A 115,343-nucleotide genomic window follows, 5' to 3' on the forward strand; every position below is an offset into this window, starting at 1 on the left:
TTTCAATCCGCTTTTTGCGGTTTCAAACAATTGCTCAGACTTTGGAAGTGTTGTCAGAAGTTCGTTCATTGCTGTAGTAGACTCATTGAATTTATCTGCTTGAGTTCCTACATAAGCCATTACCATATCTTTATCTGATTTCTTGCTTGGAAGAGCAAAATAAGAATAAGTAGAGTAGGCTAGCGCTTTAGATTCTCTGATGGTCTGGAATACAATAGATCCCATTCCTCCTCCGAAGTAGTTATTGAATAGACTTACAGTAGGCGTAAGGGTAGGATTGTACTGATCCGAATTTCTTACCCAGAATACTTCAGCCTGTACCATGTCGTAATGAGCAAATAACACCTTGTTTTTATCTGTTGGGATCTGAACAAAGGTCTTGGTCTTAGGAAGCTCTTTAAGACTTGCAGGAAGTTTATGAATAGGCTTCAGGGAAGCTACTGTTTCAGTTCCTGATTTTGGTCCGTAGTACAATACCTTATGTTTGAAGTTGAAAAGGTCATGAAGAATATTAATCAGGTCTTCAGCCTTTAAAGCATCAAGCTCAGCATCACTCAGTACATTGTTGAATGGATTCTGCGCGCCATATTGTGCATAGCTTCTCAATCCGGCCATGATCGTTGCCTTGTTTTGCTTGGCATTGGCTCTGGCTTTCTTCAATCTCGCCTTGTAAGCATCCAGTGCAGCTTGATCTGCCTTACAGTTTCTGATCAGATCCTCAAATAATGCAATGGATTTATCAAAGTTTTCATTGAGACCTTCTATAGATACATAGGTTTCTTCATTTCCTGCACTTACATTAAAGCTTGATGCCAGTTTGTAGAATTCTCTACTGATGGTTTCTGAAGACTTATCATTTGTTCCAAGGTACTGAAGATATTCTGCAGCCAATGGAAGCATTTTATTATTCCATTTTCCGGAATCAAAGTGATAGTACATTCTGAATAAAGCATTGTCTGTATTTTTTACAGAAAGTACATCTACATCACCCAGTTTATTTTTAGTGATATCTTTATCGTAGTTCAGCCACACGGGAGCAATGGCTTTTTCCGGCATTTCGTCAATTTTCTTAAGGAAAGGAGATTGGTCTTCTCTATTTACAGAAACTGGAGTGATGGTAGGTTTATCTACCTTTACAATACTTTTGTCTTCGCCCTTTTTCTTGTAAACTGCTACATAATTATTATTTTGAAGATATTTGGCTGCAAAGTCCATGATGTCCTTTTTGGTCAGCTTGGAGATCTCTTCAACATATTCCAGGTTAGCCTTATGATCAACTTCTGAAGTAAACTCATCCATTAAAAGACTTGCTCTTGAAGAATATTTTTCATCTTTCTGAATAATGTTCTTCTTTTCGTTGTTTACGATGGATTGAATCAGATCATCAGAGAACTCACCCTTTCTTAATTTATCAATTTCCTGAATAAGAAGATTTTTTACTTCATCCAAGGATTGTCCTTCAGTAGGTTTTCCCTGTAGCAATAAAACAGAATAATCCTTTAGGGCATAAGGGAAAGCGAAAGCTCCCAGCAGCTTTTGTTTTTTCACCAAGTCAAGGTCAATTAACCCTGCCTGGCCATTGGTAAGCATGCTCCCTACAAAATTTAATAATCTTGCATCCTTTGTTGAAGCTCCTGGAAATCTGAATCCTAACATTACACTTTCTGCATCAGGTCCTACAACTTCTTTGATTACCGGAGAAGCTATCACTTTTTCCTGTCCGATTTTGTATTCAGGAACAGGCTTGGATTTCATATAAGAGAAAGCCTTGTCGATCTTGGTAATTACTTCATCAGGATTGAAATCTCCCGACATGATGATTCCCATATTGTTGGGAACATAGTAATTGTTATAATATTCTCTGATAGCATGCAGAGAAGGGTTTTTTAAATGTTCAATGGTTCCGATAGTAGTTTGCTTTCCATAATTGTTATTAGGGAAAAGATTAGCAAACATCATATCAAAAACCTTATCTCCGTCATCATCAAGAGATCTGTTTTTTTCTTCATATACCGCTTCAAGCTCAGTATGGAAAAGTCTAAGAACCGGCTCTCTGAATCTTTCTCCCTGTACAGCCAGAAATTTATCAATAACGTTTGCAGGAACATCCTCTGTATATACCGTTTGTTCAAAAGAAGTAAAGGCATTAGTTCCGTCAGCTCCCATACCTGCCATCATTTTGTCATATTCATTGGCGATTGCATATTTGGCAGCTTCTCCAGAAACCTTGTCGATTTCTTTATAGATTTCATTTCTTTTAGCTTCGTCCTTTGTTTGATTATACTTTTCGTAAAGAGCATCAATCTGATCTAAAAGAGGTTTTTCTTTTGCCCAGTCCTTGGATCCAAACTGATTGGTTCCCTTAAAGAGCATGTGCTCCAGATAGTGGGCAAGGCCGGTATGATCTGCGGGGTCTGTTTTGCTTCCTGCCTTTGTAGCAATATAGGTCTGAATCCTAGGCTCCTTATTGGTGGGGCTCAGAATAACAGTTAGACCGTTTTTTAAAGTATAGTATCTTGCTGAAGTAGGGTCGTTGGTCACATACCTGTACTTATAGCCATTGGAAGTTGCTTCTTTCCACTGGAAATCCTGTCCGAAAGCATGGCCTGCAAAACTTGCCGCAGCAATGCTTGAAACGATTGTTAATTTTTTTAACAGATTCATTGTAATTGAAATGTGTTTTGTTTATTTAAAAATTCTTAATTGAATTGGTCTAACAAATCTTTAATTCGTTTCATTGCTTCTCTTAAATCTTCTTCAGAGGCAGCATAAGAGAATCTGATACATTCCGGACTTCCGAATGAAAAACCTCCTACACAGCCAACACGAGCGTTTTCTAAAAGAAACATGGCAAAGTCATCAGAGTTTTTAATTTCTGTTCCGTTTAATGTCTTTCCGATGTAATGAGAAATATCCGGGAAGAAATAAAATGCCGCTTTTGGAAGCAATACTTTAAAACCAGGAATTTCCTTAATCAGCTCATACACAAGGTCTCTTCTCTTTTTAAAAGCGTCGATCATGTATTTGTATTCAGATGGATCTGTCTTTAAGGCAGTAATAGATGCTCTTTGAGCCATCGTATTAGCGCCGCTTGTCATTTGGCCCTGTACTTTTTCACAAGCTTTTGCCAGCCATTCCGGGCAGGCAGAATATCCGATTCTCCATCCGGTCATTGCAAAAGCCTTTGACATTCCGTTGATTACTGCGGTCTGCTCATACACTTCAGGAAATTGAGCAATGGAAGTGGTTTTTGTTTCATAATTGATGAATTCATAGATCTCATCTGAAATGATCGTAATGTGAGGATACTTGGCAATCACCTTGGCGATGGATTTTAACTCATCATAAGTATAATATCCTCCGGACGGGTTGCATGGTGAGCTGAAAAGAATAGCCTTGGTCTTTTCAGTAATTGCTAATTCAAGCTGTTCTGCTGTAACTTTGAAATCAGTAACGTAAGATGTGGGAAGCATCACAGAAGTTCCACCCATCATTTTTACCATTTCATCATAGCTTACCCAATAAGGAGCCGGAAGTAAAACTTCATCCCCATCATTAATAATGGCTGCCAGAACATTTAAAATAGCCTGTTTAGCCCCATTGGAAACACAAATTTGTGTAGGTTTATATTCTAAGTTATTGTCTCTTTTTAATTTGTAGGCAATAGCCTCACGTAGTTCAAGAAATCCCGGAACAGGAGAGTAGTGGCTATAGTTTTGATTGATGGCATCGAAAGCGGCCTGCTTGATGTTATCCGGAACATCAAAATCCGGTTCGCCAAGAGTTAAGCTGATGACATCTATTCCATTGGCTTTCATTTCTCTGGCTTTATTAGACATTACAAAAGTCTGTGAGTAACCTAGTCTTTTTACTCTATCTGAAAGTTTTTCCATGTATTTTTTTGAATTTTAACAAATATAGAATAAAAACGTGTTGTAGATGTAATAAAAATAGGGTTGCTTTAAAGATATTTGTCAGGTTTTAATCAAATCACCCTAGCTGGAAATAATATTGCTTTCTATCGCTGAGTTTTAAGAAATTTATGGTATACAATGCCTTTTTAGTGGTTTTTTTGTGAATTCAAATTTCAATATGGTCAATAAAAAATAAAAAAATACTTCTCATACTAAGTGTTTTGTATCTTTAAATCATCTAAGATCTATTTTATGAAATATTCTGTTTTTCTATTGTTAATTTCCTGTATGGTCTTTTCTCAGGGGCGTTTAAAAGATGATGAAGTGAAGAAATACGTTTCGCAGGTAAATGAAGATTCATTAAAATCGTATATCAGTAAGCTTGTGAGTTTCCAGACGAGACATACTTTAAGCGCTACAGATGATCCTAAACAAGGAATTGGAGCTGCAAGGAACTGGGTTATTCAACAATTTAAAGACTATGCAAAAAACTCAGGTGGAAGAATGGAAGTATATCTGCAGCAGGAAGATTTGCAGCCTGATGGAAAGCGTATTGATAAGATCGTGAACCTGGGCAATGCCATTGCTTTTTTGAAAGGTACAGACCCTAATGATAAAAGAGTTTTCCTGATTGGAGGACATCTTGATTCAAGAGTGACAGATGTGATGAACAGAACATCAGCAGCGCCGGGTGCCAATGATGATGGCAGTGGTGTGAGTGCCGTAATAGAAGCGGCAAGAATATTAAGTAACTCCTCATTTCCGGCTTCCATTATTTTTGTGGCTTTCTCTGGGGAAGAGCAATCGCTGCTAGGTTCCAGACTTCTTGCAGAGAAAATTAAAAAAGAAAATCTACAGTTGGAAGCCGTTCTGAATAATGATATGATTGGTAATCCAAAAGCTGGTGAAACAGGAGAAATCAATACGCGTACACTACGGGTATTCAGTGAGGGGTTGCCGTATATGGAACTGGATAGGAAAGCACCAGCTATTAGAAATCTGGGACTTGAAAATGATAGTGACTCCAGGCAGCTTGCCCGATACATCAAAGAGATTACAGAACTGTACGTTAAGAGACTTCATGTAAAAATGATCTACAGAAATGACCGGTTTTTACACGGAGGAGATCATACCAGTTTTGTTACTCATGGGTTTCCATCGGTAAGGCTTACGGAATATTATGAAAACTATGATCATCAGCATCAGGACATAAGGATGGAAAACAACAGGCAATATGGTGATTTATCTGAATTTATAGATTTTAAGTATCTGAAAAAAAATGTTGCTGCAAATGTTGCTGTCCTGGCAAGTCTTGCAAAGTCTACTTCGAAGCCTGAGCGGGTAGAGATGGATGTTAAGGAACTTACGAACTTTACAATGCTTCACTGGCAAAAACCAAAATCAGGGACGCCGGCAGGGTATTTTGTTCTGATACGGGAGACAGATAGCCCTGTATGGCAAAAGAAAATATTTACAACAGAGCTTTCAGCCAGAATACCGCTTTCAAAGGATAATTATATTTTTGCGGTACAAACGGTCAGCCAGTCAGGAAATCTGAATGTGCCTGTAATTCCGGATATTGCAAAATAATACGGATCGTGATAAGAGAGTTCTGGGTGTGATCCGGAAAAGTAGATTTGACTACAAGAGAAATAAAACATATTTTTGTAGATTATAATAATTCAAATGTCTACATCGTTACTATTAAAATATTTTCCGGATCTTACAGAAACACAGCTAACACAGTTTGCAAAACTGGAAGAACTGTACAATGAATGGAATGAAAAGATCAACGTGATTTCCAGAAAAGATATGGAATCGTTGTATGAAAAGCACATTCTGCACTCTTTGGGAGTGGCAAAAGTAATGGAATTTGCACCGGGAACTAAAGTACTGGATATTGGAACCGGAGGAGGTTTTCCTGGAATTCCATTGGCGATTTTATTTCCTGAATCAGAGTTTACGCTTATTGATTCCATCGGAAAGAAAATCAGCGTAGTAAATGCCGTTGCTGAGGGAGTTGGATTGAAAAATGTAACTGCCATTCACGGAAGAGCAGAAAAATTGAAAGAAAAATTCCACTTCGTAGTCAGTAGAGCTGTAACCCAGATGCCGGAATTTTTAAGATGGCTTAAAGGGAAGTTTGAAAAAGAGCAGTTTAACCCTAAACATAACGGGATTTTATATTTAAAGGGCGGTGATCTTGCAGAAGAACTTGCCGGACTTAAATGCGAAATTTTCAATCTTAAAAATTATTTTGACGAAGAGTTTTTTGATACTAAAAAAGTAGTTTATTTATCAAAAGGTAATTTTAATTCATAATTTTGTTTAATTGGGGAATAATTTTTGCTAAATAATTATTAATAATCGCAAAATTAAAGGGTATGAAAAAACTTTTAAATATTGGTTTTTCAGCGCTATTGTTTGGTTTGCTTACTGTGTCTTGTAATGATGATGATTATGAGACCATTGAATCTATTGATAAAATCAAAATAGACAGTGTGAAAATTGTAAGTGATACGATGGCTGTTTTTGCGGTGCAGAGTATCAAGACTTATTCCAGATATTCTTCCCAGTGTCAGGGATTCTATGGATATGATTACATTCATGACAGCCCGTTTGGAAGGTCTGTTACCGCTTACAAGTATATTACTGGCGGTCCTTGTACCCAAAATAACTATACAGGGGCTAATCAGATCAATTTCCGCCCGCAGCAGGAAGGAAAGTATATCTTCAAATTCTGGAATGGGGGAAATAGCTGGATTACCAAAACCATTGTGGTACAATAATGAAATTAACTTTTGCATTTTGTTTACTGACTGCCCATATGATCTTTGGACAGAAGATTATCTGGCAGGAAGATCAAAAATTGATATGGGATAATTTTAAAAGTCCGGTCAATAGAAAAAATAATCCGGATGTGGCAGCATATACCAATTGTGGATGGGAGTATTCTGTAGTGAAATCTACCAACCCAAAGTCACCTGTTAAAATTGAGATCAAGACTATATTCAATGAAGAGAAGTCTTGGAAAGATGCTAAAAAGATCAATGATTATATCTTGCTGCATGAACAAAAACACTTTGATATTGCTGAGCTATTTGTAAGGAAATTCCGAAAGATTGTTTCTGAAAAAGTAATAACCTCAGGTGATTATAATAAATTATTTAAAGCTGTTTATAACGAGATATCCAACGACTATAAAAATTTTCAGATTTCCTACGATAAAGAGACCCGTCATGGGATGGACAAGGAAAAGCAGGCAGAATATAACGCCCTTATTTCTGAAGAACTAGAACACCTTAAAAGCTATCAGACCCCTTGAAATTCCTCAATAAAATTATACACGAACTGTTGGATCAAAACCCGGATCTTTCTGCGTTCAACATTATCCTGCCGGGAAAGCGTCCTATTGTATTTATAAGACAGATTCTTGAGGAAAATAATTATTCTGGGTTTCTTCCTAACTTTTTTACAGTAGAGGAGCTTATTAATACCATTGCGGACAAGCAGGTTATCCAGGGAATTCCTCTCTGGCTTTTTTCGTTTGATGTGTACCGAAGCCTAAATCTGATTCCCAATGATGATTTTGCGGAATTTCTGAAATGGTTTCCCACCTTACAGAAAGACTGGGATGATATTCTGAAGTTTTCAGATAATGACCAGGCAGTTCTGCAGTATATGTTTGATGAGGAAAGGATTAAGGAGTGGGCGCAAGATTTGGGAGAGGATGATGATGTTCCGAGAAAGAAGTTTCTTAATTTCTGGCAGAACATGAATGTTTTTCTTCCAACATTAAAAGAAAGACTGAAAGACAAGAACTGGGCTACCTCAGGAATGATTCACGAGGCTGCTAAAGCGAGTATTGTTGATTTTGCAAAGAATACCTCAGAACAATTTGTTTTCTGCGGATTTAATGCCTTTACGCCGGTGGAAGAGAAATTGGTAAGAAGCCTTTTACAGTGGAATAAAGCGCAATGCTTCTTTCAGGCAGACCGTTATTATTTTGATGACGAAAGACAAGAGGCCGGAAAATTCCTCAGGAATCATAAAACATGGAAAGAATTTGATGATAATAGAGCTTTTCAATGGATTGAGGATGATTTTAACCAGCCCAAAAAGATCAAAGTATATGAGGTTTCCGGAAATGTGACGCAGACTAAAGTTTTGCCGGAGATCTTTAAGGAAATCAACAATAAAACCTATTCCAATACGGCGGTAGTATTGCTGGATGAAAATCTTCTTCCCGCAAGTCTGGATGTGATGCATGGTGTGGACAACCTGAATATTACAATGGGTTTCCCTTTGAAGAATCTTTCCTTTTCCAATGCTGTGAAACGACTTTTCTATCTGCAAAAGCAGCTTGAAAAGAATAAATCGTCCTATTACTACAGGGATATATTTCCAATTCTGGAAGAACTGCCAAAGTCTCCCGAAGATGAGCAGGTTATTAATGACTTTAAAACCAAGATAGAGGAGCGGAATATTGTTTATATCTCCAGAAAACTTCTACAAGAGCTTTTGGGTAGTTTGTCTTATTTTGGGCTTCTTCAAAAGGCTACAAGTACCAATGTTTATCTGGATGTGCTTATCGACTTTTGTCAGAAAGTAAAATGGCTGGAAATTGATGATATTCAGTATGAGAATGTTTCTCATTTTGAAAATGCTTTCAGGATTATTAAAAACCAATTGACTCCATACAATATTGAGATCAAAATGGAAACCTTGGAAATTCTGATCAATCAGCATATAAATTCTGAGAGTATAGATTTTCAGGGGGAGCCATTGAGAGGATTGCAGATTATGGGATTGCTGGAAACGCGTCTTCTGAATTTTGAAAATGTAATTTTGCTTTCCGTTAATGAAGGGAAATTACCGTTGGGAAACTCGCAGAATACCTATATTCCTTTTGATATCAGAAGATTTTTTGATCTTCATACATTCCTGGAAAATGACAGTATTTATGCCTATCACTTCTACAGGCTGATTCAGGATGCTAAAAATGTTCATTTATTGTATAATGCTTTAAGTTCAGGGGTTAACACCGGAGAGAAAAGCCGGTTTATTACACAGATCGAAATGGAGAGCTCTCATCAGATAGAACATTTAATTATTGAAAATTCTTCTGAGCCGATTGCTACCAAGCCCATAGAAATTTCCAAGACAGAGATTGTCCAAGAACGTCTTCAAAAATGGAAAGAAAAAGTTTCTGCTTCTCACCTTACAAGCTATCTTTATAACCCGATAGATTTTTACCTATCCAAGATTTTAAACACTTCTGAGTCAGATGAAATTGAGGAGGAATTATCGATAAAGAATTATGGAAATTTGGTTCATTATTCACTTCAAGAAGTGTATGAGGTTCTTAAAGGCAAGGTGTTAAAAGAAAGTGATTTAAAAGATTCAGTTAAAGCGATAGATAGATATATAGAAATCGCTATTGAGAAACTTAAACATCAACCGGAATTCTATGAAAAAGGGATGAACTACATTCATAAAGCTATTGCTAAAAAGGTGATTGAAAATGTTCTGAACCATGATCTTGAATTGATACAACAAGGAAATAAACTAGAAATCATTGACATCGAAAGAAAGTTTGAAAATGTAGAATTTTATTTGGATGGAAATGACAAAATTTCATTTCTGGGATTCATTGACAGGATTGATAAGTTAAACGGGACGTTACGGATTATTGACTATAAAACGGCCAAGATTAAAAATCTCAATGTGAAGATTGATGAAAATAATGTAGCTGACTACTTCCATAACAGTGACAGAAAACAGGCTCTTCAGCTTTGTATTTATCATTATGTGGTGCAGCACCTTCCTGAGTTTTGGGGATTCCCGATCGAAACGGGGATCTGGAGTTTTGCTGAGGCTAAAAAAGGAATGGTATCCTTACAGTTTGATAAAGGAGATATTGATGATGCCATGAAGTCTGTGAAAAGTCTTATTCTTGAGATTCTGAATCCTGATATTAATTTTGTAGAGAGTATAAAATCTTATTAAGTAAAAATGCGTTCCTGTTATTGTCCTACTAATAGGGTTTAAGGAGGTATTTTAATTATTCTTTACGTTTTCTTTTGAGAGTGAGAGCTGTTGTTTTTTTCTTGATTTTTGTGGTATAATTGTATATTTACTACAAAATTTTTCACTTTTACTATATAAAAATTGGCCGTCACATGAAAAAGATCCTGATATTTTTTACAATCGTTTTTTCTTTATCACTTCAATCTCAGTACATAAACGATTCCCTGAATGTCAGATTACAAAATATCACCAAGGATACCAAGTTTGGATTGGCCCTCAGTGGAGGTGGGGCAAAGGGGTTTGCGCATATCGGTATTTTGAAGATGATTGATTCCCTGGGAATTAAGGTTGATTATATTACAGGAACCAGCATGGGAGGGATTCTTGGCGGTTTATATGCAATGGGTTACAATGCTGATCAGCTAAAGAAAACCATTTATAAGGTAGACTGGAACAGAATTTTAAGTAACAAAATCCCTTATAGGAAGGTTAATATCAGTGAAAAGGACGAATATGATAAATATATTCTTGAGTTTCCCGTAGTAAAAGGAATTCCGACACTTCCGAGTTCATACATTGAGGGACAGTATATGGGTGAGGTTCTGAATACTCTGACATTTAATGCAAAGCACATCAACGATTTCAGTCAGTTACGTATTCCTGTAGAACTTACTTCTTCAGATATTGAAAATGGAGGACTGATTATGCAGAAAAAAGGATCGCTGCCATTAGCTATCCGCTCTACGTTGGCAATACCAGCTGCTTTTGCACCGGTTTACATTGATGGAAAGCTGTTGGTAGATGGAGGACTGGATCGTAATTATCCTGCCAATGAAGTTCGCCAGATGGGTGCTGACTTTGTGATTGGAGGCTATACAGGCTTCAGGCTTTTCACGAAAAAGGAAATTGAAAACCCAATGAAGATGATCTATCAGACGCATGCGATTCGTTCTGTAGAAGATTTCAAACACCAGAAATCACTTTCTAATGTGCTGGTAGATTTTGTGGATCCTTTGGGAGATATTACAACAAAAGACTTTGCCAGATTCAGAAAGATTATTAAAATTGGAGAAATGGAGGCAAAAAAGCACCTCCCTGAATTTGTAGCATTGGCAGAAGCCCAACGAAAAGCAGGCATTACGTATGAACACGAAATGATTGAAGAGGTAAAGCTGCCAACCATAAAAATTACGTTTAACGAAGAAAATGGAACCCCGCTTACAGATCCTGTTGAAATAGATGTTATTAAAAAAGAACTGAAATTATCAGAGGGGAAATATTATGATGTAAAAACCGTAAATGAGGCGATAGACAGGGTTTTCGGGATGCGTCAGTATGAAAAGGTTTATTATACTTATACCAATGCAGGAGAGGGGCTTATTATGAATATTTTTGTTAAAAAAATAAAAAAAGGCGCCTTTAAACTGGCCCTTCATTATGATACTGAACAGTCCGTAGGAATTATTGTGAACTATACCTACAGAAATATCCTTGCCAACCGATCAAGGTTTCTTGCAACAGTAGATGTTTCGGAGCGTTTTAAGGCTCGATTGGCTTATCAGCGATTCTTGGGAAGCGGCGATCATTGGTGGCTGGATCTTGAGGCCAAGATTGTTCATCTTAAAAGTAATGATTTAACGTTCAGAGTATTTAGTCTTGATGAGGATTATAATACAAGATTCCCCAATCATATGTACCGAAACATAACAGGGAAAATTGCTTTAAATTATAATATCAATTCTAATGCTGTCATTTCTCTCGGAACAGAGTTCAGTACTGAAAGGATGTATAGTTTACTGGATAAAGTAGATCAGGCAAAGTTTGATAATTATAGCAAAAAGCTTTACAATCACAGTAATTTTAATACATTTTTGAAATTTGAGCAAAATAATCTGAATAAAAGATACTTCTTTACAAGAGGAAATCATCTTCAGGTTAGTACAAGATTTTATTACGGAAACCAATATGAATTGTATGACCTTGAAACCGTACAGCCTCTATTATATCCTTTATTAAATCCTAAGGACTCTTATTATTATGAGCCTAAGAATCTGGTTTCATTTACCCTGAACGAGAATTTTGCCTACCCGATTACAAGGAGACTTGCAGCTAAAGCCAATGTATTTTTAGGAACAAGCTTTGGCACACAGAGAGAAGACAAGGTGCCTTATCTTTTTCTAAACCAAAAATATAACCTGGGAGGCAGCGAATATAATTCAGATCTTTTAAACCCGGAGTTTAACGGCCTTCGTCAAAAAGAACTGCCAATGACTTCTGTAGCTAAAGTAGGACTTTCTCTTCAGTACAGAATTATGAAAAAGCTATACCTGAGTCCATCCTTTACCTATGGCAAGATGAGTGATGAGTTTTCTCCTTTTAATGATAGCGATGACATGTTTGGCTATGGAGTGAACCTGGGGTACGAATCACTTTTAGGGCCTATTAACCTGAATGTTTCCCGAAATAACCAACTTGATTTTTCAAGAATCTATTTCAGTATAGGATTTAAATTTTAAAATAAAAAAGAACCTTATTCATTCGGATAAGGTTCTTTTTTATACTAGTTGTAATCTTTTTTATTTCCTTGGAATTTCAGGTCTGGGCATTTTGTAATAGCTTCCTGAAATACATTTTAAAAATGAAACAACAGCATCCAATTCCTGCTCATTAAGATTCAGGGGCTTCATTAGATGGTCTGTTACAGGGAAATTGGGATCTGCCTTTTTTTCTTCCGGTGTAGGGTTAATCATTTGCATTCCGCTGTTGTATAGGCTTACAACACCATGCAGGTCATCCATCAATCCATTGTGCATCCAAGGAGCGGTATATTCCAGATCCCTTAGAGATGGGGTCTTGAATTTTCCTACATCATTGGGGTTCTTCGTAACGGTAAATAAACCCAGATCCTCGTATTCACGCTTGTAGTAGGTAAGTCCGATATTATGGAAAGATTCATCTGTCATATACTTTCCGTAGTGGCAGTTCATGCATCGGGCTTTTGTTCTGAACAGGTGCATGCCGTAGATTTCTTTGTCGCTCATTGCCTTATGATCTCCCTTTATAAACTTATCCAGCTTGCTTGGCTGGCTTTTAAGGGTTTTTTGAAAGGTTGTCAGGGCTTGGGCTATTTTGTCAAATGTAATTTTGTCAGTTTGATAAATGTCCTTAAAAAGCACTTTGTATTCTTTAACCTTAGAAAGTTTCCCTGCAAGCTTTTCAGGCTTCATATTCATTTCGTTGTGGGCAGAGATAGGGCCTACAAGCTGTTCTTCCAGTGTTTTTGCTCTTCCGTCCCAAAAAAAAGATTTTCTTTCCGCAATATTAAAAAGGGACTGCGTATTTCTTTTTCCCTGTAAGTGATCATTGCCCAGAGCAACTTCCTGCCCGTCGCTCCATCCCAGTTCAGGATTGTGGCAACTGCTGCATGATATTTGGCTGGATGCTGATAGCTTAGGATCAAAAAATAGTTTTTTTCCTAACATTACCTCGGGAAGTTCCTGGGTATCATAATAATTGGAATCCTGTTCTATTGCTTCAAATTCTTTCCATTTAACATCAGGATCTACTGATGGGGAAGGCCAGAATTGTACCGGTTTTTTGTATTGTTCTACAACTTCACCATAATCTATACTATATTTCTGTACGGTATGCTGCATGAAGAAAAAGGAGAGTAGGCCAATCAGCAGAACGAGTTTAAGAGTTGAAAATTTCATGATATTTCTTTAATTTAAAAAATACTTCCTATAGTGGCTGCAAATACTACATTGTTGCCATTATTAAAGTTGCTGTAAATGATCTTGCTTCCTACGTATGCATTTTTTATCACTGGAACGTTGAAGTGGAAATTAATATCCAGTTTTGATTGCCAGAAATTGGAGGATTGATAAACATAGTTCTCTTGCAGCATTTGATTGATGGCGGGCTTTCCGGAGTTATTGAATATGCCATTTTTCTTATACACATCCGTTACTGACATTCCTAGCAATACAGAAATAGCCAGATTGCTTTTGAATGTTTTGAACCATTGATAATCCGCGCCATATACCAGCTTACTTAAATCTATTATTGATAATGGACTGGCGTACTTTTCTTTATCCTGTATCCATCCAAAATAAGGCATGATAGAGGATTTTGCACTTTTATTTCCTATTTGCAATAGTCCTTTAAGAAGTATGTTATTCGTTTTATGGCTGTATTTTTCTACAGTACCTATCTGAATATAATTTCTGGAATTATCATTGAGAAAAAGATTCTCTGTTCCTTTTCTTTCCATACTGCTTCCATCTACAGAAACTCCCCAGAGGAGTTTATCTGTCTCAAAGAATTTTCCTAATGAAAAACTGAATTGCTGTTCATCTATTTTTGAGGCATTAAGATCCGCATACTCAGTCAGAAGTTTATCCAGATTGAATTTTTTCAGACCAATACTAAGATACCAATTCCTGTTATTAGGTTCAAATATTTGCAAGCCACCTCCATAAGACCATCCTTCATAGTAAGCCTGACGAAGCTTTCCGGAGAGCAGCTCATTATAATTTCCCAATCCGCTCATATTATAGATGGTAGGAAACCCCTGATTGCTCACAAAACTCAGATAATGCTTTTGGGTATATTTTTCTGCCTCGAAATAAGCTCCGATTTTGAACTTTTGAAACATCATTTTATTGATTCCCAAAGCCAGTGAAAAATTGGCTGTTGTATTTTTGGGCCTTGGATCTGTATCACGGTAGCTCAGACTTGCCTTATAGCTTCCTGTAATTCCGACGGTAAAGGTGTTAATCTGCTTGGAGTATCCTCCTGAAAAAGCATAGTTTTCAAACTTCATATCACCCCCTACGCTGTCAGCGGCTACGTAGGGGTAGATAAGGTCATAATCGGCATTTTCATTCCATACGATCTGTTTGTTCTTTCCTTGCGAGTAAGATGCATTTCCCCATACTGTTGTTTGGTGATCCAGCTTCTGCAGAGTGTGGGCTTCCGCTCCCCATAGGTTTTTACCTTTGCCTTTTTGCTGTATTTCAGATGGGGTTTTATTAATTTCCGTAAAAATATTAAAAGTTGTAATACTGTATTTTCTTGCATCTAAATTGCTGGCAGGATTTACATTAATTCTGCTTTTAAAAACTCTTTCAGAACTGTATTCTTCATGAATCTTTTCTGCAATTGTATCATTGATCTGAGCATTTATTTTTGCACTGAACAAGGATATAAACAGAATGGGTATGGAAAGAAAATTTTTCATTTTTAATTAAATAATGACGGTTTTACCCCATGTTCAAAGTCTACAGTAGAGTTATTGGTATCCTTTAAGATGTTTTTACCATCCATTGTTTTTCCTATTACTTTTCTGCGAACTGCTTTTCCAAAACGGTTTTTATCTCCATCAAATGCTGAAACAGACGTCCATCCCATATCCAATGCCGGAGAAGTTACCACCCACTGGAAAGAATCCTGTACGCTCAGATTTATTACATCTGTGATCCACTCATTAGGAATTTTAACTGCGATTCCATCCATCGGATACACATCACCTCCGAAAGTAAGATTGTAAGTATAGGTGTAAGTATTCTGAGCTACCATTGCTTCATGGCTCATTCCTTTTGGCATACGGGCTAGGGCATAAGCATAATATCCCTGAGTATGAATTACCATTTTTTCAAAAACGTTTACCATTTTTGGTACTGCAGGGTTATCGATATCATCAGAATCTTCCTTAAAGATCTGGAAATTAGCTTGTGAAAGATTAACGGAAGCAGGGTTGAATTCCTTGTGGTTAATTGCATCTTCTGCAATAATAATAGATTCTCCAGACAATACAGGGTAAGTAGTTCCGGTTCCCGGAATTTTAATGATAGCACCTGCAGTAAAGGTTGTTCCAATAATATTAGGGCTATAATCCTGCTTCTCATTGGTCATAAAGCTGGATTGTATCAGTAGCATTCCGTCAGCATATAAAGTCTGATCTGTATTATTGGTGATTTTAAAATACTGGTCGCCAAAATACATAGCCCCTTGTGGAGTTTTTGTTCCCGTAAAAAAGACTTCCTCCAAAATCAGGTCCCCACTTCCTGCTTTCATGGCAAGATTGATCGTTTTATTGATTTCGTTCCCGTTAATTACCATTCCGGTTTGTACACCACCTACTTTGGCTTCTGTAAGAACAGAGTTATCATTATAGGCAATGCTTCCTTCCACAGTAACATTATAGGTTCCGGATGGCAGGGTTACCTTTAGAGTATTGGAATTTTTTAATTCCTGAGTTGTGCTAAATCCGGTGTTAAGCTCCTTGAAACTTACAGTAAGGTTTTTATATTCCTTAACCTGAATATCTTCAGGAACTACTTTCAGTTCCAGTTTTAACGATGTTTGCGCCTCCGGAGAATCAGAATCCGAAGAACAGGCAGCAAAGCTGATTGCAGCACACAATAGTAATAGTGTTCTAAATAAATGTTTTAACATAACTTTATTGAATTGAATTTGTTATAAATTGAAATTGATCTCCATCCCGAAATAAGGATCATAAGCTCCCTTTCTGTTGATGGTAATCCCGTTAATGCTATAAGGTGCGTAATAACTGAAAAGCCTGTTGGCAAACATGGATACTACCACAGTCTTATGCCTGAAACTCTTGGTAACCTTAAAGTTGAGATTGGTTTCCAAAGGTCTTCTTGTAGTGTTATAGCGGGCATCATTTTGAGCAATAATTAAGTTTTCAAGAATAGTTCCTCTGGCCGCATCGGGATCAAAAGGAAGAACAATACCGTCCTGATTTACATAGTGGCTTGGTATTCCGTTCATGGGATCCAGTTTTCTCATAGAATACCACGAGAACTGGATGGAGGATGAAAATATAAGATCCAGCTTTGGAATGTAGGTGTCCAGCATCAGATTCGTATTCAGAACTTCATTTACCGAGTTGGGTTCCATTCCTTCATATAATCCGAGATAGGGGTAAGGCCTTCCGTTAATGGTAAGATCACGGCCTCTGTAGACAGGGAAGCTATTCCCGTATTTTGTTAGGAACCATGCTCCATTCAGGGTAAATCTTGTATTGATGACCGGGATTCTGTGGGAAGAATACTGAAATTCAATTCCTTCTTTATCAATCCTGCTGCCGTTTCTTTGGGTAGCATATGTGAAGTTTTCACTGATAGTCTGATACGGCAGGGTGTTTACATCTGGCGGAGTGGTTATGGCCTCATGATTAAGAGTTGAGGTGTCGTATTTCTTATATTGATACTGTGCATATTCGTTCATGGAACGGAAAGCATTATGCATATTTTCTTTAAAAGCAGTTACAGATAGCTGGTGTGCTCCCAGACTAAAGTCGATTCTTGCCTCAAATTTTTCATTCATGGCAGGTTCTATTCCCGGGTTCTGTGGGTTATAGATCATCGTTTTGTAATTGACTCTTCTGTAATCGGGGGTATTATGGAAATAATTAAGCTGCTGAATATCCTTGTAAATAAGTTCTGGGTATAGCAAACTGAGGTCAGGAAATAAACTTTGCTTCCCATATCCCAGTGTAAGGGCGATCTGTGCCTTTTTTTGCATCCAGTTAAAAGAAGGCAGTTCCCATTGGAAATTGGCTCTGGGATCCGGATATACTTTTCCATTCATTCTGAAATGAGAGGGGAGGTTCATCATTAAGTTTCCTCTTATTCCCAATGCCAAAGTGAGTTTGTGTCTTCCCGGTTCAAAAGTACTGATGGACTCCAGAAATAAAGCAGAGGTAACATAGGCCGGAATATCACGATAGGCGCGGGGTCTGAATGTAGATTTAGGATCTATAGGTTTATAAACATCAAATAATTGTCCATCTCCCCAATTTTTACTGAGCTGCCAGTCAAAACCTGTATTGAACTCATTTTTAAAAGGTTTCAGATCTAATTGGAAATTATTAACCATTTTCACGAATACATCAAGCGGCTTCCCATCTACCATATAGTTGGAAATGTAGCGGGCTTCCGGATAATAACCGTCGTATTCTCCCTCTGTTCTAGACAAAGGAAAGGCTGTTGCATTTTCCAACTGGATGAATTTGGTCTGTTTAATTTTATCAAATCTTTGATTAACAGTAGCCTGAACTTCTGTTGATCTATAAAAAACAGGTTCGTTTTTCGTATAGGTGAAAGTATTGGATAGACTCAGTAAATGATTATTGACCTCATAAGAATTCAGGTCAGATAGATCTATATCCGGATCAGACTTTGATCCATCCAGAGATGTGGTATAGCTAAGGTTGGTCTGCCATCTTGAAGTTCCTGCATTATGCTTCTTTTCCTTTATCAAAGAAAGATTAGCTGTAATTCTTTTGTAATTTTCCAATCGGTCCCTTGGATCTGATTTCGCATTCAGATAATCAATTCCGGCATTGATTTTTAGATCATGCTCCTTGTTTTCAAATCCTTTGCTAAGGGCAAAAAGTTTACTGTAGCCATCTGCCTTGAATCTTGCTCTCCATTTCGTATATCCGGATCTGTTGGTGATCTTTACAATTCCCGAAGTAAGGTTTCCGTAGACTACAGAGGGAATTCCACGCAGGACTTCCACACGTTCAATTTGGTCTGTGGAAATACTTCGCATGTCTACACCGCTGGTCATGTTGAGTCTTCTTTTAAGTCCGTTATTGGTTTTATCTAAAAAATCATAGGTATATTGAAGATTGGACCCTGAATTTAACGGCGCGCCATCTACAAGGAAAATAGTTCCCATGGCTGAAGTGTTATAATCAGTGCCAGGATTTCCTGTTTCCCGAAGTTGTATTTTGTTGACCTGATTCAGGACAGGATCTGTAGATCTTCCGCCGGGAAGTAACTCCAAGAGGTCACTAAAACTGGACGGTTGCAAGTGCTGCATGGCCCGCTGACTGATAATGGATGATGAAGTAAGGCCTTTTCCTTCTTTTGCAGTAATGACAACTTCTTCAATTCTGTTGATTTTTTCTGTAAAGGAAATGGCAAATGTTTCCGGTTTTGAAACAGATATTCTGTTAGAATAACCAAGGATTCCGTTCTTACGAATTTCAATCTTATAGGTTCCGGGGATAAGAGTTATTACTGAAATCCCTTTGCCATTAGTGGTTGCTGAATATTTATTTTGATCTGATTCAATCTTTATTTCTGAATCTTTAACCGGTTTAAAATCAATGTTTTTTACTTCAATCAAAATAGCAACGTGTTGCTCCTGTGCTTTGATTGTTGTAACTGTAATGAAAAAAAATAAGAAAGAGAAAAGTTGAAATTTAATAGGAGATATGGGGTCATTTACCATCGGAGCATTATTCTTTCGGCAAAGTTAGGAGCCTCCTTATAAGTTTGCTAATCTTATTTAGAATAATTTAAAATAAGTGATAAAAATCATTTAACAACCTTTAACTTTTATTGAAAGAAAAAACTTAAAGATACCTGTAAATGGTCTATAATAGGGATAATTGGTAGCTTTAAGTATGTGTTTTAAATAATATTTCCAATTATTTTTTTTAGAGTTATTTTGGTTTTATGGGAAAATAAGAGCCTGCGGCATTGGGGCATTACAAATTGAAACGGATTTTCAAAAATAAAAAGCACCCCATTGCTGGAGTGCAAAAATTAACTTGAAATGATATTTATAGAAAATGGATTAGATGTTATAATTTAACTTTTTTATTAATTGTTTTTCCATTAGAAAGAATAACCTGTACCACATACACTCCAGAATCCAGACTTCTAGATTCGTATTGGAGAGTATTAACGTCCTGCTGAAGAATTAAAGCTCCGGAAATACTATAGATGCTGATGTTTTTGATATCACTATTAGCTCTGGCCTTGATTTGTCGGTTTTGAGCAAAGATATCTGCATTGTTTTCTGAGGATTTTCCAAGGGACTTGCTGAATTGTAGATTGTAGTAGGAGGTTACCACTTCAAATGTATACTTTTGGGAATCTAGGTTTTGTAGACTGATCCCATCATTTTTCTGATACTGATCTTTAGAAACAGTTTTAACCAGAGACTTGTTCTCGTCAAAGATATTGATGGAAGAAAGTTCATCCTGATTGATCTTTAATTTCAAAACAGCATTGTTTTCTGATTGTACAATCTCGTTTTCTGCGACTTCCTGTGGTGTATTTTTAATGTACGGTATTATTTTGCTTTCATTGTTTTCCGATACTTTTAGAAGATAGACTCCATCTTCTAAAGAAGAAAGACTGCGGTTTGCGGTGGATCTGCTGACTGCTTTTTCTTTATTAAAATCTGTGATTTCAAGAAGCTCCATATTTCCAAGATCAGGTTTTATTTGAGAAGAATATAGAGGAGGGGTTTCCTGATCTGCACTGTTTGCGGCTTGCTTACCAAAAATAGATCCTGCTATAGCCCATTGATTAAGAAGTCCTCCGCTTCTTAGTGTATTGAATTTGGCATTGGATGCTAATGTAAACGGGAGTATCCCTCCAACATGGCCTATGGGTCCCCAGTAAAAAGAATCCAGTTTGTATTTATTCAAATCCCACCAGGCGTAATATCCTCTTTGCACATCAATGGTTTTGGAGGTATTTTCAGGAGGTATTGCTAGATCAACAGTAGAATGGCCCAAGGTCATCGGAGTTTTGTTGTGCCAATCATATACATCCTTAGGCTTCATACATTGTCTAAGCTTGTTGTTCTGATTATTGGTAACATCATTGATGAAATTATTGGTGAAAAGCTTTTTCCAGATCACGGGTCCCCATAATAAACCTCCGTTATCCTGAACCACATGATAGTTGTATTTATCGAGATATTCTGCAGAGATTACCTCAGAAATATCTGTATTATAAGTTTTGAATCCTGTATTGTTGCAGGTATGAAGAACATTGGCAAGAAACGAAGTAAACGGATAGAAGTCTTTTTCTAAAACTCCTTTATTCAAGGTAACTCCGGAGAAGTCATAAGGTCCGTCTCCCATGTAAGCATACTTAAATTTCAGATTGGTGGGATTAGAAATACTTAACCTTTTTAGGGTAGACATTGCTGCGTGCGCCCCTTGAGAATATCCGGCCAAAAAATATTCATCATAACGCTTTATACCCAATTGTGCCAATACTTTATTAGCTGCCGTAACAAAATCTATGGTGGCACCAGCTTCGGTAGCATAGTCTACATAAGGATGAACACCATCTCCTGATCCCATCCCTACATAGTCAGGGGCCATCAAAATATAACCATTGAGGACATAGGATAGTTCAACTACAAATCCGGCAGTTAAAGCCCCTTTAAAATTAGAGGGAACATTCTGTCTGCTGTCAGTAGTTCCGTGATCAGATACAACAGTGGAGAGTTTATAGCCTACATTAGGATACATAAGAAGTCCGGTAGCTTTTACAAGGACATTATTTTCATTTTTGGTGTAATAGGTAATTTTGTAACCCTTTAAACCTACATTGAAGCTATTGAGATAACTTGCAAAGTCTGGAGCATCTTGTTCACCAAGGTTATTGGCAATAAAATTAATAACGCCTTGCGGAGTTAAATCCAGTTTTTGTTCAGCGCTTACTACGTCGCCTGCCTGCTGGGCAAAATAGAACGGAGCCGTAAGTCCTAATAGAAAAGTAGTGATTTTCTTCATATCGTTGTCTTTTAAGTGGTATTAAGGTAATAGTTTTATCAAATCCACAAAAATATTAAGACATCAATAGCTATTCATTGAATATCAATTCTCTAAAATGTGAGTAAAATAAAAGAGTCTGATCATTAGATCAGACTCTTTTATTTTATTGTGGGCTTTATTTAAAAAGCGTTGATTCCTGTAATATCCAAACCAGTGATTAACAAGTGAACATCGTGCGTTCCTTCGTAGGTAATTACTGATTCTAAATTGGCAGCATGCCTCATCATTGGGAATTCACCCATGATTCCCATTCCTCCAAGAATCTGTCTTGATTCTCTTGCAATATCAATCGCCATTTTTACGTTGTTACGTTTCGCCATTGAAATCTGTGCAGGCGTAGCTTTGTGTGCATTCTTAAGACTTCCTAGCTGAAGACATAATAATTGAGCCTTTGTAATCTCTGTTAAGAATTCAGCCAATTTTTTCTGTTGAAGCTGGTAAGAACCGATTGGTTTACCAAACTGCTTTCTCTCCTTAGAATATTGAACAGCAGTACAGTGGCAGTCAATAGCAGCACCAATTACTCCCCATGAAATTCCATATCTTGCAGAATTCAGACAAGATAAAGGTCCTTTTAATCCTGTAACTCCCGGAAGTAGGTTTTCTTTCGGAACCTTTACATCATTAAATACCAATTCACCTGTTTTGGAAGCTCTTAAGCTCCATTTATTGTGTGTTTCCGGAGTTGTGAAGCCTTCCATTCCTCTTTCAACAATTAATCCTTGTATTTTTCCTTCCTCATTCTTTGCCCACACTACTGCAATATCGCAAAGAGGAGAGTTTGTGATCCACATTTTAGCACCATTTAAAAGGTAATGGTCTCCCATATCCTTAAAGTAGGTTTCCATAGAACTTGGATCAGAACCGTGGTTCGGTTCAGTTAATCCAAAAGAACCAATCATTTCTCCTGCAGCAAGCTTCGGAAGATATTTCTTTTTCTGTTCCTCAGAACCAAACTCATTGATTGGGAACATCACCAAAGAACTTTGTACAGAAGCAGCAGAACGTACTGCAGAATCTCCTCTTTCCAATTCCTGCATGATAAGACCATAAGAAATCTGGTCTAATCCGGAACCGCCATATTCAACAGGAATATAGGGACCTAATGCTCCAATTTTCCCCAATTCTCTCATTAAGCCCGGAAGATCTGTATGATTTTGGGCTGCCTGATCAATCTGCGGCATTACAAAACTTTCAACCCAGTCTCTTACAGATTGGCGGATCAGTTTGTGTTCTTCAGTAAGTAAAGCATCAATTCCATAATAATCGGGGATGCTTGTAAGAGGATAATATGACATGATTTTTTGATTTTGTTAAAAATAACATTTTTCGTGGTGTTTGAAAAATTTTTTTGAAAACTTATATTAATGCTGGTTTTCAAAGAGATAATTCAGGTTTTCTCTATTTAAGAGATAAATTTCACATTTTAGACCTCCTCATCATTGGAGATAGGGTACTGGTTGGTCGCATTGTGAACCTCACTTTTAAATTTATACAGGTAGGGAGCCTTGTTGGCTGACCCGTCATATAGCTTTTCAAGTCTGTCCAGAATATTAAGACTTAAAATTTTTCGCTGGAAGTTATTTCTTCTGAATTTTTGACCTAAAATAGTTTCATAAAGAGCCTGAAGATCCTTCATTGTAAATTTCTCAGGAAGAAGATTACTGGCCGCCACTTCAGTATTGATATTCATTCTCAGATATTCCAAACCGGTTTCTATAATTCTATCATGATCAAATGCCATTTTAGGCAACTTACTGACCTCGAACCACTCACAGCTTTCATTGAAAGCATCCGGAAACGTATCTGTTATCGAAAAATCAATAAGACTACAGTAGCCTACAGTAATAAACCTTTGAAAAATCCAGTGATCTTCCGGTACTTCTATGCCCTTATTTTTAAGCAGGATTTGATGTACATTATTTTCTGTACGGTCAATTCTTCCAAACGTATGAAATTGCTTTAAAAATAAATTCTGAAGATGTGTTCTTTCATAAAGTACTCTCTCTGCGGCTTCCCGCAGATCCTCATCATTAAAAACAAAACCTCCCGGAAGTGACCACAGGTCCAGATCATGATACTTTAATAACAATACTTTCAGAATATTATTGTGAAAGCCGAATATAGTACAGTCAACAGAGATATGGGCAACGAAGTCCTTTGTGTCAATAAGTTCCCGAAGTGTTTCTTTGTTCTTTGTGTCTTTGATTTTCATGGTTGTAAAAATAAAACTATTTTCTATATATTCTTTTTGAGACGTTAAAATACACCAAACTAATTATAAAAAGAATGATTACAGAAAATAAAATATATAATGGATAAAAGTTTAACAGTTGCTTCCCAAAGAGTACAGCCATAATAATAGAGCTTACAGAGCTCCCCAGGGAAGAGAAAATAACAATAAGAGAAGTGAATAGGTTTACCTTTTCCTTATCTACCTGTGCAATCATTTTTGAATTGATGACAGGGTAGAGTGGCGATAAAAATAATCCTATTACAGGAAATAAGAAAAGAATCAGCCTTGAATCTTCAGAACCAAAGTACTGAATTCCTAAAATGGTAAGCAACAAGGCAATAATTAAAAATATACATGAAATATAGTAGCCTGATAATGAAAACCTGCGAATGACATTGGCGGTAATTGTTCTCCCTGCATATGAAAAAAGAGAAAGGAAAGAAGTAGCCTGAAGAGCAAAAAATGAATTAACCTTTAAGTGGTTTTTGTAAAAGGAGGGCAGCCATGAGTTGAAACCCTGTTCTACAAACACAATAAAGAAAGCAACACCCAGAAATAAAGCTACAACAGGAGTTGTAAATCCGGACAGTTCAGTGAAGATACTTTTATTTTCCAAGGGTTTAGACTCGGATATTTCTATCTTTGAAATCAGAAATATGGTTACTGCGGATAAAACGGCGATCAGTAGAAACCCAAATTTCCAGAACTCCGAATATTGGCTTGAAATCAGCCATCCAAAACCGGTATTCACTACAAAAATTCCTATCATAAAGGAGGCTTCCACGCTATTCATTGTTTTTGCCAGAGATTTTTCATCCGAAATATTATTCCTAATGATTCCAAATACACAGATTTTACCAATAGCAAAACAGGCTCCGATGATGGCGAACCATAATTTGTAAAACCAAAAATCAGCGATGAACGGGAGGAGGCAAGAACATAGTCCTACAATGGCCAATGCAGAGATTAACGCCTTTTTTGCACCGGTTTTATTGATGAATCCTACAGCAAAAAGAGAGATAAAAGCAATGGGAAGATCCTTAAAAGATTCCAGAAATCCCAGTTCTCCATAGGTGATATTAGCTTCTGAAAGCTGTAGGATAATAAGCCCCATACAGTTTAAAACCATTGAGAAAATCAGGAAAGTCAATTTTAACGGAAGGGAAATATGGGAGATCTTGGCGGTCATTTTGGGGATTAGCTTTATGAATTTTTATAACTTTTTATGAATTATAGGTGCTAAGATATGGCTTTTAACCCTCAATAATAAACGAAAAATTAAAATATTTGTGAATCTAATGTTAATTAAATGAAAAATAATATATTTTTATTGTCTCAATTTGAGAATTAAAACAAATAGCTGTATATGAATGTAAGAATATCGAGAAGCCTAGGAGTGATTGCCGTCCTCTATTTTACGGCCAACTTCAGTGCCCAGACCAAGAAGGACACGGTTTCTAAAGAAAACAAAATAGAAGAAATTGTAATGATAGGGTATGGAGGGGTTAAAAAGCAGAATCTTACAAGTGCTGTTTCTACTGTAAAAGCAGATGCCTTTGATAATAGGCCTATTTACAGTGTAGGACAAGCATTGCAAGGGCAGGCTGCAGGAGTGAATGTTACCCAGGCTTCTGGAAAGCCAGGAGCAGGGATAGAGGTTAAAATCAGAGGTAATAACTCTATTTCATCATCTGTAAGCCCTTTGTATGTGGTGGATGGTATACAGACCAATGACATAAGCGGGATCAATACCGATGATATTCTCGATATGACGATTCTAAAAGATGCGTCCTCTACAGCAATTTATGGAATCAATGGTTCTTCCGGAGTTGTGATCATTACTACCAAGAAAGGAAAGCAAGGGCATCCTCAGCTGACTTTTAATGCCTATTGGGGAGTTTCAAAAACAGTAAAGAATATTGATGTCTTGAATTTGGATCAATATAAATCATTACTGGCAGATATTGAAAAAAATGGTGGCTCCGATTATCTTTCTACTGTTAATAATCCAAGATATGCAGGCATTGATACAGATTGGAGAAAAGAAGTCTTTCAGACAGGATTTGATCAAAATTACAATGTTAATTATTCTTTCGGAAATGAAAAGGTAAAGGCGTACACAGCGCTTGGATATCAGGATATATCGGGAATCATTAAACCTTCGAAATTTCAGAGAACTTCAGTAAAGGTAAATTTGGATGCTGCTATTGCACCATGGTTAAAGTTGAATTCGACCGTTAATTACTTTTTTACATCACTTGCCAATACAAACGATAATCTAAGTACAGCAAGAGGCGGAGTGGTTTTAAGTGCTCTTAATACACCAACCTTTTTACCGGTATATGGAAATCAGGTTAATTTTAATCCAACAGATGCTATTGTATATGATCAGACAACAGGACAGATCAAAGATGGGTATAACATAGGACAATTTGGGCCTAATCCTTACCAGTCTTCATGGGAAAACCCTGTGGCTTATCAATCCAGGAAAGATAAAACATTAACCCAGCGTTTCTTGGGGAATTTAGGTCTTGAGGTGAAAATTTTGGACAATCTTATATGGAAACCAAGCATCTCATTTGATATGACAGATTCCAGAAATACTAAATTTACAGATGGGTATCAAACAAGTTACGGAAGATCAAAATTCGGAATTGGTTCCCAAGAATACTATCTGTATCAGGAATATAATTTTGAAAATACTTTAACTTATACTTTAAAAAGAGGAGCTCATGACCTTTCATTGTTAGGAGGTGTACAGATTGGCCAGAAAAGTATCAGAACCCAATATTTTTCAGGAGAAAGATTTCCACTGGGAACTATAAATTTTGATTATGATAAAGCTACAACCCAAGGGCGTGATGAGCATAAGGAAATTGCTAGAACTCCATCCTTTTTTGGACGTGCAATGTATACCTATGCTGGTAAATATACCATAATGGGTGTTTTTCGTGAAAATGCATACTCAGGACTGGCTTCTGGTAAAAAATGGGGGTTCTTCCCTGGATTCTCAGCTTCTTGGTTAATCTCTAAGGAGGATTTCCTTGCAGATAATAAAATCATCAGTGAATTAAAACTGAGAGGAGGATGGGGACAGACGGGAAATGTATCCGGAGTACCGGCCTATTCTCACTTTAACATATTTGATCCCTTTTGGTCGAATGGAGTACCCAATTATGAACTGAAGCAGTATGACAGTGATGTAACCTGGGAAACAACAACAGACACCAATATTGGTTTAGACCTTTCTGTTTTGAATAACCGAATTAGGTTTACAGCAGATGCTTACAGAAGAAAAACTACAGACTTGATTTTCCCTTATGTAATGGGAGAATTGGTAGCGCCAATATATAGAAATGCCGGAACCTTAGAAAATAAGGGATTGGAATTTTCGTTAAATACCGTGAATATTAAAAATGAAAACTTTACATGGAATACTTCATTTAATATCTCATTTGCTAAAAATAAGGTAGTTGAATTTGAAAAATATCTTAAGACAATAGATGCGGTGAGCATGGAGAGCGTAGGTGGTAAGATTGTGCGTTTTCAACCCGGTCAGTCATTGAGTTCATTTTATGGATATAAAGTAGACCGAGTAGATCCTAATACAGGTGATTTAGTTTATAAAGATGTAAATGGCAATGGTTACCTTGATGTAGATGACAGAACGGTAATTGGAGATCCAAATCCAAAATATACTTTTGGTTTCAGTAATAATTTTACATTGAAGAACTGGTATATGGATGTTTTGGTAACAGGTTCTGTAGGAAATGATATTTACAACGCAACTCGGTTTGATCTGGAGTTGATGAATGATTATAAAAATCAATCTACAGCTGTATTAAACCGTTGGACAACTGTTGGGCAAATTACGGATGTGCCACGTGCTAATTCAGCATCTGCACAAGTGATCTCAGACAGATTTGTTGAGGATGGTTCCTACCTGAAGTTGAAAGCTGTTACATTAGGATACAATTTTATGAGTCCTTTCAAGGGAGTTAATAAACTTAACGTATATGTTACAGGGCAAAATGTTTTTACGATTACCAATTATTCAGGTATGGACCCTGAAGTGAACGCATTCAGTCCAAACAGAGGAACTTCAGGTGCAGATAAATCTGTTTTTGGAATTGATTATGGAACCTATCCTCAGGTAAGAACATTTATCATCGGATTAAAAGCTAATTTCTAAACTATTTACAATGAAAATCAATAAAGCAATATATTATCTTTTTGGGGCGTCAATACTTATGACAAGTATTTCCTGTAATGATTTTTTAGATACGGAACCTATTACGGAAGATGCTGTTTCCATTGAAAATCCTTTAAATACAAAAGATGATGCAGATAAAAGAATGAATGCTATTTATACTGCCTTTGGAAATGAATATTGGCAGCTAGATTATTTCTTCAATGGAGATGCCCAAACAGAAGTTTCTTATGCTGGAGCAGACAATGTGCAGAATTTTCAGCAGGATGAATATCGTATTCTTTCTACCAATCCTAATATTGAAAGAGACTGGAAGTATTTGTATGGATTCATTAATAACTCGAATATGATCCTTAATTATGTGGATGAAATTAAGGATCCTGCTCTTACATCAGCAAGAAAAGCGGAAATGAAGTCTGAAGCAGCTATTTTCAGAGCGTTATATTATTTTCATGCTGTGCAGTTATGGGGAGAAGTTCCTCTGATCACCAAGGCTGTAATTGGGGTAAACGCAGATAATTTTGATGAGGTTTACAATCAGGTGTATCCGGCAAGAAAATCTGTTCAAGAAGTTTATGAACTGATTATCTCTGATCTGGAAAATGCTATTGCCAATGCCCCTGCAGAGAATGAAAAATATAGGGCCAATAAAAACCTTGCCTATGGATTACTGGCAAAGGCCTATGCTACTAAACCTAATCCGGATTGGGCCAAAGTAAAACAATATGCTTCCAATATTTCAGGGGTTAGTTTGCTTCCTATTTATGACCAACTTTTTGATGGAAACCACGAAGCAAATGCTGAATCTATCTTTGAAGCAGATGGAAATGCAGGAACGGTGTGGGCGTGGGGAGCATCTATGTTTTATGGAACAGACTGGAAGAAGTTTAATGTTCCCACAAATGATTTGGTGAAGACCTTTAATGATGAGGGAGATACTCAAAGACTTAATGCTACTGTCAAGTTTTCAGCGGTTTCATGGTCAGATAAATACTGGACGGACAACAGTCATTATCCTTTTATGTATAAGATGAGGAAAACAGATGGAACTCAAAACTTTTATATTCTTCGATATGCAGATATTATTTTGCTACAAGCAGAAGCTGCCGTAAAAATGGGGGATTTTACCGGAGCAGCAGCATATATTAATCAGGTAAGAGCAAGAGTAGGACTTACTCCTATTTCCATTTCCTCTGAAACGGATGGAATGCAAAAGGTCCTTAAAGAAAGAAAATTAGAACTGGCATTTGAAGGACACCGTTGGTTTGATCTGAAAAGAACCGGAACTACAATTTCAATTCTTTCCCAGCAAAAAGATGAAACCGGAAATGTGCTTCCATATGCATCGAACATTAACCAAAACAGATTGTTATGGCCAATTCCTCAGGGAAGAAGAGATAATAATCAAAACCTAACTCAAAACCCAGGTTACTAAACATGAAGTTTCACAACTTATATAGTTTCTTTAGAGGTGCCGCACTACTTAGTGGTGTGGCACTTTTTCCTTTATCGTGTACATCTGTTACTTCCAATAAAGGAAATGAAATCCAGTATTGGCTTACAAAAGGCGACGAAAGTATAAAATTACAAGCTCAGACTTCCGTCAGATTTATAAATAATACCAATAACTTTCAGAATATTGAAATTGACGATACCCAGAAGTTTCAATATGTTGACGGTTTTGGGTATACGTTGACGGGTGGAAGTGTTGAGGTAATCAATCGTTTGTCTCCGGCAAAAAGAAAAGCATTGCTTCATGAACTTTTTGGCAACGATAAAAACTCTATTTCGATCAGTTATTTAAGATTAAGCATAGGGGCTTCAGACCTTGATGGTGAAGTATTTTCCTATGATGATTTGCCTGAAGGACAGACTGATGCTTCTCTTTCAAAATTTAGTTTGGCAAAAGACAAAGCCTTAATATCGATGTTGAAGGAAATTCTGACCATCAATCCTCATATTAAAATCATCGCTGCTCCTTGGTCAGCTCCGGTTTGGATGAAAGATAACGGAAAGTCAAAAGGAGGAAGTTTAAAGCCTGAATTTTATGGAACCTATGCCAATTATTTTGTAAAGTATATTCAGGGAATGAAGAAAGAGGGGATTACCATTGATGCGATTACTCCTCAAAATGAACCTTTGCATCCTGGAAATAATCCAAGTTTGTATATGCCTTCTGATCAACAGAGAGATTTCATCAAAGGTCATTTAGGTCCCGTTTTTAAAACGAATAATATCAAAACCAAAATTGTTGTATACGACCACAATTGCAACAAACCTGAATATGCGCTTGACATTCTAAAAGATCCTGAAGCCTATCAATATGTAGACGGATCTGCCTTTCACCTATATGAAGGCGATATTTCAGCACTAAGTACCGTTCATGATGCTTTTCCTGATAAAAACTTATATTTTACAGAACAATGGACAGGTTCAAAAGGAACTTTTAACGAAGATCTGAACTGGCATACGAGAAATGTAATCATCGGTTCTATGAGAAACTGGAGCAAAACTGCCTTGGAATGGAACCTTGCTAACGATCCAAAATACGCACCCCATACAGATGGCGGCTGCACGGAATGTAAGGGAGCCATTACCATTTCTGATAGTGAAAACTTCACCAGAAATGTTGCTTACTACATCATAGCTCATGCCTCTAAATTTGTTCCTGCAGGCTCTCAGCGTATTGCTTCAACACAGACAAAATATTTATCAACAGCAGCTTTTAAGACTCCAACAGGGAAAACCGTTTTAATTGTTCAGAACGATAATAAAGCAGATGAAAATTTTAATATTAAATTTGCGGGGAAAACCGCTGCTGTAACCATTCCGGGGAGTTCAGCAGCCACATATATTTTTTAAATTAAAATCATGAGAAAACTAATCGTAAGTTGTTTTGTAGTAGGTATTGCTGTAAATGGTAATGCCCAGAATTATTGGAAAAAACATGAAGGAAAAACAGCTAAGGTAATTCTTACCCATTCTAAGGTTGATGAAAGAATGGCAGATAAAGGTCCTGTTAAATTTGAAAAATTTGGACAGCCAAAAGAAACAGAAGCCTGTATTTTTGTAGCACCTGATTTTAAATATCAAAAACTGATAGGAATTGGTGGGGCCATTACAGATGCATCGGCAGAAACATTTTACAAAATGCCAAAGAATAAGCAAAAAGAAATTCTGGATGCCTACTTTGGAAAAAATGGTTTGGGATATACTGTTGTTCGTACCAATATGAATTCTTGTGATTTCTCCAGCGATTCTTATACTTATGTAGAAGATAACGATACTTCCCTGAAAACATTCAACCTTGCCCATGATGAAAAGTACAAGATCCCTATGATTAAGGAGGCTCAAAAGGCAATAGGAAATAATTTTACATTCTATTTCTCACCCTGGAGCCCTCCAGCCTGGATGAAATCTAATAAAAGTTTATACAAGGGTGGAAGACTGGAAAATCAGTATTATCAGACTTGGGCAGATTATTACATTAAATTCATCAAAGAATATGAAAAAAGGGGAATTAATGTTTGGGGATTAACCGTTCAGAATGAACCTATGGCTACACAATCATGGGAATCTTGTATCTATACAGCCGAAGAAGAAGGAGAATTTCTGAAGAAGAATCTTGGGCCAACCCTTTGGAAAAATGGTTATAAAGATAAAAAAGTCATGATCTGGGATCACAACAGAGATCTGATTTACCAAAGAGCAACAACAACACTCAGCGATCCTGAAACGTCAAAGTATGCCCACGGAATTGGTTACCACTGGTATGAAACATGGAACAATAAAACCCAGCTTTTTGATAACCTTGCAGAAACCCACAGAGCCTTTCCGGATAAATTTCTGGCATTCACTGAAGGGTGTAAAGAACAGTTCAAAATGGATAAAATCTATGATGTAAGCCTAGGAGAACTGTATAGCAAGAATATGCTGAACGATTTTAATAAAGGAAATGCCCTCTGGACAGACTGGAACATCCTGTTAGATGAAACCGGAGGTCCGAACCACAAAGGAAACTTCTGTTTTGCCCCCATTATTGCGGATACCAAAACAGGAGAGGTATTTTATACCTATGAGTACTATTACATTGGACATGTTTCAAAATATATTAAGCCTAACGCGCAGAGAATAGGAAGCTCTTCCAACAGAGCTGCGCTTACATCTTCTGCTTTCATGAATGAAAACGGACAATTGGTTACTGTAATTATGAATGATTCAGATAATGATATTGAAACCAATCTTTGGATCGAGGGAATGGCTGCAAAGTTGAATGCACCTGCCCATTCTATACAGACTGTAATTTTATAGCATCATATTAATATTATTTTAAACAGAATCGGCGGCCTCTTTGAGGCCGCCGATTCAATTTTATAACGAATGATCTGTAATTAATTATTCCACATCATATCTGTTGATTACTTTCTGAGTAACTCCAGAGTTGCTGAAACCACCATCGTGGAATAGATTCTGCATTGTTACCATTTTGGTAAGATCAGAGAACATACTCACACAATAGTTAGCACAGTCTAGAGCTGTAGCATTTCCTAGTGGAGACATCTCTTCAGCATATCCAAGGAATCCTCCGAAACCTTTTACACCACTTCCTGCTGTAGTAGGAGTAGGAGACTGGGAAATTGTGTTTACACGTACTTTTCTTTCTCCCCAATAGTATCCGAAAGTTCTTGCAATGCTTTCAAGATATGCCTTGTTGTCAGACATATCATTGTAGTCAGGGAACGTTCTCTGAGCTGCAATATAAGTAAGAGCAAGGATGCTTCCCCATTCATTCATACAGTCTTTTTCCCAAGCCAGACGCATTACTTTGTGGAAAGATACAGAAGAAATATCCCAGCCTTTTTCTAACCAGTCGTAATTCATATCTGTATAGTGTTTCCCTTTTCTTACATTGACGGACATTCCTATAGAGTGTAAAATAAAGTCTATTTTACCAAATTTTGCAACAGCAGCATCAAAAAGTTTCTCAAGATCCTCCATAGAAGTTGCATCAGCAGCTATTACCTCAGACCCTGTCTTTTCAGCTAAAGCATTTAATTCTCCCATTCTCATAGCGATAGGAGCATTAGATAAGATAAACTCTGCGCCTTCCTCATGACATCTTTCAGCAACTTTCCATGCGATAGAATGTTCGTTAAGGGCTCCAAAAATAATTCCCTTCTTGCCTTTAAGTAAACCGTATGACATAATTTTTTAATGTTTATTGAAATACAAATGTAGCAATAATTGTGGTTATGACATAATAAAAATGGAGCCTTATCAATTATAAGACTCCATTTTCTTGAAAATATTTATATGACTGAAATTTTAATTGGTTTTCTTGTTCCATTCTGCCTTTACATCTTCTGCTGCATCCTTGGTTTTCTCCCAAGCCTCATCTGCTTTATCCTTAATGTCTTCCCAGGCATCTGATACATTAGCTTTTACCCTGTCTAGCCAATCCTCCTGACTTGCCTCCTCATCATTATTTCGTTTTTCATTAAGGTAATCCTTGGCCTTATCTGCCAATTCATTGATTTTCCATTTGGTGTTGTCTGCTGCATTCTGTAAAGAATTTTCTACATTATTTACTGCATTTTCCGCTTTGTTGTAATCTGAATTGTTCATAATACTATAAATTTTGTTTGGTATCATTAAATTAACAATAACCATTCCTAAAATCTGACAGCTCTGTTAAAATTTTCATAATCTTTTGTTATACTTTTTTAAATCAACCCTATCTTTATCTTACAAAATATGATAATTATGGAAAAAATACGTTGTGGATGGTGTGAAAAAGATGATCTGTACAGGAAATACCATGATGAAGAGTGGGGAAAACCTGTATATGATGATGAAACGATATTTGAATTCCTTATTCTTGAAAGCTTTCAAGCAGGATTGAGCTGGTATACCATTCTTTCCAAAAGAGAAAACTTTAGAACAGCTTTTGATCATTTTGATTATAGAAAAATGGCTGCTTATTCTGATATAAAAATAGAAGAGTTAATGAACAATGCGGGAATTATAAGAAACAGACTTAAAATACTGTCAGCAATCACTAATGCACAAAAATTTATGGAAGTGCAGACGGAGTTCGGTAGTTTCTCTAAATATATCTGGGGCTTTATAGGCGGAAAACCTGTCGACAACAAGCCTAAGGCATTATCCGAAGTTCCGGCAACCACAGAAATTTCTGATGCTATTTCCAAGGATTTGAAGAAAAGAGGATTTAAGTTTGTGGGCTCTACAGTTGTTTATGCACATATGCAGGCCACGGGTATGGTCAATGATCATATTGAAAGTTGTTTTGTAAGAAAATAATTGATGCTTTTTATTCAATTTATGGTGATGTTTTTTATTAATTATATAATTGTGTATTTCTGCCGTTAAATGGAATATTTCTTTAAAAGCTAATGGATAAAGGATTGTGTAACTTATTGAAGTTAAATAATTTTCAATGTATGGTGAGTAATTGATGTTTTAATCACTGTAGTGTGTTTTTAATTGTGAATTTGATAAAATAATTGCTAATTTATTGAAAATTCGTATCTTTGCACTCCGAAAAATATAGGTGATGCAAAGAAACTATAAATTATTACTCAATCTTCTCTTTTTACAGTGTACTCTTTTTGGGTATGCTCAGGTTGGGATTGGGTTATCTAGCCCTGACCGTTCAGCCATGCTTCATGTAAGCTCAAAAGATAAGGGAGTACTTCTTCCAAGCATTGCCTTAAATTCAATAACAGATAACGTTACAGTACCATCTCCTGCAGAGGGACTTATTGTTTGGAATAATGGGAGCGGAAGCTTACAGGATGCAGGTTTTTACTATTGGTTTGAATCTAAGTGGAATAAACTTTCTGACAATACAGGTAAAAATATTAATACCAATGATAATGTAACGGGTTGGAATACAATGGGTACCAACAGTGGTAATTATAACGGAACAAATACAAGTCTTTCTCTGGGAACAAATAGCATGGATGACCTTATTTTTAAGGTGAATTCTACAACAGCGGGTAGATTGGGGGTAGATAATTCGGTAAGTTTTGGGTCAGGCGCTAATGCCGGTCAGAACGGAATAGCCATTGGAAGTTCAAGCTCTGCATTTCAGGGGATATCCATTGGAAGTGCCGCAGCAGTTTCTGCCAATGATGCCCTTGCCATAGGGAATAAATCAACAGCAGGTGCTTTTAAGTCAACAGCAATTGGATACAATGCCCAGACCAGTAAAAATGAATCGACTGCAATTGGAAATAATGCTTCGGCTGGAGGATTCCAATCTATAGCACTGGGGTATAATGCAAAGACAAATACAAACAGTGAAACAGCTTTAGGGTATAATGCTGTTACAAATAAACAAAACTCTACTGCCGTAGGTTCTGGAGCTAATGCCTTGGGACAATATTCTACTGCAATAGGATATGGGGCAACCACTTCACAGATCAATGCTATTGTTTTAGGGAATAATAGTGCTAATGTAGGGATTGGAACTGATGCTCCAAACACTTCCGCAAAACTGGATGTAAGCGGACAATATAAACTTGGAGAAAAAGGTAGTATACAGAAAAATCAGATTACTTTTGAAGTATGGCCGGGGGTATCAATCAATAATTTGCCTCCCGGAAAGTCTACAACATTGGAAATAGCTATTCCTGCAGGGTTTCAACCAGGTTCTACAAGAGCAGTTGTTGTTGTCTCTCCGGCTGGAGATTTTGCTGGTAACTCAACATTTTCAATATCTAATCCAAGGATGACTTCAACGTCCGGTATTATCGTTAATCTTACCAATATTTCAGGAAATGCAAACAGCCTATACTCTGGTCATTTTTATGTAATGATTAATGAATTTTAATTGATAATAATAAGTTTTTATTATAGTTGATATGGTGTTAAGGCTTCCCTTTGGAAGCCTTTTTTATATGAAATTTAGGAGAAATTAAAAGAATTGTCTTTTTAAACGTAATATTATTTTAGCATTAATGCGAGAAAGCCCCAAATAAGCCCCACTATACACTGAAAGAGCATAAATGAAACAGGGATCATAATGCTTCTGAAAATTAAAGAGGCTTTGGAATAACCGGATTGAGAGAAAAACTGAGAATAGAACCATATTCCATATCCAAGACTAAATAGGCAGAATCCTGTAAAATAAATACTGACAAGGGTAGGTGTACTTTTGAAAAATAATGCAATAACAGTAAGTACTATTGATGCAATCATTTCGGCAGCCGTTTTATAGGAATTGAGTACAAGGTGCTCAGAATAATTAAATTCAGCTTTTCTAAACCATATATAACTGAAAAAAGAATTAAAGGGTATGGAAAGTAAAAGAAAAAATTTAAGATAGGAGGTTACCAGATTTTCAAAAGAATCCACAGAGGCTTTCCCCTCTTCAGAAACCAAAGAACTGTACTCTATGGTGGAATAATGTGAAAGTACTGCGGATATGGTAGCTGTTAAGAGTAGTAAGGTGATGAAATTAAAATAATTGACCCTTTTTCCCAGAATATACTCACGTACACTGTTTCCGGGTCTTGTAAATAATTCTTTTACAGTAAACAAAATACCTTTATCTACATGCCATACCCCATGGATAAGATCATGCTCTATAAAATGCTTTAAGGAATACCTGTGAGTACTGGATTTTTGGCCGCAGCTGCTACAGAATTTTGTAGAGACAGGCTGGCTGCAGTTTAAACATTTATCGTACATGTTATAAGAACTTTTTAATTAGCCTTTCTCGACTGAATTTCTTTACGTACGCTTTGCCAGCTATTTCTTATGATCAGATATAGTGGAATAAAGGCCAGTGGGAGCGTAGTAATGGCACTGAAGCCTTTTTTTGTGGTAGCATACATGGCTGCACCCACCATTATCCCCAGAAGAATAGAAAAGAAAAGATGGATCGCAGAGCGTTTTTTTTCTTCTTGGGTTAATTCATCAATGGATAGATCAGATAGTTTTGTACTTTTCATGTTTAATAGTTAGTTCTTTTGCTAAATTAACAAAAAATATAAACCGAAAAATTGATTCCGGTAAAAAAAGTGACAATAGGAGTAAATATACCCTAAAGTGTAGTGATGTATTATATGGTATAATTCCCATTCTGATCAGTTCTTTATTGAAAATAATATTGTAAACAAAAATATTGTGCACAAAATAAATTAAGTATTTTTGACACATTAAAAAAGAGCTTATGATTACGCTTTCGGAGCATTTGTGTTTTAAAACCTATGTCGTCTCAAGACATATGACCGGTTTATATAAACCCTATCTGGATAAAATATCCTTAACATATCCTCAATATCTGGTTATGCTGATATTATGGGAAAATGGAGGAATGAATATAGGGAAGATTGGTGAATATCTTCATCTGGACAATGGAACACTAACTCCTTTACTAAAGCGTATGGAAAAAAATGGGCTTCTAAGCAGAACACGAAGCATAGATGATGAAAGAGTAGTGCTTATTGACCTTACAATGGATGGGAAACTTCTTAAAGATAAGGCTAAACATATTCCGGAGGCTGTTCAAATGTGCTTTCATCTTGATGAAGAAAAGAAGAAACACTTAAAATCTGTTCTGGACGAAATATTATCAACACAATCTACCTCTAAAATATGAAGAAAATAGGAATCATAGGATATGGATGGCTGGGAGCAAGAATTGCTGCCGCTATGTCTGATAAGTATACAATTTATTCTACCGTAACCACACAGGACAAGGCTGATGAACTGAATACCCAAGGACTGAATGCTGTAGTGGCAAGTTTTGCAGATTATCAATTGAAAGATCCAATTCCACAATGGGGTGAGATAAAAAACATGGATGCTCTAATAATTACCATTCCGGTTTCAGAAAAAAGTTGCTGTGTAAGTTCTTTATACAACAGAATTCAGAACTTGTCTTCCTTTATTGGAGATTATAAAGGACAATTATTTTTAATGAGTTCTACCGGTGTTTATCCGGACTTGTCACAAGAGTTTACAGAAGAAGACCTGCCTTGGGAAAAGGTTTCAGGAGAACGAATGGTTAGAAATAAGTATCCACAGACCAATATTTTAAGATTAAGTGGATTGATGGGAGATAACAGGCTTTTAAAAAACTATAAGGTGAGCAATCTAGACTTTGCCGTAAATCACATCCATTATGCTGATATTATCGGAATTCTCCTAAAGATGATTGAAACAGGTGCAGAAGCCAAACTTTATAATGTAACAGCTCCAATTCACCCTGCAAAATTGCAAGTGATAAATGCACAGAAAAGTATTCAGGATACAACAGAGAAAGCAACAGAACTAAAAGGAAAGATAATTTTGTCTTCTAAGCTAATTTCAGAACTGGACTATGTTTTTCAATATCCTGATCCTCGGGAATTTCATCAATAAAATGTTGTATAATCCACAAAATCTACGAGAGAAAACATTCAATAGAAATGGGCTTTTCCCCGCTCAATCCATACAACTGCAAAATCCATTGGCTTTGGCCAAAACCTACAAAAAAAAGCCTTCGAAAATCAATTCGAAGGCTTGTATTTTAAGATGAGAATTAACCCAATATCTATTTAATAATTCTATCAAGTACCCAAGTGATCAGGTTCTTTTCAGAAGCGTGGTGATCTGCAGAGAACTCTCCACGTCTTCTATTGGCGATTACGTTGTTTACAGTAATAGCCTTGTGTCCTAATAATTTTGAAAGTGCATAAATAGCAGAGGTTTCCATTTCAAAGTTGGTAATTCCAAGATCGTTTAATGTTTCAAGGAATTGATCATCCACTGCCTTTAGACGAAGCTGTCTTCCCTGTGGAGCATAGAACCCTGGGAATGTAGCTGTATTTCCGTGGTATTTGGCATCCTTATAGTATTCACCCATTTCTTCTGCCCAGTCTGAGAAATAAAGCATTGGCTTGATTCTTTCGTAAGGGAATTTTTCCAGAAAGTTCTTAGAAAATTCATTCTCGAAGTTGTAATCCTGATAGAAGTGCATCAATCCGTCTAATCCTACTACATTTTGGGTAACAAGCATATTGTCAACCTGTACATCAGGATTCACACTGCCACATGTTCCCATACGGAATAATTCAAGGGCTTTATGTTCAGTTTTAAACTCTTTGTTTTGAAGATCGATGTTTACAAGGGCATCAAGCTCGTTCATCACGATATCAATGTTTTCAGTTCCGATACCTGTAGACATTACCGTAATTCTTTCGCCACGAAGTGTTCCTGTGTGCGTATAGAATTCTCTTTTGTTTTTTTTGATTTCTACAGTATCAAAATATTTTGAAACCTTTGCCACTCTGTCCGGATCACCCACAAGGATGATTTTATCAGCAATATCTTCAGGTAAAAGATTCAAGTGGTATACACTTCCGTCTTCATTCAGAACAAGTTCTGAAGCAGCAAGTTTGTTTAGCATAATTTATATTTTTTTGTTTTAATTAATGAAAATTGCTTCTTTATAAGGAGAAGCCATAAGTTGATATATAGAGTCGTATTCTTCTACAATTCTTTTTTGGCCATTCATCACTTCATATACGGTAACAACCGTTTTTTCAATATTCTTAGGGTCTTTCCTCTGTGAAGTTATTTCGTAGAAATGGTCTTCTTTTTTAAGAACAGATACAAGCTCTTCTTTAGTAGAATTATTAGATTGCATCATCCCAGGGAATTCTAATACAATATCTTTAAGGTCGGTATAGGTTTTATAAGGTTGGATAATTCCGTTGGAGTAAACATATACATTCGGGATATTCTTATCTTTTTCCAAGCGGATCAGATAATAATCATTTCCTTTTTTCTCTGCATAAACAGCCATTTCCTGCGTCTTGGCGGGTTGTTTTTCCGCTTGCTTTTTCTTTTGTGAAAATGCAGTAATAGAAAGGAAACTTGCTGCAACAGCAAACAATAGCTTTGTTTTCATAATCCTATTTTAGTTTTGATGTGTTGAATTTAATTAAAAATATCCTCTCCCAATAACCTCTCCCCATTATTTTGACGGTATTTCAGAATAAACCGGCCTTGTAAGAATAATGAATTTGATTTCGGGGTTTAAAATTAGTAAAAAATATTGTATCAGAAATATAAACATTATTTAATCTGCTATTAAAACTGAGATAACATGCAATTAATAGCTTTGCCGCTAAAAATTAATGAGATCTTATCCACTGCTTGTAGTTATCTTTCTTATAGGATTTGCAGTAATGTCCTTTAACCCGGTTTATAAAGGAGAAAAAAGTGAAAATACTTTTGTGAATAAAGGTTTATCCGATTTTAAGGGTAAACTTGAACAATTGAAATCCGATGTTCATCTATTCTCAGAAGACCGCATTTCCCTTGAAGAATTACAAAAGTCCCTTAGCAGTACAAGAAACTCATTTAAGGAAATAGAATTCTATATTGCCTACCATTATCCTGAGTTTACAAAGACGCATTTAAATGCTGCGCCCTTATTCCACATTGAGGCTGCAGGTACATCCGCTTATACCCTTCCCCCGGAAGGGTTACAGGTTTTGGATGAATTGATATTTTCGGAGGAAGCCGGAGAAGAAAAAGAAAAAATCAAAACAATCACAGATTTTTTATACAACAGTTATTCAAGTTTTTATCTGAGTACCATAAAAAATGGATTGAGTAAAGGAAATAATAAAACATTGCCGTTGCGTATAGAGCTTATCAGAATTTATAGTCTGGGTGTAACCGGTTTTGATACGCCGGGCTCCCTGAATATTTCAGAAGAAGCCAGCCATGCACTTTCGGGAATTCAAAAATATATCAGTGATGATCCTTATTTTAAAAATTATAATACTCAAAAGGCCAATCAGACACTTTTGGAAGCAGTAAACTATCTTTCAAGAAATAAGGATTTTGAAACCTTTGACAGAATTGAATTTTATAAAAAATATATCCAGCCTTTGTACGAAGAACTGGGGAAATGGGATGGCAAAACTGATGATTTGAAAGAATTCTCCGGTTGGAATGTCAATAATAAAAACCTTTTCAGTAGTGATTTTTTAGATCCGTATTTTTATACTTTATTGAAATCTTCAGAGGATAACCAAGACCTTCGTAACCTTGGAAAATCAATTTTCTATGATGGAAATCTAAGTGGTAACGGAAAAATGAGCTGTGCCACCTGTCATCTTCCGGAAAATGCCTTTACAGATCTTAAAGCCAAGTCACAAAGTAATGTGGAGGGAAAGACTGTACTGAGAAATTCACCATCACTGTACAATGCTGTTTTTGCCAAGAGATTTTTCTATGATCTCCGTGCTTTTTATCTTGAACAACAAGCGGAACACGTAATTTATAATGAAGAAGAATTCAATACAAGCTACGAAAGTATCATTCAGAAGCTAAAAACTAAACCTGAATATAGGAAAGCTTTTCGTTCCGCCTTTAAAGATGGAAAGATCAATAAAGAGAATTTTTCAAAGGCTCTAAGTTCTTATGTGGCTTCTTTGTATTCTTTTGATAGCGATTTTGATCGTTTTATGAGGAATGAAAAGGAGGTTTCAGATGATGTGAAAAAAGGATTCAATTTGTTTATGGGAAAAGCGAGTTGTGCAACCTGTCATTTTGCACCTCATTTTTCAGGATTGGTGCCTCCGTTCTTTAATGAAAATGAATCTGAGGTTCTGGGGGTGACAGCAAAACCCATCAAGCAGCTTCCTGTTGAGCTTGATCAGGATCTTGGAAGAGGAAAGAGTTCTGTGAAAAAGGAAAAATCATGGATTTATGATTATTCATTCAAAACGGTTACCGTAAGAAATATAGCCCTTACAAAACCATATTTTCATAACGGAGCTTTTAATACGCTGGAAGAAGTTCTTGATTTCTATAATGAAGGAGGAGGAGAAGGATTGGGGTTAAAGATGAAAAACCAGACGCTTGCCCCGGATAAACTAAATCTTACCCCAACAGAAATCAATCAGATCATCACCTTTTTGAATGCCCTTACAGATGTGAGTAAAGCGAAATAACACAAGCATTATATAAACAGGAGGTTTAAGGTTTTATGGTATTAAAGAAAGTATTCTTATTATCCCTAAAACCTCAAACCTCTTTTTCATTGATAATAATCACTCCAATTCGAATTAACAAAAAATTAATCTCCTTAACATTAGGTTTCAAATTAATTAATATTCTCCCAATTATATTTAAAGTCCTATTAACAGATAGAAAGCCTTTTAAAAATAGTTTTGCAACGTCTAATAAATCAAAATTAAAATGAAGAAAAAACTACTAACAATTGGAATGTTGGCTTTACTTGCCGGTACTACCATTCAGGCGCAGACTTTTATCTTTAATAAGAATGCATCTTGGAGCTATAAAGACAACAACCAGGCACAACCCAACGACTGGAAGTCTAAAACGTATGATATTTCAACTTGGGCGGTTGGAAACGGACCTTTGGGATATGGAGATCCTGTTACTACTACCATTGCTTCAGGCCTTACTACAGCTTATTTTGCTAAAGATATTACTGTAGATCTTGCAACACTGTCAGACAATGTAGAACTTGGTGTAATGAGAGATGATGGTATTGTGGTTTACCTTAATGGAGAAGAAGTGGTAAGGGATAATATGCCTGCCGGAACTATTACGTTCAATACTTTCTCCAGTACAACCATTGATGGTGCTGCAGAGAGTGTTTATAATATCTTCTCTATTCCAAAATCAAAATTTGTAAACGGAGTCAACAGAATCTCTGTTGAATTGCATAACAGAAGTGCTACCAGTTCTGACCTTAGAATTGATGCCTACCTGAAAACTACAACCAATACAACAACACCTGTTGTATGCAATGGTTCTCATATTAGCTGTTTTACATCTATTGTTCCTACAGCACAAACCAATAAGCTTATCATTCCTACAGGACACAAGTATCAGCTTATTTTAAAAGAAGGAGATAGCTATACCGAGGGGGGTGGATTAGTAGGAGGACAAAATGACTTTACCGCTTATGTTGCCAAGGCAGGAAGCAGTTCAAACGGATTCCTTTCTGTAAACCATGAAACAAATCCGGGTGGTGTAACTATGGCGGAAGTTAATTATAATGCAACTACAAAACTTTGGCAGCTGACAAGATCAAGAGCGGTAAGTTTTTCAGATCCTAGCCTGGTGCAGACTATCAGAAACTGTTCAGGAGGAGTTACTCCTTGGGGAACTGTAGTTACAGCAGAAGAATCGGTTACATCCAATGACATCAACGGAGACGGTTATAAGGATTATGGATGGTTAGTAGAAATTGATCCTGCAACAGCACAGGTTGTGTCTAAGAATACAAACGGTTCCAAAGGGAAGCTTTGGCAGATGGGAATCATGAACCATGAAAACGTAGTAATCAATAATGCAGGAACTACAGCATACTACGGTGAAGATGGTGGGACTCACATGGTGTACAAATATGTAATGGATACTCCTAACAACCTTTCTTCAGGAAACCTTTATGTACTGAAATTAGATCAGGGGTTAACTGCTGCAGGTGATCCGATAGGTACCACAGCAACATGGGTTCAGGTTCCTAATAAAGAGCAGGCAGACCAAAACAATACAGCAAACCTTGCCTTTTCTGTTGGAGGAACGAAGTTTAATGGAGTAGAAGACGTAGATATCAGTCCGGTGGATGGTAGAATTTACTTTACAGCAAAAGGATTAGACAGAGTCTATCGTTTACAGGATAACGGAACTACAGCTTCGCAGGTAGAAACTTTTGTAGGCGGTGGCTCTACAGTATATTCATTCGATACCCCTCAGGGAACAAAGTCTGAAGCCTGGGGAGACGGAAATGATAACCTTACTTTTGATGAACTAGGAAATCTTTGGGTACTTCAGGATGGTGGTAAAAACTATATCTGGGTAATTGCTCCGGATCATACGCAGGCCAATCCAAAAGTAAGATTGTTTGCTTCTATGCCGGCAGGATCTGAGCCTACAGGATTAACCTTTACACCAGATCATAAATTCGGATTCTTCTCAATCCAGCATCCGGACTCTACCATCTCTACAGATGTTGATGCAACAGGAAATGTAATTGATTATAGAGGAAAGTCTGCAACCATTGTTATTGCACTTAAAGAAAACTTAGGAATCGAGGGTGGCTTAGGTACTATCGAAACCAAAAACACTGAAAATACAGTAACCGTAGCACCAAACCCTACTTCAGGTATTGTAAAAATCAATTCACCGAAAGGTCTGAAAGATATCTCAGTAACCGCTTACAGTATGGACGGTAAAATTGTTTATACGAAGAAGTTCAATGGTACAAACAAGGCATTAGACCTTGATTTTACACAGCAGCTGGAAGGATCTCGTGTTTTAATTTTAAATATTGAGGCAGAAGGAGGTTTCCAAAAAACGGTAAAACTTTTAAAGAAGTAAATTATTAATAATCCCTGTCTGCCAATAACAAAAGTTAGCGGCAGACATTTTCTGTTTATGAAAAAGCTATTCCTACTTATTTCCATCTTGTCGCTTTCTCAGGTTCATGCTCAGATTGATCCTGTTAAGTATCCTACATTTACCAATATTGATGATGCCCTGAAAAGTAAAAAAACAGTTTACAGCATGAGCTTTAGAGAAAAAGGGTTGTTCAATCTTCCGCCTCAGCTTATAAAACTAGACTCTATTTTCTTTTTAAATATCATGGCCAATAAATTAGAGAAAATGGATCAGGAACTATTTGCATTAAAAGAGCTTGAGATTTTGAACGTGAATGAAAACAGCATTAAGTATATCCCAGATGAAATAAGTAAACTTGAAAAGCTAACGACATTCTCAATGAATCTGAACAGCTTGACAAGCATTAATCCTAATCTTGCAAAACTTCAGAAGCTAAAAGTTGTTCATTTCGATGCCAATAACCTGAATGTTTTTCCTGAAGCTCTAATGGAAATTCCAGCCTTGGAAGAGATCAATCTTCAGGGAAACCAAATCAGTTTCATTGCCAACAGACTTGATCAGATCAAAAACCTGAAATTCCTAAATCTTGCGGATAATCAGATTAATGATATGGGGAATCTTTCTTTTCCTAAAAATCTAAAATATCTTGAACTGCAGCAAAATGCAATAGTTAAACTTCCGGAAAACCTTTTTAAAGCTCAGGAACTTGAATTTTTGAATGTAAGTGGTAATAATATCAAAGAAATTTCATCCCGAATAAAAGGACTAAAGAAGATGGTAAGTATGAATTTAGCCAACAACAACCTAAAAGAAATTCCTGTAGAAATCAGTCAGCTTAAAAAATTAAAAACCTTGATTCTTACAGGAAATCCTATGGAAAAATCTAAAATTGAAAAACTTAAAACCTTATTGCCGGAAACCCAGGTTTATTTCTAAACCTATCCGCCAACACGTTTGGTTTTATAACCCATATCTTTAAGGATAGTCATTATTTTATCACGATTGTCCCCTTGAATGATAATCGTTCCATCCTTCTCAGAACCGCCTATTCCTAAGGTGGTTTTTATTTTTTTAGAGATTTTTTTTAGCTCATCTTCACTGCTTTCCCATCCTTCAATAATGGTTACAGGCTTTCCATTTCTGCCCTTTTTCTCAAACTTGCATACCAAGGCATCCTTTTGCTTGAATTCTTCTTCAGGCATTTCAAAATCCTGCTCCTCATGTGTAGGAAAAAGATTCTTCAGTTGGTCACGTAAATCCATACCGCAAAATTAAAAAGATTTTACGAATTTATAGAGGGAAATCTTTGTGAAATTTAGAGGTTTTTTTCAATGATGAGGTTTTAAATTTTTTTTAGGAAAATATGTTGAAGTTTTTCATATTTTTGGACCTTATTATAACCTTAAAAACTAATATGAAAGTCAACTTTGCTGTTGCTGTTTTGCTTCTCACTTTTGGGATAACCAATGCCCAAACCGGTTTTTCCAATGATCCTTTAAATGCTGTTTTTGAAACAAAGGATACCCATAATTTCTGGAAAGCATTCGATAAAATGGAAACCTCAAAGGAAAATCCCTTTGTAGATTATATGCAAAATGGTTCTGCCGGGGTAAAAGGTTTTACGAATAACAGGATTATCAATGCCGATTCATTATTTACAATGGTAAAAAGGAGAAAGGAGGATTATCTTAAAAGTCGTAATGTTCTGGCTGGTATCAATCAAAAGGAAAAAAGAATCAGAGCTATTTATACCGCATTGAAGTATTGGAATCCTGAAGCTAAATTTCCGCCAGTTTATTTTGTATATGGAAGATTCAATTCAGGTGGCACCATTTCTAAGGACGGAATTATCATCGGAACAGAAAAACTGAACAATCTGGATGGTATTGTATCACTTATTGCCCATGAATTGATCCATTATCAACAGGATAATAAAGGAAAGGATATCTTAATAAAATATGCTATAAAGGAGGGAAGTGCAGATTTTATCAGTGAGTTGATCTCCGGGGAGACCATTAATACCAGTACTCCTTATTATCAGTATGGTGAGGCTCATTCCGACAAATTATATAGAGAATTTGTGACTGCTTTAAAAACGGCTGATTCTACAGACTGGCTCTACGGAACAAGTAAAAAAGATGACCGCCCCAATGACCTTGGATATTGGATGGGATATAAGATTACAGAAGCTTATTTCAATAAACAGACTGATAAGCATAAAGCCATCCATGATATTCTAAATGTCACAGATCCTTTGATGTTCTTAAAGGAAAGTGGCTTTTTAGATCAATATATCAAAGAGTATACAAAGAAGAATAATATGAAATTTGATGACTTTTTTAAAGAACAGTTATAAGTGATTATATAAGATCTGCATTATCAACGTAATCAGCGAGAAAATAAATTAAAGTTATTCTATAGATCATCATCAGAGCCACTCAAAATACAAGATCATACAATCAATATTTTATAGAATTCTATTTTGTGAAAGGTATATACTATTGATTATGAGAAGTAAATGAAATTAAGGATTTCAAATTCTTCTATTCATCGGAAATTAGGTAAATTTGTATACTAAAGTTTTACAAAATGTCAAAAAAAGCAATATTAGCAATTCTTGACGGATGGGGATTGGGAACAAACCCGGACGTTTCTGCCATAGACAAAGCAAATACACCATTCATAGACAGCTGTTACAAAAAATTTCCACACACTACCCTTGAAGCAAGTGGTTTAGCTGTTGGCCTTCCAGTAGGACAAATGGGAAATTCTGAAGTAGGACACATGAATCTTGGAGCTGGAAGAGTAGTTTATCAAAACTTGGTAAAACTGAATATGGCTGTTGAAAACGGAACCCTCGGTCAGGAAAAAGTCATTCAGGATGCTTTTGAATACGCTAAAAAAGAAAATAAAAAAGTACATTTCATAGGATTGGTATCCAATGGAGGGGTACACTCACATATCAATCACCTAAAAGGGTTATTAACTGCTGCAAAGGAGTTCGGTTTAAATGAAAATGTCTTTGTACATGCATTTACAGACGGAAGAGACTGTGATCCACATTCAGGATTAGGGCTCATTGAAGAACTTCAGAATCATATGGAAGCCACCACCGGAAAACTCGCAACGGTTGTGGGAAGATATTTCGCAATGGACAGAGATAAAAGATGGGAGCGTGTAAAATTGGCCTACGATGCCCTTGTGGAAGGAGTAGGATTTGAAACAACAAATGCGCTGGCTGCCATTAAGGATTCATACGAAAATAATGTAACCGACGAGTTCCTGAAACCAATTATCTTGGTTAATACCACTGAAACCGGAAATGTTGTTCCCGTAGCAAAAATCATAGACAATGATGTGGTGATTAGCTTCAACTTCCGTACAGACAGAGGTAGAGAGATCACAGAAGTTCTTTCTCAAAAGGATTTTCCGGAATATTCTATGAAGAAATTAAACCTTTATTATATTACTTTGACCAACTATGATAAGACCTATCAAAATGTTCAGGTTGTTTTTGATGAAAATGTTTTAGAGGAGACTATGGGTGAAGTTCTTGAGAAAAACAACAGAACTCAGATCAGAATTGCTGAAACAGAAAAATATCCACACGTTACTTTTTTCTTTTCAGGAGGAAGAGAGGAAGAATTTAAAGGAGAAAAAAGGCTATTATGTCCAAGTCCTAAGGATGTTCCTACCTATGATTTAAAACCGGAAATGTCAGCATATGATATCACCAATGCCATTGTACCGGAATTGGAGCAGGGGACAGCTGATTTTGTTTGTCTAAACTTTGCCAATACAGATATGGTAGGGCATACAGGTGTTTTTGAAGCCGCTGTAAAAGCAGCAGAGACTGTAGATCAATGTATCGAAAAAGTAGCAACTGCAGCCTATGAAAACGGATATGCAGTATTTATTTTGGCTGATCACGGAAACTCTGATGTAATGCTAAATCCGGATGGAACTCCTAACACACAGCACTCTACCAATCTGGTGCCTTTTATTGTAATGGATAAAGACAAAACATGGAGCCTAAAACCAGGAAAACTGGGTGATGTAGCGCCTACTATCCTAAAGGTAATGGGAGTAGAAATACCAAATGCCATGACTGGAGATATTTTAGTTAGCTAAAATTCAATAATAATCATAAAAAAATGCCGTTATAATCATATATCGGCATTTTTTTATGATTTATGTCAGATAAGGTATGACTTGCATACTTTATTATGCGTTAAATAATAAATAAATCCTATCTTTGTTAATTAAAAACTGAATAGTAAAATGTATCAAAAGCTTGTTAGGAAAGAAGTAATGGGAATATTGGAAAAGGAAGTGGGTTCTTTTCTTGATAAATTTTTAACGCCAATTGAAAAGATATGGCAGCCTTCTGATTACCTGCCAGATCCTTCAAGCGATGATTTTAAACATGATTTAGAAGAGATTCAGACTTTTGCCCGTGAGATGCCGTATGATTTGTTTGTAACATTAATCGGCGATTGTATTACTGAAGAAGCTCTTCCATCCTATGAGTCTTGGCTAATGGGAGTGGATGGAGTAAATCAGGAAGAAAAAGTAGGCTGGGCAAACTGGGTGAGAGCCTGGACAGCTGAAGAAAACAGACATGGAGATTTATTAAATAAGTACCTATATCTGTGTGGAAGAGTAAATATGAGAGAAGTTGAGATCACTACTCAGTATCTGATCAATGATGGCTTCGACCTTGGTACAAGTATGGATCCGTACAGAAACTTTATTTATACAAGTTTCCAGGAAACGGCAACCAATATCTCTCACAGAAGAGTTGGAACATTGGCTAAACAGTCCGGAAACGGAAAATTAGCTAAAATGTGTGGAGTGATTGCTGCTGATGAAGCAAGACACGCTAAAGCTTACAAACATTTCGTAGCTAAAATCCTTGAAATAGACCCATCGGAAATGATCCTTGCGTTTGAAGACATGATGCGTAAGAAGATTGTAATGCCAGCTCACCTGATGAGACAATCAGGACAGAAAGCAGGAGAACTTTGGGGACATTTCTCAGATGCTGCACAAAGATGTATGGTATACACCGGTCATGATTATATTAATATTATGAAAGATCTTCTTGATGAATGGAAGATTGAACACGTAAAAGGCCTTTCAGAAAAAGCAGAAAAAGCTCAGGAATACCTGATGAAACTTCCTGCAAGACTACAGAAGATTACTGATAGAGTTTCTACACCAGATCTTCAGTTCCAGTTTAACTGGGTAAAGAGCTAGTAGAACCATATTATTATTTAAATTATAAAACTATTGAGTGCCTTTCTTTTTGGCACTCTTTTTTATTTCTTATCTTTGCAAAGCTAAAAAAAGAACAAAATGTTAAATAATAAAAAGATTGCTGTTGACTTTGACGGAACTGTTGTGGATGATGCTTATCCGGCAATTGGAAAACCGAAGATTTTCGCTTTTGAAACTTTAAAAAGGCTTCAGGCAGAAGGATTCAGACTTATTCTTTGGACATATAGACACGGAAAAACGTTAGATGAAGCTGTAGAATTCTGCAAAAAGAACGGGATAGAATTTTATGCGGTAAACTCAAGTTTCGAAGGAGAAGTTTTTGATCCTGAAAATCAATCCAGAAAATTGGATGCAGACTGGTTCATCGATGATAGAAACATAGGTGGATTTCCAGGATGGGGCGAAATCTATAATATCATTCAGGAAAGAATAGAATTCCGTGTAGAAGGAAAAGAAGTTCTTGCCTATTCAAAACTTAAAAAAGAAAAGAAAAAAGGACTTTTCTGGTAAGAAAAAATATAACAATCTAGCAGTGTACCAATTCATCAATCAATATTGCTACACTGATACATTAATACATTGGTAAATTAATACAATGATTCAATTAAAAACAATAGACGAACTGCGTCTGATGAAGGAGAGCGCCCGATTGGTTTCTAAAACCTTGGGAATGTTGGCAAAGGAAATAAAACCGGGAATTAACACATTATATTTGGATAAACTAGCTCATGATTTTATCAAAGATCACGGTGCTGAACCTGCTTTCTTAGGATATGGAGGCTTTCCAAACTCTCTGTGTATTTCTCCCAATGAGCAGGTAGTTCATGGTTTCCCAAACAATGAGGTTGTAAAAGAAGGAGACGTTCTTTCTGTAGACTGTGGTGTTATTCTTAACGGGTTTGTAGGAGATCATGCTTACACCTTCGAAATTGGTGAAGTAAAACCAGAGGTGAAAAAACTATTACAGGTTGCTAAAGAATCTCTTTATAAAGGAATTGAGCAATGTATCAGAGGAAAGAGAATCGGAGATATTTCCCATGCGATCCAGGCACATTGTGAAAAAGAAGGATATGGAGTGGTAAGAGAACTTGTAGGACATGGCTTAGGAAGAAAAATGCACGAAGATCCACAAGTGCCTAATTATGGTAAACAAGGAAGCGGAAAAGTAATCAAGGACGGGTTGGCAATTGCCATCGAGCCTATGATTAACCTTGGAACTGAAAAGGTGAAATTCCATAGTGATGGCTGGACAGTAACAACTTTGGATGACCTGCCGTCTGCTCACTTTGAACATGACGTAGCAGTAATTAACGGTAAGCCGGTATTGCTTTCAACATTTGATTATGTATACGAAGCCCTTGGGATTGTAAGTGACGAAGAAAAGCCTTTCCAACTGGATTTTTAATGAAGAAGATAACTAAGCTTTTACTGAATAAAATTCCACGTCCGATGCTGATTAAAATAAGCATCTGGGCAAGACCGCTTATTTATCAGTTTTTTAAAGGAGATACATTTTATGATCCCATTGATGGAAGGTCATACCGGAAATTTCTGCCTTACGGATACGGAAAACAAAGGGAAAATGCCCTTTCTCCGGGTACCCTGAGCTTGGAGAGACACCGCCAGATGTGGTTGTATCTTCAAAATGAAACCGATTTCTTTATTAAAAGCTATAAAGTTCTGCATATTGCTCCCGAACAAGAATTTTTAAGGAAATTCAAGAGGATGAGTAACCTGAACTATATTTCTGCTGACTTATATTCGCCGATTGTAGATGTAAAAGCTGATATTTTGGATCTACCTTTCGAAAATGAAAGCTTTGATATTGTTTTCTGTAACCATGTTTTGGAACATATTGAAGATGATGCAAAAGCAATCAGTGAATTATATAGAGTAATGAAACCTGGCGGTTGGGGAATTCTTCAGGTTCCGATGAGAAATTCATTGGAAAAGACCTATGAAGATTCTACCATAAAAGATCCAAAGGAGCGTCAAAAGCATTTCGGACAATATGATCATGTTCGTTGGTACGGGATGGATTATTTCGACCGTTTAAGAAAAGCAGGTTTCGAAACAGAACCTAATTTCTACTCTCAGAAATTTTCAGAAGAAGAAATAAAAAAATACGGGTTGAGAAGCAACGAGATTCTTCCTGTGGTTTTCAAAAAATAATACAGCACTACGCTGAAAAAATAAAACCGTCTTCATTAACGAAGACGGTTTTATTTTTAAACTAGATAGAAATTATTTTTACAGTTCCTGCTTCTTAGTGAGAAGAAACCGCTTTTAATCCGATTACTGAACCAATTAAGGTGATGATAAAGAATACTCTCCAGAAACTTACCGGATCTTTAAAGAAAAAGATTCCCATTAAGACAGTTCCTACTACTCCAATTCCTGTCCATACAGCGTAAGCTGTACCGATAGGTAATGTGTGAGTTGCTTTGATAAGCAAAAGCATGCTTATAGTCATCGTTATCAGGAAGCCTGTGTACCAAAGATACATCTCTGTTCCTGATGTCTCTTTTGCCTTTCCTAGACATGAAGCGAAGGCAACTTCAAATAATCCTGCGATAACTAATATGATCCAATTCATTTTGTAAATTTTTCTACTGCAAATTTCAGAATTTATGAGCAGAAAAAATTTTACAATTGTTAAAAAATACTACTTTATCTCTGCCCGAATTCTGCTTAAGCTTACTTGGGTTATTCCAAGATAAGATGCAATGTGACCAAGCTGAACCCTCTTTAATAAATCTGGCTGATGCAAGATAATATCCTTATACCGCTCCAATGATGTTTTGAATTGTCTTGAAATGATGAGCTCTTCTGATTTTATCATTTCAGCTTCTGCAAGTTTTCTACCCCAGTTGGCAATATGAATATCCTCATTGAACAATGTTCTGAGGTTCTCTGTTTCCAGTCTGTATAAATCACAATCTTCCAGCAGCTCAATGCTTTCATAGCCGGGTTTGTCTTCCACATAACTTTTCATAGAAAGTACACATTGGCCTTCGCTTCCGAACCAGAATGTAATATCATTGTCGGACGTTGAAGAATAAGCACGCGCAATTCCTTTACGGATAAAATAGAGGTGTGGTATCACCTTATCTGCCTCCATCAGGCAATATCCTTTTGGATGAGAAACTTCTGTGATATATTCTTTTAAGCTATTTTTGGAAGCCTCAGGAAGTATATAAATTTGATCAAGAATCTGGTCTATATTCATAAATATGAATTCTAATATTCAAAAGTATCAGTTTTAAGTAATGTGATACAAAATAATCTGAAGATTTTTTATGGTTATATTAAATAATAAGGTGAGCGATCCCGTCGAGTTTTCCATTTGGTTCCACAAAGAAAGGAATTCGGGCTTTAATATTTCTTTTTGCAGCATACCGTAAGATTATATAACTCTCTTTTTTCTTTTAAATATTGAGATTAACCGTAAAGACCAATTTTGTTTTAGTAACTTTGCAATTCGTAATATTATTTTTATGCACAAAGCTGGATTTGTAAATATAGTTGGAAAGCCGAACGCCGGAAAATCTACACTACTTAACCAATTGATGGGAGAGAAGTTGGCGATTGTAACGCAGAAAGCTCAGACAACCCGTCACAGAATTTTTGGTATTTATAATGAAGAAGATCTTCAAATCGTATTTTCTGATACTCCAGGAGTATTGGATCCTAAATACGGATTGCAGGAAAAAATGATGGATTTTGTAAAGGATTCCCTGCAGGATGCTGATGTATTCCTGTTTATTGTAGATGTAACTGATAAAGCTGAACCATCAGAGTTCCTGATTGATAAATTAAATAAAATTCCTGTTCCTGTACTTCTTTTATTAAACAAAGTAGACCAAACTGATCAGGCTGGTCTTGAAAAATTAGTAGAAGACTGGCACAACAGAATTCCTAAAGCTGAAATTCTTCCAATTTCTGCCCTGAATGCCTTTAATACAGAAATTATTCTCCCTAAATTAAAGTCTTTATTACCTGAAAACCCACCTTACTATGATAAGGATCAGTATACAGACAAACCGGAAAGGTTCTTCGTAAATGAGGCCATCCGTGAGAAAATTCTTTTAAACTATGACAAGGAGATACCATATTCTGTGGAAGTGGTTACCGAGCAATTCAAGGAAAAAGAGGGAATTATCTTTATAGACTCTATTATCTATGTAGAAAGAGATACTCAGAAAGGAATTATTATTGGTCATAAAGGTGAGGCTATCAAGAAAGTAGGGACAGATGCAAGGCTAGATCTTGAAAAATTCTTTTCCAAAAAAATTCACCTGAATTTATTCGTAAAGGTAAAAAAGGATTGGAGAAAGAATGATCGTGACTTGAAAAATTTCGGGTACAGATAGATTAAAAACACTGTAGATTCCGTTGTATTAAAAGATTTTTATTAACTTAGTCTAAATTTTTTAGTAAATGAACTATAATAAATCAAATTCAAGCTCAATACCTAAAGATATTATTTTATTAGCAGTGAGAGTATTTGTAGGTTTTGCAATGCTTTCTCATGGATATCCAAAGCTCCAAATGCTATTGGCAGGCGGTAAAATTGAATTTTTTGATTTTATGGGGTTAGGTCCACAGATTTCACTGATTCTTACGGTGCTTGCTGAATTTGTTTGTTCAATTTTACTGATATTAGGTCTTTTTACAAGGATTTCCTTAGGTTTTTTGATCTTTACAATGGTTATTGCAGGATTTGTAGTTCATGGGGCAGACCCATTTGAGAAAAGAGAGATGAGTCTTATTTATCTTTCTGTTTATCTTCTTCTGATGATTATCGGAGCCGGAAAGGTTTCTGTAGATCATATGATTGAAAGAAGAAAAAGGGCTTCAGACTGGTAAAAACTTCCTGAATATAATATAAAAGAGCATCAAGAGATGCTCTTTTTTTATTGGAGTTATTTTTAAAATTGTCTTTATCTTCAGATGTTGTGCGCGATTTGGTATGTTGGTAATTATCCAAAAATCACTACATTCGTGGAAAATGAATCTATATGAAGATAAAGCTGACAATTTGCCTTCTGGCATTTCTCAATTTTTATGATGCGCAGGAGAATATTACCTATCAAAAGCCCTCTGCAGAAATTCTTAAACTAGCAGATTATGAAAGGCCGCCCGCTGTTCTGATGAACAGTAAGAAAGACTGGGTTGTGTTTACCTACAGACCGGCTTATAAAACGCTGAATGACCTTAACCAGCAGGAAATGAAGCTGGGAGGGCTAAGGATAAACCCGGTTACTAATATTGCGAGTACTGTTACTTATTTTAATAATCTTAAAATAAGAAAGATAGGTGATAAAAATGAGACTCAGGTAAAAAACCTACCATCAGAAGCTAAAATTGCACATCTTTTATTTTCACCGGACGAAAAAAAACTGGCCTTTACCAATACTACGGATAAAGGGGTGGAGCTGTGGATCATAGACATGCAAACCGCTGCTGCAAAAAAGATTACTCAAGACGTTTTGAACGCGAATTTAGGATATCCATATATCTGGTATAATGATTCGCAAAGTCTATTGATAAGAACACTTCCTCAAAACAGACCTGCCCTGATTGATTCAAGCAAGGATCTTCCAACAGGACCTATTGTTTCTACAGCAGATGGAAAGGTTTCACAAAATAGAACATATCAGGATCTTTTGAAAAATCCACAGGATGAGAAGAACTTTGAGGTTCTTGTATCTTCTGAAGTTTATAACGTAGATCTGAACGGAAACCTTAAGAAGCTTATGGATAAAGATATGTATTCAGGGTTAAGCTTTTCTCCGGATGGTAATTACTTATTGACAACGACAATTAAAAAACCATTCTCCTATATTGTTCCACTGAACAGATTTCCTTCAACGTCAACTGTATATGATACGAAAGGAAATGTTGTGAAAGTGGTAAACGAAGTTCCGCTTAATGAGATCATGCCAAAGGGCTTTTCATCTGTAAGAACAGGGAAAAGAGATATGAATTGGAGAAGTGATGCTCCGGCAGCTTTAGTATATACTGAAGCTCTTGATGGAGGAAATCAGCATAAAGCTGCTGAATATCGAGACGAAATCTTTACTTGGGAGGCTCCGTTTACGGCTGCTCCAAAATCTTTCTTCAAAATGAAGCAGAGATATGAAGATATTAATTGGACCAATGATCATTATGCTGTAGTCTCTGAAGAATGGTATGACACCAGAAACACAAAATCATTCCTGATTGATCTTAATAACGGAGAATCAAAGGTAATTGATGACAGAAATGTTCAGGATGTTTACCGTAATCCGGGTAAGTTTAACAAGGTTAAAAACCAATATGGAAGGTCTGTTATCGAAGTAAAAGGAGGGAAGACCTATCTGATAGGTGACGGATTTACAAAAGACGGACAGCATCCTTTTATTGATGAAATGGATGTTAAATCACTTAAAAAGAAAAGGCTGTATACATCAAACGTAAAGAATGCAAAGGAAAATATTGTTGATATTCTGAATCCATCAAAAGGAGAGATTTTGACAACTCAGGAGGCTTCAAACCAGTATCCAAACTATTTTAAAAAGAATATTAAGTCCAATAAAACAGAGGCTGTAACTTATTTTGCCAATCCCTTTGAAAGTATCAAGGATATTCATAAGGAAATTATTACCTACAAAAGGAATGATGGAGTTACCCTGAGCGGAATTCTTTATCTGCCTGCAGGCTATGACAGAAAGGCAAAAAATGAAAAGCTTCCCTTGCTAATCTGGGCTTATCCAAGAGAGTATAAAGATAAAAATACAGCAGGCCAAAGTACTCAGAATGATAATGATTTTACTTTTCCGACTTACGGATCTTTTGTATACTGGACTACTAAAGGATATGCCGTGTTAGATCATGCTGCTTTCCCAATTATTGGAGAAGGAAAAACGGAGCCGAACGATACCTTCATTACTCAGTTAGTTGCCAATGCAGATGCAGCAATTAACGCGGTAGATCAGCTAGGGTATATTGATAAAAAGAAAGTAGCTGTAGGAGGACATTCCTATGGAGCCTTTATGACGGCTAATCTTTTGACTCATTCTCATCTCTTTGCTTGTGGTATTGCTAGAAGTGGGGCTTATAACAGAACGCTGACTCCATTCGGATTCCAGACTGAACAAAGAAATTATTGGGATGTTCCGGAAGTTTATAACACAATGTCTCCGTTTATGAATGCCGATAAAATGAAAACACCACTCCTTTTGATTCATGGTGATGCAGATAACAATCCTGGGACTTTTACTTTACAGACTGAAAGATATTTCCAGGCCTTGAAAAACCTTGGTGCTCCGGTAAGAATGGTTCTTCTTCCTAAAGAATCCCACGGATATCAGGCTAAAGAGAATATTCTTCACGTTTTATGGGAGCAGGATCAGTTCCTTGAAAAGTGTTTGAAAAAATAATAGATAGAAAGAGGTTGTTTATTGCAAACAACCTCTTTTTTATTTGAGTAGAATAATTCAATTTTCAAGTAATTCCTAAGTTTAAAAAATCATAAGTATTTCAATATTTCATCAATACTTTTTAATTCCATAAAATGTTCATGTTCTAAATTCACATCATGCTGTTCGTGGTTCCATGTGATATGATAAGGAATATGGGCTGCAGATCCTCCGATTTCCAATACTGGCAGAACATCAGATTTAATGGAGTTTCCTAGCATTAGAAAGTTTTCCGGCAGGCAGTCAAGATGTTTCAATAACTTTTTATAATCATTTTCTTTCTTGTCACTCATGATCTCGATATGGTGGAAATAATACTGTAATCCTGAGTTTTTCAGTTTACGTTCCTGATCCAGCAAATCTCCTTTTGTGGCTACCACCAGTCTGTATTTTCCTTTTAAACTGTCCAGCGTATCCGTAACTCCATCTAAAAGCTCAATGGGTTTTTGCAGAAGTTCCTGACCCAATTCAATAGCTTTGTTCACCAGCTGCAAAGATGCGGTATTATGGGTAACCCTGCTGATGGTTTCAATCATACAAAGCATGAAGCCTTTTACTCCATACCCATACAAATGCAGGTTTTGCATTTCGGTCTTGAATAATTCCTGAGAAACAGAGTGCTGAGGAAGATAGTCTTCTAAAAGTATACAGAATTCTTTTTCTGCCTCCTGAAAATAAGGCTCATTCACCCAAAGAGTATCATCTGCATCAAAAGCTATGGTCGTAATGTGATTATTCATTTTAGTTTTGTAATTTTCCGCTTCAAATTTCAACATAAAAAATAAAACACCAAAGGACAATTGTCCCGAATGAATATGCTAAGGACCAATCAATCATTTTTAAGCTATCTTGAAGAACTTTATCATAAAGAGAATGGAGAAGATATTGTACCGCAGACTTTTTCCAGTGGCGAAAAGTTATTGATTCAGGATGAGCCTCTTTCCAAAGTCATGCTCATTAAGGACGGTATTGTAAAATGTTATTTTGCTGAGGAAAACGGAAAGGAATATATTGTTGAGTTTCTGGGGAGTGGAGAAATTATTGGAGAGGTGGAATTGATAAAGAATATTCCTTGTCTGTGTGGGATTGAAGCACTGACTGATGTTACAGTTTATACCATAAACCTGAGCCATTTTAAGAGCCTGATTAAAAATGATCTTATCCTGAACAATTTACTATTGGATTCCTTTGCAGAACGGATTATCAATACCTCCAGCAGGGCTTCTTATCAACAGCTTTATACCATAGAGCATACCTTGGCACAACTGCTTAAAATGCAGTTAAAACAGAATATTGAAATTTCAAAGGAAAATATGGCTGCCTATCTGGGAATTACAGTGAGAAGCTTAAATAGGATTTTAAAAGATTTGAAATAAGTATTATTTGCAAAGAATATGAATCTGTCGTGCTATTTTTAAAACGAAAGAAAATCAAATAACTTCAGGAAGTATGTGGATGCAATTCTATTTATAATATTCAGGATTCAATTTTATCGGAGATAAAATCTTTGCGTCTTAAAATATCAAAAGCTTTCAAATCCATTGCGCCTTTGCGATTTAAATATTTGTGTTGATCCTATTTTTTTTATTTGAAATTTAATAATTATTGTTTGTTATTGGGGGTTTGATTGGTTTTTGTGTTGAAATTTATATAAAATAATTAAATTCTAAAGGGGTCTTTCTAAAATTTATTATTTTTGTAGTAAAATAAGTTTGATTTAATATCAATGGAAGAATTAAAGTTCAGAAATGCTGAGTTGGCGGATTTAAACACAATCGTAGCTATATACAACTCTACAGTGGCTTCAAGAATGGTGACGGCTGATGTGGAGGAAGTCTCCGTAGAAAGCAAACAAAAATGGTTTGATGAGCATAATCCTGAAACAAGACCACTCTGGATTGTTGAAGACCACGAAGACCAGATTATAGGGTGGGTAAGTTTTAGTTCATTCCATGAAAGACCAGCGTATAGCGGAACGGTGGAAGTGAGTATCTATCTGGATGAAAGCTGTAGAGGAAAAGGCTATGGTAAGATCATTCTTCAGTATTGTATTGATAATGCCGGAAAATTTGGAGTGAATACCCTTGTAGTACTTATCTTTCTTCATAACGAGCCAAGTCTGAAGTTGTTCAGGTACTTTGGGTTTGAAGACTGGGGGAAACTTCCCGATGTCGCTGTTTTGGATGGGATTGAAAGAAGTCTAGTAATTTTAGGTAAAAGGATTAAATAAAATATTAATTTACTTTCCATGAATAATATACTAATGGTTCTATTTGCTTTTGTTTTTTTTATTCAAGGAAAAGGGCAATTAGATCATATTAATAGTGGAAAATATCATCCTGCAAAAGAGCATTTTGAAATCCAATATCAAAGGCAAGAACATTCAAGATTTTTGAGATCACAAATCAGAATTGAAAAGAATAGGGTTGTCATGAATGTTATTAATATTATTGAATTTTCTGAAAGTTTAGATGATAAATATAAATTTATTCTTGAAAATGGATTGTTAAATCCAGTAAGGATTAATGGAAGTCCAGTGCTAAAAATTTCAGTTATAGATGAATTGCCTTTACTTAGTACAGATCCTCAAACTAAAAGATTTAAGCTATGGATATTTGTTCGGGAAAATGGATCCTTGAAACAAGAAATATTAGAAAATTTATTGAAGAATAGTGTAAATCCTCATGAATATTATTTTGAACTCTACAATGAAAATGCTGATATAAATACAAGTTTTAATGAATTTGTAGAACGTGCAAAATTGACGTATATAGGATATGGTGGGATTATAATTTAATTAATATTTGAAAATCTACGACGTATAAGTTTATAATAATAAAAAAGGCTGCTTCTATTGAAACAGCCTTTTTCAGTATTATATATTCTGCTTAATTCTCTTGGCAGACATATTCAGGAATCGTTTAACAAGGAAAACAGCAGACACCGTTAATCCAAGTCCAAGGGCGATCCACATTCCGAAAGCTCCCATTTCCAATGTAACACAAAAGAAATATCCTAAAGGAATCGTAATAACCCAATAAGCGATAAAGGTATAAATGGATGGTATTTTAACATCCTGCAAACCTCTCAGCATTCCTAAAGCCGTTACCTGAATCCCATCAGAAAGCTGGAATAAAGCGGCAATAATCATTAGTTTTGAAGCAAGGGTAATTACTTCAACCTCTTCTTTTTTCGTGAAGAATGTCGGTAATATATTTCGGCCCAGCACGAAGAATAATCCACAGATACACATAAAGATAAATGCAATCTTTAAATTATTGATTCCGACTTTTCTTAATTCAACAAAGTTCTGTTCACCCAATTTTCTTCCGATCATAACAGTAGAAGCTACACTGAACCCAACACAAAGGTTGAATGTAAATGACGCCATACTCAATGCAATCTGGTGAGAAGCAATGTCATGGGCAGAGATCAATCCGCAGATAAAGGCAGCACCTGCAAAGGCGGTTACCTCAAAGAACATCTGTAAAGCTGTAGGTAATCCCAGTTTTACCATTTTATCAAACATAGCCTTAGAAAAGCCCTGCACCTTCAAAGAAAAGTCTTTGATATAGCGTCTTGTTCTCTCTTCCTTAATCAATACAAAATAAAGGAAAACAACCATAAAGATTCTGGAAATCAAAGTAGCTAACGCAGATCCTTTTACTCCCATTGGAGGTATTCCCCAAAGTCCTTTAATAAACACGTAGTTTAAGACGATATTGATGATATTGGCAATGATGGTAGCCTTGGTAACCCCAATGGTATAGGATAGTCCCTCTGATACCTCACGAAGCGTTTGGAAAGCCATAATCGGTATCATACTGACCACCATGATACTTAAAAAGCCTATGGTGTCAGGAATGATCTTTGCCGGCTGTCCGGAATGATGAAGTAGAGGCATTAATGCAAATAAAACGAGCATAAGAATTACTCCTACCGCCATATTGATGACAAAACCATGACTGAACACGGAATTAATAGTAGTATGATCCTCTTTCGAGTGTGCTTCTGAAACCAATGGTGGTATGGCAAATGAAAATCCAAGTGCTAATACAAATATGGAGAAGAAAACCGCATTTCCTAATGAAACAGAAGCCAAGGCATCTGCTCCCAAAAGTTTTCCGACAATAATATTGTCGAATAAATTTACTGAAACTTGCCCTACCTGGGTGAGCATCACAGGCAGAGCCAAAGTCAGGCATTCTTTTGTGTAGTTTTTGTTTAAAAATTTCATAATATTTTAAGATTCATATAGTTTATAATTCAAATAGTCCAAAAAAAAAATTTGCAGTAGTGATACTGCAAATTTTTATAATATTGTAAATAATAGCTTTATTATTTCCTTACAAAACTTGCAACGTCATCTGCAGAAACAGTATTTCCACCAAGAATAATTAATCTTTCAACAACATTCCTTAATTCTCTGATATTTCCAGTCCATGAAAGTGCTTTTAAAGCATCAATAGCTTTATCATCAAACTTTTTCATAGCAGTACCATGCTCATCAGCAATCATACCAGAGAAATGTTCAACCAATAATTTGATATCCTCTTTTCTGTCATCCAATGGCGGAACATAGATTTCAATTACAGAAAGTCTGTGGTAAAGGTCTTCTCTGAATTTCCCTTCCTCAATTTCTTTCTGCATATTTTTATTAGTCGCCGCAATTACTCTTACGTCAACTTTTATTTCCTTATCGCTTCCTACAGGAGAAACCTTGCTTTCCTGAAGCGCTCTCAATACCTTAGCCTGAGCAATAAGGCTCATATCTCCAATTTCATCAAGGAAGATAGTACCACCGTTAGCCTGTTCAAATTTTCCTTGCTTATCCTTGATAGCACCGGTAAAAGAACCCTTTACATGTCCGAAAAGCTCAGATTCAATAAGTTCAGATGGGATTGCAGCACAGTTTACTTCAATCATTGGTCCTCTTGCACGCTCGCTTTGGTTATGGATAGCATGAGCTACCAATTCCTTTCCAGCACCATTGGGTCCTGTAATCAAAACTCGGGCATCGGAAACGGCTACCTTTTCGATCATATCCTGAATCTTCTGCAAGGCAGGAGAGGTACCGATCATTTGGTATTTTTTGTTAACTTTTCTTTTTAAGGTTTTGTTTTCAGTCTGAAGATTTTTGTTTTCTTTCTTCAGAGTTTCCTTAGCCAGCGCATTTTTTACACTGGTGATCAGTCTGTTGATGTCAATTGGCTTGGAGATAAAGTCATATGCACCCTCTTTCAAACAGGAAACAGCAGAATCGATGTCTGCGTGACCTGAGATCATGATAAAAGTAGTTTCTGGTTTTAATATAAGACTCTGCTTTAAAAGTTCAGTTCCAGAAAGTTTAGGCATTTTGATATCAGAAATCACCAGTGCGAAGTCTTCTTTTTCTACCTGCTTGTAACCTTCAAGGCCATCTTCAGCGATAACAAATTCATATTCTGTAAGTTCATCAGACAGAATACTGTGAAGTACTCCCGAGATTGCTTTTTCGTCTTCTACTATAAGGATTTTTTGCATAGTTGCAAATTTAAATTTTTTGTTTCAATTATTAGCAAAAACCATACCTAAAAATTCTATTTAGAATAGTCTCTTCTCCCAAAAATGGCAGATCCAACCCTTACAGAATTAGCCCCACATTCAATGGCTATGGGGAAATCATCACTCATTCCCATTGATAAGGTTTTTAATGGTTTTAGTTGATTTAATTCATCAAAAAGACCTTTTAAAGTTAAAAACTCATTTCTGATTTGCTGCTCATTATCCGTAAAAGTAGCCATTCCCATCAAGCCTGTAATCTCAATGTGAGGAAAACTTCCCGCAACATACTGTTGGAAAAGATCTTTAGCTTCTGATATTTCAAATCCAAATTTACTTTCCTCAGCTGCTATTTTTACTTGAAGCAGAACCTTAATTGTTCTCTCATTTTTTCCTGACTCCTTGTTGATCTCAGTTAATAATTTTTGAGAATCTACACTTTGTATGGTATCTATAAATGGAGCAATATACTTTACTTTATTGGTTTGCAAATGCCCAATCAGGTGCCATTGGATGTCTTTAGGCAGGAGAGGGGATTTTTCCATCAATTCCTGAACCTTGTTTTCTCCAAAAACTCTTTGGCCAAGATCATAAACTTCCTGTATAGCAGAAACTGGATGCGTTTTTGAAACCGCAACCAGTTGAACATCTGACGAAAGCTGATCTTTTATATCTTGATAATTTTCCTTAATACTCATAAATGCAAATTTCCGAAATTTACCTGAGAGTTCCCAGTTAACAATACCTTTTACACTGTATTTTTATAAAATAGATTAATTCAAAACCTCGTTTATCTTCGGATATTGAGAAATCTTTCTGAAAACAAATCGGTTGCTTTTCTGTAGTTTTTCAATAAACAGATCCAATTCATTGATAGAGTCTGTGTCTCTAAGATATTGGTCGTGAGTTAAAAATACAAGGTGTCTTGATGTTTTTTCAAGATCATTCAGGAAGATACTGTCTACTTTTTTCAGCATGGCTTCATGGCTTCCCTTCAATGTCATTTTCTGAGAAGGTCTCCATTCAAGATCCCAACCGATTACTTTATATCCTGCTTTTTTAAGGCCATCTGCCGCTGCAGTGGAGCCTTTAATATCAGTTACGTTAATATTGTTTAGTCTCCAAATATTTCTGCCTGGGGTTCTTGCTATTTTATCATGAAGCTTAAGGCTGTCTTTAGCGATATCAAAATCATGAACAACACTTTCTGCACTTCTGTAAAAATCAGTGTATTTGTTATGGGCATGCGTAAAGCTATGATTCGCTAATTCAATCAGTGGATTTTGCTTCAAAAGTTCAAAGTCTTTCTTTTGTTTTGTACTTCCATATGCATGTTTTCCAACTAAAAAAGCGGTTGCACAAACATTTCTTTTGTCAAGGATTTTTAAAAGATTTTCTGTACCCTGGTTGGGGCCGTCATCAAAGGTAAGGTAGATTACTCTTTTATCCGGATCTACATTTTCATCATCTATCTTGGTGACGGGTTCTGCGGTAGGATGTTCCTGCGAGCTGACAGAGTCATTCACTTCATTCTTAAAATTACAGCTGTTCAGTAGAACAGAAGTTGCACTCACCAATGCAAACATCCCGAGAAAAGTCCTATTTCGTGACTTTCCCGCAAAAATTTTTCTCATAAGGGTAATGGAAATTAAATTGTTAAAAATCGTTAAAAATAACGCTTGAATGTTAACAAATTATATGCCATTGATTGCCATGTTTTACTAATTTAAGGATATTTTAAGAACTTTGTTTTAAGGGTATTTTTTATTAAAATACTTATTGAGAAGTTATATTTTCGGTTTCTATAATTTTTAACATTTATAAATACGAAAACGATAGTTATTCTCTATTTTTTATTGAGATTTACGAATTCTTCAAATGGCTGGGAATTATTTTTTTTAACAAATAAGCTGAGACCGTTTAATAAGGATAAATACAACTAAGACTTTATTTTAAAATCTTTTTAAGATAGGAGGCGTTTTTAATGGCAGAAGTTCCCCATGTATTATTGAAGAATATGAAAATTGTTTGCGTGCTTGTTTTAATGCTTTTTGCAAGGTTGTTAAGAACACTGGTGCTGTACTCAGATTTGTAAAGAATAGGTTTTCCATGCAGTCTGTAATAGATGATTTCAGCATGATTGATGATAAAGTCTTCAGGAAGATTGTTGGGGAAGCTTACTCCGGAAAAAACAATATTTACATTTCCGAGGGTTTCAAAAATTTCTTTACTCCACCAAGATTCATGGCGAAATTCAATTACATTTAAGAAATTGAAATCAATATTATTGATGATATTGTTGGTATTCTCCGGCGTATTTTTAAAAGATGGCGGAAATTGATATAAAAAGCCGGAAAGTTTATGTTTAAGATGATTCTGTATATGTTTGCAGAATACTTTAATATCTTCTGCTGAATCTGTAAGACGGGCCAGATGGGTGATAGATTTTGGAATTTTAATGAAAAACCTGAATGGGTCGGGGGTTTCATCATACCATTTTAAAAGTGTTTTAGCCGTTGGAATTCTATAAAATGTTGAATTGATTTCCACCGCATTAAAGGTTTTGGCATATATTGAAAGAAAATCTTTACTTTGAACATCTTCAGGGTATAATGACCCTTTCCAGTCATTATTGTAAAATCCTGAACATCCAATGTAAAGATTTTCTTTTTTCATACTGCTATTTTATATCCAGATCTACTGAGTTTAGTCTCAATGAATTTAGAATCACAGATAATGAGCTTACACTCATGGCTGCTGCTGCAATCATCGGGGATAATAGAATTCCAAAGAAAGGATACAATAATCCTGCCGCAACCGGAACTCCCAATACATTATAGATAAATGCAAAGAACAGATTTTCCTTAATATTTTTAAGAAGTTTTTCACTTAAGAGTTTTGCTTTTGCTACTCCCAGAATATCTCCTTTTAATAAAGTAATTTCCGCACTTTCTATGGCAACGTCAGTACCGGTTCCCATTGCAATTCCTATATTTGACTGGGCAAGAGCAGGAGAGTCATTGATTCCGTCACCGGTCATTGCTACAATCTTCCCTTGTTGCTGTAGTTTTTTTACCTCATTTAATTTGTCTTCCGGAAGACAGTTAGCCTTAAAATGTTTGATTCCAAGCTCTGTGGCAACAGCTTTTGCGGTATGCTCATTGTCTCCGGTCATCATAATAATGTCAACCCCTTCACTCATTAATCGTTCTACTGCTTTTTTGGAGCTGGCTTTAATTTTATCCGTAAAGCTGATGAACCCTAAAACCTGATGACCCTGTGCGATATAGGAAATAGTATGTGCCTTTGATTGTACTTCAATTGCCTTTTGTTTCAACTCATTCGGAATCTGAATTTGGTGCGAGGTTAATAAGTTTTCATTTCCAAGGTAAGCTGTTTTACCATTAATGTTTCCTTTTATTCCCTTGCCTGAAACATTTTCAAACTGATCCACTTTTTCTGCTGATACATTCTCTTCTTTTGCCCTTTTGATCACGGCACTGGAAAGTGGGTGTTCAGAATTTTGATTTAAAGAAAAGGCAAGTTTTAGAATCTGGTTCTTATTTTCATTATTTACTGTTTCAATATATTCTACAGAAGGTTTTCCTTCCGTTAAAGTTCCTGTTTTATCGGTGATTAAAACATTTACCTTGTTCATTTGCTCAAGAGCTTCCGCATTTTTAATCAGAATACCATTTTTGGCACCTTTCCCGATTCCTACCATTAAGGACATCGGAGTAGCCAGACCTAGAGCACATGGGCAGGCTACGATTAAAACAGCCACTGCATTTACAAAGGCAAACAAGCTTCTTTTCCCTTCCGGACCGAAAAACTGCCATGCTATAAAGGTAAGCGCCGCGATAAGGATTACCACAGGAACAAATACCTTTGAGACCTTATCTGTAAGTTTTTGGATAGGGGCTCTGCTGCGGCTTGCTTCGTTCACCATTTTAATGATTTGCGAAAGGAGGGTTTCGTCACCTACCTTTTCAGCCTTCATAATAAAGACCTGGTTTCCGTTAATGGTTCCTGAAGAAACCTTGTCGTCTACACCTTTTTCCACAGGAATTGGTTCTCCTGTAATCATACTTTCATCAACAATAGAGTTTCCCTCTGTGATTTTTCCGTCAACAGGAATTTTTTCACCCGGTTTAACCTTTAATAGGTCTCCGATTTTTACCTGGGAAAGTAAAACTCTTTTTTCCTCACCATTTACAATAAGGTTGGCTTCATCGGGGGATAAATTCATCAGTTCCTTGATGGCATTTCCTGTCTTTTTGTGGGCTGCTGCTTCCATCAGCTGTCCTAAAATTACAAGAGTCAGAATGACACAGACCGCCTCAAAATATAATGGGATTTCATGATTATGTCCTCTGATTTCATTTGGAATAATATCCGGAAAAGCCAATGCCGCAATACTGAAAATAAATGCTGCTGCCACTCCCAGTGCGATGAGACTGAACATATTAAGGTTCCATGTTTTAAATGATATCCAGCCTCTTTTCAATAGAAACCAACCTGAATAGAACATAACAGGAAGGGTTAAGGCAAGTTCAATATATCCCTGAATCTGATGGGAGAAAGGAAAATTGATAAACATTCCACCCATTGATAAAATGAAGACAGGAATGGTAAACGCAAGTGAGGTGATGAATTTTCTTTTTAGAATATTATAAGTTTCATCCTCTTCGTCATCTTGGTTGTCCGGCATTCTTACAAGGTCCATTCCACAGATCGGGCAGTCTCCCGGTTCATCCCGGATAATCTCAGGATGCATCGGACATGTGTATTTTGCTGTTTTCTTTTCAGGGTATTTTACAAGATCCATCCCACATACCGGACATCCTACATTGGAATCGTAGGTTTTGTCTCCTTCACAATACATTGGGCAATAGTATTTTCCGGCCATTTCATCTGTAACTTTAGGAGCTTCATGATGATGACTATGGCTATGATTGTGACTGTGTGACTGTGAGTGATGATGATGTTCTCCCGCGCTTTTTGCAAGATCATTGGTGATCTCTTCCAAATGCATATGGCATACAGGACAATCCCCTTTTTCATCATACACCTTATCTCCTTCACAAAACATCGGACAATAGTGTTTTCCAACACTGTTTTTGAAGTTTTCAGGAAGATTGCTGGATGAATAAGCAGCCTTGTGATTAGGGTCCTTAGCCAGTTTTTCTTCAATAGGAACTAAGTACATGTTACAATCTGGGCATCTTTCACCTTGTTTGAAGTAAACTTTGTCTCCTTCGCATTCCATTGGACAATAGTATACTGAGGATGGAGATACGCGGTCCTGTGGCTTTACAAACGCTTTTTCAGGATTGTTGGGGTCTTCAAGTCTGTATTTTCCTATTTCTGCCAATGCATCGTTTAAAACTGAAAGTCCAACTTCGTGGTCAGAAGTAATTGTTGCGGTATTGTTTTCCAGATTTACATCAGCCTTTACCCCGTCTATACTATTCAGTTGGTTAGAGATCTTTTTCTGGCAACCGGAACAGGTCATTCCGAGAATTTTATACTGTTGTTCCATGATTCTTAAATTTATATTACAAATTTCCAAAATGGAAAGCTAAGGTTGTTATAAATTTAAGGATAATAGTTATAGAATTTGGCTTGAGGGTACTGGGGTTTTGTAATTGTTAGAGTGTTAGAGTGGGAGAGTGTTGTTTTTTATAATAGTAAAACTCTCCCACGCTCGACGACTCAAACCTTAAAGATGATCTAGTGGTTTTCTGTGATGATCCTTTAGTTTCTTGAATTCGGTAGGAGTGAAACCTGTAACGTTCCGGAATTGGGAAGAAAGGTGCTGTACACTCTTATAACCTAATTTTCCTGCAATTTCAGTAAGGTTAAATTCATTATATAGAAGCAGTTCCTTTACTTTTTCTATTTTTTGAAGAATAAAAAACTGTTCCAGGGTGATATTTTCGTTTTGTGAGAATGTTTTTGAAAGAGAACTATAGTCCTTATGAAGTTTTGAACTTAAAAATTCGGAAAGCAGAAAATCTTCATCAATATCCAGTTCGCGGACTTTCACAATGATTAGGTTTTTAATCTTTTCAACGAGTTGATGTGTAGAATCCATAATTCTCTCAAAACCGGTTTCCAGAAGTTTTTCTTCAATGGATTTCATGATATTGACAGGGACTTCTGCCTCTGTTTCTACTTCACCAAGTATAATGGAACTTGTTTTAATATTAGCATTATTGAAGATCGTTTCTACAGCGGCAATACACCTGCTACAGACCATGTTCTTTATGAAAATCTTCATTGTTCGCTATTTAATCTGTCTTTTACAAATTCAATTTGAGTTTTACCATGAGGAGCCGGATTTCCATCGTTGTCCAGATTAACCATTACAATTTTATCAACAGTAATAATGGTTTGATGGGTCATTTTGTTTCGAACGTTACATTTTAGAGTAATGGAAGAGGATCCGAAATGAGATGCCTCAATCCCTATTTCTATAATGTCACCCTGTTTTGCTGAGCTCACGAAATTAATCTCTGAAATAAACTTAGTGACAACCTTTGTGTTTTCCAATTGAATAATAGCATATAATGCGGCCTCTTCATCAATCCATTGTAACAGTCTTCCTCCGAAAAGAGAGTGATTAGGATTTAAATCTTCGGGTTTAACCCATTTTCTAGTATGATAATTCATATTCTTAAATAATTTGCAGTACAAATTTAGTATTAAAAGATGGAGTTGTCAAAAGATCCGCATTCATTGATCTGAAAAGAATTATTCATTTTCTCAATCATTTTCTTTTGGAGCGCATCGCTTTTGTTTTCGCAATAGAGGGGTCATTCAATAGTTTTTGATATTCTTCACTTTCTATAGGAAAGATGGCTACTTTTCCTTCCTGGTTATGATGAATTCCAAATCCATATCTTTTGGCTAGGGGAGAGGATCGTAGACAAGCCTGACCTTTGGAAAAGAATTGATCTCTTGCTTCCTGTTTTTCGTTCTCTGAAATATCGTTTTTAAAAGAATAGCATTCAAAAATAATATCATCGGACGAATATTGATAAGGGTGTTGGCTGATTTGTTCATACTGAAGATTGGCCAAGGTTTTTTCTTTCTTTTCAGGCGGTATTTGTGCCTGGAAAGTCGGGCAGTCTTCGGCAACCTCGATGAACGTATTAATATAATTGGTGGTGTGTTGCTTCATAACATAATGAGATTGTATTAAAACCTGTTTATAAATATAATACTATTCCTTGTTTTTTAAATGCTATTTTGATCAGGTAATCTCACAATTTATGACGATTGTAATCCATAAATGAATGATTTTATACATTTACATTCTTAATAAAGGTAATGATATGTAATTAATCCTTATAATTATCTGTTGATTTTTTGTTACATTAACTAACTTTAACTTTTGTTAATTTTATCATTTAATTGATTGATAATCAATGTATTTTAATAATATTAGAGGTGTGTAATGCGTTTGAATTCAAACTAAAGTGAGAAACATGTAAAAAAAAGCTTTGATTTGACATTTTTAATTGTATCTTGCATACGTTTATATTTGGAATCAATATTTGTTCATTAATTTATGTTGTTTTTCTTTTATATACCAAATTTTTATTAATTTTTTAATTTATTCAAAATGAACATTTTTGTTTCAAACATCAATTACGCAACTAAAGAGTATGAGTTGCACGATCTATTCGCAGAATTTGGGGATGTATCATCAGCTAAAATCGTTACAGACAGAGAGACTGGTCGCTCTAGAGGTTTCGGTTTCGTAGAAATGGGTGATGAAGAAGGAAAGCAAGCTATTGAAGCTCTTAATCAAAAAGAATTCAACGGTAAAACATTAAACGTATCTGAAGCTAAGCCAAGAGAAGAAAAGCCAAGAAGAAGCTTTGACAACAACAGAGGTGGTGGTTACGGAAACAACCGTGGAGGTAACGGTGGTGGATACGGTGGAAACAGCCGTGGAGGTAACGGCGGTGGAAATCGTTGGTAAAAATATAAAGCGGCTTTTAAGCCGCTTTTTTTATTGTTTCTTTTTCTTCTTCTTTTTATCTTTTTCCTTGTCCTTACTGACTTTACCTTTCTTTTCTTTCTTTGGATTTAATATCTCATCAGCAACTTCAAACTTTGGTTCCTCAATTTTTGCAGGCTTAATTTCAATTTTAAGATCAAAGTAACCTTTTAGGTCATCCTGTGATATTAATTTTTCATTGAACAAAAACTCCAGAATTTCCTTTCCTGAATCATTAAAAAAGTTATGCGAAAGTTCTTTTAGTAAGAATTTTTTATATTCTTCAAACGGAACAATTACGGTGTACTTAAAGATTCTTCCTTCCTTTACTGTAGATAAATAGCCTTTTTCAACTAATATTTTCAAATATGTGGAAACCGTATTTTGGTGTGGTTTCGGTTCCGGGTGCTGCTCCATAACGTCCTTCAGATAGAAAGATTCCATTTTCCAAAACAGCTTCATAAAGTTTTCTTCTGCGGCAGTAAGATGATTAATTTTCATATATTCTTCTAATGTTGAAATTGTATATTGCAATAAAGATAAATAAAAGATACCACAAAAGCTATTCCAGCGCCCATAAATACTTCTTTTATGGTGTGTCTTTTTAAAATAACTCTGGTAATTCCTACCAAAATAGCGATCCCAAGCCAAATTAGGCCCATTTTCCAGTCTAAGCTGAAAAATAATGCAGCTACAAATATATTAAATGAAGTATGCATGGAGCTTTTAATAAAAAAATTGCTGATTTGAAGTGAAAAAAGCAGAATTAAAATAAACAGCATGACCAAATCAATATAACCATTCTTGATGTAATTAAAAACAAGATAGGCAATGACACAGGCTGCAATAAATATGTAGAGTGTCTTTCTTTGTACCCGGTTAGAGACATCCATATTGGTGTATCGCCCGGTTTTTACATTCCATACGAGCCAGACAACGACAGGTATGATAATCATTAATAATATGGGAAGAAAGTAAAGGAAAGACTCCTTCGCAGTGTATTCCCTTGTGCTCATATACACAAAAAAGATAATCAGTGAAACCAGAGGATTGAAAAAATCGGAGATAACCTTTGATGTTTTATGTAGCAATGAAGACTTGTTTTCTTCCATATTAAAGTTTAAAAATCAAATATAAGACTATAAGCCCAAAAAACAAATGAGGTTAGAAAGATGAAATAAAGAAAATTGAAGATGATTTTGATAATACATAGGATATTTTCCTATAAAATTAATAGTAAGTATTTCTGTAATTTCATAATTTTAATTATTCTATTTTTAAGAAAAATGGATTTGATTTTTTGTTAGTAGTCATTCAATACCTATTATAATGAAACACATATTTATTGTATTATTGATTCTTTTTTGCAGTTCAGCCTTTGGACAGGGGCTTTCCCAAAAAGATTCTTCTACCATTCATCAATTAAGGATTTATGAGATTCCGAAAGAAAATAAGCAGGTGTTTTTAGATAGATTTAGAGATCATGCTCTTAGAATAATGAAGAAATATGGTTTTACGATTGTATCAATATGGGAATCTGAGTTTAATGGAAAAACAGAGTTTGTATATCTTCTTGAATGGAAAGATGAAAATGCAATGAAAACAGCATGGCAAGGATTTATGGCAGATAAAGAATGGAAAGATATTAAGATGCAAACAGCAAAGTTATATGGTGATTTTGTGAATGAAATTGAAGACAGAACCCTGAAAATTACAGATTTTTCCCCAGAAAAGAGGTTGCTAAAATAACCAAAAGATATATTAACAATAATTAAAGATGATAGAAGTAGGGGGATAAAACGTAATGTATTCCCAAGTCTCTTCCTTTATTTATTATTTACGGGAAGACAGGCGAATAGGCATATTTCTTATATATGACAGTCAGAAAATAATAGATAAATTGTTGTTTTATGAGTCTTTCCTGGGGTCGAAAATTAAGAATAATCCGTTCGGCCTGCAAATAGATTTTACAGAAAAAGCGAAAAGTTATGTATGTATAGAATAAAAACAAAGTTTTTTTCATAATTTTGCTCAACTATTTCATCATAAAAAAGCAAGAGCTAACACATGAAAGAATTTTCTAAAGAGGTATACCTGAAGTGGTATGAAGATATGACAATGTGGAGAAGGTTTGAAGACAAATGCCGTTCTCTTTACCTAAAACAAAAGATCAGAGGATTTTTACATTTGTATAACGGTCAGGAAGCGATTCCTGCTGGTTTCACACATGCAATGGATCTGACAAAGGATAGTATGATTACTGCTTACAGATGCCACATCCATCCAATGGCGATGGGAGTGGATCCTAAGAGAATCATGGCAGAACTTTGCGGTAAAGCTACCGGAACATCTGGAGGTATGGGTGGTTCTATGCACATTTTCAGCAAAGAACACCGTTTCTACGGAGGTCATGGTATTGTTGGAGGACAAATTCCTTTAGGAGCAGGTATTGCTTTTGCGGATAAATATTTTGACAGAAAAGCAGTGAATATCTGTTTCTTTGGAGATGGTGCTGCAAGACAAGGTTCACTGCATGAGACATTTAACATGGCAATGAATTGGAAACTTCCTGTAGTATTTGTGGTAGAAAACAACCAATATGCAATGGGAACTTCTGTAAAAAGAACTGCTAACCACGAAGATATCTATAAATTAGGATTAGGATACGAAATGCCTTGTCTTGCTGTAGATGCAATGGATCCTGTAAAAGTAGCTGAAGCTGCTTATGAGGCTATTGAAAGAGCAAGAAGAGGTGACGGACCAACGTTCATTGAAGCAAGAACTTACCGTTACAGAGGGCACTCTATGTCTGATGCTGAACCTTACAGATCTAAGGAAGAAGTAGCAATTCACAAAAATGATGACCCAATCGAGTTGGTAAAACACAGAATTTTAGAAAACGGATGGGCTACAGAACAAGAATTGGAAGCTATGGATAACAAGTCTAGAGACTTTGTTGAAGAATGTATCGAATTCATGGAAAATTCTCCGTATCCAGATGCTGAGAAAGTATATGAATATGTGTACGCTCAGGAAAACTATCCATTCTTAGACAAATTAGAAAACTAAAAGATAATGAGTTAATTTGACAGTTTGAAAACTTGAAAATGAGACTATAACAGTTACTTTTTTAATTTTCAAATTTTCAGATTGCTAAATTTTCAAATTAATAAAAATTATGGCAGAAGTAATTACGATGCCCCGCCTTTCCGACACTATGACGGAAGGTAAAGTGGCGAAATGGCATAAAAAAGTAGGAGATAAAATAAAGGAAGGAGATATTTTAGCTGAAATTGAAACTGACAAAGCTGTTCAGGATTTCGAATCTGAGGTAGAAGGTACTCTTTTATATATTGGTGTAGAAGAAAGCGCTGCTGCTGCTGTTGATTCTATTTTAGCAATCATCGGTAATGAGGGAGAAGATATTTCAGGCTTAATAGGTGGAGCAGCTGCTCCCAGTGCTGGTTCTGAAGAAACAAAATCAGAAGAGCAACCTAAGACAGAAGCTGTTGAAACTGCTACAGCTGATGTTCCGGCAGGAGTAGAAGTTATTACTATGCCAAGACTTTCTGATACAATGACAGAGGGTAAAGTAGCTAAATGGCACAAAAATGTTGGAGATACAGTAAAAGAAGGAGATCTTCTTGCAGAAATTGAAACAGATAAAGCAGTACAGGATTTCGAATCTGAATTCAATGGAGTACTATTGAAGCAAGGTGTAGAAGAAGGAGCTGGTGCTCCGGTTGATTCTGTATTGGCAATTATTGGCCCTGCAGGAACTGATGTTTCTGCTGTAGGAGCTCCAAAAGCTGCTGCTCAATCTTCAGAAAAGCCTGCTGAACAAAAGACAGAAGCTAAAACTGAAGAGAAAGCTGCTCCGGCTGTTGATGCTTCATCTTCTGACAGAGTGGCAATTTCTCCATTGGCTAAGAAAATGGCTCAGGATAAAGGAGTTGACATCCACAGTGTTCAAGGTTCAGGAGAAAACGGAAGAATCGTTAAAAAAGATATTGAAAACTATCAGCCATCTCAGGCGAAACCAGCTGCTTCAGCTCCGGCTGCAAGTGCAGCAGCACAAGTTGCAGTAAACTTCGTTCAGGGAGAAGATACAGAGACTCCAAACTCACAGGTAAGAAATATTATTGCAAAACGTCTTTCTGAAAGTAAATTCTCTGCTCCTCACTACTATCTGATGGTTGAGATCAACATGGATAAAGCAATTGAGGCTAGAAAAGAAATCAATTCCTTACCAGATACGAAGATTTCATTCAACGATATGATCATTAAGGCAACAGCAATTGCTTTAAGAAAACACCCACAGGTAAATTCGAGCTGGGCTGGAGATAAGATCATTCACAGAGGAAACATCAACGTGGGTGTAGCAGTCGCTATTCCTGACGGATTGGTAGTTCCTGTATTGAAGAATACAGACCAAATGTCTTACACTCAGATTTCAGCATCTGTAAAAGATATGGCTTCAAGAGCTAAGAGTAAAGGTCTTAAGGCTAACGAAATGGAAGGATCTACATTCTCTATTTCTAACCTTGGAATGTTCGGAATCGAAACATTTACAAGTATCATCAACCAACCGAACTCTGCGATCCTTTCAGTAGGAGCAATTATCGAGAAACCAATCGTTAAGGATGGTCAGATCGTAGTTGGAAACACCATGAAGTTATCATTAGCGTGTGACCACAGAGTAGTAGACGGTGCTACAGGAGCTCAGTTCCTACAAACATTAAGAACTTATTTAGAAAGCCCATTAACATTGTTACTGTAATTTCTAATGTAGAAATAATAAAAACCTCCCAATCCGGGAGGTTTTTTGTTTTAATACAAATAATGTTAATGTAATTTGTTGTAAAATCGACAATATGTTACTATTTTTGAAGCATGATTAAAGCAAGAAATATCCATAAATCTTATGGGAATTTAGAAGTACTGAAAGGAGTTGATATTCATATCAAGGTAGGAGAAGTTGTTTCTATTGTAGGGGAATCAGGAGCAGGTAAATCAACATTGCTGCAGATTTTAGGAACCTTGGATCATCCGACACAATCCGGAAAATATGATACTGAAATTGAAATTGCAGGAGAATCATTTATTAATATGAATGATAAGCAGTTATCAAAGTTTAGAAATCAAAATATTGGTTTTGTGTTTCAGTTTCATCAGCTTCTTCCTGAGTTTACCGCTTTGGAAAATGTGTTGCTTCCTACAAGAATTGCAGGTGCAAATGAGAAAGAATCTCTTGAAAAGGCCTATGCTTTATTTGAAGACCTGAAAATTGAACAGAGACTTAATCATAAACCCAACCAGCTTTCAGGTGGAGAAGCACAAAGGGTTGCTGTTGCCAGAGCTTTAATCAATTCACCTAAAATTATCTTTGCTGATGAGCCAACGGGAAACCTGGATTCAAAAAATGCGGATGACCTTCACAGGTTATTTTTTGATCTTAGAGATAAGTATAATCAGACTTTTGTGATTGTAACCCATAATCCAAATCTTGCTGAAATTACAGACCGTAAACTCGTTATGAAAGATGGTATGATTATAGAATAGCAATATTTACATAGATGATGAAACATTTTATTTTCTTTTTAATATTTTTAATTTCTTGTTCAAAAATTGAATCACAGCAGGTAAATGTTGCTGATGTTCCTCAGTCAAAAATTTCTGAAATTAAAAATTATATCAAGGGTAAAGAGTACAACCAGGATTTGGCTGTCTTTATTAATTTTAAAATTTCGTCAGGGAAATATCGTTACTTCATCTATGATCTGAAAAATGATAAAATAGTTCAAAAAGCTATTGTTTCTCATGGTTCGGGTTCTGTAACTCCTCAATCAAGTGCTTTAAAATTCAGCAATATTGAGGGTTCATATCAGTCTTCCTTAGGGAAATATGCAATTGGAGAAAGCTATGTAGGACAATTTGGAAAGGCCTATCGTTTGAAGGGATTGGACGAAACCAATAATAATGCAATGAAGAGAGCAATTGTTCTTCATTCATTTGGATGTGTTCCTGATGTAGAATCTCAAAATCCTGCATGTTTAAGCTTGGGATGTCCTATGCTTTCCGTAAATGCTTTTAAAGAAACTGCAAAGCATATTGATAAATCGAGGCAACCAATTATTTTGTATGCTTTTTACTAATTTATAACGTCTAATGTACACTTTGTCTCATGTCTATAAAATTTCTTGCTGAAGACGACAGACCCCGTGAAAAATTCTTGCAGAAAGGTAAGAGTTCACTTTCTGATTCGGAGTTGCTGGCTATCATTATGGGTAGTGGAAGCAGAGAAGAAAGCGTTTTAGAATTATCAAGAAAAATTTTAGCTTCAGTTAATAATAGTTGGCATCAATTAAGTCTGCTTTCTGTAAAGGATTTAATTAAATTCAAAGGAGTAGGTGAGGCGAAGGCTATTTCTATCATCACCGCATTGGAAATCGGAAGAAGAAGAGCGGGACAGGCAATTCCGGAAAAATCAATCATTGGAAATAGTCATGACGCTTATTCAATTCTTAAAAACCAATTATCCGATTTAAGGACAGAGGAATTTTGGGCCATTTTTATGAATAACAGCAATAAGGTTATCCATATTTCACAGTTGACTCAGGGAGGCATAAGCCAGTCCATTGTTGATGTTAGAGTATTGTTTAAGATTGCTTTGGAACATTTTTCAACAGGTGTTATCATTGCACATAATCATCCTTCGGGAAGTTTAAAACCAAGTAAGGAAGATATTAATATTACACAAAAAATAAAGGAAGCAGGAAAGGTGCTGAGCATTCAGCTTTTAGACCATATTATTGTTACACAAGATTCCTATTTTAGCTTTTCGGACGAAGGATTATTATGATTAAGAGATTGAAATACCATGAAATTGATTTTGTAAAATATCAAAAAGCTTTATCTGAGGCATGCCAGCCTTCAGATTTTGCCCGAAAAGAATTTTTAAATATCGTTGCAGGTAAAAACTGGGGACTTTTGATTTATAAGGATTATGAGGCTGTAATGCCAATAGCATGGTCCAGCAATTTTGGAATTAAAATCATTCAGATGCCGGCACTTTGCCATCAGTTGGGCGTTTTTTCAAAAGTGGATGATCCTGAAGTCAACTTATCTTTTTTTGAATTTTTGAAAAAAAAATTCGCCATTTCTTTCTACGCATTTAATAAGGACAACGGTTTTCCTGTGGATATCCAAAAGAAAAAATCATATTTACTCCTTAAAAATAACTATGAAGACGTTAAGAAGAAGTACCATATTCATAGACGGAGAAATGTTAGACATACCGAAGATATCCAGACAAATGCTGAGTTTAACAACAAGATAGATTTCAATACTCATATTGAAGGTTTTTTTCTCCAAAATGTAAGAGGAATAGACAAAATGCGCCTTAAAAAAGTCTATTGGAAGACAGTGATGAAACTGATAGAGGCCGGACTTATGGAAACCTTTATTGTGAAGTATAAAGGTGATATCCAGTCATTTGTAGCCATGTACTCTGGGGAAGAAACGGATTATCTTAGTATGTTTATCAATTCCTCTCAACTTGAGAATAAAAATCTTCCATCCATTGCAATAGATCACCAGCTTCAGAAATGTATTGAGCATAAGAGCTTTGACTTTATGGGAAGTAATGTTCCGAGTGTTGCTTCTTTTAATGAAAGATTTGGCGCTAAGGAATACTTCTTTTCCATCGTAAACTATCAGAAACTGAATATTATCAGTAAAATAATTAAGCTAGCCTTTACGAAAAACAGGTAACTTTATAGAAAATAATTAATCATGCTAAAATTTATCAGGAACTATAAGCTTCCCTATATCATCTACAATTTTTTTCATAAAGATAAGCTGAAGCATAATATTCCACTATATAAAAAATATGGAGTAAAGAAGAGTTATTTTTCTTCTATTTCCAGTTCAGATTTTGCTCATCTGCCGGCTACAGAAAGAGCAATTCTTAAAGACAAGCTATCATCTACTGCTTTTTTTAAAAATCTATCGGAAGAAAATCAAAAAAGTGCAGTTCAATATGATGATAACGGATATATGATTCTAAGAAATTTTCTAAGTCCTGATACTGCAGAAAAAATCAATACTGAGATTGAAAAACTAATGAATGATGGTACCTTGAAGTTTCGTTATGGTGGAAAACTGATGTTTGCCATTCATCATTCAGAGGTTATTAAAAATATTGGAAGCGATAAGAATTTGTTGGAGTTTCTGTCTGTTTTATTGGATGGTAAAGCAAAATTATTTCAGAGCATCAATTTCATTAATGGAAGCCAACAGAAGACGCATTCGGACAGTATTCACATGACAACATATCCATTGGGAGGCCTTTTAGGAGTATGGATAGCCCTGGAAGATGTGGATGAAAATAACGGAGCATTGCATTATATCCCTGGAAGCCACAAACTTCCTTACTTCTTAAATTCCGATTACGATAATGAAGGAAATGCCTTAAGAATCGGTAAAAAAAGCTATAAGGCCTATGAAGAATTCCTTGAAAATAAAGTAAAGGAAATGGGATTGAAAAAGGAAATTTTCAAAGCCAAAAAAGGGGACTTATTGATTTGGCATGCCAATATTCTTCATGGTGGAGAGCCTCATACCGATAAAAACAGAACCAGAAAAAGCCTTGTGTATCACTTTTTTGATGAAAACAGCGTTTGCTATCATGAAGTTACACAAAGACCTGCGCTATTTGAACTGTAATATCAGAAAATATTAGTAATTTTGCATCCTAAAATTATGGCGAGTTTTTCAGGATATCTACCGTATGCATTTGCATTAATCATTGCAATTCCTTTTCTGGTTTTGCTTAGACAATTTGTACACTCGTACATTACTCTTAAAAATCAGGAAATCAAACTGCTTACCGTGAAGTCAAATTCAGAGAACAAAGCGCACTCTTATGAAAGAATGACGTTGTTTCTGGACAGGATAAAGCCATCCAATCTTATTCAGAGATTTGATAGAGGATTAGCTGTTCATGAGTTTATTTTCCTTACAGAGAAGTCAATTAATGAAGAATTTGAGTATAATTCCTCACAGCAATTATACCTTACAAAGCATTCATGGAAGAATATTGTAGATTCCAAAAATGCCATTATCGATTTACTTCATACTACCTATAACGGATTGAAAGGAGAGGTTGAACTGGACGAGTTCAAAACTATTTTTATCATGAACTATATGGAAAGTGATGATTATATTACAATCACGATAGAAGATTTAAGAAAAGAAATTTTAATAATAACTTAAAAAATAACAGATAAATAATGATTCCAAATTTTAAAGCACATCCATGGCACGGAATTTCTGCAGGGGAAGATGCGCCAAATGTTGTAAATGTATTTGTGGAAATTGTTCCTTCAGATACTATTAAATATGAAGTAGATAAAGAAACAGGATATTTAAAAGTAGACAGACCTCAGAAGTTCTCTAATATCATCCCAGCTTTATATGGTTTTGTTCCAAGAACATATTGTGATAAAGAAGTGATGAGACTTGCTGTAGAAGCAGGAGCTACTGATGTGACAATGGGAGATCATGATCCTCTTGATATTTGTGTTTTAAGTTCTCACAATATCCATGCAGGAGGTTTATTGATGGAAGCTATTCCAATCGGTGGTTTCAAAATGATCGATGGAGGAGAAGCGGATGATAAAATTGTTGCGGTAATGATCAATGACCATGCTTTTGGACATTTCAGAGATATTACTGAGCTACCAGAAGCAGAAGTTAAGAGATTGATGCACTATTTCTTAACATACAAAAACTTACCGGATGAGCCTGCAAAATGCAGAATTCAGGAAGTATATGGTGCTGAACATGCAAGAAAAGTTATCAAAGCTTCTCAAACAGACTACGCAGATAAATTCGGAGGATAAGAATTTCTTTCGAAACATAATAAAAAGACAGACGAATTTTCGTCTGTCTTTTTATTTTATGGATGGTTAGCAGGAATGTTTAATTTCTTTTGTAAACTGACTTTCCTTCTTTTATGGTTTCCAGAACGGTGATATCTCGGATTTTTTCAGGATCTATAGTTAAAGGATTTTGATCAAGTATGACAAGATCAGCCAATTTTCCTGTTTTAATAGAACCTTTTCTATTTTCTTCTTGCAATTGATAGGCTCCATTAATGGTAATTGCCTTTAATGCCTGAAGAGGAGTGATTCTTTCATCAGGTCCGAGAATTCTTCCTGAGCGTGTCTTTCTATTTACCGCTGCATATACTGCCGTAATCAGATCGGGTGGAGTAACGGGAGAATCATGATGGATGGTAAAAGTAATTCCAGCCTTTAATGCAGAATTGGCCGGACTTATAAAAGAAGCCCGTTCAGGGCCAAAAACACTTGAATAATGCCAGTCACCCCATAAATAGGTATGGGTAGAAAAATAAGAGGGAATGATTCCCAAATCCTTTATTTTTTGAATATGATCAGGACGGCTGTTTTGTACATGGATAAGTGTGGCCCGCAATTCCGGGTTGTAAATATTTTCGTCTTTTAATCGTTGAATAACCCGTATTGCCTGGTCTATTGCAGCATCACCGTTCACATGAAGTTGTGCTGTGATATGATTTTGAAATAGGGTTTTCAAATCTGTATATAATGTTTCATCAGTAAAGATAGGGAAGCCCTTATAATCTTTGGATTGTCCGTCTGGAGGGATTAAATACGGTATTGTGAGCCATGCTGTTTTACCTTGTGGAGATCCGTCATCTGAAAACTTAAATCCTGCCAATTTCAAATGATTTTCATAGTGCATATACTTTGGCTTGAAAGTATTAAAATCATTTTTAAGATATTCATAATCTGGAAAATACACAACATCTGCTTTAAAAAGATTTTGAAATGCTGCATTTTGTAAAAGAGCTACACTTTCTCCCATCGTTCTTCCATCACAAATAGTGGTTTGCCCATAACTTAGCCATTCTTCCTGGGCTTTTATCAGATTCTGTAGGGCTTGTGCCTGGGTATCTTTCCCTTTATTCATTTTTTCGGTTAAAGTAAGTAATGCTTTAAAACTTGCATTTTCTTCCAGTTTCCCATTTAATTTTCCGGTTTTTTTATCTCTTCCAAAATGTCCCCCTTCAGGGTCTTTTATTGATTCAGGTATTTCCAGATATTTCAGCATAGCAGTGTTGGCGACACTGGCATGGCCGGAAGCATGAATAACCATTATCGGATTGGTGTTACTGGCAGCATCCAGTTCCCCTCTTGTTGGATGTCGGTGTTCTGTCATAATAGCATCATCATATCCATTTCCGATAATAGGCTGTTTATCGGCTATTTTCTTTTCTTTAAGGTAATTTTTAATTGTGTTCTGCAGATCCTTAATAGAATTTACCGTGCCGTAGGGTTCTGGAGAGAGATCTACAGCATCCATAATTCCTGCTCTTGAAGTAAGATGTCCATGAACATCTATAAAGCCTGGAAGTAGGGTCTTGCCATTAAGATCAATCATTTTTGTTGCTGCATCAGCATAACGGTCGGCATCTGATTTTGTTCCTGTGAAAAGTATTTTTCCATTTTTTATGGCTATAGCTTCAACATCGGGAGAAAGATCTTCCATCGTTAGAATGTTACCTCCAAAATAAATCATATCGGCTTTCTCCTGTGGAACTCTGTTCTGGCAACTGCTCATAGGTATTGCCAATAAAAGAATGTATATGAAGTTTCTCATGGTTCTTTAATTCATTTCGTGGTGATAAACAAATCTACGAAATAATGGATTATTACGGTTTGATCTTATAATGTATTTATAATTTTGTTATATTTATAAAACTAATTACAATTTTTTAATATAAAAATAATAAACTATGGATTTGTTCTATTTAATTCCGGTTTTTGGGGTGATAGCTTTGCTTTATACATTTTTTCAAAGCAACTGGGTCAATAAACAGAATGCCGGAAATGAAAAAATGAAAATTATCAGTGGTCATATCGCTGATGGTGCAATGGCTTTTTTAAAGGCTGAATATAAGATTTTAACCTACTTTGTGGTTGTGGTTGCCATTCTGTTGGCAGTGATGGGTTCCAGTAATGCAAATTCTCACTGGAGTATAGGTCTTGCCTTTGTGGTGGGTGCTATATTTTCTGCATTGGCAGGCTTTATTGGGATGAAGATTGCTACAAAAGCCAATGTACGAACTGCAGAAGCAGCAAAAACTTCATTAGCAAAGGCGCTTAAGGTATCTTTTACAGGAGGTTCTGTAATGGGAATGGGAGTTGCCGGACTTGCTGTGTTAGGATTAGGAGCTTTATTCTTAATCGTTAAGCAGATTTTTGCACCGGATGCCACAGTAGATTCTCACGAAATGGAAAGGACGATTGAGATTCTTACCGGGTTTTCTTTGGGAGCAGAGTCCATTGCTCTTTTTGCAAGAGTGGGTGGAGGTATTTATACAAAGGCGGCAGACGTAGGAGCAGACCTGGTAGGAAAGGTAGAAGCAGGAATTCCTGAGGATGATCCTAGAAATCCTGCTACAATTGCTGATAATGTAGGAGATAACGTGGGAGATGTTGCAGGAATGGGAGCTGATCTTTTTGGGTCCTATGTGGCAACAGTTCTGGCCACAATGGTTTTAGGAAGAGAGACAATATCAGATGATTCATTTGGTGGCTTTGCACCCATCTTATTACCTATGCTCATTGCAGGAACAGGGATTATTTTTTCAATGATAGGAACTTTATTTGTGAAAATCAATGATAACGAAGGATTATCCACCTCCAGTGTACAAAATGCACTGAATCTGGGAAACTGGGGGAGTATTGTTATTACCGCTATCTCTTCCTATTTTCTGGTAACCTATCTTCTTCCGGAAAAAATGATTCTTAGAGGCCATGAATTTACCAAAATGGGTGTTTTTGGAGCTATAATGGTAGGTTTAGTGGTAGGAACGCTTATGAGTATCATTACAGAATATTATACAGCCATGGGAAAAAGACCGGTTTCCAGCATTGTGAGACAGTCTTCCACAGGGCATGCAACCAATATTATCGGTGGACTTGCGGTCGGAATGGAATCAACATTACTTCCGATTATTGTATTGGCAGGAGGAATCTATGGTTCCTATTTATGTGCCGGATTATATGGGGTGGCTATTGCTGCTGCTGGAATGATGGCTACTACAGCAATGCAGCTGGCTATTGATGCCTTTGGACCCATTGCAGATAATGCCGGAGGGATTGCTGAGATGAGTGAACTTCCTAAGGAGGTGCGTGAAAGAACAGATATTCTGGATGCTGTAGGAAATACGACAGCGGCTACAGGAAAAGGATTTGCTATTGCTTCTGCTGCTTTAACGGCCTTGGCATTGTTTGCTGCATTCGTAGGGATAGCAGGTATCGATGGGATTGATATTTACAGAGCAGATGTTTTGGCAGGGTTATTTGTAGGAGGAATGATTCCTTTCATTTTCTCATCCTTAGCCATCACAGCAGTAGGACAAGCCGCTATGGCAATGGTAGAAGAAGTGAGACGACAGTTCCGTGAAATTCCGGGGATTTTAGAGGGTAAAGCACAGCCTGAATATGAAAAGTGTGTTGCTATTTCTACAGATGCGTCTATCAGAAAGATGATGTTACCCGGAGCTATTGCAATCATTTCACCTTTATTGATCGGGTTTATTTTTGGACCTGAAGTATTGGGGGGATTTTTGGCAGGAGCTACCGTGTGCGGTGTTCTAATGGGAATGTTCCAAAATAATGCGGGAGGAGCTTGGGATAATGCCAAAAAATCATTTGAAAAAGGGGTGGACATTAATGGACAGACCTATTATAAAGGTTCTGAGCCTCATAAAGCATCAGTAACAGGAGATACAGTGGGAGATCCATTTAAAGACACTTCAGGACCATCAATGAATATTCTGATTAAGTTGATGTCAATTGTTTCGTTGGTTATCGCACCTACGCTGGCTGTTGTACATAAAGATAAAATTGAAGCCAACAGAAAAGCTAAAATTGAAAGCTTAACCGGAATTTCAAGCACTTCAGATACCCATACAGGTATTACAACAGGTCCAATTGTTTCTGGCGAAGTGAAAGGACATCTTAATGAAAATGGAGACTTTGTATATGAAACAGGAAATATTCAAAAGGTAAAACTAAAAGGAGGTAAAACAATAGCGATAGGAGAAACAAGCCAGCTTTATCAATTGTATAATATTGTTAATCAAAAAGATAAAACAGTTTTGGATCCTAATAAATGGTATACTATTGAAAATCTTTATTTTGAAACAGGATCCAGTGATCTGAAAGCTGGGTATGAATTACAATTGAATAACCTTGCTGAGCTTCTGAATGCCTATCCTGATCTGAAAATAAAACTAGGTGGATATACAGATAACAGTGGTAATGAGGAAAGTAATCTACAGCTTTCAAACCTAAGGGCACAGACTGCAAAACTTAAGCTATTGGAACTGGGAATATCTGCAGATAGAGTAGAAGCAGAGGGGTATGGCTCACAGCATCCGATTTGTGAAGCCAATGACACAGACGAGTGTAAAGCAAAAAACAGGAGAATTGATGTAAGGGTTCTTGCCCTTTAAAATCAATAAAAATAGAAAAAAGCACCGCATTTGCGGTGCTTTTTTTATCTGCGTTATCTATTGAACTATAGAGATGATAAAAAATGATTTTACAAGATGTAAAAGGTTTCTCAGATCCTTTAAAGATTTTTTCTGAGATGCTCCAATGCCTGTATAATTACTTCATCTTTTTTTGCAAAACTAAATCGGATATAATCTGAGTTTTGCTTTGAATTATAAAAGGCAGAAAGAGGGAGGCAGGCTACTTTTTTATCAATGGTCAGCCATTTTGAAAACTCTACATCAGTCATTGTTTTGGAGATATTCCTAAAATTGACCACCTGAAAAACACTTCCCTCGGCTTTTTGTTTAGTTTCTAAAGGCGTTTCTTTGAGCAGGTCATTAAAAATATCTCTTTTTTTCTGCATTATTTTTTTATTTATAACAGGATCAAATACTTCCAGATACTTTGCCAAAGCATATTGAGCAGGAGCATTTGCACTATAGGAAATATATTGCTGATGACCTCTGAACAAAGAGGTCAATTCTTCAGAAGCAAGCATGTAACTTACTTTCCATCCTGATGTATGAAACATTTTACCAAAGGAAAAAATACAAAAAGTCCTTTTTCTCAGCTCAGGATGAATAAATGAACTATAATGTTCAGCTTCATCATAACAATAGGTGTCGTAAATTTCTTCTGAAATTAAATAGATTTCCTGATCCTTGATTAATTCATACAGTTGATTCCAGTCCTCCTGCTTCCAGATTTTTCCCGTTGGATTTTGTGGAGAATTGATGATGATGGCCTTGGTTTTTGCAGAAATACAGTTTTTAAAAAGATCCCAGTTTATTGTAAAATCGTCTTCAAGATCATAATAGACCGGGGTGCCCTCATTCATTACTACTGAAGGCCCGTAGGTGTAATAAGATGGTTGAATAATAATAACTTCATCATTCTGATTTAAAATAGATTTAAGGGCAGTATATAAAGCAAAGGTTGCACAGGGAACAATGGTGATTTCATGAGCTTTAAGTTGGATTTTATTTTCCCGTTTTGCATTAAAGTCCACAATTTTTTCGATCAGTAACGGGCTTCCAGCAAGAGGTTCATAGTTATGAGTATCGAGGTTGGCAGATTCTTTTAAAAATGATTTCAATCGCTCATCAATATCAAAATCCGGAAGGCCTAAAGAAAGATCAAAGCTTCCATGTTTTGAAGCCAGCTCAGACATTTCCGTGAAAAAGGAATAATGAGTAAATTCATTAATTTTTTTCATTCATATTGTATTTTGTCAAATATAATGAAAAACAGATATTGTTTTGTATTAATTATTAAATATTCTCGTATTGATTACTTGGTTTTGTTTCGATATATTTAAAAATGAAAATTAAGTACGTAGCAATGTGTAACTTTTCCCTTGGATTCAATAAAAATTGCTATTTTTAAGAAAATTATTCTTTATGAAAAAAATACTTATTCCGCTATTTGCCATGGCTGTAATGACCGGTTGTGGAACGACACAGGTGTCTGATGGTACATCATCACACCCTGTTTCTACAAAACATAATAAGGCGTTTACGGATGCTTATAATATGATTAAGGCTGATGATCTAAAGAAAAACTTATACGTTATTGCCTCTGATGAAATGGAAGGCAGAGATACGGGAAGTAAAGGACAAAAGAAGGCAGGAGAGTATATTGTTAACTATTATAAAAGTTTAGGAGTTTCGCATCCTAAGGCGTTAGGGTCTTATTATCAAAAAGTTCCGTCAGACTTTATGAAGAAAAGAGGCAGTGGGAACCTTCCGGATTCTGAAAATATTCTGGCTTTCATAGAGGGTAGTGAAAAACCGGAGGAAATTGTTGTGGTTTCTGCTCATTATGATCATGTTGGAACAAAAAACGGGATCGTATATAATGGAGCTGATGATGATGGAAGTGGTACTGTTGCCGTAATGGAGATGGCAAAGGCTTTTCAGCAAGCTAAAAAAGCAGGTAAAGGTCCTAAAAGGTCAGTTCTATTCCTGCATGTTACAGGAGAAGAGCATGGCTTATTTGGTTCAGAATATTATACAGATAATCCTGTTTTCCCTTTAGCCAATACGGTTGTAGATCTTAATATTGATATGATCGGGCGTGATGATCCTGCCAACAGAGGAAAGCAGTATGTATATGTAATTGGTTCCGATATGCTAAGCTCTCAGCTCAAAGTTATTAATGAGGCTGCCAACAAGAGAACCAATAACCTGGAATTAAATTACAAATACGATGATCTTAATGATCCGGAACAATTATACTATCGTTCAGATCATTATAATTTTGCGAAAAACAATGTTCCTGTAGCATTTTTCTTTGACGGAATTCATGAAGACTATCATAAACCAACGGATGATCCTGAAAAAATTGATTATAAGCTGTTGGAGAAAAGAACTCAGCTTATTTTTACCACAGCCTGGGATATTGCTAACAGAGCGGATAGAATTGTGGTAGACAGAAAACAATAAAAACTTTAAAATAGTGAGGAAGAACAAAGACATAAAGTGTGTAATAAGAACTTTTTGTCTTTGTTTATACCAACAAAAAAAATAATGAATATAACCATTCGTGAAGCCAGATTAGAAGATATTCCTCAGATTCAGGTGATAAGAAACTCAGTAAAGGAAAATACATTATCTGATCCCGGTCTGGTTACAGACAGGGACTGTGAGGAATTTCTATTTGAAAGGGGGAAAGGCTGGGTAAGTGAAGCAGATGAGCAGATTGTAGGCTTTTCTATAGTAGATCTGAAAGAAAATAATGTATGGGCGCTATTTCTGCATCCTGATTTTGAAAACAAAGGAATAGGAAGAAGGCTTCACAATATGATGATGGATTGGTATTTTGAACAGAAAAAAGACAATATCTGGCTTGGAACTTCTCCAGGAACAAGAGCTGAAGTTTTCTACAGAAAATCTGGATGGACAGAGATTGGAAGCCATGGAAAAGGAGAGATTAAGTTTGAAATGACCTTTAAAGACTGGGAAACAAAAATGTTATGACACCAAAATTGAAATCCATAAGACCTTTTATCGGAGCGCAAAATTTTGAAATCAGCAGACAATTTTACAAAGATCTGGGGTTTGAAGAAGTTGTTTTGGAATCCAAACTATCACTGTTTATAAGAGAAGAAATAGGTTTTTACCTTCAGGACTATTATGCGAAAGACTGGGTTGATAATACCATGATCTTTATGGAGGTGGTTAATACAGATGAATTCTGGAATGAGCTTCAGTCTCTAGGGCTTACAGAAAAATATGAAAATGTAAGGCTTACTCCTGTAAAAACAATGGATTGGGGAAAAGAATGTTTTGTACACGATCCGTCTGGGATATTGTGGCATTTTGGTGAATTTTTTAGAAGAGAAATATGATTTACGCATTTGATACCTACTATTATGAGGATTATGCCAACACCGTGTGTATTGCATTTGATGACTGGACCTCTGAAAGAGAAATAGAAACTTTTACAGAACAAACAGACATCAATTCCGGTTATGAAAGTGGTGCATTCTATAAAAGAGAACTGCCATGCATTCTAAGTTTGTTAAATAAGATCGTGTTAAAAGATGGTGATGTGATCATTGTTGATGGCTATGTTACTCTTGATGATCATGGTAAGATTGGTTTGGGTGGGCATCTCTATGACGTTCTAAAAGAAAAATTTGCAGTGGTAGGAATCGCCAAAAATGAATTTACCACTCCCGATTCCCAAAGGAGAAATGTGTTTCGTGGTGAAAGCAGAACACCCTTATTTATTACAGCTAAAGGCATTGACGTAGACCAGGTTAAGCGTCATGTGGAACAAATGCACGGAGCTTACAGGATGCCAACCTTATTGAAAAAGCTGGATCAGTTAAGTAGGGATTAAGATCCAATATCCTACCATAAAGAGGTAGGATTTTTTTTAAAATACCAATATACCGATTGGTATAATTACTTATATTTGTATTTCTCTCCAATCAAAGGAGAATTTTTTTAACCAAAAACATACCGATCGGTATTTAAATAAGTGAAATATGAAAGATGCATTTATCATTGCAGCAAAGCGAACTCCCATTGGAGGTTTTATGGGGAGTTTGTCAGGGTTTACAGCTCCTCAACTGGGAGCTATAGCAATACAGAATACCTACAAGGACACATTGAAATCAACAGAATATATAGACAGCGTTTATATGGGAAATGTTTTAGGAGCAGGAGTGGGACAGTCACCAGCGAGACAGGCCGCTATTTTTTCCAAAATTCCGGAAGATAAGGATGCTACTACGATCAATAAGGTTTGTGCCTCAGGAATGAAAGCTGCGATAGGAGGGGCTCAACAAATCCAGCTTGGCCTGGAGAATATTGTGATGACTGGTGGTATGGAAAGCATGAGCAATGTTCCTCATTACCATTATCTGCGTAAAGGACAGAAACTAGGAAACGGAATCCTTGTAGACGGGCTTATCAAGGATGGTTTGTGGGATGTATACAATGATTTCCATATGGGAAGTGCTGCAGAATTAGGCGTGAAAAAATATGGACTGACAAGGCAGCAATTGGATGACTATGCATTGCTTTCCTATAAAAGAGCACAAGACGCAGCCTCTGGTAATAAATTTAGTAATGAGTTAATTAACATATCAATTGAAGGAAAGAAAGAGACAATAATTATAGATCGAGATGAAGATATAGAAAAACTCATTCCTGAAAAAATATCACTTTTAAAGCCCGCTTTTGAAGACGATGGTACCTTAACAGCTGCTAATTCAAGTAACCTGAATGATGGAGCTGCTGCGTTACTGCTAGCGTCCTCAGAGGCAATAAAAGAGCATGGATTTAAGCCGTTAGCAAGAGTTGTTGCCTATGCAGATGCAGCCCAATCTCCGGAATGGTTTACTACTTCTCCGTCTATTGCCATTCAAAAAGTGCTGAAACAGTCGGGTCTCACCTTGTCGGATATCGACTATTTTGAAATTAATGAAGCTTATTCTTCTGTAATTTTATCCAATCAGCAAATTCTGGGATATGATTTTGATCGGGTAAATATCTATGGAGGAGCCGTAGCGCTGGGACATCCCATAGGGGCTTCTGGAGCCAGAATTATAGTAACTTTGGTAAACGTCTTACGTCAGGAAAGAGGACGATATGGTATTGCAGCGATCTGTAACGGAGGTGGGGGAGCTTCAGCGATTCTTATTGAAAATATGAATTAAAAAAGAGCATTTTAGTACCGCTAAACAAAAATAGGGTATTGCTATAGAATGGATACAGGGAATAGATTAAAGGCTGATGAAGTTGAAAATTTGGATATTTATACTCCAAAAATGGTAATAGATAAGCAAAAACAGAGTGAAACTATTTTCTTTCAATTATTCCGCGAAATACTTTTTTGATAAAGATTAAATATAACCAATCCAAACTAATTGATAATTATATAATTAGTTTGGATTTTATTGATTATTTAAAAATGAAACTATTGTAAATGTTAATAAACTGATAAATGTCATTACGTTCTTATTTTTATTGATTCTAAATAAATATAAATTTGCCTCAATCAAATTAAGTACTTCATGAGAAAATTAACTACTCTTTCTGCTGTCATTTTATGCGGACTAATGGATGCGCAATATTGCACTCCTGCATTTGAATATGGTGCCAGCAGCAACATGATAAGTAATGTTACCTTTGGAAGCATTAACAATGCATCGACAACAGCTCCGGAATATTAGGATTTTACTTCAATTTCAACGGATCTGGTAGCAGGAAATTCATATCCTATCTCTGTAAAAGGACCATCAAGCACGTTTCCAAGTGATGTAGTGGTCTACATTGACTTTAATCAGAACGGCAACTTTGATGATGCAGGGGAAAGCTTTTTTATAGGCAGATTGGCTGCGGCTAATCCGGCAAATGCTTTTACAATTGATAGTTCAATCACCATTCCATCCAATGTATCTGGTGGGAGCAAAAGAATGAGAATTCTTAAAAATACAAATGTATCAGCTTATTCTGATCCTAATGCTCAGAATTCAATCAATTCAGCTTGCGAGCAGGTGTTAAGAGCAGGGCAGACTGAAGATTATACCGTGAATATTTCAGGAGGCAGCCCGGGCTTCCCGGCACCATACTGCGGTTCTGAAAATGTAACAACCCTTACAGTAAGCGAAATAAGCAGGGTAGAATTTGTTGGACTCACAAATGAAAGCCCTATTGATGGAAATTCATCAGTAATGGAAGACTTTACGGGAACTGTTTTCAATGTAAACCGTGGAAGTGGTTACCCAATAACAGTTACAGGAGGAACCCATGGGCAGGCCACAGTTTCTGCTTATGCCTACATCGATTTTAATCATAACAATCAGTTTGATGCAGATGAGAAGTTTAATCTTGGGTACCTGGATAATTCAGATCCTGTTTCCGGTCATCAATCGGGAGTAACGTCCGAAACGATTACCATTCCTGCCAATGCATTATTGGGAACAACTCGTTTCAGACTAGTAAAAGCTTATGAATCCAGTTCATGGATGGGAACTTTGGAAAATTTACCATGCCCGTCAGGTTGGTTTATTGGGCAGGCAGAGGATTATACCATCAATGTACAGCCGGAAAACCTTTCAACTACAGAGGTTTCAAAGGATTTATCAAAGAGTATTAAAATATATCCAAACCCTACTACAGGTTCTGTAACGATCAAAATCAAAGAGGGGTTGGAAAAGTATGAGGTCTACAATATTTCAGGGCAAAAACTTTCGGAGGGAACCTCTGAAATTGTGAATATGAACAATTTTGTTGCAGGTACCTATCTCCTTAAAATCATTACAAAAAATAAAAATATAATCACTGAAAATGTGATCAAAAAGTAAACACACATATCATATCTAATCATATCCATATCAATTTTTGTTTTTTAACCGGCAGATTCTATCTGTCGGTTTTTGTTTGAATAATGGAATCAGATTATTTAGCTAGAATCTCGAGAAGATCCTGTTTTGATAGGCCCTGAAGCTTTTTTCCATCTGTTTTGAATAGATTCTGAGCTAGTATTGTTTTCTTTTTCTGTAACGTAAGAATCTTTTCTTCCACCGTATTTGAGCATATCATTCGAACGGCGATTACATTCTTGGTCTGGCCTATACGGTAACTACGGTCAATGGCCTGGTTTTCTGTAGCAGGATTCCACCACGGGTCAATTAGGTAGATATAATCAGCTTGGGTAAGGTTAAGCCCAACACCACCGGCTTTTAGACTTATTAAAAACACCCTGATATCTTCATTTTCCTGAAAATTAGCTACCTTTTTGCCCCTGTCTTTGGTTTGGCCGGTAAGATATTCAAAAGGAATCCCATGGCGTTCCAGTTCGGGTTTTAGCAGGTCCAGCATTCCTACAAATTGTGAGAATACAAGGATTTTATGATCTTTCGACTTTCCAAGGATTTGTTCCATCAGAATTTCAATTTTAACGGCATGTTCACCGGAATAGCCCTCTTTAATCAGGATAGGTGAATTACAGATCTGTCTAAGCCTTGTAAGGCCTGTAAGCACATGCATGCTGTTTTTATTAAGATCATCGTCATCATTCGCTGCTATAAATTCTCGAAGCTCCTTTTCATAGGCATCATAAATCCTACGCTGTTCGGCATTCATTTCACAGTAGATAACTGTTTCTGTTTTTTCCGGAAGTTCTTTTGCTACTTGTTTTTTGGTTCTTCGGAGAATAAATGGCTTGATCTTTTGCTGAAGCTCCAAGGCCCGTTTACTGTACTCAAACTTATCAATAGGAATGGCATAAATATCCTTAAAATACTGTTTGCTTCCCAATAATCCGGGACAGGCAAATGAAAGCTGGCTGTAAAGATCAAAAGTGCTGTTTTCAACAGGGGTACCCGTTAGTACAATCCTATTTCTGGATTGGAGTAGGCGCGCTGCCTTGTACCTTTCTGAATTAGGATTTTTAATGGTCTGAGACTCATCAAGGAAAGTGTAGTTAAAGGTAAAAGTCTTCAAAAATCGGATATCCGAAAGCAACATACCGTAGGAGGTGAGAATGATTTCATAATCTGGAAAATGCGCTGTGGATTTCTTTCTGTCGGGACCATAATGAATTAAAGTTTTTATAGATGGTGCAAACTTACTGATCTCATCCTGCCAGTTGAAAAGCAGTGAAGTAGGGACAACAACAAGATTGGTAGTGTTTCCGCGTTTTTCTCTCTGGGATAAGATGAATGCAATAATCTGAAGCGTTTTTCCCAGTCCCATATCATCGGCAAGGCATCCTCCGAAATTAAATCCGTCCAGGAAATTAAGCCAATTTAATCCGTCATGCTGATAATCCCTTAGTTCTGCATTTAATCCAGCAGGAATATCTATTTTGGGGATATCTTTAAGCGCTGAAAACTGAGAAGAATAGGAGGTAATTTCATCCCATGTCTCTGTACTCAGTACCTCTTTTTCAAAAAGTGAAGAAACTTCTGTAAAGTTGATTTTTGGAATTTTTAATAATTCTTCATCAATTTCTCCTGCCTGAAAATAAGCAGCAATCTTGTCCATCCATTCCTCAGGGAGAATTCCCAGGGTTCCATCATCCAGCTGAACAAATTTACTTTTATTACGAAGGGTTCTGTGAAGCTGTTTTAGGGTAGCTTCTTTTGGTCCAAATCCAACTTTTAGCTTCGCGTTGAACCAGTCTAATCCGCTGGTAATCTGTATGTTTATTTTTGCGCGATGTGGGTTTAACTTATTGTTTTTTAATTCGTTGAAGCCCAGTATGATGATTCCTTCATTTCTCCATGTTTCAAAAGCTTCAAGAAACCAGTTATCGTCCAGAAATTTATCTCTGTGGAGATAAAAATAATCATAGCCGTCCATTTGCTCCTCAAAATCAGGATGCTGTTGCATAATTAAAGAAGTAAAGCGCGCCTCGGCTGCCTCACTTCTGTCTATTTTAAAGATGTTTCCGTTTTGGTCGGTATCGAAAATCTGCTTTCTGGAATAGACAGGAACTTCAACCTGGCCATACTTCATTACAGGTGTTATTCCAATATAATTTTCCTGTTGACGGAGATAAACCACTCTTTCAGTCTGATAATTCTTATCTTTAAGTTGTACTTTCGTTGCAGGCTGTATATAGCTATAATTGATATGGATACGTTCTTCTATATTGGATAAAATATTCTGCATGAAAGCTTCATATTTGGAAGAATGCACCAGTAAAATTTCATTGTTTGTCTTAAAAAACTTGATGATTCTGAGGATGTCCGGATGATCTACAAGACTGAAAGTGTTGTTGTTATAAACAAAATACTCGTTTCTGATGATAACATTTTTGAAAGGCACAGAAATATCATTAAATAATAATTCTCCTGTAATTTCATAAAACGGATCTTTCTTAAATACAGATAGTTGTACCTCTGCATCTAAAGTGTTAAGTTTAATGGTTGTAAGCGACTTTGAGGAGACCGTTTCAGCAATATCCCTGTCATGATAATACACATCAAGACCCAACGGATTTTGTACAATCAGTTTTAAAGCTTCCAATTCGGCGGAATTATATTCCTCATTGTAGTTGTTATGAAAGGAAGCAATGGCTGTATAGAATTTAATCTCCAACGGTTTTTCTGCTTTCCATATCAGCTGCATGGCATCTACAGAACTTACAGGATTTTTAATTTTTCCTGTCTGGGTTATTTCGGCTTCCATTAATGAAAAGACGAGGTGATTGTAGTACCGGTGTTTTCCTATCACCAATATCTGTTTTTTACCGGTTTCAAAAAGTGCCAGTTCCTCTAATTTCGAAGGTTGTTGAGGAAGAAGTTCTTTTTTGAAAAGGAGTTCATCCATCGGAAGCATTTCCTTAATTTTAGGCTGTATTTCAAGTTTCCCATCTATGTATTTCAACTGGAAATAAAGATCAAGATCCGGTTCATTTTCCAGGCCATATCCTTTTGCTTTTGGAATCAGTGTTTTTCTTCGAAGAGTATCATCAAAGAAGATCCTGTAGTTTTTTTCCTCCAGAATACAATGGATAATTTCTGCCTGATGTAAACAGAGCTGATCTTTGGAATGGTTACAGGTACATGAACACAGCAATGAACTGCCTATGCGGCTTATAGTGACTATAGGGAAGTCCTCCAGAGAGGTATTCTTTGTAAATGTCCCAATATTATTTTCTATGGTCAAAGGATAGATCTCACGAAAATCCCTCATACCAACAAAGGCACTTTCTGTGGTATGTTTCAAAAGATCATATACGGAAAGTGTACTGAGATTGGTGTTTTCAAGGATGTATTCTGCCATAAAAATTGATAAAGGCAAACTTACAAAAAACAAATGAATGGAAAGACTTCCGATGCTGTGGCTATTTTAGTCAATACATCAGGCTAATCTATTTTTGGACTGCTTTTTTTTGTATAAACTGGATGATTCTGCCCTGATATTAATCCGATAATTTTGAATAATAAATTATACAACATGAACGAAGATAAATTAACGAACCGAACCGGAGCACCTGTGCCAGACAATCAGAATATCCAAACTGCGGGACGCCGTGGTCCCGCTTTATTACAAGATGTGTGGTTTTTAGAAAAAATGGCTCATTTTGACCGTGAAGTAATTCCGGAACGAAGAATGCATGCCAAAGGATCAGGTGCGTATGGGGTTTTCAGGGTAACCCATGATATTACCCGCTATACAAAAGCAAAGATCTTTTCTTCTATTGGAAAGGAAACTCCTTTATTTGTTCGCTTTTCTACTGTAGCTGGTGAACGTGGGGCTGCTGATGCAGAAAGAGATATCCGTGGTTTTGCCATAAAACTCTATACAGAAGAGGGAAACTGGGATCTTGTAGGGAATAATACACCTGTTTTCTTTCTTCGTGATCCATTAAAGTTTCCCGACTTAAATCATGCTGTGAAAAGAGATCCCAGAACCAATCTCAGAAGTGCGGATAATAACTGGGATTTCTGGACTTTATTGCCGGAATCTCTTCATCAGGTTACCATAACCATGAGTGACCGCGGCATACCCAGATCTTACAGGCATATGGATGGTTTTGGCAGTCATACTTTTAGTTTTATTGATGATAAAAATAACCGGTTCTGGGTCAAGTTTCATTTTAAAACACAGCAGGGGATCCAAAATATGAGCAATGAAGAGGCAAAAGCAATCATTGGCAGTGATCGGGAAAGCCATCAAAAAGATCTATATGAGAGCATTGAGAAAGGTGACTTTCCTAAGTGGACAATGTATGTTCAGATCATGGAGGAAAAAGATGCCAGTAGCTATCACATCAATCCATTTGACTTAACAAAAGTTTGGCCTCACGGGGATTATCCTCTTATTCCGGTAGGAGAACTTGTATTGAATAGAAATCCATCCAATTATTTTGCTGAAGTTGAGCAGGCTGCTTTTAATCCTGCTTCTATAGTGCCTGGAATAAGCTTTTCACCGGATAAGATGCTTCAGGGGCGTTTATTTTCTTATGGAGATACGCAACGGTACCGACTAGGAGTTAACCATCATCAGATTCCTGTTAATGCTCCTAAATGTCCATACCAATCCTATCATCGGGATGGTGCCATGAGAACGGATGGAAACTTTGGAAGTACAATAGGGTACGAGCCTAATAGTTTTCATCAATGGCAGGAGCAACATGATTTTAGCGAACCTTCTTTGCCTATTGATGGTGCCGCTGCCCATTGGGATCATCGTGAAGATGCTGATTATTTTTCTCAACCGGGAAATCTTTTCAGGCTGATGTCTGATCAGCAAAAAGAGGTTTTATTTAAAAATACAGCAGAAGCAGTAGGAGGTGCACAAAAGTTTATACAAATTCGTCATATCAGAAACTGTTATCGGGCTGATTCTGCCTATGGAGAAGGAGTGAGTAGAGAATTGGGATTGTCTATGTCAGAAGTTTTTGACTATGAAGGGTATGAGATGAAGAAAGTTACAGTAGATACTATATAAAGAAGCGTTTATTAAATATTGATTTTTAGCTCCGAGAAGGATCCATATGTATGTATTTCCGGGGTGAAATCCTTTAGTTGATCATTCAAACTAAAGGATTTTTTTGATTCGATACTTTTTATTTTCAACCCATCCATTTTGGCTACAGCTTAATCCGTTTTGGCAACTTCTGCTTTTCTTTTGTTTCTGAACTTTGTCCTGTAATTTTAAACAAGAAAAAAATGAAAACAATTTTTATAACAGGTGCTTCTACAGGATTAGGAAAAGCAACTGCCCAATTATTTCAAAGCAAAGGCTGGAATGTTATTGCTACAATGAGAAATCCGGAAGCAGAGACGGAATTGGCTTCCCTGGAAAATGTAACCTTGCTTCCGTTGGATGTAACCAATCCGGCACAAATTCAATCAACGGTTAAAAAATCGCTTGAATTAGGTAATGTGGACGTCGTCTTCAATAATGCGGGATATGGTCTTATTGGGCCTTTAGAAGCGCTTAGCGATGATCAGATCGTAAAGCAGCTGAATACAAATTTATTAGGTGTTATCCGCGTTACTCAAGCATTTATTCCTTATTTCAGAGAGAGGGAAAATGGAACCTTTATTTCTACCACTTCAATAGGGGGCTTAATTGCGTTTCCTTTGGGATCAACTTATCATGCCACAAAATGGGCATTGGAAGGATGGAGTGAAAGTATGGCTTTTGAACTTAATAAATTCGGAATAGATATCAAGACTGTTTCTCCAGGAGGAATTAAGACTGATTTTGTAAGCCGTTCTTTAGATTCTGCAACCAGTCCTGCTTATGAAGAAATGATTAATTCTTTATATTCCAGCATGGAAGGAATGATGGAGGCTGCCTCTACACCTGCACAGATTGCAGAGGTGGTATATGAGGCTGCTACAGATGGTAAAAAGAAACTGAGATATGTAGCGGGCGAGGATGCAAAACTTCTATATGCACAAAGATTGGAACTGGGAGATGAAGCTTTCAGGGATCAGCTGGGAAAACAGTTTATATAATAATTCCGTAAATATACGGTATTGATTATGTGGTTTTTACATGTTTTTTTAATCGAAAATTTTATACCTTTACATTATGGAAAAGAAAGAAAATAGTCCTATGAAAATTTCATCCATATCGGAATTGCACAATTTGTTGCAGCTTCCTGGTCCGCTTCATCCATTGGTAAGTCTTATGGATAATGAAAGGATGAGTATCAATAATGACTTGATGGGTAAAAGTTTTTTATTGAATTTTTATAAGATTTCCTACAAATTTTCCATGAATGGTAAGAAAATGGGCTATGGACAGGGATATTATGACTTTAATGAGGGAGGAATGATGTTTACGGCGCCAGGCCAGATTCTTTCTCCTGAAGAGAATGCCGAATATTGTGGATATACACTTGTAGTGCATCCGGATTTTATCAGAAATTATCCTTTGGGAAAGACGATTAAAAATTTAGGGTTCTTTTCCTATGATACAAATGAAGCCCTGCATTTGTCCGATCACGAAAAAAGTATAATAACCGGGCTTCTGGATAGCATCAAAAATGAACTGAACACAGCAATTGATGAAGTAAGTCAGGATGTAATAGTGTCCTATATAGAGGTTCTTCTTAACTATAGCAACCGTTTCTATAAAAGACAATTTATTACAAGAAAAACTGTAAATAGTGATTTTCTGACCAAAATGGAAACGATCCTTGAGGATTATTTTAATGAACAGAAAACTTTAACTCATGGACTTCCTACAGTAGAATTTTTGGCCTCAGAACTGAATCTCTCACCTCATTACCTGAGTGATATGCTGAGGAATCTTACCGGACAGAATGCTCAACAGCATATTCATGAAAAACTGATTGAAAAAGCCAAGGAGTATCTTACAGCAACTAATTTCTCTGTATCCGAAGTAGCTTATGCATTGGGGTTTGAGCATCCACAATCCTTTAATAAACTATTTAAAAAGAAGACAGACAAAACACCATTAAATTACAGACAGTCATTTAACTAAATATAAAAATGCCCAGCTATTCTGCTGGGTATTTTGTTGCAGAGTTGTTTGTAGAATAAAAAATACCTTAGGTAGATGAAAATACTTTTTTAGGGATACAGCTCCTTACATTCAATATAAAAAAACTGACACCAATCTTAAACCAAAATAATATGAAAAAACTAACTCTTATCTTATTTCTTGTAAACGGAATGATGGTTTATGCTCAACCGTCCATAACAAGAGCAGGCGTTGATCGAATTAACAGCACCATTACACTCAAATCTGAGGATGTAACAGGAACCTCTATTACAGCAGGTCTGGCAGGGGCTAATGTTACCTGGGATTTCTCAGGCTATACCGGTACTAATACTCTTACCCTTACAACAAAGACATGTCCCGGACAGTCCAATTGCTTTAGATTTCCCACAGCGAACAGGATTACGACACCAACCGGTATAGAAACTAATGACTTTAATAGTATGACGGATACAGAAGCAACAATGTTAGGATCCTATTCAGGACCTTCATTGGGAGATGTGACGACTACGTATGTTAATCCATTGATTGAGTATAAGTTTCCGGTTACCTATCTGCAGCAATTTGATGATGCCTATGAGTTTAATAGTGTTTCCGCTGCCATTGGAAATACCAATGAAACAGGGCAGGTGAGCCAGACTGTAGATGCCTATGGAACCATAATAACTCCTACGGGAACCTATACCAATGTGTTGAGGATAAAAAGAATAAGAACTGCAATACAGACTATTGCAAGTGTACCAGCTCCTATTACCGCTACCTACACCAATGAATCTTATCAGTGGGTAAGCCAGACTGCAGGTCCGGTATTTAGTTTTGCCATTAATACCTTTGTCCTTTTAGGAAATACGAACACTGCAAAAACGGTATCCTATCTTGAGACAGAAGTATTATCAACCATTGATCTGGATAGTAGAAAAGCTGAAATATCAGTATACCCGAACCCAAGCACAGATGTTATTACTCTGAGATCAAAAGAGGAGATTAAAAAGGCTAGCGTTACTTCCCTTGATGGTAAGGTTGTTTTAACCGCTGAAAATTCAAATAATATTGATATCTCAAAGCTTCCGAAAGGAGTTTATATTCTTCATGGAGAATTCAGAAACGGGGCTTCGTTCTCCAAGAAAATCATTAAAAAATAGAAAGTAATTTATATTGAGTTTAATAAAAAAAACAGGAAAATCATAAATTCCTGTTTTTTTATGTGCAGTCCCTTTTAAAATGAATAAAGATCACTTAGCTTATGTTTTTAATGGATTCTATTTTCCATTGATCGCCCTTGGTAAGGGTATATCTATAGGTCATACCGCAGTTTTTCAAATGAAATTCGACCTTGCACGATTGTTCATTAATCGGCTTTACGGTGAATTGTATCGTGTCGATATTCTTTAAATCAGATTGATAATCATCCTGTGTCATAAAGAAATAATCATAGTCGAAACCAGACGGAGGGCCGTCGTTAGCCGGGTTTTGTTTGAAATATTCATTTCCATCCACATACCTTTTCTTATAAACAGATAGAAACTGTTGAGAAAATAAATCACTGTTTTCCAGAAATTTAATTTCTTTATCCACTTCATCAAAATCTATAGAATAATTGGATGGAGTATCATTTTCAGTCTGAGGTCCACCTTTTATGGAGTTGAAACTGTAGATTTTATCTTCATTTTCTTTATACCATTTCAGAAAGGTCTTTACTGTTTCAATCTGGGAATTATCCTGGACTTTTTGAATGGAAACGACTGTATTTTTGGGTTTTATGGAATCCTGTACTCCTGTTTTTATTACAGGATCTTCTTTTTTACAATGAGCAAACAGCATTAAGACAGTAGATAGTAACAAAGTTTTCCTTAGCATACATAGTTTTTTCAGACGCCAAAAATACAAAAATGTAAAAACAGTGTAGAAGTGTAATGTTATTTTTTAATCCTGTAATTCTCTCTGTAGGTATTGGCCGTGATTCCTGTACAACGTCTGAAATACCGACAGAAAAGGGAAGAATCTACAAATTGCAGCTGATTGCTGATCTCTTTAATGGAAAGCGGGGTGGTTTTGAGAAGTTCTTTGGCCTGTTTTATCACTCTATAGCTGATCCATTGCTTAATGGGTTTCCCCGTTTCCTTTTTGATGAAACTGCTTAAATACTGCGGGGAAAGATGCAATTGATTGGAATAGAATAAGACACTTCGCTCCAAATGCCCATGTTTATTCAACAGTTCAAAAAAATGCTCTATAATATCCTGACTTCTGGTTTGCAAAAGGCTGTTATTTCTGATGATTGGCAGGTAAAGCTTTGAAACGAGCTCGAGAAGAGCATAAAGTAGATATTGTACAGATTCTACCGTGCTTTGTTCCTTTGTTTTGGAATGATAATCCTGTATTAATTGAACGGTAGCCCAAATGAGTTTTCTTGTTTTGTTTTCTACCGGCATGGCAGGATTGAATTTGATTTCGTCACTGGCCAAAAGGACGGTCAGAAAGCTATAGGTGCTGATAAAATCCAGGGAGATATAAAAAACGGATAATTCAAGATCATCACTACAGGAAATATCTGCCAGATTTGTATCCGGTAAAAGCATTATGATGGAACTGCTCTGTATATGAAACGGGAAATTATTAATTTGAAGATCCATCCCTCCGGATGATACAAAACAAAGCAGCAATTTATTGAGTCTACTGGCTTTTTTATAAAAGTGGCGGATGCTGTCAGCCTTATATTCTTCAATATATAACCCCTCAAATTTTGGTTTAATATCTATCATCATACAGTTGGATTATTTCTTGGAATGGTTAATGCTTTTATCACTTGAATTACTGCGATCAAATGTAAGCAGTTAATTTTTCTTTTTAAATACCTTGTTTAAAATGGAATATAAAATATCAAAAATGGAATATATTTTATTGGATGAGTGTGACTAACTTCGCCAACGGAAATTTTAATCAAAATTAGTTATAATGCACGATAGAGAAACCTCTGCTACGAGAATGCCGACGGCCTGCTTTTTACTTTTCTTTGCCCACGGACTTGTTTTTTCTTCCTGGGCGAGCCGGATTCCCATTATTAAAAATGCTCTTTCCATTAATGAGGCCGAATTGGGAACTCTTTTGCTTTTGATGCCGATAGGACAGCTTTCTACAATGGTTTTGGCAGGAAAACTAATCAGTAAATACGGAAGCAGCCAGATTATTAAAAGCTGCTTTTTATTATATCCTGCTTTTCTTTTATTGATCGGGCTTGCTCCTTCTTATTGGGCTTTGGCGGCGGTACTGTTCTTCTTTGGAGTTACCGGAAATATGTGCAATATAGCCATCAATACACAGGCGATTGAAATAGAATCGATCACAAAAAGAACATTGCTGTCATCCTATCATGGGGCATGGTGCTTTGCCGGGTTAATAGGAGCGGTGGTTGGCTTATTGATGATTAACTTGAATGTAAGTACATTCTATCATTTTGTACTTACTTTCGTTCTTGTATTTTCCATTTGGTTTTACAGTAAAGGACATTTAACGAATATCATTCATAAAGTAGAACCTCAAAGGCAGTCAATTTTAAAATTTGTTAATCCTACATTGGTAGGATTAGGAATCATTGGGTTTTTGAGTATGGCTATTGAAGGGGCTATGTTTGACTGGAGTGGGGTATATTTTCAGACCATTGTAAAGGCACCGGAAAAGCTGGTTATTCTTGGATATACAAGCTTTATCTTAATGATGACTCTGGGTCGTTTTATAGGAAACCGCGTGATTGAAAGGTATGGAAAGAAAATTGTTCTTCAATGTTGTGGTATTCTGATGAGCGGCGGTCTTTTTCTCAGTGTTTTCTTTCCAGAGTTATGGATCTGCATTATCGCTTTCATGATTATTGGTCTTGGCAGTTCCTTAAGTGTACCGTCAGTTTACAGTACGGTAGGAAAGGTGAGTAAAGTAGCACCAAGTATTGCCTTGTCCTTTGTGTCCAGTATTTCGTTCCTCGGATTTTTAATGGGGCCACCGTTAATTGGATACATTGCTGAATGGTTTGATCTAAGATATTCCTACGGTCTTTTTGCCTGCTTTGGAATATTATTGGCCATTATGGCGGGACAAATGAAAGTATTTAGGAGTAAATAAGTAACTATTTTTTCATGAAGAAGAAACAGTCTATTTTCAAAATCATTAGTCTTCTGAAAACAGACTGTTTCTATTTTTATATCCAATTTTCTATCAGGTGGAACCACAGCGCTTTCTCTTCGTTAATAAGAAATACTGCGGATGATTTTCTTTTGTTTGTAATTCCCTCCGTAGTCTGAGTTTCGACGTATGTTGCCAGTCCGTGATGGTCAGAGTGGTGTATTTCTATATTTTCAACTTGCACTATACGTTCCGGAAATTTTCCAAAAACGGTTGGAAGCCAATCTGAAAACAGAGATAAGGTAACAGGATTTCCATCTCCGTTGATCATTGTGAATTCTGGAGAAAATCCGGAAAGTAGTTGTAGGTAAAGAGCTTCCTGATTCTCAGTTTTCCCTTGAAACCATTTTTCAATATTCTTATGGAATTCAATTATTTCCTTGGTAATTTTTTCTGGGTTGTTCATAGATTTAAATGTATAATTTTTTTAATTTTAAATAAAGTCTTTTATATTAAAGCTGGTGAATGTATTTTCTTAATTTGATATTACCCCATATTCCGATCATCTGGAAACCTCCAATCATTGCAATAGCCAAAGAGAACGCTTCATGAAAACCTATTATTTTTATCATATTAAAGAATAAGGTCCCAATAACAGCTCCTCCGGTTACACTACCTATCTGTATCCCAATACTTATGAGACCTGAAGCCTGTCCGGCTTTATCTTTAGTGATAAGGGAAATAGCTGTCTGCATAATAACAGGCATAATGGTTCCATGTCCTAATCCTGTCATAAATAAGGTAATATTGGTGATAAAAGAAGGCTTTTGCTGAAAGTAGAAAGCCAATGCACTGAAGATAAATCCTGCCATTAATAGCCCCAGTCCAATGTAGGTTATCTTATGAGGGGTCAGTTTTAGTTTTGAAACCATAAAAGGTCCCAGGAAAAATGCAATTCCATAAGGAACAATAGCAAGCCCAGTCTGCATAGAATCTTGGTGTAAAAACTGCTGGAGATAGTAAGGATAACAAATAAATAAACCCGCCGTAAAATTGTAAAAAAAGATGATGAGAAGGCTTAATGCGAAAGGCTTATGCTGTAAAAGTGTTGGGTCTATAAGTACCGGTCTCGTTTTTTTCATTAAATAGGTTTCATATTTTATGAATCCAACCAATAGAAGGGTACCTGCAAGCAGAATACAGAATATCCACCAGGCCCAATGATATTTCTGCCCGAAAATAAGAGGACATATAAGCATGAGTAAGGCAAAAATTAATAATAATGAACCTCTAAAGTCAATTCCGGAATTGATTTCCTTATGATGATTATCCATGGTAAAATGGATTCCAGCAATACAGATAACCGTAATAGGTACATTCACAAGAAATACCATTTCCCAGGAAAAGTTTCCCCAATGCATACTGAGAAGCAGCCCCCCAGCCAGCTGGCCAATCACAGAGGCTAATCCAAATACGCAGCTGAAAAGGTTTACTGCCTTGGGCTGTTCCTTACTACTGAATAGTACTTTTATAGAAGCTAAAACCTGAGGAGCCAGCAATGATGCCCCAACTCCCTGAAATAACCGTGCAATAATTAGCCAGGTTACGGTAGGGGAAAAGGCACAGGCCAGGGATGAAAATAAAAAAGTGTACAAGCCTAGTATGAAGATTCTTTTCCGCCCATAGAGGTCACCCAGCCGTCCTCCACAAACAACAAGGGCAGCATAGGTAAGCCCATAGATGGCAATTACCATCTGTAACTGATGGTCACTGGCTTTTAAAGCATTTTTTATGGAAGGTAAAGCCATATTGACAATAAAGTAATCTAATGGTGAAAGGAAAGCTCCTGCTATCAGAAAATTGAGCGCTTGCCATCGTTTCGGATATGTATTCATAATTTTTTATGCAAAAATAACCTCTTGATGTTCTGTTAAAATTGTACTTTTAGAGGAAAATATAGTGCGTAAATGAAAGGACTACATCTAGAAAGTATTAAAGTGAGAGAAATAAAGCTTAAGAGTGAAGAGGTCATTCTGAAAACTAAATCTTTTCTTTCATTTGTGTATGTCGTAAAAGGAAAAGGGAGTTTGATGTATGATGAACGCAGTATTGATTTTACAGAGGGAAAGCTTTTTATTATTCCACAACAGGAATCTTATCATTTTGAAAGCGAAAATGCAGTGTTAATTAGTATTGAATGTCCCATTGAGTTTATTGATAAAATACGTCTGGAAGCAGATCGTATTGAAAGTTGTGAAAACCTCTATAAACTGCAATATATAAGCAATAATTACCATGCCCGAGCCGGATGTGTATTTCGAAATAAAAATGATGAAAACTTTGCTGAAGCTCTTATTTTACAAATTGCAAGAGAGTTTAAGAATAATGCAGAAGATTATTTGATTATCCGTAACAGTATTTCTATTTTGCTTAACCTTATTGCCAGAAATATTATTCAAAGTGAGACTTCAGATTTGCAGGAAAACAAAAAGGCGTTCTCTATCATGAAGATCATCACTTATATTCAGCAGCACATAAAAGATAGAGAAAAGACAGGAATTCAGTCCATTGCTGATCATTTTGGTATTTCCGGGAATTATTTTGGAGAATACTTTAAGCAGCAAACCGGAGTTTCTTATCAGGATTACTTATTGGATTACCGACTGAAGCTTGTGGAAACTTATTTACAATACAGCAGTATACGATTGAGTGAAATAGCCTACGAACTTCAGTTCAGTGATGAGAGTCATCTTTCAAAAATTTTTAAAAAATATAGAGGGGTTACGCCGGGGGAGTATAGAAAGGGTTTTAAATAAGAAGAAAATTTGAGAGAGGAAAGTATAAAGAAGCCTTTATTTATTAGTTTATTTTAAATTATATAGTTAACTATATAGTTAGCTGTATAATTAATATATTTACATCAAATAATGTTAAATGGATTTTGATTTTATTAAGGATTTAGGATATAAGGCTTTGGATAGCAGGCTAAAAAGAATCAGTGACAGGATGTCACATGATGTCAGAAAATTCTACAAGGAGTTTGGGATAGATGTAGAGCCCAATTGGTATCTTGTTTTTATGTTGTTACAAAAAAGGACAGAGATTTCTATTACTGATATTGCTGAACCATTGGGATATTCACATCCGTCTGTAGTAGTAATCGTAAAAAAAATGACAGAAAAAGGCTATCTGGTGATTAAAAAAGATAAAAAAGATAAACGGAAACAGATTGTTTCATTGTCTCCCAAGGCAATAGCAATGCTTCCTCAATTGGAACTCGTCTGGGAGAGTTGTGAAAAAGCTATTTTAAAATTACTATCAGATGATATATCCATTTTTCCTTACCTGGATACTATAGATCAGAAGTTAAAAACTGATTCTTTCCATCATCGATTTAAACAAGAATACTTAAAATCAATACACTCATGAAAACACTTATTCTCATCACCACATTGTTTTTTTCCAATCTTATGATTTCTGCTACTGAAACCAAGGTAATGATAAGGGCAAAAGCAAAAGACGCAAAATTTATTGGAAGTTCATTAGGAGGGGCTCACATCATTGTCCGAAACAAACTCAATCAACAGATTTTAGCAGAAGGAAATACAACAGGAACAACAGGAAACACAGATCTGATTATGAAAACGCCTAAAGTAAGGGGAAATTCAATTATTGATGATCAAACAGGAGGATTCCTGGCGACCATTGACATAGATGAACCCACATTTGTTAACATAGAAGTTATTTCTCCACTGAACAGTAAACAAGCACAAGCGGTGGTAAGCACAGAGTTGTGGCTGATTCCGGGAAAGAATATTTTAGGTGAAGGAATCACTCTCGAAATCCCTGGATATATTATTGATATTCTAAAACCCAGAACTCACCAGTATATTGGATTGAAAACCATTAAGGATAAGCCTTTTCTATTTCAGGCGAATATCGTTATGATGTGTGGATGTGTTATAGAAAAAGGCGGAGTTTGGAATTCTGATGAAATTGAAGTGAAAGGAATCCTTAAGAAAGATGGAAAATTTGTAAAGAACATTGACCTGTCATTGGTTTCCACCAATTTATTTGAAGGAAGTCATATCATCAATACTGCAGGAAATTATGAACTTATACTATATGCTTACCATGAGAAAACAGGCAATACAGGAGTAGATAAAGTAAATTATGTGGTTTTTGAATAATCATTGAACTTTTCAGCAATGTTATTGGAAAACTTTTATTCTTTTTGCAACAGCTGCTTTCTGTATTTTATTCCCCATTCACCCATGGTATCTATAATGCTGTGAAGACTTTTTCCAAAATCAGTCAGTTCATAATCTACAGAGACGGGCATGGTGTTGTTTTGGGTTCGCTTGACCAGATTGTTCATTTCAAGAATCTTCAGTTCTTTGGATAGCGTTTTTGAAGCAATGCCCTCAACCTGTCTTTTGAGATCCATAAAGCGGAGCTTTCCCGTATAATATAAATGACTGATGATGATGGTTTTCCATTTTCCATCAAGTAAATAGATGGTGTCTCTTACCCCGCGGATATGGTTTTTACATTCCGGATCGATTTCGATTTTTTCCTTTTTCATATTTCAAAAAATAAAGCTTCAAAAATACGGAATTGATTTAAGTTAATACAACAATAAAAACACCTGGTTACCGCTGGGTAACTGGTTACTGAAAGGTAACAAGTGATAGATTGCAACCATAAACAAAGTAACTTTGCCGTGTAAAATAGGGAAGTAGGTCTACAGATAAGAGACTATCTTCAAATACATAACAGAATAAGTAAAATAATAAAATGATGTCACTAGAAGAAGCTTTGAACTGGCGATCTGCTACAAAAAGTTACAACGGAAGAATAATTGAAAAAGATAAAATTGAACAAATATTGAACGCTATTCGCCTGGCGCCATCAAGTTCTGGTTTACAGCCTTTCAAGGTTTTTGTAATTACAAACAAAGAACTAAGGGAAAAGCTACAGCCCATTGCATGGCAGCAGCAGCAGATTGTACAGGCTTCACATATACTGGTTTTTGCTGCATGGGACGAATATACGGCGGAAAGAGTGGATGCTTTCTTTGAATTCAGCAATAAGGAAAGAAATTTGCCATCTACAGCCACAGATGATTATCGTCTGAATTTATTGGAAATGCTGGATAAAAAAACAAAAGAAGATCATTTTGTGAATGCATCGCAGCAAACTTATATTGCATTAGGATTCGGATTGTTGGCTGCTGCTCATTTGAAAATTGATGCAACGCCTTTGGAGGGTTTTGATAATAAAGGAGTGGATGAATTGCTTAATCTCCCGCAACAAGGGGTAAGAAGTACAGTAATGATGGCGCTGGGATATAAAGATGAAGACAATGATTGGTGGGCAAAACTTAAGAAGATAAGAAGGTCTCATGAAGAACTCTTTATTGAACTTAATTAATGGCCATTTCCATTAGAATATAAGAAAAGGAGACCTTAATGGCCTCCTTTTATATTTTTAGATAAATAGGATTTCACTTATTCCCAAGTAAATGTATACGTATACTTTAACCCATTTGAATGAACATACTTAGCTGTTAAAGGATAATTATCCTTATCATACGTAAACTCTACAGTATATCCCGTTGTCGATCCGTCTACAAGGTTTTTATTGTCTGAAGATGTTGTATTATGATCGTGTTGATAAACAAATGGATCTAATACTTTATCCCACGCAATCGAATTGTCTTTAACCGTGGTAGAAACATTGGTCTTTACTCCTGAATCACTGTAAACATTTGTTATACTGCTTCCATTTTTATCCGTATAGGAAATTTCCTGCTGCCATTTCAAATTTCCTGTTCCGTCATAGTATTGTACTGCGGTTAAGTTATTGGAAGACTTTGTTGCATCATTTGTGTAGCGGGTAACCTGGGTTAGGATTTCCTGACCTGTTGACTGGTTGACTGAAAAAATTGATCTTTCAGAAATAAATTTACCTGTATAAGTATAGGTCTGATAGTTAAATAAAGTATATTGTGAGTTATAGACCCTTCTTTTTGTTTCCAAATCATTGGTATATTCTACCACGGTGATATTGGCAGGAACTCCATTGTTGTAATTTGTAATTTGTTCAATAGCTCCCTTACTGTTGTAGGTAAATTTATAAAATGGCTGATTGTCCTGCTTAACTTCAATTATTTTCTTTGCTTTTACAGGAGTGGTATCCTCGGAATCAGAGCTGCATGATAAGAATACTGTAAAAGGTACAGCTAATAATAGTAATTTTTTCACGATTATAATTTTTTTGCAAAAGTAAGGGAATTTTTTTAATTCATTCTATTGAGTACTACATGAATAGGGCCTTTTTGCTTTTATAGGGAATCTAAAACAGCCCAATCTTTTGTTTTGTCAAGCCAGCCTTTCCTGTCATTTTCACTAAGTTCATAAAGAGGACCTATAAAATGATTCGTAATGGAAGATACTCCACAGTATTCCAGAATACCTTTTTGTAGTTGAATAAGTCCGCTTGATCTGTATTCCTCTTCATACACAGCTATGGATAGATCTCCGGCAGTAGTAATGATTCTTCCTGATTTGCTGTTTAACAATCCCTCACTTGTTCCTTTTTTATTACTTTTAAATGCTATTCCCGGAAGAAAGGCCCTGTCAAAGAAACCTTTCATTATAGCGGGCATGCCAAGCCACCATATAGGATGGATCCATACCTGATGCTCACTCCATTGAATGTCTTCCAGCGCCTTTACAAGATCAGGCTCCAGTTCCATTCTTTGTTGATAGCCAAACTGTAGGTTAGGGTTAAAATCAAGTTCTCCAATGGCAATATATCGTACCTCTGAACCGGCATTGGTCGCCGAATTGATATAGGAATCTGCAATTACAGTATTAAAGCTCTCTTTGTTCGGATGCCCGTTGATGACAACAATTTTTTTCATGTGGTTTGATACAAATAGGGTTGAATAATTCTGTGTGAAATGTCTATAATGATCATAGTTTTACAACCACTTTGCCGATGGTACGATTTGTTTCAACCTGCAAATGTGCTTCAGCCATCTCATCAAATCCAAATACATGGGATACATGAGGTTTCAATATTCCATTTTGCAATAAAGAAGCAATATGCTGCATATCTTGTCCACTGGAATAAACAGACATAAAATAGCATGCGTGAAGTTGTTTTTCCTGAGCCTTTAGTTCATCCTCTTTTGTATATCCCGAGGGCAATGTGACAATAGTACCGAATGGCTTCAGCACCTGTACCGATTTTTGAAAATTGGCACCTCCAACGGCTTCCAATACAAAATCAATATCATGCAAAGCTTCCTCAAAGCAAACATTTCGATAATCAATAAATTCGTCTGCTCCTAGTCCCAATACAAAGTCTTTGTTTCCTGCAGAACCGGTCGCGACTACATGTGCGCCAATATGTTTTGCTATTTGTACTGCAAAATGTCCTACACCTCCTGATGCAGCATGGATGAGGACTTTATCTGTCGGCCTTAGCTTACCATAACGATCAAAAGCCTGCCAGGCCGTTAATGCTGCCAGAGTGCTGGCGGCAGCTTCAACATGGGATATGTTTTCCGGTTTCAGGGCCAGATGTTCGACAGGGGCGGCAACATATTCTGCATACGCTCTGCCATGTCCCACAAAATTAATCATCCCAAATACCTCATCACCAATGTTAAATGCAGTGGTTTCACTTCCTGTTTTGATTACTTCTCCCGAAATATCCCAACCCAAAATCAAGGGATTGTTCATTAGCAGATCTTCTGCTAACGGAGCCAGCCGACTACGAACCTTGACATCTACAGGGTTAATACTAATGGCCTTTACTTTAACAAGAACTTCGTTTTGCTTTATCTCTGGTATTTCTATATCCCTATAGATAAGGTTTTCAACACCTCCAAATTTTTCCAGCACGATTGCTTTCATATTGATATTTAATTTGTTTATGCAAAAATAGACCGTAAAAAAGATAAAAAACAGGTACATTTAAAGCTTGTTTGGGTATCTTTGCATCTATGGCAAGAGAAAATATCCATCAGTCCCTTGAAGTATTCTATGAAAAAGTAGAGGAGTGCCCGTTGCGTGACAGACTGTTCAATTTTTTTGAATTGGTGTATGTTATTTCAGGTAACGGAGTTCATTTGGTCAATGGGAATAAAATTGCTTATTCTGCCGGGGATTTGTTTCTGATTACGCCCAATGATTATCACGGGTTTGACCTGGACGGAATTTGTGAATTTCTGGTGGTTCGATTTGGAGAAAACTATATTCGGGAATATCAATGGAAAAGCATAGATCACATAGAATGTCTTTTATACTACGCTTCCCATTTGTCAGGTTCAGTATTGATCAATAATGATGACAAGAAAATGACAGGTTTACTGATGCAAAACCTGCAGCAGGCTATAGAGCATCAGTCAGTTTATAATGAAGATCTGATCCGTCATTTGGTAAATGCGGTGCTTGTACTTGCTGCAAGAAATATTGCCGTGATTAAACCAGAGAATATTTCCTCTGGTGCAGATATCCGTATTTTGCAGATACTGGATTATATTCAGGAATATATTAGAGAACCTAAGCTTCTGAAAATAGAAACTATAGCCAACGAATTTGGATTATCTCCAACCTATCTTGGAAGTTACTTTCGTAAGCAATGCAATGAATCTATACAGCAATATATCTCTTCATACAAAATCCGGTTGATAGAACACAGATTGCGTTTCAGCGATAAAAGGGTACATGAAATTGCTGATGAATTTGGATTTGCCGATGAAAGCCACATCAATAAGTTTTTCAAAAGGCACAGAGGTAAAAGTCTTAAGGCCTATAGAGTAGAAGTGAGCAGCTAAGCACAGGATGATTCAAAAATCTAAAGATCACTAAATACATTGATAATAGCAGCAACAAGCTCTTTTTCCACAGGAGGGTTGGAAGATGCTTCCGGTACCATTGCCCGCAGATTACCCTCATCATCACGCTCGAAAACTACTTCACAGCCATCAACATCAACGTAGAACTTGTAACCGTGAGAAAAGGTTGCCAATCGTACATTAAATGTTAGTTCTTTGCCTTTATAAGTTACGGGTAATTCAAATTCTTCCATTAATTGCAGGGTCTATGTATTCAAAATTCTAAGCAAAGTTCGGAAATCTTATTTTAAAATACCTGTTTTAAGGAATGTTTTGAGGTGTTTTATTATAATGTGCTGACTGTAAGGATAAAATGAAAACGCAATAGCTGCTTTATCAAATTTTTTCAAAGAAGATGTATTCTGATCGGGATAAAAAATAGCTTAGGAATGAAATATTTTAAATAATAATGAATATCTTGCCTTTTGCATGAAGAAGCTCGGGATAGTAGTATCTGTTGGCTTATAAATTGATGCTGTAAACTTTATTGAATTTTTGATTATTGATGAACAAGTCGGCTATATTTTTAATTTTCTTTTTAAATGGTTTTTTCTTTTTAAATGCGCAGGAAAAAAAAGACTCTCTTTATTACAAAATAGAAGAATTTTCGGATAAAAGAAAAGTTACCAAATTCATCCATCGCTTGATATTCCGAAGGGAGGCTGATTCTACCTCTGTTAAATCCAGAACTGAAAAAATGCTGCAGGAGACTTATAATAAAAAGTACATCCGAAACATCAGGGTAGAAACCATTGATCCTTTTGGATATGACTCGAAAGACGAAAAAGAAAGATTAAAATGGTACGATTGGATTAAAGATCATCTCCATGCTGCCACGAGAGCCTCTACAGTTGATAATTATTTACTTTTTAAGGAAGGTGAAGAATATAATGCACAGAAACTCTATGAATCTGAACGTTTACTGAGAGCAACACCTTTTATCAATAGAGTTAATATCAGTGTTTCTGACAGTACTTCCAGCAAAGATTCTATCGATATTGTTGTAAGAGTTCTGGATTCCTGGAGTTTAAAACCCAGAATTAGTTATTCCGGAAGCAAAATAGGTTTAGGAGTCACTGAAGAAAATGTATTGGGATTAGGACATACATTCGATTTTCTTTATAGAAATGATTCCAAGGAAAAACAGGACTATCTTTTAGGAAGCTATACCACCTACAATCTTTTTGGCTCGTATATCAATGCTCAGATTTTGGGCGAACGGGACTTTGTAAGAAATGAAAGAATTAATTTTAGTGCCAGAAGAGACTTCTTTTCACCCTTAACGAAATGGGCAGGTGGCTTTACGTTTGAGTATTTTAAGCGAAATGTTTTACTCCCAACAGAAACTGCGGATACTAATTTTCCTGAAGTTCAAATTAAAGTATACAGTCAGGATTTATGGGGTGGTTATCAAATTCCGATTTCTTCTGATTCTAATGAAAAAGTCTCCAGTAATATTGCTGTGATAGGAAGATTTCAGAATTATCAATATAAAGACAGTCCGGGAATTGACCAGTATAAGTACTTTAGCTCCTACAACAGCTTTCTGATGTCTATTGGATTTATCAACAGAAAATTTTCGGTGCAGAAGAATATTTTCCAATACGAGCTGCCGGAGGATATTGCTTATGGTAATTCATTGAATCTTACCGCAGGAGCTTTATCAAGAACTAAAGAAGTAAATCCCTACGTAGGAATTTCTGCCTCTTATGGTAATTTTACAAAACTGGGTTATTTCAATTTAAAAGCGCAGTTTGGAAGGTTTTTTAATGAAGATAATCAAAATCGTGAGTCTTTTCGCCTGGACGGAACCTATTTTACGAATCTTATGGATTGGAAATTTGCCAAAGTAAGACATTTCTTTTCTCCGACTTTAGCATTAGGAAATCCACAGCATAATTATTCCTATAAAGACAGAATAAATCTTACTTCTGCAGATGAGTTTCCTGTTTACAATTCAGACTATATCGGAACTAAAAAGTTGGTTTTGAGATATCAGCTTCAGCTGTTTATTAATAAAACCTGGAAGAATTTCCATTTCAGTCCATACTTAACGGCAGCAGCAGGATGGTTAGGAATGCCGGATGATAAACTGTTTAAAACAAAGACAAACACAAAAATAGGAATTGGTGTTTTAATTAACAACCCGTATCTGGTTTTCAACAGGATTCAAATTTCGTTCACCTATTATCCTCGTGTTCCTTTCGACAATAATTCTGCTTTAGACTTTAACAGCAACCGAAATAATATGTTACCAATGAACAGCTTTACAACAGATATTCCTCACTTTGTGAATTTTGGAAATTAATAGTCCTGCCGGTTATCGTCTGGCTGAGGTATTTTTTATCTCATTTTATACTTTAATAATTTAAGATTAAATTATATTTTCTTTCGAAAGGCGAAAAAAAAGTTCGATTCTAATAAGGCATAAGGCCAAAGAGAATCGAACTTTTTTCAATATTTGATTAGGGGATATGCTTCCTGAAAAATAATCTTAAACGACTTATTTCTTTGGATGTAAAGAGAGATTATCCATGTAAACGGCCTGATGCACCCCATTCAGTACAACTTTCAGTCCCAAATGCGAATCTTTCTTTAAAGAAATATTTACTACTTTTTTCTCCCCCGTTATCTTTGAAGGTTTAGCAATTGAAACATATGATTTTGTGTCAGAAGGATTGTTTATTGAGAAAAGCTCCAATGTGGTTTCTCCTCCGTTATCAGAAAGATCAAGGGAAAGGGTATAGTTTCCTGCCTTAATTTTTGGAGTCACTAAATACATATTTTCTCCCGGGCTGGTCATTGAATAAAAAGTGATTTTTTTATCATTAGCATAAAGCATTGCTTTTCCAGACTGAGCTGTCCAGCATTTGTTAATATCCTTCCATGTATCAAAATTTTCTACAAGGGTAGATACCGTTTTACATTGTGCATTGGCTGTTAGAAGTCCGCCGAAAACAGCTATTCCCGTTAATAAGAGTTTTTTCATGTTAAACTATAAAATTGTTAAGTAAAAATAGGGAAAAAGGCTGTATTG

Annotated in this window: 103 protein-coding genes (1 of these 103 only partly in view); 59 read left to right on the forward strand and 44 right to left on the reverse strand. The window is 36.2% G+C overall.

All coding sequences use genetic code 11. The annotated features are described in order from the left end of the window. Nucleotides 1-2,664 carry the 5' portion of an insulinase family protein gene (locus tag SCA31_RS12280; RefSeq protein WP_410697282.1) on the reverse strand. 276 nt of this gene lie to the left of the window's left edge, so 2,664 of the gene's 2,940 nt are visible here — the first part of the coding sequence; the start codon lies at nucleotides 2,662-2,664; its stop codon lies off the left edge, out of view. 35 nt (nucleotides 2,665-2,699) lie between these two features. Continuing rightward, on the reverse strand, nucleotides 2,700-3,893 hold the full coding sequence (locus SCA31_RS12285) for a pyridoxal phosphate-dependent aminotransferase (protein WP_410697284.1): 1,194 nt from the start codon (nucleotides 3,891-3,893) through the stop codon (nucleotides 2,700-2,702). Between the two features lie 273 nt (nucleotides 3,894-4,166). Between SCA31_RS12285 and SCA31_RS12290 the strand changes: the two genes are divergently transcribed. The 6 genes from SCA31_RS12290 (at nucleotide 4,167) to SCA31_RS12315 (ending at nucleotide 12,460) form a co-directional block, all read left to right on the forward strand. Continuing rightward, a complete protein-coding gene (locus tag SCA31_RS12290) occupies nucleotides 4,167-5,504 on the forward strand; it encodes a M20/M25/M40 family metallo-hydrolase (RefSeq protein ID WP_410697286.1) in 1,338 nt (445 codons plus the stop codon). 96 nt (nucleotides 5,505-5,600) lie between these two features. Next, complete coding sequence (gene rsmG, locus SCA31_RS12295) at nucleotides 5,601-6,236, forward strand: 16S rRNA (guanine(527)-N(7))-methyltransferase RsmG (RefSeq protein ID WP_410697287.1); 636 nt, start codon at nucleotides 5,601-5,603, stop codon at nucleotides 6,234-6,236. Nucleotides 6,237-6,298: 62 nt separating this feature from the next. Then, complete coding sequence (locus SCA31_RS12300) at nucleotides 6,299-6,703, forward strand: hypothetical protein (protein WP_410697288.1); 405 nt, start codon at nucleotides 6,299-6,301, stop codon at nucleotides 6,701-6,703. After that, the gene (locus tag SCA31_RS12305; RefSeq protein ID WP_410697290.1) at nucleotides 6,703-7,239 is read left to right on the forward strand and encodes a DUF922 domain-containing protein; all 537 of its coding nucleotides are present in this window, start codon (nucleotides 6,703-6,705) and stop codon (nucleotides 7,237-7,239) included. The genes SCA31_RS12300 and SCA31_RS12305 overlap by 1 nt, the downstream gene beginning before the upstream one ends. Beyond that, on the forward strand, nucleotides 7,236-9,923 hold the full coding sequence (locus SCA31_RS12310) for a PD-(D/E)XK nuclease family protein (RefSeq protein ID WP_410697291.1): 2,688 nt from the start codon (nucleotides 7,236-7,238) through the stop codon (nucleotides 9,921-9,923). Before SCA31_RS12305 ends, SCA31_RS12310 begins: the two co-directional genes overlap by 4 nt. Before the next feature lie 173 nt (nucleotides 9,924-10,096). Beyond that, nucleotides 10,097-12,460 carry a patatin-like phospholipase family protein gene (locus tag SCA31_RS12315; protein ID WP_410697292.1) on the forward strand — a complete coding sequence of 788 codons (2,364 nt, stop codon included), beginning with the start codon at nucleotides 10,097-10,099 and terminating at the stop codon, nucleotides 12,458-12,460. Nucleotides 12,461-12,520: 60 nt separating this feature from the next. On the opposite strand, the gene SCA31_RS12320 is transcribed toward SCA31_RS12315, so the two are convergent. From SCA31_RS12320 to SCA31_RS12355, 8 genes are all read right to left on the reverse strand, one after another. Continuing rightward, nucleotides 12,521-13,657 (reverse strand): cytochrome-c peroxidase, encoded by a 1,137-nt coding sequence (locus SCA31_RS12320; protein WP_410697293.1) that lies wholly within the window; start codon nucleotides 13,655-13,657, stop codon nucleotides 12,521-12,523. A 14-nt stretch (nucleotides 13,658-13,671) separates the two neighbouring features. Continuing rightward, the gene (locus SCA31_RS12325) at nucleotides 13,672-15,186 is read right to left on the reverse strand and encodes a DUF6850 family outer membrane beta-barrel protein (RefSeq protein ID WP_410697294.1); all 1,515 of its coding nucleotides are present in this window, start codon (nucleotides 15,184-15,186) and stop codon (nucleotides 13,672-13,674) included. Nucleotides 15,187-15,188: 2 nt separating this feature from the next. Further along, nucleotides 15,189-16,403 (reverse strand): DUF4876 domain-containing protein, encoded by a 1,215-nt coding sequence (locus SCA31_RS12330; protein ID WP_410697295.1) that lies wholly within the window; start codon nucleotides 16,401-16,403, stop codon nucleotides 15,189-15,191. A gap of 21 nt (nucleotides 16,404-16,424) precedes the next feature. Continuing rightward, nucleotides 16,425-19,217 (reverse strand): TonB-dependent receptor plug domain-containing protein, encoded by a 2,793-nt coding sequence (locus tag SCA31_RS12335; protein WP_410697297.1) that lies wholly within the window; start codon nucleotides 19,215-19,217, stop codon nucleotides 16,425-16,427. 355 nt (nucleotides 19,218-19,572) lie between these two features. Further along, nucleotides 19,573-21,528 carry a T9SS type A sorting domain-containing protein gene (locus SCA31_RS12340; RefSeq protein ID WP_410697299.1) on the reverse strand — a complete coding sequence of 652 codons (1,956 nt, stop codon included), beginning with the start codon at nucleotides 21,526-21,528 and terminating at the stop codon, nucleotides 19,573-19,575. 161 nt (nucleotides 21,529-21,689) lie between these two features. Further along, entirely contained in the window at nucleotides 21,690-22,868 is a 1,179-nt protein-coding gene (locus SCA31_RS12345) for an acyl-CoA dehydrogenase family protein (RefSeq protein WP_410697301.1), read from the reverse strand. 128 nt (nucleotides 22,869-22,996) lie between these two features. Continuing rightward, nucleotides 22,997-23,785, reverse strand: a complete 789-nt coding sequence (locus tag SCA31_RS12350) for an NUDIX hydrolase (RefSeq protein WP_109619391.1) — start codon at nucleotides 23,783-23,785, stop codon at nucleotides 22,997-22,999. Nucleotides 23,786-23,801: 16 nt separating this feature from the next. Beyond that, on the reverse strand, nucleotides 23,802-24,995 hold the full coding sequence (locus tag SCA31_RS12355; protein WP_410697304.1) for an MFS transporter: 1,194 nt from the start codon (nucleotides 24,993-24,995) through the stop codon (nucleotides 23,802-23,804). Nucleotides 24,996-25,172: 177 nt separating this feature from the next. On the opposite strand from SCA31_RS12355, the gene SCA31_RS12360 reads away from it, so the two are divergent. The 4 genes from SCA31_RS12360 to SCA31_RS12375 are packed head-to-tail and all read left to right on the forward strand — an operon-like array spanning nucleotide 25,173 to nucleotide 32,327. Further along, nucleotides 25,173-27,998, forward strand: a complete 2,826-nt coding sequence (locus SCA31_RS12360) for a SusC/RagA family TonB-linked outer membrane protein (protein ID WP_410697306.1) — start codon at nucleotides 25,173-25,175, stop codon at nucleotides 27,996-27,998. 10 nt (nucleotides 27,999-28,008) lie between these two features. Then, nucleotides 28,009-29,451 carry a RagB/SusD family nutrient uptake outer membrane protein gene (locus tag SCA31_RS12365; RefSeq protein WP_410697308.1) on the forward strand — a complete coding sequence of 481 codons (1,443 nt, stop codon included), beginning with the start codon at nucleotides 28,009-28,011 and terminating at the stop codon, nucleotides 29,449-29,451. A gap of 2 nt (nucleotides 29,452-29,453) precedes the next feature. Next, complete coding sequence (locus SCA31_RS12370) at nucleotides 29,454-30,878, forward strand: glycoside hydrolase family 30 protein (protein WP_410697309.1); 1,425 nt, start codon at nucleotides 29,454-29,456, stop codon at nucleotides 30,876-30,878. A 9-nt stretch (nucleotides 30,879-30,887) separates the two neighbouring features. Then, on the forward strand, nucleotides 30,888-32,327 hold the full coding sequence (locus tag SCA31_RS12375; protein WP_410697311.1) for a glycoside hydrolase family 30 protein: 1,440 nt from the start codon (nucleotides 30,888-30,890) through the stop codon (nucleotides 32,325-32,327). An 84-nt stretch (nucleotides 32,328-32,411) separates the two neighbouring features. Here SCA31_RS12375 and SCA31_RS12380 read toward each other — a convergent pair whose 3' ends face one another. Together SCA31_RS12380 and SCA31_RS12385 are read right to left on the reverse strand one after the other, a co-directional pair. Further along, nucleotides 32,412-33,221: an enoyl-ACP reductase gene (locus SCA31_RS12380; RefSeq protein ID WP_076355701.1), complete on the reverse strand. Its 810-nt coding sequence runs from the start codon at nucleotides 33,219-33,221 to the stop codon at nucleotides 32,412-32,414. A gap of 120 nt (nucleotides 33,222-33,341) precedes the next feature. Then, nucleotides 33,342-33,641, reverse strand: coding sequence for a hypothetical protein (locus SCA31_RS12385; RefSeq protein WP_106915950.1), 300 nt, complete (start codon nucleotides 33,639-33,641; stop codon nucleotides 33,342-33,344). A 138-nt stretch (nucleotides 33,642-33,779) separates the two neighbouring features. Here SCA31_RS12385 and SCA31_RS12390 point away from each other — a divergent pair, with 138 nt between their 5' ends. Beyond that, nucleotides 33,780-34,337: a DNA-3-methyladenine glycosylase I gene (locus SCA31_RS12390; protein WP_410697312.1), complete on the forward strand. Its 558-nt coding sequence runs from the start codon at nucleotides 33,780-33,782 to the stop codon at nucleotides 34,335-34,337. A gap of 253 nt (nucleotides 34,338-34,590) precedes the next feature. Further along, nucleotides 34,591-35,871, forward strand: coding sequence for a hypothetical protein (locus SCA31_RS12395; protein ID WP_410697313.1), 1,281 nt, complete (start codon nucleotides 34,591-34,593; stop codon nucleotides 35,869-35,871). Between the two features lie 113 nt (nucleotides 35,872-35,984). Here SCA31_RS12395 and SCA31_RS12400 read toward each other — a convergent pair whose 3' ends face one another. Together SCA31_RS12400 and SCA31_RS12405 are read right to left on the reverse strand one after the other, a co-directional pair. After that, on the reverse strand, nucleotides 35,985-36,731 hold the full coding sequence (locus tag SCA31_RS12400) for a DUF3667 domain-containing protein (protein WP_410697314.1): 747 nt from the start codon (nucleotides 36,729-36,731) through the stop codon (nucleotides 35,985-35,987). Nucleotides 36,732-36,745: 14 nt separating this feature from the next. Then, entirely contained in the window at nucleotides 36,746-36,994 is a 249-nt protein-coding gene (locus tag SCA31_RS12405) for a hypothetical protein (RefSeq protein ID WP_410697315.1), read from the reverse strand. 221 nt (nucleotides 36,995-37,215) lie between these two features. On the opposite strand from SCA31_RS12405, the gene SCA31_RS12410 reads away from it, so the two are divergent. After that, nucleotides 37,216-37,644: a MarR family winged helix-turn-helix transcriptional regulator gene (locus SCA31_RS12410; RefSeq protein ID WP_410697316.1), complete on the forward strand. Its 429-nt coding sequence runs from the start codon at nucleotides 37,216-37,218 to the stop codon at nucleotides 37,642-37,644. Next, a complete protein-coding gene (locus SCA31_RS12415; RefSeq protein ID WP_410697317.1) occupies nucleotides 37,641-38,408 on the forward strand; it encodes a hypothetical protein in 768 nt (255 codons plus the stop codon). Before SCA31_RS12410 ends, SCA31_RS12415 begins: the two co-directional genes overlap by 4 nt. Before the next feature lie 172 nt (nucleotides 38,409-38,580). On the opposite strand, the gene SCA31_RS12420 is transcribed toward SCA31_RS12415, so the two are convergent. Both SCA31_RS12420 and SCA31_RS12425 read right to left on the reverse strand, forming a co-directional pair. Next, nucleotides 38,581-39,435 carry a nucleoside phosphorylase gene (locus tag SCA31_RS12420; RefSeq protein ID WP_123940045.1) on the reverse strand — a complete coding sequence of 285 codons (855 nt, stop codon included), beginning with the start codon at nucleotides 39,433-39,435 and terminating at the stop codon, nucleotides 38,581-38,583. An 18-nt stretch (nucleotides 39,436-39,453) separates the two neighbouring features. After that, on the reverse strand, nucleotides 39,454-39,939 hold the full coding sequence (locus tag SCA31_RS12425) for a hypothetical protein (protein WP_410697318.1): 486 nt from the start codon (nucleotides 39,937-39,939) through the stop codon (nucleotides 39,454-39,456). Between the two features lie 229 nt (nucleotides 39,940-40,168). Between SCA31_RS12425 and SCA31_RS12430 the strand changes: the two genes are divergently transcribed. From SCA31_RS12430 to SCA31_RS12440, 3 genes are all read left to right on the forward strand, one after another. Next, nucleotides 40,169-41,998 carry a cytochrome-c peroxidase gene (locus SCA31_RS12430; RefSeq protein ID WP_410697319.1) on the forward strand — a complete coding sequence of 610 codons (1,830 nt, stop codon included), beginning with the start codon at nucleotides 40,169-40,171 and terminating at the stop codon, nucleotides 41,996-41,998. 247 nt (nucleotides 41,999-42,245) lie between these two features. Further along, entirely contained in the window at nucleotides 42,246-44,399 is a 2,154-nt protein-coding gene (locus SCA31_RS12435) for an alkaline phosphatase PhoX (protein WP_410697320.1), read from the forward strand. A 57-nt stretch (nucleotides 44,400-44,456) separates the two neighbouring features. Then, complete coding sequence (locus SCA31_RS12440) at nucleotides 44,457-45,356, forward strand: leucine-rich repeat domain-containing protein (protein ID WP_410697321.1); 900 nt, start codon at nucleotides 44,457-44,459, stop codon at nucleotides 45,354-45,356. 2 nt (nucleotides 45,357-45,358) lie between these two features. Here the strand turns inward: SCA31_RS12440 and SCA31_RS12445 are convergent, their stop codons facing one another. Then, a complete protein-coding gene (locus SCA31_RS12445) occupies nucleotides 45,359-45,682 on the reverse strand; it encodes a translation initiation factor (RefSeq protein ID WP_410697322.1) in 324 nt (107 codons plus the stop codon). A gap of 152 nt (nucleotides 45,683-45,834) precedes the next feature. On the opposite strand from SCA31_RS12445, the gene SCA31_RS12450 reads away from it, so the two are divergent. The 6 genes from SCA31_RS12450 (at nucleotide 45,835) to SCA31_RS12475 (ending at nucleotide 51,872) form a co-directional block, all read left to right on the forward strand. After that, nucleotides 45,835-46,776, forward strand: a complete 942-nt coding sequence (locus SCA31_RS12450; RefSeq protein WP_410697323.1) for a DUF2268 domain-containing putative Zn-dependent protease — start codon at nucleotides 45,835-45,837, stop codon at nucleotides 46,774-46,776. Nucleotides 46,777-47,009: 233 nt separating this feature from the next. Further along, the gene (gene gpmI, locus SCA31_RS12455; RefSeq protein ID WP_410697324.1) at nucleotides 47,010-48,551 is read left to right on the forward strand and encodes a 2,3-bisphosphoglycerate-independent phosphoglycerate mutase; all 1,542 of its coding nucleotides are present in this window, start codon (nucleotides 47,010-47,012) and stop codon (nucleotides 48,549-48,551) included. A gap of 150 nt (nucleotides 48,552-48,701) precedes the next feature. Beyond that, complete coding sequence (locus SCA31_RS12460) at nucleotides 48,702-49,679, forward strand: acyl-ACP desaturase (protein WP_410697325.1); 978 nt, start codon at nucleotides 48,702-48,704, stop codon at nucleotides 49,677-49,679. Between the two features lie 99 nt (nucleotides 49,680-49,778). Beyond that, the gene (locus SCA31_RS12465) at nucleotides 49,779-50,210 is read left to right on the forward strand and encodes a BT0820 family HAD-type phosphatase (protein WP_410697326.1); all 432 of its coding nucleotides are present in this window, start codon (nucleotides 49,779-49,781) and stop codon (nucleotides 50,208-50,210) included. A gap of 85 nt (nucleotides 50,211-50,295) precedes the next feature. Then, a complete protein-coding gene (gene map, locus SCA31_RS12470; protein ID WP_410697327.1) occupies nucleotides 50,296-51,105 on the forward strand; it encodes a type I methionyl aminopeptidase in 810 nt (269 codons plus the stop codon). Further along, the gene (locus SCA31_RS12475) at nucleotides 51,105-51,872 is read left to right on the forward strand and encodes a class I SAM-dependent methyltransferase (RefSeq protein WP_410697328.1); all 768 of its coding nucleotides are present in this window, start codon (nucleotides 51,105-51,107) and stop codon (nucleotides 51,870-51,872) included. Before map ends, SCA31_RS12475 begins: the two co-directional genes overlap by 1 nt. A 94-nt stretch (nucleotides 51,873-51,966) precedes the next feature. Here SCA31_RS12475 and SCA31_RS12480 read toward each other — a convergent pair whose 3' ends face one another. Next, a complete protein-coding gene (locus tag SCA31_RS12480) occupies nucleotides 51,967-52,296 on the reverse strand; it encodes a DMT family transporter (RefSeq protein WP_410697329.1) in 330 nt (109 codons plus the stop codon). A 69-nt stretch (nucleotides 52,297-52,365) separates the two neighbouring features. After that, entirely contained in the window at nucleotides 52,366-52,929 is a 564-nt protein-coding gene (locus SCA31_RS12485; RefSeq protein ID WP_410697330.1) for a Crp/Fnr family transcriptional regulator, read from the reverse strand. Between the two features lie 268 nt (nucleotides 52,930-53,197). Here SCA31_RS12485 and era point away from each other — a divergent pair, with 268 nt between their 5' ends. The 3 genes from era to SCA31_RS12500 all read left to right on the forward strand — a co-directional run bounded on the left by era (nucleotide 53,198) and on the right by SCA31_RS12500 (nucleotide 57,124). After that, complete coding sequence (gene era, locus SCA31_RS12490) at nucleotides 53,198-54,073, forward strand: GTPase Era (protein WP_076355663.1); 876 nt, start codon at nucleotides 53,198-53,200, stop codon at nucleotides 54,071-54,073. 67 nt (nucleotides 54,074-54,140) lie between these two features. Next, on the forward strand, nucleotides 54,141-54,569 hold the full coding sequence (locus SCA31_RS12495; RefSeq protein ID WP_410697331.1) for a DoxX family protein: 429 nt from the start codon (nucleotides 54,141-54,143) through the stop codon (nucleotides 54,567-54,569). A gap of 152 nt (nucleotides 54,570-54,721) precedes the next feature. Then, complete coding sequence (locus SCA31_RS12500; RefSeq protein ID WP_410697332.1) at nucleotides 54,722-57,124, forward strand: prolyl oligopeptidase family serine peptidase; 2,403 nt, start codon at nucleotides 54,722-54,724, stop codon at nucleotides 57,122-57,124. A gap of 89 nt (nucleotides 57,125-57,213) precedes the next feature. Here the strand turns inward: SCA31_RS12500 and SCA31_RS12505 are convergent, their stop codons facing one another. Further along, a complete protein-coding gene (locus SCA31_RS12505) occupies nucleotides 57,214-57,903 on the reverse strand; it encodes an HAD family hydrolase (RefSeq protein ID WP_410697333.1) in 690 nt (229 codons plus the stop codon). 75 nt (nucleotides 57,904-57,978) lie between these two features. On the opposite strand from SCA31_RS12505, the gene SCA31_RS12510 reads away from it, so the two are divergent. From SCA31_RS12510 to SCA31_RS12520, 3 genes are all read left to right on the forward strand, one after another. Next, nucleotides 57,979-58,539: a Crp/Fnr family transcriptional regulator gene (locus tag SCA31_RS12510; protein ID WP_410697419.1), complete on the forward strand. Its 561-nt coding sequence runs from the start codon at nucleotides 57,979-57,981 to the stop codon at nucleotides 58,537-58,539. A 350-nt stretch (nucleotides 58,540-58,889) separates the two neighbouring features. Next, nucleotides 58,890-59,393 (forward strand): GNAT family N-acetyltransferase, encoded by a 504-nt coding sequence (locus tag SCA31_RS12515; protein WP_410697334.1) that lies wholly within the window; start codon nucleotides 58,890-58,892, stop codon nucleotides 59,391-59,393. A gap of 18 nt (nucleotides 59,394-59,411) precedes the next feature. Further along, nucleotides 59,412-59,960, forward strand: coding sequence for a hypothetical protein (locus SCA31_RS12520; protein ID WP_410697335.1), 549 nt, complete (start codon nucleotides 59,412-59,414; stop codon nucleotides 59,958-59,960). Between the two features lie 78 nt (nucleotides 59,961-60,038). Here the strand turns inward: SCA31_RS12520 and SCA31_RS12525 are convergent, their stop codons facing one another. From SCA31_RS12525 to SCA31_RS12565, 9 genes are all read right to left on the reverse strand, one after another. Further along, the gene (locus SCA31_RS12525; RefSeq protein ID WP_410697336.1) at nucleotides 60,039-61,400 is read right to left on the reverse strand and encodes an MATE family efflux transporter; all 1,362 of its coding nucleotides are present in this window, start codon (nucleotides 61,398-61,400) and stop codon (nucleotides 60,039-60,041) included. Between the two features lie 101 nt (nucleotides 61,401-61,501). Continuing rightward, the gene (locus SCA31_RS12530; protein ID WP_410697337.1) at nucleotides 61,502-62,686 is read right to left on the reverse strand and encodes a sigma-54-dependent transcriptional regulator; all 1,185 of its coding nucleotides are present in this window, start codon (nucleotides 62,684-62,686) and stop codon (nucleotides 61,502-61,504) included. A gap of 56 nt (nucleotides 62,687-62,742) precedes the next feature. Further along, nucleotides 62,743-63,402, reverse strand: coding sequence for a YggS family pyridoxal phosphate-dependent enzyme (locus SCA31_RS12535; RefSeq protein ID WP_410697338.1), 660 nt, complete (start codon nucleotides 63,400-63,402; stop codon nucleotides 62,743-62,745). Nucleotides 63,403-63,477: 75 nt separating this feature from the next. After that, on the reverse strand, nucleotides 63,478-64,338 hold the full coding sequence (locus tag SCA31_RS12540; protein WP_410697339.1) for a polysaccharide deacetylase family protein: 861 nt from the start codon (nucleotides 64,336-64,338) through the stop codon (nucleotides 63,478-63,480). A gap of 313 nt (nucleotides 64,339-64,651) precedes the next feature. Further along, the gene (locus SCA31_RS12545) at nucleotides 64,652-65,380 is read right to left on the reverse strand and encodes a DUF72 domain-containing protein (protein WP_410697340.1); all 729 of its coding nucleotides are present in this window, start codon (nucleotides 65,378-65,380) and stop codon (nucleotides 64,652-64,654) included. A gap of 4 nt (nucleotides 65,381-65,384) precedes the next feature. After that, a complete protein-coding gene (locus SCA31_RS12550; RefSeq protein ID WP_410697341.1) occupies nucleotides 65,385-68,246 on the reverse strand; it encodes a heavy metal translocating P-type ATPase in 2,862 nt (953 codons plus the stop codon). 180 nt (nucleotides 68,247-68,426) lie between these two features. Beyond that, nucleotides 68,427-68,987, reverse strand: a complete 561-nt coding sequence (locus tag SCA31_RS12555; protein ID WP_410697342.1) for a helix-turn-helix domain-containing protein — start codon at nucleotides 68,985-68,987, stop codon at nucleotides 68,427-68,429. Further along, nucleotides 68,984-69,379 (reverse strand): acyl-CoA thioesterase, encoded by a 396-nt coding sequence (locus SCA31_RS12560; RefSeq protein WP_410697343.1) that lies wholly within the window; start codon nucleotides 69,377-69,379, stop codon nucleotides 68,984-68,986. The genes SCA31_RS12555 and SCA31_RS12560 overlap by 4 nt, the downstream gene beginning before the upstream one ends. 97 nt (nucleotides 69,380-69,476) lie before the next feature. Beyond that, nucleotides 69,477-69,890: a DUF6157 family protein gene (locus SCA31_RS12565; protein ID WP_410697344.1), complete on the reverse strand. Its 414-nt coding sequence runs from the start codon at nucleotides 69,888-69,890 to the stop codon at nucleotides 69,477-69,479. A gap of 444 nt (nucleotides 69,891-70,334) precedes the next feature. On the opposite strand from SCA31_RS12565, the gene SCA31_RS12570 reads away from it, so the two are divergent. Then, nucleotides 70,335-70,697: an RNA recognition motif domain-containing protein gene (locus SCA31_RS12570; protein ID WP_076355637.1), complete on the forward strand. Its 363-nt coding sequence runs from the start codon at nucleotides 70,335-70,337 to the stop codon at nucleotides 70,695-70,697. A 30-nt stretch (nucleotides 70,698-70,727) separates the two neighbouring features. Here SCA31_RS12570 and SCA31_RS12575 read toward each other — a convergent pair whose 3' ends face one another. Continuing rightward, nucleotides 70,728-71,216: a BlaI/MecI/CopY family transcriptional regulator gene (locus SCA31_RS12575; protein WP_410697345.1), complete on the reverse strand. Its 489-nt coding sequence runs from the start codon at nucleotides 71,214-71,216 to the stop codon at nucleotides 70,728-70,730. An 8-nt stretch (nucleotides 71,217-71,224) separates the two neighbouring features. Further along, on the reverse strand, nucleotides 71,225-71,827 hold the full coding sequence (locus SCA31_RS12580) for a phosphatase PAP2 family protein (protein ID WP_410697346.1): 603 nt from the start codon (nucleotides 71,825-71,827) through the stop codon (nucleotides 71,225-71,227). Between the two features lie 217 nt (nucleotides 71,828-72,044). Here SCA31_RS12580 and SCA31_RS12585 point away from each other — a divergent pair, with 217 nt between their 5' ends. The 10 genes from SCA31_RS12585 to SCA31_RS12630 all read left to right on the forward strand — a co-directional run bounded on the left by SCA31_RS12585 (nucleotide 72,045) and on the right by SCA31_RS12630 (nucleotide 80,620). Continuing rightward, on the forward strand, nucleotides 72,045-72,464 hold the full coding sequence (locus tag SCA31_RS12585) for an NIPSNAP family protein (protein ID WP_410697347.1): 420 nt from the start codon (nucleotides 72,045-72,047) through the stop codon (nucleotides 72,462-72,464). A gap of 318 nt (nucleotides 72,465-72,782) precedes the next feature. Next, nucleotides 72,783-73,784, forward strand: a complete 1,002-nt coding sequence (gene pdhA, locus SCA31_RS12590) for a pyruvate dehydrogenase (acetyl-transferring) E1 component subunit alpha (protein WP_076355631.1) — start codon at nucleotides 72,783-72,785, stop codon at nucleotides 73,782-73,784. Between the two features lie 109 nt (nucleotides 73,785-73,893). Further along, nucleotides 73,894-75,495, forward strand: coding sequence for a 2-oxo acid dehydrogenase subunit E2 (locus SCA31_RS12595; protein WP_410697348.1), 1,602 nt, complete (start codon nucleotides 73,894-73,896; stop codon nucleotides 75,493-75,495). A gap of 113 nt (nucleotides 75,496-75,608) precedes the next feature. After that, the gene (locus SCA31_RS12600; RefSeq protein WP_410697349.1) at nucleotides 75,609-76,277 is read left to right on the forward strand and encodes an ABC transporter ATP-binding protein; all 669 of its coding nucleotides are present in this window, start codon (nucleotides 75,609-75,611) and stop codon (nucleotides 76,275-76,277) included. Nucleotides 76,278-76,291: 14 nt separating this feature from the next. Then, complete coding sequence (locus SCA31_RS12605) at nucleotides 76,292-76,870, forward strand: murein L,D-transpeptidase catalytic domain-containing protein (RefSeq protein WP_410697350.1); 579 nt, start codon at nucleotides 76,292-76,294, stop codon at nucleotides 76,868-76,870. Between the two features lie 29 nt (nucleotides 76,871-76,899). Continuing rightward, a complete protein-coding gene (gene radC / locus SCA31_RS12610) occupies nucleotides 76,900-77,577 on the forward strand; it encodes a RadC family protein (protein WP_410697351.1) in 678 nt (225 codons plus the stop codon). Further along, nucleotides 77,574-78,488, forward strand: coding sequence for a hypothetical protein (locus SCA31_RS12615; RefSeq protein ID WP_410697352.1), 915 nt, complete (start codon nucleotides 77,574-77,576; stop codon nucleotides 78,486-78,488). Before radC ends, SCA31_RS12615 begins: the two co-directional genes overlap by 4 nt. Before the next feature lie 21 nt (nucleotides 78,489-78,509). Beyond that, nucleotides 78,510-79,442 carry a phytanoyl-CoA dioxygenase family protein gene (locus SCA31_RS12620; RefSeq protein ID WP_410697353.1) on the forward strand — a complete coding sequence of 311 codons (933 nt, stop codon included), beginning with the start codon at nucleotides 78,510-78,512 and terminating at the stop codon, nucleotides 79,440-79,442. A 36-nt stretch (nucleotides 79,443-79,478) separates the two neighbouring features. After that, complete coding sequence (locus SCA31_RS12625) at nucleotides 79,479-79,991, forward strand: hypothetical protein (protein ID WP_076355618.1); 513 nt, start codon at nucleotides 79,479-79,481, stop codon at nucleotides 79,989-79,991. A gap of 17 nt (nucleotides 79,992-80,008) precedes the next feature. Further along, nucleotides 80,009-80,620 carry an inorganic pyrophosphatase gene (locus SCA31_RS12630; protein ID WP_045496234.1) on the forward strand — a complete coding sequence of 204 codons (612 nt, stop codon included), beginning with the start codon at nucleotides 80,009-80,011 and terminating at the stop codon, nucleotides 80,618-80,620. A gap of 79 nt (nucleotides 80,621-80,699) precedes the next feature. On the opposite strand, the gene SCA31_RS12635 is transcribed toward SCA31_RS12630, so the two are convergent. After that, entirely contained in the window at nucleotides 80,700-82,421 is a 1,722-nt protein-coding gene (locus tag SCA31_RS12635) for an amidohydrolase (protein WP_410697354.1), read from the reverse strand. Between the two features lie 136 nt (nucleotides 82,422-82,557). Here SCA31_RS12635 and SCA31_RS12640 point away from each other — a divergent pair, with 136 nt between their 5' ends. After that, a complete protein-coding gene (locus SCA31_RS12640) occupies nucleotides 82,558-85,287 on the forward strand; it encodes a sodium-translocating pyrophosphatase (protein WP_410697355.1) in 2,730 nt (909 codons plus the stop codon). A gap of 119 nt (nucleotides 85,288-85,406) precedes the next feature. Here the strand turns inward: SCA31_RS12640 and SCA31_RS12645 are convergent, their stop codons facing one another. Further along, nucleotides 85,407-86,546 carry an aminotransferase class I/II-fold pyridoxal phosphate-dependent enzyme gene (locus tag SCA31_RS12645; protein WP_410697356.1) on the reverse strand — a complete coding sequence of 380 codons (1,140 nt, stop codon included), beginning with the start codon at nucleotides 86,544-86,546 and terminating at the stop codon, nucleotides 85,407-85,409. 184 nt (nucleotides 86,547-86,730) lie between these two features. Between SCA31_RS12645 and SCA31_RS12650 the strand changes: the two genes are divergently transcribed. The 7 genes from SCA31_RS12650 (at nucleotide 86,731) to SCA31_RS12680 (ending at nucleotide 92,150) form a co-directional block, all read left to right on the forward strand. Then, nucleotides 86,731-87,774, forward strand: coding sequence for a M28 family metallopeptidase (locus tag SCA31_RS12650; RefSeq protein ID WP_410697357.1), 1,044 nt, complete (start codon nucleotides 86,731-86,733; stop codon nucleotides 87,772-87,774). An 84-nt stretch (nucleotides 87,775-87,858) separates the two neighbouring features. After that, nucleotides 87,859-88,308 (forward strand): GNAT family N-acetyltransferase, encoded by a 450-nt coding sequence (locus tag SCA31_RS12655; RefSeq protein WP_410697358.1) that lies wholly within the window; start codon nucleotides 87,859-87,861, stop codon nucleotides 88,306-88,308. After that, on the forward strand, nucleotides 88,305-88,679 hold the full coding sequence (locus tag SCA31_RS12660; RefSeq protein ID WP_410697359.1) for a glyoxalase: 375 nt from the start codon (nucleotides 88,305-88,307) through the stop codon (nucleotides 88,677-88,679). Before SCA31_RS12655 ends, SCA31_RS12660 begins: the two co-directional genes overlap by 4 nt. Further along, complete coding sequence (locus tag SCA31_RS12665; protein ID WP_410697360.1) at nucleotides 88,676-89,176, forward strand: endonuclease V; 501 nt, start codon at nucleotides 88,676-88,678, stop codon at nucleotides 89,174-89,176. The genes SCA31_RS12660 and SCA31_RS12665 overlap by 4 nt, the downstream gene beginning before the upstream one ends. Nucleotides 89,177-89,324: 148 nt before the next feature. Next, complete coding sequence (locus SCA31_RS12670) at nucleotides 89,325-90,500, forward strand: acetyl-CoA C-acyltransferase (RefSeq protein ID WP_410697361.1); 1,176 nt, start codon at nucleotides 89,325-89,327, stop codon at nucleotides 90,498-90,500. Nucleotides 90,501-90,857: 357 nt separating this feature from the next. Continuing rightward, nucleotides 90,858-91,016 carry a hypothetical protein gene (locus tag SCA31_RS12675; protein ID WP_410697362.1) on the forward strand — a complete coding sequence of 53 codons (159 nt, stop codon included), beginning with the start codon at nucleotides 90,858-90,860 and terminating at the stop codon, nucleotides 91,014-91,016. A gap of 90 nt (nucleotides 91,017-91,106) precedes the next feature. Further along, entirely contained in the window at nucleotides 91,107-92,150 is a 1,044-nt protein-coding gene (locus SCA31_RS12680; RefSeq protein WP_410697363.1) for a T9SS type A sorting domain-containing protein, read from the forward strand. A 94-nt stretch (nucleotides 92,151-92,244) separates the two neighbouring features. Here the strand turns inward: SCA31_RS12680 and SCA31_RS12685 are convergent, their stop codons facing one another. Further along, the gene (locus SCA31_RS12685) at nucleotides 92,245-95,580 is read right to left on the reverse strand and encodes a DEAD/DEAH box helicase (RefSeq protein ID WP_410697364.1); all 3,336 of its coding nucleotides are present in this window, start codon (nucleotides 95,578-95,580) and stop codon (nucleotides 92,245-92,247) included. 174 nt (nucleotides 95,581-95,754) lie between these two features. On the opposite strand from SCA31_RS12685, the gene SCA31_RS12690 reads away from it, so the two are divergent. The 4 genes from SCA31_RS12690 (at nucleotide 95,755) to SCA31_RS12705 (ending at nucleotide 100,424) form a co-directional block, all read left to right on the forward strand. Further along, nucleotides 95,755-97,251, forward strand: coding sequence for a catalase (locus tag SCA31_RS12690; protein WP_410697365.1), 1,497 nt, complete (start codon nucleotides 95,755-95,757; stop codon nucleotides 97,249-97,251). Between the two features lie 221 nt (nucleotides 97,252-97,472). After that, nucleotides 97,473-98,270 carry an SDR family oxidoreductase gene (locus SCA31_RS12695; protein ID WP_410697366.1) on the forward strand — a complete coding sequence of 266 codons (798 nt, stop codon included), beginning with the start codon at nucleotides 97,473-97,475 and terminating at the stop codon, nucleotides 98,268-98,270. A 76-nt stretch (nucleotides 98,271-98,346) separates the two neighbouring features. Further along, nucleotides 98,347-99,264: a helix-turn-helix domain-containing protein gene (locus tag SCA31_RS12700; protein ID WP_410697367.1), complete on the forward strand. Its 918-nt coding sequence runs from the start codon at nucleotides 98,347-98,349 to the stop codon at nucleotides 99,262-99,264. Nucleotides 99,265-99,416: 152 nt separating this feature from the next. Next, nucleotides 99,417-100,424 (forward strand): T9SS type A sorting domain-containing protein, encoded by a 1,008-nt coding sequence (locus SCA31_RS12705; RefSeq protein ID WP_410697368.1) that lies wholly within the window; start codon nucleotides 99,417-99,419, stop codon nucleotides 100,422-100,424. 94 nt (nucleotides 100,425-100,518) lie between these two features. On the opposite strand, the gene SCA31_RS12710 is transcribed toward SCA31_RS12705, so the two are convergent. Together SCA31_RS12710 and SCA31_RS12715 are read right to left on the reverse strand one after the other, a co-directional pair. Continuing rightward, entirely contained in the window at nucleotides 100,519-101,139 is a 621-nt protein-coding gene (locus SCA31_RS12710; protein WP_410697369.1) for a hypothetical protein, read from the reverse strand. Between the two features lie 59 nt (nucleotides 101,140-101,198). Beyond that, a complete protein-coding gene (locus SCA31_RS12715) occupies nucleotides 101,199-102,047 on the reverse strand; it encodes a helix-turn-helix domain-containing protein (RefSeq protein WP_410697370.1) in 849 nt (282 codons plus the stop codon). Between the two features lie 190 nt (nucleotides 102,048-102,237). On the opposite strand from SCA31_RS12715, the gene SCA31_RS12720 reads away from it, so the two are divergent. Then, entirely contained in the window at nucleotides 102,238-103,395 is a 1,158-nt protein-coding gene (locus tag SCA31_RS12720) for an MFS transporter (RefSeq protein ID WP_410697371.1), read from the forward strand. Between the two features lie 76 nt (nucleotides 103,396-103,471). Here SCA31_RS12720 and SCA31_RS12725 read toward each other — a convergent pair whose 3' ends face one another. Together SCA31_RS12725 and SCA31_RS12730 are read right to left on the reverse strand one after the other, a co-directional pair. Then, nucleotides 103,472-103,861: a hypothetical protein gene (locus SCA31_RS12725; protein ID WP_410697372.1), complete on the reverse strand. Its 390-nt coding sequence runs from the start codon at nucleotides 103,859-103,861 to the stop codon at nucleotides 103,472-103,474. A gap of 46 nt (nucleotides 103,862-103,907) precedes the next feature. Continuing rightward, nucleotides 103,908-105,290, reverse strand: coding sequence for an MFS transporter (locus SCA31_RS12730; protein ID WP_410697373.1), 1,383 nt, complete (start codon nucleotides 105,288-105,290; stop codon nucleotides 103,908-103,910). Nucleotides 105,291-105,362: 72 nt separating this feature from the next. Here SCA31_RS12730 and SCA31_RS12735 point away from each other — a divergent pair, with 72 nt between their 5' ends. The 3 genes from SCA31_RS12735 to SCA31_RS12745 all read left to right on the forward strand — a co-directional run bounded on the left by SCA31_RS12735 (nucleotide 105,363) and on the right by SCA31_RS12745 (nucleotide 107,585). Beyond that, a complete protein-coding gene (locus SCA31_RS12735) occupies nucleotides 105,363-106,211 on the forward strand; it encodes a helix-turn-helix domain-containing protein (RefSeq protein WP_410697374.1) in 849 nt (282 codons plus the stop codon). Between the two features lie 118 nt (nucleotides 106,212-106,329). Next, complete coding sequence (locus tag SCA31_RS12740; RefSeq protein ID WP_410697375.1) at nucleotides 106,330-106,824, forward strand: MarR family winged helix-turn-helix transcriptional regulator; 495 nt, start codon at nucleotides 106,330-106,332, stop codon at nucleotides 106,822-106,824. Beyond that, nucleotides 106,821-107,585 (forward strand): hypothetical protein, encoded by a 765-nt coding sequence (locus tag SCA31_RS12745; protein WP_410697376.1) that lies wholly within the window; start codon nucleotides 106,821-106,823, stop codon nucleotides 107,583-107,585. Before SCA31_RS12740 ends, SCA31_RS12745 begins: the two co-directional genes overlap by 4 nt. Nucleotides 107,586-107,620: 35 nt before the next feature. Here SCA31_RS12745 and SCA31_RS12750 read toward each other — a convergent pair whose 3' ends face one another. Further along, nucleotides 107,621-107,980, reverse strand: a complete 360-nt coding sequence (locus SCA31_RS12750; protein ID WP_410697377.1) for a winged helix-turn-helix transcriptional regulator — start codon at nucleotides 107,978-107,980, stop codon at nucleotides 107,621-107,623. A gap of 212 nt (nucleotides 107,981-108,192) precedes the next feature. On the opposite strand from SCA31_RS12750, the gene SCA31_RS12755 reads away from it, so the two are divergent. Next, the gene (locus tag SCA31_RS12755; protein ID WP_410697378.1) at nucleotides 108,193-108,828 is read left to right on the forward strand and encodes an NAD(P)H-dependent oxidoreductase; all 636 of its coding nucleotides are present in this window, start codon (nucleotides 108,193-108,195) and stop codon (nucleotides 108,826-108,828) included. A gap of 77 nt (nucleotides 108,829-108,905) precedes the next feature. On the opposite strand, the gene SCA31_RS12760 is transcribed toward SCA31_RS12755, so the two are convergent. The 3 genes from SCA31_RS12760 to SCA31_RS12770 all read right to left on the reverse strand — a co-directional run bounded on the left by SCA31_RS12760 (nucleotide 108,906) and on the right by SCA31_RS12770 (nucleotide 111,323). Then, entirely contained in the window at nucleotides 108,906-109,661 is a 756-nt protein-coding gene (locus SCA31_RS12760) for a hypothetical protein (RefSeq protein ID WP_410697379.1), read from the reverse strand. Between the two features lie 80 nt (nucleotides 109,662-109,741). Continuing rightward, a complete protein-coding gene (locus SCA31_RS12765; RefSeq protein ID WP_410697380.1) occupies nucleotides 109,742-110,323 on the reverse strand; it encodes an NAD(P)H-dependent oxidoreductase in 582 nt (193 codons plus the stop codon). 52 nt (nucleotides 110,324-110,375) lie between these two features. After that, nucleotides 110,376-111,323, reverse strand: a complete 948-nt coding sequence (locus SCA31_RS12770) for an NADP-dependent oxidoreductase (RefSeq protein WP_410697381.1) — start codon at nucleotides 111,321-111,323, stop codon at nucleotides 110,376-110,378. Nucleotides 111,324-111,412: 89 nt separating this feature from the next. Between SCA31_RS12770 and SCA31_RS12775 the strand changes: the two genes are divergently transcribed. Continuing rightward, the gene (locus SCA31_RS12775) at nucleotides 111,413-112,246 is read left to right on the forward strand and encodes an AraC family transcriptional regulator (RefSeq protein ID WP_410697382.1); all 834 of its coding nucleotides are present in this window, start codon (nucleotides 111,413-111,415) and stop codon (nucleotides 112,244-112,246) included. A gap of 20 nt (nucleotides 112,247-112,266) precedes the next feature. On the opposite strand, the gene SCA31_RS12780 is transcribed toward SCA31_RS12775, so the two are convergent. After that, a complete protein-coding gene (locus SCA31_RS12780) occupies nucleotides 112,267-112,440 on the reverse strand; it encodes a hypothetical protein (protein ID WP_410697383.1) in 174 nt (57 codons plus the stop codon). A 371-nt stretch (nucleotides 112,441-112,811) separates the two neighbouring features. Here SCA31_RS12780 and SCA31_RS12785 point away from each other — a divergent pair, with 371 nt between their 5' ends. Continuing rightward, nucleotides 112,812-114,614 carry a POTRA domain-containing protein gene (locus SCA31_RS12785; protein ID WP_410697384.1) on the forward strand — a complete coding sequence of 601 codons (1,803 nt, stop codon included), beginning with the start codon at nucleotides 112,812-112,814 and terminating at the stop codon, nucleotides 114,612-114,614. Between the two features lie 195 nt (nucleotides 114,615-114,809). On the opposite strand, the gene SCA31_RS12790 is transcribed toward SCA31_RS12785, so the two are convergent. Then, on the reverse strand, nucleotides 114,810-115,295 hold the full coding sequence (locus SCA31_RS12790) for a hypothetical protein (RefSeq protein ID WP_410697385.1): 486 nt from the start codon (nucleotides 115,293-115,295) through the stop codon (nucleotides 114,810-114,812). Nucleotides 115,296-115,343: the final 48 nt, after the last annotated feature.

Source organism: Chryseobacterium sp. SIMBA_028, from assembly GCF_046535285.1.
Classification (GTDB): domain Bacteria; phylum Bacteroidota; class Bacteroidia; order Flavobacteriales; family Weeksellaceae; genus Chryseobacterium.

Coding starts and splice junctions, on each gene's coding strand:
- SCA31_RS12285 (WP_410697284.1), bottom strand. CDS start 3,893: ATGGAAAAACTTTCAGATAGAGTAAAAAGACTAGGTTACTCACAGACT.
- SCA31_RS12290 (WP_410697286.1), top strand. CDS start 4,167: ATGAAATATTCTGTTTTTCTATTGTTAATTTCCTGTATGGTCTTTTCT.
- rsmG (WP_410697287.1), top strand. CDS start 5,601: ATGTCTACATCGTTACTATTAAAATATTTTCCGGATCTTACAGAAACA.
- SCA31_RS12300 (WP_410697288.1), top strand. CDS start 6,299: ATGAAAAAACTTTTAAATATTGGTTTTTCAGCGCTATTGTTTGGTTTG.
- SCA31_RS12305 (WP_410697290.1), top strand. CDS start 6,703: ATGAAATTAACTTTTGCATTTTGTTTACTGACTGCCCATATGATCTTT.
- SCA31_RS12315 (WP_410697292.1), top strand. CDS start 10,097: ATGAAAAAGATCCTGATATTTTTTACAATCGTTTTTTCTTTATCACTT.
- SCA31_RS12320 (WP_410697293.1), bottom strand. CDS start 13,657: ATGAAATTTTCAACTCTTAAACTCGTTCTGCTGATTGGCCTACTCTCC.
- SCA31_RS12325 (WP_410697294.1), bottom strand. CDS start 15,186: ATGAAAAATTTTCTTTCCATACCCATTCTGTTTATATCCTTGTTCAGT.
- SCA31_RS12330 (WP_410697295.1), bottom strand. CDS start 16,403: ATGTTAAAACATTTATTTAGAACACTATTACTATTGTGTGCTGCAATC.
- SCA31_RS12335 (WP_410697297.1), bottom strand. CDS start 19,217: ATGGTAAATGACCCCATATCTCCTATTAAATTTCAACTTTTCTCTTTC.
- SCA31_RS12340 (WP_410697299.1), bottom strand. CDS start 21,528: ATGAAGAAAATCACTACTTTTCTATTAGGACTTACGGCTCCGTTCTAT.
- SCA31_RS12345 (WP_410697301.1), bottom strand. CDS start 22,868: ATGTCATATTATCCTCTTACAAGCATCCCCGATTATTATGGAATTGAT.
- SCA31_RS12350 (WP_109619391.1), bottom strand. CDS start 23,785: ATGAAAATCAAAGACACAAAGAACAAAGAAACACTTCGGGAACTTATT.
- SCA31_RS12355 (WP_410697304.1), bottom strand. CDS start 24,995: ATGACCGCCAAGATCTCCCATATTTCCCTTCCGTTAAAATTGACTTTC.
- SCA31_RS12360 (WP_410697306.1), top strand. CDS start 25,173: ATGAATGTAAGAATATCGAGAAGCCTAGGAGTGATTGCCGTCCTCTAT.
- SCA31_RS12365 (WP_410697308.1), top strand. CDS start 28,009: ATGAAAATCAATAAAGCAATATATTATCTTTTTGGGGCGTCAATACTT.
- SCA31_RS12370 (WP_410697309.1), top strand. CDS start 29,454: ATGAAGTTTCACAACTTATATAGTTTCTTTAGAGGTGCCGCACTACTT.
- SCA31_RS12375 (WP_410697311.1), top strand. CDS start 30,888: ATGAGAAAACTAATCGTAAGTTGTTTTGTAGTAGGTATTGCTGTAAAT.
- SCA31_RS12380 (WP_076355701.1), bottom strand. CDS start 33,221: ATGTCATACGGTTTACTTAAAGGCAAGAAGGGAATTATTTTTGGAGCC.
- SCA31_RS12385 (WP_106915950.1), bottom strand. CDS start 33,641: ATGAACAATTCAGATTACAACAAAGCGGAAAATGCAGTAAATAATGTA.
- SCA31_RS12390 (WP_410697312.1), top strand. CDS start 33,780: ATGGAAAAAATACGTTGTGGATGGTGTGAAAAAGATGATCTGTACAGG.
- SCA31_RS12395 (WP_410697313.1), top strand. CDS start 34,591: ATGCAAAGAAACTATAAATTATTACTCAATCTTCTCTTTTTACAGTGT.
- SCA31_RS12400 (WP_410697314.1), bottom strand. CDS start 36,731: ATGTACGATAAATGTTTAAACTGCAGCCAGCCTGTCTCTACAAAATTC.
- SCA31_RS12405 (WP_410697315.1), bottom strand. CDS start 36,994: ATGAAAAGTACAAAACTATCTGATCTATCCATTGATGAATTAACCCAA.
- SCA31_RS12410 (WP_410697316.1), top strand. CDS start 37,216: ATGATTACGCTTTCGGAGCATTTGTGTTTTAAAACCTATGTCGTCTCA.
- SCA31_RS12415 (WP_410697317.1), top strand. CDS start 37,641: ATGAAGAAAATAGGAATCATAGGATATGGATGGCTGGGAGCAAGAATT.
- SCA31_RS12420 (WP_123940045.1), bottom strand. CDS start 39,435: ATGCTAAACAAACTTGCTGCTTCAGAACTTGTTCTGAATGAAGACGGA.
- SCA31_RS12425 (WP_410697318.1), bottom strand. CDS start 39,939: ATGAAAACAAAGCTATTGTTTGCTGTTGCAGCAAGTTTCCTTTCTATT.
- SCA31_RS12430 (WP_410697319.1), top strand. CDS start 40,169: ATGAGATCTTATCCACTGCTTGTAGTTATCTTTCTTATAGGATTTGCA.
- SCA31_RS12435 (WP_410697320.1), top strand. CDS start 42,246: ATGAAGAAAAAACTACTAACAATTGGAATGTTGGCTTTACTTGCCGGT.
- SCA31_RS12440 (WP_410697321.1), top strand. CDS start 44,457: ATGAAAAAGCTATTCCTACTTATTTCCATCTTGTCGCTTTCTCAGGTT.
- SCA31_RS12445 (WP_410697322.1), bottom strand. CDS start 45,682: ATGGATTTACGTGACCAACTGAAGAATCTTTTTCCTACACATGAGGAG.
- SCA31_RS12450 (WP_410697323.1), top strand. CDS start 45,835: ATGAAAGTCAACTTTGCTGTTGCTGTTTTGCTTCTCACTTTTGGGATA.
- gpmI (WP_410697324.1), top strand. CDS start 47,010: ATGTCAAAAAAAGCAATATTAGCAATTCTTGACGGATGGGGATTGGGA.
- SCA31_RS12460 (WP_410697325.1), top strand. CDS start 48,702: ATGTATCAAAAGCTTGTTAGGAAAGAAGTAATGGGAATATTGGAAAAG.
- SCA31_RS12465 (WP_410697326.1), top strand. CDS start 49,779: ATGTTAAATAATAAAAAGATTGCTGTTGACTTTGACGGAACTGTTGTG.
- map (WP_410697327.1), top strand. CDS start 50,296: ATGATTCAATTAAAAACAATAGACGAACTGCGTCTGATGAAGGAGAGC.
- SCA31_RS12475 (WP_410697328.1), top strand. CDS start 51,105: ATGAAGAAGATAACTAAGCTTTTACTGAATAAAATTCCACGTCCGATG.
- SCA31_RS12480 (WP_410697329.1), bottom strand. CDS start 52,296: ATGAATTGGATCATATTAGTTATCGCAGGATTATTTGAAGTTGCCTTC.
- SCA31_RS12485 (WP_410697330.1), bottom strand. CDS start 52,929: ATGAATATAGACCAGATTCTTGATCAAATTTATATACTTCCTGAGGCT.
- era (WP_076355663.1), top strand. CDS start 53,198: ATGCACAAAGCTGGATTTGTAAATATAGTTGGAAAGCCGAACGCCGGA.
- SCA31_RS12495 (WP_410697331.1), top strand. CDS start 54,141: ATGAACTATAATAAATCAAATTCAAGCTCAATACCTAAAGATATTATT.
- SCA31_RS12500 (WP_410697332.1), top strand. CDS start 54,722: ATGAAGATAAAGCTGACAATTTGCCTTCTGGCATTTCTCAATTTTTAT.
- SCA31_RS12505 (WP_410697333.1), bottom strand. CDS start 57,903: ATGAATAATCACATTACGACCATAGCTTTTGATGCAGATGATACTCTT.
- SCA31_RS12510 (WP_410697419.1), top strand. CDS start 57,979: ATGCTAAGGACCAATCAATCATTTTTAAGCTATCTTGAAGAACTTTAT.
- SCA31_RS12515 (WP_410697334.1), top strand. CDS start 58,890: ATGGAAGAATTAAAGTTCAGAAATGCTGAGTTGGCGGATTTAAACACA.
- SCA31_RS12520 (WP_410697335.1), top strand. CDS start 59,412: ATGAATAATATACTAATGGTTCTATTTGCTTTTGTTTTTTTTATTCAA.
- SCA31_RS12525 (WP_410697336.1), bottom strand. CDS start 61,400: ATGAAATTTTTAAACAAAAACTACACAAAAGAATGCCTGACTTTGGCT.
- SCA31_RS12530 (WP_410697337.1), bottom strand. CDS start 62,686: ATGCAAAAAATCCTTATAGTAGAAGACGAAAAAGCAATCTCGGGAGTA.
- SCA31_RS12535 (WP_410697338.1), bottom strand. CDS start 63,402: ATGAGTATTAAGGAAAATTATCAAGATATAAAAGATCAGCTTTCGTCA.
- SCA31_RS12540 (WP_410697339.1), bottom strand. CDS start 64,338: ATGAGAAAAATTTTTGCGGGAAAGTCACGAAATAGGACTTTTCTCGGG.
- SCA31_RS12545 (WP_410697340.1), bottom strand. CDS start 65,380: ATGAAAAAAGAAAATCTTTACATTGGATGTTCAGGATTTTACAATAAT.
- SCA31_RS12550 (WP_410697341.1), bottom strand. CDS start 68,246: ATGGAACAACAGTATAAAATTCTCGGAATGACCTGTTCCGGTTGCCAG.
- SCA31_RS12555 (WP_410697342.1), bottom strand. CDS start 68,987: ATGAAGATTTTCATAAAGAACATGGTCTGTAGCAGGTGTATTGCCGCT.
- SCA31_RS12560 (WP_410697343.1), bottom strand. CDS start 69,379: ATGAATTATCATACTAGAAAATGGGTTAAACCCGAAGATTTAAATCCT.
- SCA31_RS12565 (WP_410697344.1), bottom strand. CDS start 69,890: ATGAAGCAACACACCACCAATTATATTAATACGTTCATCGAGGTTGCC.
- SCA31_RS12570 (WP_076355637.1), top strand. CDS start 70,335: ATGAACATTTTTGTTTCAAACATCAATTACGCAACTAAAGAGTATGAG.
- SCA31_RS12575 (WP_410697345.1), bottom strand. CDS start 71,216: ATGAAAATTAATCATCTTACTGCCGCAGAAGAAAACTTTATGAAGCTG.
- SCA31_RS12580 (WP_410697346.1), bottom strand. CDS start 71,827: ATGGAAGAAAACAAGTCTTCATTGCTACATAAAACATCAAAGGTTATC.
- SCA31_RS12585 (WP_410697347.1), top strand. CDS start 72,045: ATGAAACACATATTTATTGTATTATTGATTCTTTTTTGCAGTTCAGCC.
- pdhA (WP_076355631.1), top strand. CDS start 72,783: ATGAAAGAATTTTCTAAAGAGGTATACCTGAAGTGGTATGAAGATATG.
- SCA31_RS12595 (WP_410697348.1), top strand. CDS start 73,894: ATGGCAGAAGTAATTACGATGCCCCGCCTTTCCGACACTATGACGGAA.
- SCA31_RS12600 (WP_410697349.1), top strand. CDS start 75,609: ATGATTAAAGCAAGAAATATCCATAAATCTTATGGGAATTTAGAAGTA.
- SCA31_RS12605 (WP_410697350.1), top strand. CDS start 76,292: ATGATGAAACATTTTATTTTCTTTTTAATATTTTTAATTTCTTGTTCA.
- radC (WP_410697351.1), top strand. CDS start 76,900: ATGTCTATAAAATTTCTTGCTGAAGACGACAGACCCCGTGAAAAATTC.
- SCA31_RS12615 (WP_410697352.1), top strand. CDS start 77,574: ATGATTAAGAGATTGAAATACCATGAAATTGATTTTGTAAAATATCAA.
- SCA31_RS12620 (WP_410697353.1), top strand. CDS start 78,510: ATGCTAAAATTTATCAGGAACTATAAGCTTCCCTATATCATCTACAAT.
- SCA31_RS12625 (WP_076355618.1), top strand. CDS start 79,479: ATGGCGAGTTTTTCAGGATATCTACCGTATGCATTTGCATTAATCATT.
- SCA31_RS12630 (WP_045496234.1), top strand. CDS start 80,009: ATGATTCCAAATTTTAAAGCACATCCATGGCACGGAATTTCTGCAGGG.
- SCA31_RS12635 (WP_410697354.1), bottom strand. CDS start 82,421: ATGAGAAACTTCATATACATTCTTTTATTGGCAATACCTATGAGCAGT.
- SCA31_RS12640 (WP_410697355.1), top strand. CDS start 82,558: ATGGATTTGTTCTATTTAATTCCGGTTTTTGGGGTGATAGCTTTGCTT.
- SCA31_RS12645 (WP_410697356.1), bottom strand. CDS start 86,546: ATGAAAAAAATTAATGAATTTACTCATTATTCCTTTTTCACGGAAATG.
- SCA31_RS12650 (WP_410697357.1), top strand. CDS start 86,731: ATGAAAAAAATACTTATTCCGCTATTTGCCATGGCTGTAATGACCGGT.
- SCA31_RS12655 (WP_410697358.1), top strand. CDS start 87,859: ATGAATATAACCATTCGTGAAGCCAGATTAGAAGATATTCCTCAGATT.
- SCA31_RS12660 (WP_410697359.1), top strand. CDS start 88,305: ATGACACCAAAATTGAAATCCATAAGACCTTTTATCGGAGCGCAAAAT.
- SCA31_RS12665 (WP_410697360.1), top strand. CDS start 88,676: ATGATTTACGCATTTGATACCTACTATTATGAGGATTATGCCAACACC.
- SCA31_RS12670 (WP_410697361.1), top strand. CDS start 89,325: ATGAAAGATGCATTTATCATTGCAGCAAAGCGAACTCCCATTGGAGGT.
- SCA31_RS12675 (WP_410697362.1), top strand. CDS start 90,858: ATGAGAAAATTAACTACTCTTTCTGCTGTCATTTTATGCGGACTAATG.
- SCA31_RS12685 (WP_410697364.1), bottom strand. CDS start 95,580: ATGGCAGAATACATCCTTGAAAACACCAATCTCAGTACACTTTCCGTA.
- SCA31_RS12690 (WP_410697365.1), top strand. CDS start 95,755: ATGAACGAAGATAAATTAACGAACCGAACCGGAGCACCTGTGCCAGAC.
- SCA31_RS12695 (WP_410697366.1), top strand. CDS start 97,473: ATGAAAACAATTTTTATAACAGGTGCTTCTACAGGATTAGGAAAAGCA.
- SCA31_RS12700 (WP_410697367.1), top strand. CDS start 98,347: ATGGAAAAGAAAGAAAATAGTCCTATGAAAATTTCATCCATATCGGAA.
- SCA31_RS12705 (WP_410697368.1), top strand. CDS start 99,417: ATGAAAAAACTAACTCTTATCTTATTTCTTGTAAACGGAATGATGGTT.
- SCA31_RS12710 (WP_410697369.1), bottom strand. CDS start 101,139: ATGCTAAGGAAAACTTTGTTACTATCTACTGTCTTAATGCTGTTTGCT.
- SCA31_RS12715 (WP_410697370.1), bottom strand. CDS start 102,047: ATGATGATAGATATTAAACCAAAATTTGAGGGGTTATATATTGAAGAA.
- SCA31_RS12720 (WP_410697371.1), top strand. CDS start 102,238: ATGCACGATAGAGAAACCTCTGCTACGAGAATGCCGACGGCCTGCTTT.
- SCA31_RS12725 (WP_410697372.1), bottom strand. CDS start 103,861: ATGAACAACCCAGAAAAAATTACCAAGGAAATAATTGAATTCCATAAG.
- SCA31_RS12730 (WP_410697373.1), bottom strand. CDS start 105,290: ATGAATACATATCCGAAACGATGGCAAGCGCTCAATTTTCTGATAGCA.
- SCA31_RS12735 (WP_410697374.1), top strand. CDS start 105,363: ATGAAAGGACTACATCTAGAAAGTATTAAAGTGAGAGAAATAAAGCTT.
- SCA31_RS12740 (WP_410697375.1), top strand. CDS start 106,330: ATGGATTTTGATTTTATTAAGGATTTAGGATATAAGGCTTTGGATAGC.
- SCA31_RS12745 (WP_410697376.1), top strand. CDS start 106,821: ATGAAAACACTTATTCTCATCACCACATTGTTTTTTTCCAATCTTATG.
- SCA31_RS12750 (WP_410697377.1), bottom strand. CDS start 107,980: ATGAAAAAGGAAAAAATCGAAATCGATCCGGAATGTAAAAACCATATC.
- SCA31_RS12755 (WP_410697378.1), top strand. CDS start 108,193: ATGATGTCACTAGAAGAAGCTTTGAACTGGCGATCTGCTACAAAAAGT.
- SCA31_RS12765 (WP_410697380.1), bottom strand. CDS start 110,323: ATGAAAAAAATTGTTGTCATCAACGGGCATCCGAACAAAGAGAGCTTT.
- SCA31_RS12770 (WP_410697381.1), bottom strand. CDS start 111,323: ATGAAAGCAATCGTGCTGGAAAAATTTGGAGGTGTTGAAAACCTTATC.
- SCA31_RS12775 (WP_410697382.1), top strand. CDS start 111,413: ATGGCAAGAGAAAATATCCATCAGTCCCTTGAAGTATTCTATGAAAAA.
- SCA31_RS12785 (WP_410697384.1), top strand. CDS start 112,812: ATGAACAAGTCGGCTATATTTTTAATTTTCTTTTTAAATGGTTTTTTC.
- SCA31_RS12790 (WP_410697385.1), bottom strand. CDS start 115,295: ATGAAAAAACTCTTATTAACGGGAATAGCTGTTTTCGGCGGACTTCTA.